Raw genomic sequence first — 98,215 nt, 5'->3', positions numbered from 1 at the left:
TCCGTCCTGCCATGTTCCTCATCGTCCCTTCTCTGCCCTCACCAGGGCAATCAGGACTCTAGAACAACCCGGACCGGTTCACGGGGGACACGCCATGCGCAGCGTCGTCACGCACCTGCGCGACAAGCTGATGGAGAGCGAGAACCTCCAAACCCAGGCGCACAACAACTCTCGAGAGCAGTTCGAGGCCAGCCCGGATATCGACATCGAGTTCAACGGTGCGGTGATCGAGGCGATGGACGCCCACTCCGACCTATCCGCACAGATCCTGAACAATGCGGTGATTCGGGACAAGCTGGTGTCGGAGTTGGTGCCGGCGATCTACCGGAGACTTCGGGAAGAGGCAGCATCGTGAACGGCCTGGGTCCGGATCTTCAGGGCGAGACCGAAGCCGCGGCAGCTGGTGCAGTTCCGGGATACATCTATGTCCTCTCCTCGCCCAACTGCGGGAGCCTCAAGATCGGCCGCACCGATCGGCTTCCGCCACACCGGCTCAAGGAGATCAACGCCAACCCCGTCTATCGCGAGCACGGCCCGTGGAGCATCGTTCAGGCAGCGCAGGTCACCGATACGGTCGCTGCGGAGACCCACATACACCGCAAGATTCGGTCGCTTGCGAACGCCACGATCAGCGGCCAGAAAGAACTCTTCGATGTATCGATCACCGAGGCCTGCAAGCTCATCCGCCAGACACCGAACCACGTCGAACTCACCGCATATCCAAAGCTCGAGCGGTGCTTCTTCGACCCGAGGCTAGCCGAGTATCTGGACAAACTGTACGGACTTCCCGGGATGTCGAACTTCATCGACGACCAGGGAGCATGGACCCTATCTCTGTTCACGGGCACCGCAGGAGGCCGGTTCTTCACCGTCAATATCGGTCCTCACGAGGTGGCCTACTCGAGCACGCCTCGACGTGGCGAAGTCGTTCACGAGAACTTCCTGATGGTCGACCGATTGATCTTGGATTTCCCGGAGGTACGCAAGTGGGTGCGGAAACATGGTGGGTCCGTCTCGAACGTCCACTACGAGTCGCAGCGTGACCGCGCCACCGGTATCACCTTCCACGGGACCTTCGCGGATGCACTCGAACTGCTGGCGCTCCCCGGAGTTCGCCGCAGCTTGATCGCCTACTGGACTGAAGGACTGCTGGAGATGCGCGAGAACGGCAAGGAGAGCAGATACAGGAGCTCCCACCAGTGGAACGCCGTCGCTGAATTGCAGCGGCGCGCTGAAGGGCTGCCGACGTTGTTCGGCTGACATCGGAATCTCTCTGCCGGTAAACCCTGGTGACTTAACGGGCAAAACCGGCCAAGTCATGTGGGATGGATCACTCTCAGTCCAGCATCTGTGACTGATGTGGCGTCCCAGTCCAGAAATCCAGAAAAGGTGGCTCCCAGTCCAGGAACTCACCGCGCGCGGCAGCAGCAACGGTAATGTGATCACCATCACAATCACGAGAATACTTGAGCGGAATGGACTCAACTCTACTCGCGTTGACACCACCGAACGGCCATACTTGAGCCGTACCGACTTAAGAATGTAGAGAAAGGTGCACACGAAGTGGACAGCTTCACCCCCACCACCAAGACACAGCAGGCGCTCAGCGCTGCGGTGGCTGCGGCGGCCGCTGCCGGCAATCCTGACGTGCGGCCTGCCCATATCCTGGTTGCTCTGCTCGATCAGTCCGACGGAATCGCTTCGCCCCTGCTCAAGGCGGTGGGAGTGGACCCATCGGCGGTTCGTACGCAGGCCCAGGCCATGGTTGACCGCGCGCCGACGGTGTCGAGCGCGAGCGCGCAGCCCCAGCTTTCCCGCGAGTCGATCGCGGCCGTCAGTGCCGCGCAGCAACTCGCAACAGAATTGAACGATGAGTACGTCTCCACCGAGCACCTCGTCGTCGGTCTGGCGACCGGTGATTCCGATGTCGCCAAGCTGCTTCACAACGTCGGTGCGACGCCGCAGGCGTTGCGCGAGGCGTTTGTTGCCGTCCGCGGGAATGCCCGCGTGACCTCCGAGGATCCCGAGTCGACCTATCAGGCGCTCGAGAAGTACTCGACCGACCTCACCAAGGCCGCCCGTGAGGGCAAGCTCGATCCGGTGATCGGCCGTGACTCCGAGATCCGTCGCGTCGTGCAGGTGCTCTCCCGTCGTACCAAGAACAACCCGGTCCTCATCGGTGAGCCCGGCGTCGGCAAGACCGCCATCGTCGAAGGGCTCGCCCAGCGGATCGTCGAGGGCGACGTCCCGGAGTCGTTGCGCAACAAGACCGTCATCTCGCTGGACCTCGGCTCGATGGTCGCCGGTGCCAAGTACCGCGGCGAATTCGAGGAACGTCTCAAGGCCGTCCTCGACGAGATCAAGGGATCGGCTGGACAGGTCATCACCTTCATCGACGAGCTGCACACCATCGTGGGTGCTGGTGCCACCGGCGATTCCGCGATGGACGCCGGCAACATGATCAAGCCGATGCTGGCCCGTGGCGAGCTGCGACTGGTCGGTGCCACCACGCTGGAGGAGTACCGCCAGTACATCGAGAAGGATGCCGCTCTCGAGCGTCGCTTCCAGCAGGTGTACGTCGGTGAGCCCAGCGTCGAAGATGCCATCGGTATCCTGCGTGGCCTCAAGGAACGGTACGAGGTGCACCACGGTGTGCGCATCACCGATTCCGCATTGGTCGCTGCCGCAACGCTTTCCGACCGCTACATCACCTCGCGGTTCCTGCCGGACAAGGCCATCGACCTGGTCGACGAGGCCGCGTCGCGGTTGCGGATGGAGATCGATTCGCGCCCCGTCGAGATTGACGAGGTCGAACGCATCGTCCGCCGTCTCGAGGTGGAAGAGGTTGCGCTGCAAAAGGAGCACGACGAGGCGTCGAAGGCGCGGCTGGACAAGCTGCGTCAGGAGCTGGCCGACCAGAAGGAGAAGCTCAACGAGCTCTCCGCTCGCTGGCAGTCGGAGAAGACCGCCATCGACGCGGTCCGCGACACCAAGGAAGAGCTGGAACGCCTTCGCGGAGAAGCCGATCGCGCCGAGCGTGACGGTGATCTGGGACGGGCCGCCGAGCTGCGCTACGGCAAGATCCCCGGTCTGGAGAAGGAACTCGAGGCCGCGATCGAGAAGAGCGGCACCGATCCCGACGGTGACGTGATGTTGCAGGAGGAGGTCGGACCCGACGACGTCGCACAGGTCGTGTCGGCGTGGACGGGTATCCCCGCCGGCAAGATGCTGGAGGGCGAGACTGCGAAACTGCTTCGGATGGAAGAGGAACTGGGTCACCGGGTCATCGGCCAGACCGACGCCGTGGTCGCGGTGTCGGACGCGGTACGGCGAGCCCGTGCCGGTGTCGCCGATCCCAACCGGCCACTCGGATCGTTCCTGTTCCTCGGGCCGACCGGTGTCGGCAAGACCGAGCTCGCCAAGGCATTGGCGGAGTTCCTGTTCGACGACGAACGCGCGATGGTGCGTATCGACATGAGTGAGTACGGCGAAAAGCACGCCGTCGCAAGGCTTGTCGGTGCCCCTCCGGGGTACGTCGGCTACGAGCAGGGCGGTCAGCTGACCGAGGCGGTGCGTCGTCGCCCGTACACGGTGGTGCTCTTCGACGAGGTCGAAAAGGCCCACCCGGACGTCTTCGACATACTGCTGCAGGTTCTCGACGAGGGACGCCTGACCGACGGCCAGGGCCGTACCGTGGACTTCCGCAACACCATCCTCATCCTCACCTCGAACCTCGGTTCCGGTGGCAACGAGGAGCAGGTGATGGCGGCGGTGCGCGCGGCCTTCAAGCCGGAGTTCATCAACCGACTCGACGACGTGGTGATCTTCCAGGCTCTCAGCCCGGAGGAACTGGTGTCCATCGTCGACATCCAGCTGGCACAACTGCAGAAGCGGCTGGCCCAGCGTCGCCTCGAACTCGAGGTCACGCCCAAGGCCAAGGAATGGCTGGCGGAGCGGGGATTCGATCCGCTCTACGGCGCACGTCCGCTGCGGCGGCTCGTGCAGCAGGCCATCGGCGACCAGCTCGCCAAGGCACTGCTGGCCGGCGACATCCGCGACGGCGACGTCGTGCCGGTGAACGTCTCCGCCGACGGCGAAGGCCTGGTGCTCGGCTGATCTGAGCAATATGACTGAGCCGCAAGGTTTCCCGACAGGAGGCCTTGCGGCTCAGTTGTCTGTTCGTGCCGGATTGGCGTCGAGGTCAGCCGGGATGGATGATCCCGCCGATGTTGGGAAAGTGAGTGCTTCATGTCGAATCCCTTCGGGAAGGATTGATTGGCCGCGACGTGCTGTGACGTTGGTGATCCGGCCGATCGTGGGGGATTGCGAAGCGCCGCGTCCGGGTCGCGGGGTGCGTTGAATGCAGGTCCACTGAACGGGGGACGGACGCGACCGGCCGGCGCGTCTCCGCACGTCACGTGAGACCATCCCCGAATGGAGTTGCCGGGGGGCACCGCAGACACGGCCGTATCCGATGACGCCGAGCAGGCCGGGCAAGCCGCTGCCGAGTCGAACCGGATGCCGCCTCGCCCCTGGGCGGTCGCCCTCGGTGCATTGACCGGCTTGGCGTTGGCCGCGGTACTCGTCGCCACGGCGTTGACAGTGCTGAACGATCCGGCATGGCACCGTACCTCGGACAGCGTCTCGGGGCCGCTCGGGACGGATGCGGTGATTCTCGCCGTGATCACCGTCGTCATGGTGATTGGGTTCCACGGCTTGTCCGTCGCTGCCCGGGTACCGCGCTGGGCGCCGTTGGTGTTCGTGCTGGCGACATGCGCGATCGCCTTTGTCGCGTTGATCGCATTCAACCCGGACAGTTCGCGTAACGAGACCGCCGACGAAATCGCCCGCACCGCACAGGTGTTCCCCCACGTGCTGAACATGCCGTCCGGGTCACGTTATGTCTTCTGGACGTGCGTGGTGGTGACCTCGGGCATGGTGGCGGTGGCCGTTGCCGCTTACGTGCGCCGCGCCGGACGACCAGAGCGATCATGGTTTCTCGGCGCGACGGTCACGGTTGCGCTCGTGGCGACGGCAGTCGGTGCGGTGATCGTGTGGCCGGAGACGCCCGGCCCTGAGCGAACCGGGGAAGGATCAGGGGGTATCGCCTTTCAACAGCCGCAGTACCTCATCGGGAAGTTCACCGCGATCCGGCCGTCGGATGAATCCCGTAACGCCCGACTGTATTCACCCGTCGTGCTACCCGTCGGGTTCGCGGTGATCGACGGAGAATCCGTTGTGGCGCGGTCCGGACACACCGGCGACCGAGTCTGGTCGGTCGACTTCGGCGCGGAGGTGAGCGCCATGTGGTCCTCCGAGGTGACCCAAGGAGGCGACACGACAGCGATCCTGGCGCAGGTCGCATACACGCCCTGGTCGCCTATCACCTATGGCATCGACGGGACCAACGGCAACATCCTGTGGAGCAGTGATGATTTCGGTCCCATACGCGACGCGGCCGGCTCTGCCGACGTGATGGTGGCGATGGTGGAAGACCGCGGGGAATCGGTCACGGGCGACGCGACAGACGTCGACAGAGACGGCGATGATGACGTGTCGGACGACTCCGCGGCACAGACCAAACCGACCACACTCAAGCGCATCGACATGACAAGCGGGAACTGGACATCGCTGAAGGCCTATGGTCCGTCACGCACCTGCCAGTACGACGGCCACGTCCATTCTGACGGATACGAGGCCGCGATCGCCGAGACGTGCGTCGATCCGCGCGGAATGCGGATAGCGCGGTTCAGTTTGGGGTCGAACGAATACGTCGAGCCGATCACGCCGGACCTCTTGGGATTCTACGACGGCGACGCCCGTATCTCCATCGCGGACATGCGGTCACGTTCGATGTTGATCACGGTGACCGGTGCCGATCCAGGCACGGACAAATCCGTGGTGTACGGCACCGAGGTCGGGAGCGCACGGGTCGCTTTGCCCGCCGGATACCGCGGCACCGACATTCTGGTGGGAATCGGTGCCTACTCGTACACCGTCGCCGCGCAGGCGCCCAACGGGACCAGCGCTGTGATCGTCGGCGACCTGTCCGAATCGCCGGCGAGGTCCACGATCACCCCGACCGACACGATGGCGGGGGACGAATCAGGTCACTGGGCCGCTACCGGCGATGCGCTCTTCACGACCGGTGTGTACCGCGAGCCGCCTGAATTCAGTGCCGACACCGGGTACGCGCGTCAGATCGCTCCCCTCACCATTCTTCGGAACGCACCGATCGGACCGGCGTCGCAACGCATGTCCATCCAGATCGCGCCGAGTCCGTGCCCGCAGCTGAAGTCGGACGCGAATGGGTTGCTCACCGTCGGCGGCGGTGTTCTCTTCTTCTGTGCCGCCGGTCTGGGTATGCAACCCGTGCTCTACCTGATGAGCTGATGTGATGGGCGGAGGGGCGCGCTGAGCTGTGGTTGGTGGAGGTGCGATCACGGCGTGCGAGGTCGCGACACCTCCTCGGCCAGCGCCTCGTCGGGCTCGGTCGGTGGGGTCGTCGGGCTCGGTCGGCGGCGGGCGTAAGTGTCGGTGCCGGTGGGTAACGTCGTGTCCAATCCGAGGGAGGTAGCGATGACTGATGTGATCGTCGGCGATGACGGCAGAGCGCGGTGTGTATGGGCGGCGGTCGAACCCGAGACGACCTATCACGACACCGAGTGGGGATTCCCGCTCTCGGGTGACACCGCCCTGTTCGAACGGGTCTGTCTCGAGGGTTTCCAGTCGGGGCTGAGTTGGCGCACCATCCTGAACAAGCGGGAGAACTTCCGAAAAGCGTTCAGTGGCTTCGACATTCCCACGGTGGCGCGGTTCACTGACGCCGATGTCGCACGCCTGCTGGATGATGCCGGCATCATCCGGCACCGCGGCAAGATCGAGGCGGCCATCAACAATGCCCGCCACGCCGAAGGGCTCATCGACGAGCGCGGTTCGCTCGAGGCGTTCTTCTGGGAGTACGCGCCCGGTGACGATCACGAACCGGGGTCGATGACGAGGTCGCCGGAGTCCACCGCGCTGTCGAAGGATCTGAAGAAACGCGGCTGGCGGTTCGTCGGGCCGACGACGATGTTCGCGCTCATGCAGGCCGCCGGCTTCGTCAACGATCACGCCTATGAGTGCGTGATCAGGCCGACGGTCGCGGCCGCGATTAAAGCTCACCCGCGGCCATAGCGGGGCGAATCGATCATCTCGTTTCGGCCGGACCTATGGTCCCGGTTTGGCCACGAGGTGTTGACCACGTCACAGACCCGGCCTAGATTCGATCTGGAAACGATCGTTATCAGAAGAGGGGGTCGCAGATGGCGACGCATACGATGGCTCCGGTTGTTCGTGCGGCACGTGGACACATTCACACGCCCAAACGCCCGTATCTGCCGCTGCCGCACGGCCGTCGGCATCCGACCAGCATGGTGGAGCTCATCACGGTTGTCGGTCTGACCAGCGGCGTGGCCAACATCATCATGCAACTGTCGTTGCCTCCCGTCGGCCACGGAGTCAACGAGAGTCGAGTCGCGTCGGGAAGTCCGCGGCGGTATCCGATGAAGCGCTCGCGCACCACCGGCACCTACCTGTCCGTCGCGCTGCTGGGCACCCAGGAGGAAAAGGACGACCTGCGTAAGCACATCGTCGAGATGCACACGCCGGTGGTGTCGACCCCGGAGAGCCCGGTGCGGTACAGCGGCAACAGCCCCGAACTGCAACTGTGGGTGGCCGCCTGCCTGTTCCGCTTCTACCTCGATCAATACCAGCTGCTGTACGGCGAACTGCCCGAGGCCGATCTCGACGTGCTGACGCGCGCCGCCGAGCCGCTGGCCACCGGTGTCAATGTGCGGCCATCGCAATGGCCGCAGAGCTGGGCGGAGTTCACCGAGTACTGGGACACCGTGGTGCCGAACCTCTCTATCGCGCCGGCGGTCCGTCACGACTTCGAGACGCTGTCGAACCTCGAGTTCGTCGTGGAGGCGTGGGGACCTGTGGGCAAGGCGTTCCCGGCGATACTGGGCAATCACTTCGAGTTCATGACCAAGGGAAATCTTCCGCCCGAGTTCCGCGAACTGATGGGCTGGGAGTGGTCGGAAGGCGCTCAGAAGAAGTTCAACCGCACTCTGCGTCGGATGCGGACGTTCGACCAGCTCGGGGGACGCTACCTGGCGCTGGGACTCGTCTGGTCGTACATGATCGACTACCGGATCCGGCGCCGCCTCGACGTCCCCGTCCTGGGCAAGCTGCGCGTGTCCGACCGGCCCGTCAAGGACGGCGGTGGCCTGCGGACCATCGCACGCCGGACCGGCCGGAAGTCGGCCCACAAGGCGGATTTGCCGAAGGCGGCCAGGGAGTCGTCGGGCTGCCCGTTCTGATCACGCTGATCACGCCGCGAGATGCGTGACCTGCGGCGCAAGGCGCTTGAGGCCCTGACGGATTCGTGACTTCACGGTGGGGAGGGCGACGTCGAGGTGGTCGGCGACCTCGCGGTAGGTGAGGCCCTGGAAGTACGCCAACTCGATGGCCTCCCGCTGCAGGGGAGTGAGCAGTCCGAGGGCCGAACGAATCGTGCGAGCCAGTTCCCTGCGCTCGGACAACTCGATGACGACGTCACGGTCCGCTCGATCGGCGTGCTCGGTGGTGCCGTAGGTGAGGGTGCGGCGCTTGGATGCGGCCTCCGAGCGCACCCGGTCCACCGCCCGACGATGGGCCAGGGTCATCAACCAGCTGATCGCCGAACCCTGCTCGGCGTGGAACGACGCGGACGACCGCCACACCGCGAGGTACACCTCCTGGGTGACCTCCTCGCTGTGGCCCGGGTCGCGCAGCACGCGCAGCACCATGCCGTACACCCGGGAGCTGGTGAGGTCGTAGAGGTCGGCGAACGCCGCGTGATCGCCGGTGGCGGTCCGGGTGAGGAGGATGTCGATGTCATCGAGTTGGGTTCGCATGAGTCGGTCTCCCTCGTGAGCGGCTGGTCGGTGTTGCCGCTGCAGCGGCGTGATGCCGACTGGGAGGCTGACCCGGTGTCTTAAGACGCTAGGCGCCGGCGCCGGGCGGATTACTGTTCAGCACGAAACCGCGACGCGATAGCAACGGTGATCACGGATTGGTAACGAAGGTGGGTCGGCGCAACCGGTGATCGTGCAGTCCGCGGGTCAGTAGGCTGGTCGTCGTGACGCCAGGCGATCCGACCCCACCCTTCGATGCCGCGACCGATGCGAAGTATGTGCAGCTCACGACGTTTCGCAAGAACGGCAACGCCGTGGCGTCACCACTGTGGGCAGCCGCCGACGGAGACCGCCTCTACATGTGGACGGTGACCGACTCGTGGAAGGTCAAACGCATCCGCAACAACCCGAATGTGATCGTGCAGGGATGCGATGCGCGTGGCCGGAAACTGATCGGTCAACCGGTGACCGGCACCGCCGAGGTCCTCGATACCGCGGGCACCGAGAAGGCCCGCGCACTCATCTCCGGCAAGTACGGAATCCTCGGGTGGATCACGATCAAGGCGAGCCTGCTGCGACGCGGTAAGGACGGCACGATCGGTGTGCGGATCACACCGGCCGCAGGCTGACGAAGAAGCCGGCGTCGCGGGTCGGGTGGTCACACCTCAGCCGTTACCCGGTGCCCGGCAGTGGCGATCTGTTCGTGGCACCGCGCCCAGAGCGCCTCGTGCTCGACCGGCGTCATACGTCCGGCGGCCACCTCACGGTCGGCGGTACGCAACTCGCCGGCCGTCTTCTCGATGATGCGCCGCATCACCAGATCCTCCACGCCCTGCCCCGGGCCCGACCACGATTCGATGATGCACATCCGATGCCGGCAGGTCGCGGTGCGTCGCTGAATCGGGACCACGACGGCCAGCGCCACGACCGCGCCGACGGCCGCACCGACCGCGGCATGCACACCGGACTTGGCGGCCGCGCAGATGCCGGCGATCAGCGCCAGCGCCACCACCGCGGGCACCCACCGCCACAACCGCAACCATCGCCGTTGCTCCGGGCTGGTCCCCGGCGGGTAGATCACCAGACGATGCCGAACCCACTGACGGGCGTATCCGACCTGCACATATCCCCAGACCGCGTCGCCCGCGACGACGGGTCGGCGGCACTCGATGTCACTCATGCATCCGGAGTAGTCCGGTCCCGGCCGCCCACGCGTATTCCTGACCAGATCTCAACGCCGGCAACCGAATTCTTGACGACTTCTTGACGGGCGCGGATGCCCGCGGAGGCGCCTGCGAAAGGGGCGTCAACAAGTCGTCGGATCGCGTATGGATCGCGTTAAGAGGTCTTCCGGCGGGCGGCGCACGGCCGCATCATCACTGGGGTGCGTGATCCCGCCGGGTCGCGTGAGGAATGTTTGTGAGGAGTTTGCGTCATGGCCGATGGCCTGTATGTGCTCGCCGCGGTGGTGGGCTTCGCCCTGTGCGTCCTGGTGGTCCAGGGTGTCGACACCAGGATCCGTCGATGACCGCGGACGGCGTCGAAACGGTCGTCCTGCTGGTGCTGTCGGCGATGGTCGTGGTGTACCTGCTGTGCGCTCTGATCTTCCCGGAAAGGTTCTGATCGGCCGTGAACTCAACTGCAGCTGCGGTGGCCCAGGTGGCCACCGTCATCGTCGTGCTGGCCGCCGCCTATATCCCGCTCGGCGACTACATGGCCCGCGTCTACCGATCCGATCGGGACCTCGCCGTCGAGCGTGGCCTGTACCGGATCGCCCGCGTCGACCCGCGTCAGTCGCAGACGTGGAAGGGCTACGCCCTTGCTGTGCTGGCCTTTTCGCTGGTCTCGACCCTCCTTCTGTACCTGCTGCAGCGTCTGCAGGGAGTGCTGCCATGGTCGGACGGCAAACCCGGCGTCGACCCGTCGGTCGCGTTCAACACCGCGATCTCCTTTGTCACCAACACCAATTGGCAGTCGTACTCGCCGGAGGTGGTGATGAGCAATCTGACGCAGATGCTCGGCCTGGCGGTGCAGAACTTCGTGTCCGCAGCGGTCGGCATGGCCGTCGCGGTGGCGTTGATCCGCGGGTTGGTGAACCGGCGGGGGACCGGTCAGATCGGCAACTTCTGGGTCGATCTGGTGCGCGGAAATCTGCGAATCCTGTTGCCGCTGTCCGTGATTGTCGCGCTCATCCTGTTGACACAGGGTGTGGTGCAGTCGCTGCACAGCGGATTCGGGTTCTCGGTGTTCGGTGGCGAATCGTCGCGCAGCCTGATCGGGCCGTTCGCTTCCCAGGAGGCGATCAAGGAACTCGGCACCAACGGCGGCGGAACCCTGTCGGCGAACTCCGCGCATCCCTTCGAGAATCCGACACCGTTGTCCAATGTCGTTGAAATCATTGCACTTCTGCTCATCCCGGTGTGCCTGACCCGGACCTACGGAACGCTGGTCGATGATCGTCGTCAGGGCCTGACCCTGGTGGCCGTCATGGGCTCGATCTGGGCGGGAATGCTCGCCGTCGTGTGGTGGTTCGAAACCCACCCGAATGGTGTCGCCGCGACTGCGGCCGGCGCGATGATGGAAGGCAAGGAACAACGTTTCGGGATACCGGCGTCGGCATTGTTCGCGGTGTCGACGACGGGAACCTCCACCGGCGCCGTGGATGCCGCCCACGACAGTTTCTCCGCAGGTGGCGGAGGTGCCCTCATCTGGAACATGCTGCTCGGCGAGGTCGCGCCCGGCGGTGTCGGTTCGGGTCTCTACGGCTTGCTGATCCTCTCGGTCATCACCGTGTTCGTCGGCGGATTGCTGGTCGGTCGCTCGCCGGAATTCCTCGGAAAGAAGGTCGGGCAGAACGAGATCACGATGTCGGCGTTGTACATCCTCGTCATGCCGGCACTGGTGCTGACGGGTGCGGGAATCAGCGTCGTCATGGGAGCGACACTCGACCCCCAGGGTAACGGTGGAGACCCCGGATCGCCGGGTTCCATCCACGGGTTCAGCGAGGTTCTCTACGCCTACGCCTCGGCCGCGAACAACAACGGCAGTGCCTTCGGTGGATTGACCGTGACCAGCGACTGGTTCCAGGTCTCGCTCGGACTCGCGATGCTGCTGGGTCGCTTCCTGCCCATCGTCTTCGTTCTCGCTCTCGCCGGATTGTTCGCCGGACAGAAGGGACGGGTCGCCCAGTCGACGGAAAAGGGCGCCCAGTCGACGGAAAAGGGCGCCCGGTCGACGGATGGTGGCGGCGGTGTGGCTGTCGCGGAACGGATCTCGGTCGAGACCAAGGCGTCGACCCTACCCACCCACGGCGTGCTGTTCGGTGCGCTGTTGCTCGGCACGACGTTGCTCGTCGCCGGACTCACCTTCTTCCCGGCCATGGCGCTGGGACCCATTGCGGAGGCACTGCTGTGAGCGTTGATCTGACCGACAAGACTTCCGATTCCGAGATATCACCTCCCGTCGGGGAAGGTCCGGACGAGCCGGGGTTGGTGACGCAGGGTGCGTTTGACGTCCGGTCGCTGATCACCTCATTGCCGCAGGCGGCGCGGAAACTCAATCCCCGTGCGCAGGCGCGTAATCCGGTGATGTTCGTGGTCTATCTGGGGTCGATCGTGACCACGCTGCTCGCGATCTGGCAGCCGTCGTGGTTCGCCTGGCTGATCACCGCGTGGCTGTGGTTCACCGTCCTGTTCGCCAATCTCGCCGAGGCCGTAGCCGAAGGCCGCGGTCGCGCGCAGGCCGACAGTCTGCGAAAGGTGAAGCGCGACACGATGGCACGCCGCATCTCGACGAGCGGCGCGATCGACACCGTCGCCGGCAGCGCCCTGCGCGTCGGTGACCGGATCGTCGTCGAGGCCGGTGAGGTCATCGCCGGCGACGGGGACGTCGTCGACGGAATCGCGACGGTCGACGAGTCGGCCATCACCGGTGAATCCGCACCGGTGGTACGGGAATCCGGCGGCGACCGGTGCGCGGTGACCGGCGGCACCGTCGTGCTGTCGGACCGCATCATCGTCGAGATCACCGCCGAACCGGGGCAGACCTTCGTCGACCGGATGATCTCGCTGGTCGAAGGGGCCGCACGTAAGAAGACACCCAACGAGATCGCCCTGGACATCCTGCTGGCGAGCCTCACCATCATCTTCCTGCTCGCCGTCGTCGCCGTCGGGCCCATGAATCAGTACGCGGGACAATCACCCGACCCGACCAAGCTGATTGCGCTGCTGGTCTGCCTGATCCCGACAACCATCGGGGCACTTCTCAGCTCGATCGGCATCGCCGGAATGGATCGGCTCGTGCAGCGCAATGTCCTCGCCATGTCCGGCCGGGCGGTGGAGGCTGCCGGTGACATCGACACCCTGCTGCTGGACAAGACCGGCACCATCACCTACGGCAATCGGCGCGCCACCGAACTGCATGCGGCCCCCGGTATCTCGACCCCCGAGCTCGCCGAGGTCGCCAACCGGTGCAGCATCGCCGACGACACTCCGGAGGGACGCAGCATCGTCGACCTGTGTGTCGACACCCACGGGGTGGAGACCTTCGATGCGGGTACCGTCGCCGCCGGGCGACGTCGCGACCATCCGAGCGTCGAGGTCGTGCCGTTCACCGCGGAAACACGCATGAGCGGCATCGACTTCCATCTGCCCGTCGATGACGGTGGTGGCGTCGTCGAGTACCGCAAGGGTGCCGCCGACGCGGTGACGCGGTGGGTCGCCGAGCACGGTGGCGCGATGCCGCCGGAGGTGTCGGCGACGGTGACGTCGGTGTCCAGCGCCGGGGCCACTCCGCTGGTGGTCGCACAACGTGCCGCCGATGGCGCACCGCGCGTGCTGGGCGTCATCCAGCTCTCCGACGTGGTCAAACCCGGTATGGCGCAACGGTTTGCGCAGTTGCGGGAGATGGGTATCCGCACGGTGATGGTGACCGGCGACAATCCGCTGACGGCGCAGGCCATAGCCGCCGAGGCGGGCGTCGACGACTTCGTCGCGGAGGCGACCCCGGAGAACAAGCTGGCCCTGATCCGTTCGGAACAGGCCGGCGGACGGCTGGTCGCGATGACCGGCGACGGCACCAACGACGCACCCGCATTGGCGCAGGCGGACGTGGGGGTCGCGATGAACACCGGTACGTCGGCGGCCAAGGAGGCCGGCAACATGGTCGACCTCGATTCGGACCCGACCAAACTCATCGAGGTGGTGGCCGTCGGCAAGCAACTGCTCATCACCCGCGGGGCGTTGACGACGTTCTCGCTGGCCAATGACCTCGCCAAGTATTTCGCGATCCTGCCCGCACTGTTCGTCGGAATCTATCCGCAACTCGACTCGCTCAACATCATGCGGTTGCATTCGGCGCAGTCGGCGATCGTCTCGGCGGTGGTGTTCAACGCGCTGATCATCGTGGCGCTCATCCCGCTGTCGTTGCGGGGAGTCCGGTATCGGCCCAGTTCGGCGTCGCGTCTGCTCGGACGCAATCTGCTCGTCTACGGCGTCGGCGGCGTGATCACCCCGTTCGTGGGGATCTGGCTGATCGACCTCGTCGTGCGTTTCATCCCGGGAATGGGGTAAGGGGACATGAAGACAACCATCACCGGGTTCGTCCGGCAATGTGGCGCCGCGGTGCTGATCCTGGCCGCGCTCACCGCAATCCTGGGCGTGGGGTATCCGGCGGTCGTGTGGGCGGCCTCGCGGATCGACTCGTCATCGGCCGAGGGGTCCCAGGTCACCGACGCGCGCGGATGTCCGGCGGGTTCGACGCTGATCGGTGTCGACCCGCAGGTGCCTGCGGGACAACCGGATTCGTATCTTCATGCCCGCGTACTGGGTTCGGCCGACGACCCGATGGCCACCGGTGACCCGTCGGCGTCGGCGGCATCCAACCAGGGACCCAACAGCGAGACGTTGGCGCGCAACATCGAGGCCCGACGTACCGTGATCGCGCAGCGTGAAGGTATTGCGCCCGAGCAGGTTCCGGTTGATGCCGTCACCGGATCCGGGTCCGGGCTCGACCCGCACATCAGCCCCGAGTATGCCGCGCTGCAGATCCCGCGAATCGCCCGCAACAGCAACCGCTCCGAGGCTCAGGTGCGCGAAATCGTCGACCGCTACACCGAAGGACGGCAGTGGGGATATCTCGGGCAGCCACGGGTCAACGTCCTCGAGGTGAACCTCGCGTTGGGGCACACCGTGTGCGGATAGACTCCGAGCATGGTCATCGCAGGTGAGGGCCGAGGGCGCCTCGAGGTCTTTCTCGGGTGCGCCCCCGGTGTCGGCAAGACCTACGAAATGCTCGCCGGTGCACGCGGGTTGGTCGACGAGGGTGTCGACGTGGTGGTCGCCGTGGTGGAGACGCACGGCCGGGCGGCCACCGCGGCCATGATCGACGGTCTGGAGGTCATACCGCGCCACGAGGTCACCCATCGGGGCACCACGCTGTCGGAGATGGATCTCGCCGCGGTACTGGCGCGTCACCCGCAGGTGACGCTGGTCGACGAACTGGCGCACACCAATGCGCCCGGTTCGGTCAACGCCAAACGCTGGCAGGACATCGAGGATCTGCGCGACGCCGGGATCGACGTGCTGACCACCGTCAACATCCAGCACCTGGAAAGCCTCAACGACGTCGTCGAACAGATCACCGGCGTGGTGCAACGCGAAACCGTTCCCGACGACGTGGTGCGCGCCGCCGATCAGATCGAGCTCGTCGACATCGCACCGGAAGCGCTGCGGCAAAGACTCACCGCGGGCAAGGTTTATGCCGCCGGGCGGATCGACGGCGCACTCACCAACTACTTCCGGCAGGGCAACCTGACCGCGTTGCGTGAATTGGCGCTGCTGTGGCTGGCCGACCAGGTCGATGACAATCTGGCCGATTACCGTGCGGCACATGCCATCACCGATACCTGGGAGGCACGCGAACGGGTCGTCGTGGCCATCACCGGCGGGCCGGAATCGGCCACCCTGCTGCGGCGGGCCAGCCGGATCGCGTCGCGGTCGAGTGCGGAGTTGGTGGCGGTCCACGTGATTCGCGGCGACGGGCTGTCCGGCGCCGCCGATCTGAACGAATTACGTGATCTGGCAGCAGGTTTCAAGGCGCGCATCCACACCGTCGTCGGCGACGACATTCCGTCGACGCTGCTCGACTTCGCGCGCGGGGTCAACGCCACCCAGTTGGTGCTGGGGACATCGCGGCGACCGCGCTGGAAGCGGATCTTCGACGAGGGCGTCGGCGCCACCGTAGTCAGTTCCAGTGGACGCATCGATGTGCACATGGTGACCCACGACGAGACCCGACGCCGGTCGCGACTCGACATCCGCGACACCCGGTTTCATCGTCCGCTGAGTTGGTTGGCGGCACTGGTCATTCCGGTCGTGATGACCGGTGTGCTGGCATTTCTGGATCGGTGGCTGGGATTCGCGTCGGAATCGGCGCTGTTCTTCGTGGCGGTGCTTGCGGTGTCGATGCTCGGTGGCGTCGGGCCGGCGGCGTTGTCGGCGGTGGTGTCGGGACTGCTGCTCAACTACTTCTTCACCGATCCGCGATTCACCTTCACCATCGCCGAACCCGACAACATGATCACCATTCTGGTGTTGCTGGTGGTGGCCATTGCGGTTGCGGTGCTGGTGGATTCGGCCACCGTACGGAGGGTGCAGGCGCAGCGGGCGGGTCGTAACGCGGAACTGCTGGCCCTGTTCAGTGATGCGGTGCTCGGTGGCGCCGGTGTCGGCGGGCTGCTGGAGAAGGTGCGCGAGACCTACGATCAGCGGGCGGTCGCGGTGGTGCGCACCGAGTCCGCCACGACGCATCGGGTGGCCGCGGCCGTCGGTGAGCGGCCGCCGACGAGTCCCGAGCAGGCCGACACGGTCTGTCCGGTACCGGGTGGGGAGTTCGAGTTGTTGCTGGCCGGACCGGCTGTCGGTGGGCGGGACCGTCGGGTGTTGACCTCGGTGGCGACGCAGGCCGCCGCCGCGGTGCGTCGAAGTGAGCTCGAGGCGCAGGCCGCCCAGGCACGTGCGCTCGCGCAAACCGACGAATTGCGGCGCGCGTTGCTCTCGGCGGTCAGTCACGACCTGCGCACCCCGCTGGCCGGCGCCAAGGCGGCGGTGTCGAGCCTGCGCAGCACCGATGTCACCTTCGGTCCAGAGGACACCGCCGAACTACTGGCCACCATCGAGGAATCGGTGGATCAGCTCGCGGCTCTGGTCAGCAACCTGCTGGACTCCACGCGGCTGGCAGCGGGAGCGGTGCGGCCGCAACGGCGGCGCACCTATCTGGTGGAGGTGCTGCATCGTGCGGTGGCGACCGTGACACGGCGGGAGCCGGGCAATCCCGAGGTGCGGATGACGTTCGGCACCGTCTGGGCCGATACCGACGGCGGATTGCTGGAACGGGCGGTGGCCAACCTCATCGACAACGCGGTCCGGCACGGCGGGGGTGAGGTGGAGGTCGAGGTGACGCCGGCGGTATCGGATGGTGGTGAATCACAGACGGTGATCCGGGTGATCGATCACGGAGCGGGAATCCCGCCGGATCGCCGGGATCAGGTGTTCGCACCGTTCACCCAGGGCAGCGACCGCAACGGCGCCGACGGTGGTGTGGGCCTGGGATTGTCGGTGGCCGCCGGATTCGTCTCGGCGATCGGTGGCACCCTTGAGGTGGCCGACACGCCGGGAGGTGGGACGACGATGGTGATCACGTTGCCGACCTCCGAGGCGGTACACGATGGTGTCTCGGTGCAAGGTGACGGGGCGGGGGAGGTCGTCGATGGGTGACGGGGTGCGGGTGCTCGTCGTCGACGATGAGCCACAGTTGTTGCGTGCGTTGCGGATCAATCTGGCGGCGCGGGGTTTTCAGGTCACCACCGCCTCGACCGGTGCGTCGGCTCTGGCGGCCGCGGCGAAAACCAACCCGCAGGTCGTCGTGTTGGATCTCGGACTTCCCGACATCGACGGCATCACAGTCCTGCAAGGGCTTCGTGGGTGGACCAACGTTCCGGTGATCGTGCTCTCGGCGCGGGGCGAATCCGTCGACAAGGTGGCCGCACTCGATGCCGGTGCCGATGACTACGTCACCAAACCCTTTGGGATGGAAGAGTTTCTCGCGCGGCTGCGTGCGGCGGTTCGGCGCGGTGCCGCGGTGTCGGACACCCCGGGTTCGGCGGTGGTCGACACCGGCGGATTCGTCGTGGACCTGACCGCCAAACAGGTGACGCGTTCCGGCGAGCCGGTGCATCTCACCCCGACCGAGTGGGGAATTCTGGAGCTGCTGGTGCGCAACGAGGGAAAGTTGGTGTCCCAGCGTGACATCCTCGGCGCGGTGTGGGGGCCGTCCTACCTGAATCAGTCGAACTATCTGCGGGTGTACCTGGCAAGTCTGCGCCGCAAACTTGAGGACGATCCCGGTCATCCCGTGCATCTGCTGACCGAGGCCGGGATGGGGTATCGATTCGTGCGGGGATGAATCGTCGGGTGTGGTTGCCAGGCGGCGCGACATCCGAGTAGATTGTCAACAATCGCACAATAGAAGGCGAGTTGTGGGCTCGTCGAATTGACGCGTGAAATAGCTGGTCAGGACGGGAATTGCGATGGAATGTCCAGCGCGAAGCTGACATTGCGGCCGGTGAAGAGTAAGAAGGTAGAGCAGAGATGGCGGATGCGCGCTCACGAGGCCGGGGTGACTCGACCTCGGGACGCACACGGGTGTTGGCGCCGATCGTGCAGGAATCGACACCGGCGATCATCGCCCGCAAGTTGCATGAGGCCATCGCCGACGGTAGTTTTCCGCCTGGTTCGCAACTGACGGAATCAGGCCTCGCGGCCGATCTCGGGGTCAGCCGCGGTCCGTTGCGCGAGGCGATGCAACGCCTCACCGCAGAAGGTCTGCTGGTGAGTCACCGCAACCGCGGACTGTTCGTCGTCTCGATGGATGATGACGACATTCGGGACATGTACATTGCGCGAACCGCGGTGGAGCGGGCGGCAATCGAGCAGGTCATTGCACACGACGACCCGGAATCGATTGCGGCCCTGTCCGACGCGGTCGCACTGATGCGAGCGCACGCCGACGAGCCCAACGGGCCCGACATGGCCGAGGCCGACATGGTGTTTCACCAGACGTTGGTGGAACACGCACGAAGTCAGCGGCTTTCGCGTCTGCACGAGACGATTCTCGTGGAGACGCGGATGTGCCTGCGGGCGATGCGGGGAACGTACTCCTCGGGAAAGGACCGAATCGACGAACACCAGGCATTGGTGGACGCCATCGCGGCAGGAGATGCGCCGGCGGCCGACGTGCTGATGATCGAACACATGAGGGACGGGCTGCACCGTTTGATAGGTGACGCCGCGGCAGGAGAAGAAGTCTCCTAGACCGGTTGGTCATAGCCCTCGAGGACCGAGGTACGTCCGAGATCATCGCCCACCGATGCTGAGTCAGCCCGAGAACAACTGGCCCCGACTCCACCAGAGAGGCACAGATGACCACGGCAAACTCCTCGGCCAGCTTCGAGGACCTCGCACCCGATCCGGAGTCGCGAGAAGGAAAAGCACTGCTCCGTAAGGCAATCGGGGCGTCAGCGATCGGCAATGCCACCGAGTGGTACGACTACGGCGTCTACGCCGCGACCACCACGTATCTCACTCAGGCCTTCTTTCCCGGCCATCTCGGCACCATCGGCACGATGCTCGGTTTCGCGATCTCGTTTGTGCTCCGCCCCCTCGGCGGCATGATCTGGGGACCGATCGGTGATCGCATCGGACGAAAGTCGGTGCTGGCCATCACGATCATCCTGATCTCACTGGCGACCGCCCTGATCGGTGTGCTGCCCACGCATGCCGTGGCCGGCGTCTGGGCACCGATCCTGTTGATCGCCCTGCGTGTGATCCAGGGATTCTCCACCGGCGGTGAATACGGCGGCGCCGCCACATTCATGGCCGAGTACGCGCCCGACCGCAAGCGCGGCCGGTTCGGTTCCTTCCTCGAATTCGGCACCCTCGCCGGATTCTCCGCGGGCACCGCGTTTGTGCTGCTGCTGGAGGTGCTGCTCAGCGACGAGCAGATGCAGACGTGGGGCTGGCGCATCCCATTCCTCATCGCGCTGCCGATGGGTCTGATCGGCCTGTATCTGCGGTCTCAGATGGAGGACACCCCGGTCTTCCAGGAACTCGAGCAGGACAACGAGATCACCGGTACGGCGTGGACCCGCTTCAAGGATCTGCTGAGCAACTACTGGCGTCCGATTCTGATCATGTTCGGCATGGTGATCGCCCTCAACGTGGTGAACTACACGCTGCTCGCGTATCAGCCGACATATCTGAAAAGCACCATCGGGTTGTCGGAGTCATCGGGTTCGACCGTCGTGTTGATCGGCCAGCTGGTGATGATGGTGATGATCCCGTTCTTCGGTGCCTGGTCGGATTCGACCGGACGCAAACCGATGTGGTGGGGCTCGCTGATCGGACTGTTCGTCCTGTCGCTGCCCTTGTACTGGCTCATGGGTCAGGGATTCGCCTGGGCCATAGTCGGATTCGTCATCCTCGGATTGCTCTACATTCCGCAGCTGTCGACGATCTCGGCGACCTTCCCGGCCATGTTCCCCACGCAGGTCCGGTATGCAGGATTCGCGATCTCCTACAACGTCGCGACCGCCGCCTTCGGTGGTACCGCACCACTCGTCAACGACGCGGTGGTCGACTCGACCGGCTGGAATCTCTTCCCCGCGGTGTACATGATGGGCGCCTGTGCCATCGGCATGGTGGCGCTGGTCTTCCTCAAGGAGACGGCCGGCTGCTCGATCCGCGGCACCGAGATACCGGAACGCACAGCGGATCTGGAGGTGTCGGAAGGGGCCGGTGCGCTGGCCGGACGGCGGTAGATGCGTCCTCGGCCGGCGGGGTGACCACCCGCCGGCGGGGTGCGGGGGTTGCGCCGCGCCGCGCCGCGGGAGCGCTGGGCAGTGGGATCAGTCGAGTAGGTCCTGCGCCATCCGTGCGTATGCCGTTGCGGCCGTCTGCAGGTCGGCGATACGGACCATCTCGTCGGGCTGGTGGGCTTGGGTGTTGATGTCGCCCGGGCCGAACACTATTGCGGGGATACCCATGTCGCGGTTGATGAATCCGCCGTCGCAGGCGGCGGTCCAGCCGCCTACGGTGGTGGGGGCGCCGATGGCAGACATCGTGTCGACGGCGGTGGTCACCAGGCGGTGATCGGCGGGGGTTTCGAAACCCGGCATCTCCATCGTCACCTTGACCTCGACACCGATACCGCCGGTATCGATGCCGGCGTCGTGAATACGCGTACGCAGCCAGGCGGCGATGTCGTGGGCGTCCTCGTCGGGCATCAGTCGCCGATCGATACCGAGCGACGCCATCGGGGCGACCACCGAAATACCTTGTCCGCCTGCGATAGTGCCGACATTCCATGTACCCGAACCCAGTAGGCCCTGCGCGGACCCGACCATCGCGACATGATCGGCGCGGATGAGATCGACGATGGCGGCGGCCGCGTAGATGGCGCTGGCGCCGTCATCGGGGCGGCCGGAATGTGCTGCGCGACCCGTGATGTCGACCTCGATGTAGGAGGCGCCGCGGCAACCGCGTACCACGGTGAGGCCGGTGGGTTCGGCGACCACACAGCCGAGGTACTCCCCGGATGGGCGCCGAACGAAGTCGCGGACACCGGCGCCGTGTTCCTCCTCGTCGACGGTACAGACCAGCGTCACCGGCCCGGACAAGATGGCGCCGGAGCGAGACAGTGCCGACATGGCCGCCACCACCGCGGCCAGACCGCCCTTCATGTCCGTGCTGCCGCGTCCGAGGATCGTGCCATCGACGACGCGGGCACGGTACGGATCGCCGGACCACCCGGGTCCGGCGGGGACGACGTCGGAGTGCCCGAGGAACATCAACCCGGGGCCGTCGCCGCCCGGCAACGTGGCGACGAGATTGGGGCGCCCGGGTGCCACCTCCTGCGTCGACACGGTGAAACCGGCTTTCTGGCAAGCCTTTTCCAACACACCGACGGCCTCTGCCTCGGTGCCACCGGGATTCTCGCTGGGTGCCCCGACGAGCACCACGGTCAGTGCGATGAGCTCGTCGACGTCGATCATCGTCGACGTGGCTGCCGCACCGGATTCGCTGGGGGTCACGCTCGGGTCCCTTCGTCACACAACCCGGGAGTCAGGGTCGTGCTGACATCCTCTCAAGAGTGCCCGTCAGACGCCGAATACCCTCCTCGATACGCTCAGGGGTCGACGAGGCGAAGCAGAGTCGCAGCGCGTTGCGGAACCGTCCGCTCGGGGACAGCGCGGGGCCGGGGATGAACGCGACGCCGTCGGTGAGGGCCACCTCGAAGAGCTCCCGGGTATCGATCTCGGCGAACTCCGCGCCGAGGGTCACCCACAGAAAGAACCCGCCGTCCGGGTTGGTGGTGGTGACGCGATCACCGAGGTGACGGCCGATCGAGGAGAGCATCGCGTCCTTGCGTTCCCGGTACAGCGTGCGCAGCGAGGCCAGATGATCCTGTAGGCCGCCGCGGGCGATGTACTCGGCGACGATGTGCTGATTGGGGACGTTGGTGCAGGTGTCCATCGCCTGCTTGCCGTTGATGAGCAGTTGGCGCAGAGACGGATCGGCGTCCACCCAGCCGACCCGCCAGCCGGGCGCGAGGATCTTGGAGAACGTGCGCACCGAGAACACGAGCGGGTCGCCGGGGGAGAGGGTCTGGAAGGTCGGGATGTCCTCGCCGGAGAAGCGCAGCAAACCGTACGGGTCATCGTCGATGATGACCGCACCCCACCGATGGGCCAGGCGCAGCAGTTCCCGGCGGCGTTCCTCACTCAGGGTGACGCCGGACGGATTCTGGAAGGTGGGGATGGTGTAGATGGCCTTCGGTGTCCGGCGCGTGCGCTCGACGAGATCGACGAGAGTGTCGACCTGCATGCCGTGGTCGTCGACGGGTACCTCGAGGAGTTGGGCACCGTAGGAGAGGGCGGTGGCGCTGCCGTTGGTGTAGGTGGGGGACTCGACGATGACCAGGTCACCGGGATCGACAAAGAGTTTCGACGCGAGGTCGAGCCCTTGCATACCGCCGGTGGTGATGACGAGGCGATCATGGGTCGACGGATCCGGGGTGGTGGCGAGGTAGTCGACGAGCAGTTGCAGCAGTCGTGGTTCACCCTCGGTGGCGCCGTAGGTGAAGGACGAATTGTCCAGGATCTCGCCGGCGATCTGCCGGAACTCCTCGGCCGGGACGGCCTCGTCGGCGGGGGAACCCATGGCGAATCGGACGATGTCGTGGGTTTGTGCCGCCAGCAGCGAGGTCGACGAGTCGATCATCGACCCGACGAGGTCCTTGGCGCGTTCGGCCAGCGGGATGGTGGGTGCGGTGGGTGCGGTGAACGTCATTGGGGCATCTCACTTCTGGATGAGTTCGCGGGGGAAGCTGGTGAACGTCTCGACCCCGGTCGGGCTCACCCGAACCGACTCCGACAGCTCGAAACCGTAGTTCTCCATCCACATTCCGCAGATGATGTGAAAGGTCATGTTGGTCTCCAGGATCGTCTCGTCTTCGGTGCGGATGCTGATGGTGCGCTCACCCCAATCCGGCGGATATCCGATTCCGATGGAATAGCCGAGACGAGAGGGCTTTTCGAGACCGTACTTGGCCAGCGTCCAGTTCCAGGTGGAGGCGAGTTCCCGGGTGGCCACCCCGGGGCGGATGGCGTCGAGGACATTGTTGAGGCCCTCGGCGGTGGCCTGCGCGACGTAGTCGAGATCCTTCGACGGCGTGCCGAGCGCGACCGTGCGGGCCAGCGGGCAGTGATACCGGTTGTGCGCGCCGGTGAGTTCGATGACGACGGCCTCGTTGTTCGCGAACGTGCCCTGATGCCAGGTCAGATGCGGGGTGTCGGCGGCGGCGCCGGTCGGCATCATCGGGACGATCGCCGGATAGTCACCGCCGAAGTCCTCGGTCCCGGTGATCTGTGCCTGCGAAATGGCCGCCGCCGCATCGCATTGCCGCACCCCGACCTCGACGGTGTCGATGGCGGCGCGCATCGCCTCCGAACACACCATCCCGGCCTGGCGCATCAGCTGGATCTCCGCCTCGGACTTCACCGATCGCACCCAGTTGACCAGTTCGAAGCCGTCGACGAGTTTCCACTCCGGGATCGCGTTGTACAGCGCGCGGTACGCCTTGGGCGTGAAGTAGTGCGAATCCATCTCCAGGCCAACCGATCCGGCTCGAGACGCCGGGGCAATCAGATGCCGCTGTCGCAGCGCCCACGCCACCCAGTCGAAGGGATGCACATGCGGGCGATGCACGTAGCTCTCCGGATAGCCGACGATCTGCTCCTCTGGCAGCCACGTCGTGCGGTGTGCGCCATGGGCATCCATCTCGCGGGCGAAGAACACCAGCTCACCCTCGATGGGGACGAACAGCATCTGCGGGGTGTAGAAAGACCACGCGTTGTAGCCGATGAGGTAGAAGAGGTTGGCCGGTTCGGTGACGATGAGTGCCGAGAGCCCCTGCTGATCCATACGTTCCCGCACGCGGGTCAGCCGGTCGGCGTACTCGCTGTCGGTGAACAGCTGGGTTCCGAGATACACCTAGCGCTTCCTCTGCCGTATCGGGGTGGATGTGTACTTGACGTCGAGGAACTCCTCGATGCCGAGCCGACCGCCCTCGCGGCCGAGCCCGGACTGCTTGACACCTCCGAACGGGGCGGCCGGGTTGGAGACGAGGCCGGTGTTGAGTCCGACCATACCCACTTCGAGCGCATCGGCAATCTCGGCGAGGCGGTCGGCGTCGGCGGAGCAGACATAACCGACGAGACCCCACGGGGTGGCGTTGGCCATGCCGATCACGGCGTCGTCGGCGTCGGTGCCGTCGCCGTCGAACGGGATCAGCGCCGCGACCGGACCGAAGATCTCGGTGTGCATCAACTCCGCATCGCCGCTCACGCCGGTCAGCACCGTCGGCGGATAGAAGTGGCCGGGACCGTCGACGGACTCACCGCCACAACGGATCCGGGCACCGCGATTGACCGCGTCGGTGACGAGTCGCTCCACCTTGGCAACGGCCTTCGCTTCGACCAGCGGGCCCACCTGCGTGCCGTCGGCGGCGCCGTCGCCGACGGTCAGGGCGCGCATCCGCTGTGTGAGTCCGTCGGCGAACTCGTCGAAGACGCTGCGGTGGACGAAGATTCGATTGGCGGCGGTGCATGCCTGCCCCATGTTGCGCATCTTGGCGACCATCACGGCGTCGAGCGCGCGGTCGATGTCGGCGTCGTCGCAGACGATGAACGGTGCGTTGCCACCCAACTCCATCGAGGTTCGCATGACGTGCTCGGCGGCTTGCGCGATGAGGAGTTTGCCGACGTCGGTGGAACCGGTGAAGCTGACCTTGCGGGCCAGGCCCGAACGCATCCAGGCGCCGACGACGTCGGCGGGATCGGTGGTGGTCACGACGTTGAGGACGCCATCGGGGAGTCCGGCGTCGCGCAGCACCTCGGCGAGCAGGAGGCCGGTGAGGGGTGTGAGTTCGGCGGGTTTGAACACCATCGTGCAGCCGGCGGCGATGGCCGGACCGATCTTGCGGGTTCCCATCGCGAGGGGGAAGTTCCAGGGCGTGATGAGCACGCACGGGCCGACGGGACGTCGGGTTACGACGATCCGGTTGCCGCCGTCACCGGTGGTCGTCGCATCGCCGGGGATGCGGACCGCTTCTTCGGCGAACCACCGGAAGAACTCCGCGGCGTAGGTCACCTCGCCCCGGGCTTCGGCGAGGGGCTTACCCATCTCGGCGGTCATCACGGCCGCGAACTCGTCGGCGCGGTCGGTGATGAGTTGATAGGCGCGGGTGAGGATTTCACTGCGATAACGGGGACTCGTCATTGCCCACCGGGTCTGGTGTGCCGCCGCAGCTCGCAGGGCGACCATCGCGTCATCGGCGTCGGCATCGGCGACGGTGGTGAGGATTTCGCCGGTGGCGGGATTCTCGACGTCGAATCGGCGACCCGACGCGGCGGGTGTCGACCGGCCATCGATCAGCAGGTCGGTGGGGACGCGGTCGATCGCCGGGTGTGTGCGGGATTCGGTGGTGGTCATGCGTGTCTCCGGGGTGGGTGGGCGCTGTCAACGGGGAATCGGGCGCTGTCAACGGGGAATCGGGCGCTGTGAACGGGGAATCGGGCGCTGTCAACGGGTTTCGGTGGTGGTGCGAGGATCTCGGCGAGGTGAGTGCCGGTGGCGGAGATGAGAGGATCGGTGGCGGCGAGGTGATCGACGGCCATGGCACAGCTGAACCCGTCGGTGATCACCGGGCCTCGTGGATCGGTGCGCAAGGCCGGTGCGAGGGCCTGCTCGGCCACCTGGCGGCTGACCTCGTAGTGACCGCGTTCGAAACCGAAATTGCCGGCCACGCCGCAGCATCCGTCGGCGGTGTGAACGGTCACACCCAGTCCGCGCAGCGCGGCTGCGCCGGTCGACGCCCCGAACGTGGCGTACTCATGGCAGTGGGTCTGCAGCGTCACCGTCTCGGGTAGGTCCTCGGGGGTGAATCCCGCCTCGATCAACCGCGGGAGGAACGCGGCGACGCTGTGGACCCGCGCCGCCACCCGATGCGCGGCCGGGGAGTCGACGAGTTCGGGGAGATCCTTGCGTAGTGCCGATGCGCAACTCGGTTCGGGTACGACGATGGGGCGGTTGGTACCGTCGTCGAGGGTATCGGCGGTGCGGGCAAGGACCTTTCGGGCGTGGGTGAGCTGCCCGGTGGAGATCCATGTCAGGCCGCAGCAGGCGTCACTGCGGGTGCCGACCGCGTCGCCGGTGGCGCCGAGGAGACGGGCGGTGGCCGTGGCCACCTGCGGCCGGAATGCGCGCGTGAAGGTGTCGACGAGGAGGATGGTGTCGGTGTGCGGGTCCGGGGCGGTCAATCCGTCCAGAGACCGCCGCACCCGGCGTCGGGTGGCGAAGGCGGGCATGGCGCGGCGGGCGTCGACACCGGCGAGCCGTGAGGCGACCCGCTGGAAGGGCCGTATGTGTAGGGAGCGGTTGACGATCGGTGCCGCCGCGGTGGCCGCGGGAAGCCACGCCGGCATCCAGCCCAGCGAATAGTGCGATGCGGGACGCAGTCGTCTCCGGTAGTGATGGTGCAGGAACTGCGACTTGTAGGACGCCATGTCGACGCCGGTCGGGCAATCCGACGAGCAGGCCTTACACGACAGGCACAGATCGAGGGCGTCGGCCACATCGTCGGACCGCCAACCGGATTGGATGTCGGGGGCGGCGCGAACCATCTCCTGGAGCACGCGGGCCCGGCCGCGGGTGGAGTCCTTCTCGTCGCGGGTGGCCCGATAGGACGGACACATCACGCCGCCGCTGGAGCTTCGGCACCGTCCGACGCCGATGCATCCCTGGACGGCATGGATGAAGGGATCGAGTGTGGTTGGCGGCGTGGATGAGTCGTCGGTGTCCGACCACGGCCGATTGCTCACATCGGCCAACGCCAGATCTGCGGTGATCGGCGCGGGGTCGACGATGGCCGTGGGGTTCAGGATGCCGTCCGGATCCCAGATCCGCTTGAACTCACCGAATGCGGTGAGCAAGGCCTGCGAGTACATGATTGGCAGCAACTCGGACCGGGCACGTCCGTCACCATGCTCGCCGGACAGGGACCCACCATGGGCGACGACGAGTCGCGCTGCGGCCGTGCAGAATCGGCGCATCGTGTCCCGACCGTTGGCGGTACGGAGGTCGAAGGTGATGCGCACATGCATGCAGCCGGCGCCGAAGTGCCCGTACATCACCCCGGTGAGGTGATACTCGTCGAGCAGTGATTGGAAGTCGACGAGGTAGTCGGCGAGCCGGTCGGGGGCGACGGCCGCGTCCTCCCAGCCGGGCCAGGATTCGTAGGCCACTGCGGCGGTGGTGTCGTCCCCGGGTGGGCTGTCGACCGTGCTGTCGGTGACCAGTCGCGCCGACAATCCCGCACCGTCCTCGCGGATGCGCCACAGGGACTTTCGGATCTGCGGATCGTCGACGAGGACGGCATCGACCATCCGGCCCTGTGCTGTGAGGTGCTCGAGTAGTCGTTTGCTGGTCGACGCCACGTCGGGTTCGGAGATGGCCCGGGCACTGTGGTCGTCGAGGTCGATGAACAGCCACGACTTGCCATCGGGCAGGCCCGTGATGGTGTCGGGACCGCGTCGGGCCGCCATGGTGGTGACGATGGCGTGATCGATCCCCTCGATCGCGGACGGTTCGAACGGCAGGATCGCCGGCACGTCGCGGGCGGCGTCGGCGACGGAACGGTAACCGACGCACAGCAATTGCTGCGACGTCGCGGCCGGTACGAGTCGTACGGTGGCGGCCACCACGATCGCGCAGCCGCCCTCGCTGCCGACGAGTACGCGGGCGACGTCGAAGCCGTTCTCCGGCAACAGGTGCGCGAGGTGATAGCCCGATACCTGGCGTGAGATGGTCTCAAGTTCGGTGCGCAGGGGTCCGAGATTGCGTGCGATGAGCTCGCGCATCGACTCGGCGAGGTCGGCGGCGCGCGCCGTGGCGGTCGCGTCGCCGGGCCGGGTGGCGGCCAGTCCCGTTCGGGTGGCGGTGATCCGCAGGCCGTCGGCGGTGACGAGATCCAGTGACAGTACATGATCGCTGGTACGTCCGTACCGGACTGAATGGTTACCGCAGGCATCGTTGCCGATCGCGCCGCCGATGGTGGCCCGGGACGCCGACGACGGATCGGGCGCGAAGGTGAGGGCACCGTCGGTGGCGTGTCCGACCGCGGTGGCGAGTTCGGAGAGGATGACGCCGGCGTCGGCGGTAGCGGTGCGGGCGTCGGCGTCGATCGTGCTGACCGTGGTCAGGTGACGTGAGAGGTCGACGACGATGCCGGCGCCGATCGCGTTGCCGGCCATGGAGGTTCCGCCGCCGCGGGCGACGATGGGGACTCGGTGACGATGACACAGTCGCGCGGCAGTCGCCACCTCGTCGGCGCTGCGGGGAAACACCACCGCCAGGGGTGGGACGCGATAATTGGAGGCGTCGTAGGAGTATTCGGCGCGTCGGCGTGATGAGTCGTCGACGGACAGACCGTGCGCGGCGAGGTCGGCGAGGACGGGCGAGCTCATCCGCCCAGCGCTCGTGCGCTCAGCGCCGATTCCAGTGCGGCGGTGAAACGGGCGACGCCGGTGGCGATCTCGTCCTCGGTGACCACCAGCGCCGGGATCAGACGGACGACGTTGCCGGCCGGCCCGCAGGTGAGGGTGAGCAGTCCATGGTCGGTGGTGGCCTGCTGGACGGCCAGTGCGGCTGCCGGATCGGGCACGGTGCGCCCGCCGTCGCGGATGACGAACTCGATCCCGACCATCAGTCCGAGTCCGCGGACGTCACCGACAGTGTCGAAAGGTGCGGTGGCGTGGCGGATTCCGTCGACCAACTGTTGCCCGCGTATCCGGGCGTTCTCGACGAGGTCTTCGTCGTCGATGACGTCGAGGGTGGCGATGGCGGCTGCCGCGGCGACCGCATTGCCGCCGTAGGTACCACCCTGCGAACCCGGCCATGCCTTGCTCATCACCTCGGTGGGGGCGGCGATCGCCGAGATCGGCAAACCGGAGGCGAGTCCCTTGGCGGTGATGAGGATGTCGGGGGTGAGGCCGTCGGCGTGCTGGTGTCCCCAGAACCGGCCCGTCCGACCGAAGCCCGACTGCACCTCGTCGACGATCAGCAGGATGCCGTGTGCGTCGGCACGTTCACGCAGGCCGTGGAGGAATCGAAGCGGGGTGGGCAGGTAGCCGCCGTCACCGAGGACGGGTTCGATAAGGAATGCGGCGGTGTCATTGGGGGCGACGCGCGAGGTCAGCAGGTAGTCGAGTTCGGCGAGCGCGAAATCGACGGCGGTCTCGACGTCCCACCCGTATCGGTAGGCGTAAGGGAAGGGCGCCATGTGAACACCGCCCATCAGCGGGGAGAAGCCGGCCGAGAAGCGGGTTCCGGCGCTGGTCAGACTGGCCGCGGCGACAGTGCGCCCGTGGAATCCGCCTTGGAAGACGATGATGTTGGGCCGTCCGGTGGCCATCCGCGCCAGGCGAACGGAGGCCTCGACGGCCTCCGAGCCGGAATTGGCGTAGAAGACCGAGTCGAGTCCGGGTGGGAGTACTCCGCCGAGCCGTTCGGTGAGTTCCAGCAGTGGCGTATGCATCACCGTCGTGTACTGGGCGTGAATCACCTTGGCGCACTGGGCTTGTGCCGCGGCCACGACGCGTGGGTGGCAGTGTCCGGTGCTGGTCACGCCGATTCCGGTGGTGAAGTCGAGGTAATCCCTGCCGTCGGTGCCGTGAATCCACGAACCCTGCGCGTGATCGACCACGACGGGCGTGGCCTGTTTGAGGATCGGCGACAACGATGCGGTCTGAGTGCGGGGTGCCACGGCGGTCATGGGTCCACCGTGAGGCCTCATCGTCGGATTGTCAACAATTAGACACCTTCTCTGCGTCGGGTGTGGAGGATTCCGGTGTGATCGGATGGTCTCGTGGGTGATACCAAGGTCGACGTTGTCGATATCGACGTCAGGGGTGAGGTGGACGTCGCGGCTGTTCACGACCGGATGTGCGAGTGGCTGCTGCGCCGCGGCGTCATCCGTGATGAGCGGGACAGCGCGCTCGGCGGCGGGGTGCTCTGGCTACCCGGACCGGCCGCCACCGCGACCGTCGACCTCGCCCCGGGTCATGAGATGTGTTCCGAGGGTGTCGAATTCGTCACCACGCGGCAGGTGTTCAGTCCGATCGAGCTGGTGGGGCGGGCCGCCCGGTGTCCACGCTGCAGTGGCGAGGAGGACTGCGACACCTGGCAGACCAGGTCATTGGATGTGTTCAACAAGTGGTGGGATTCCGATGGTGTCGACCTTCTCCCGTGCGCTCGGTGCGGTGCCGACCTGCGTACGAGTGACTGGGAGTGGGTGGAAGGGGAACGCTGGGCACTCGGCGAGTTCGCCATCAGCTTCTGGAACTGGTGGCAGCCGCTGTCCGAGGAGTTCGTCGCCGACCTGACGCGAGAACTCGGTCACGAGACATGCGTGATCTCGGTGCGGATCTGATCACTCTTCGCTCGGGAACCAACGCATCCGGCTTCGGGGCGCCGTCAACGGAGTATCGGGCGCCGTCAACGGGATTCAGGGCGCTGTGAACGGGATTGAGAGCGCTGTCAACGGAATTCAGAGCGCTGTCAACGCGGCCGAGAGTGCCTCGAGGGCTTCGAGTGCGGCCTGCCACCGTTTCTCGCCGAGTCGCTCGGCGAGCGCGTCTGCGGCGGCACTGTGCTGCGGGTTGATTCGTCCGACCGCGGCGATCCCGGCGTCGGTGGGTGCCACGATTTTGGCGCGGACGTGGGCGGGATTGTCCCGGTACGCGATCAGTCCGTCGGCGGCGAGGATGTCGGCGGTGCGCTGCACGCTCTGACGGGTGATGCCCATGGCGCGGGCGACGTCGGACACGGTGAGCGGACTTTCCCGGGTGGCAACGAGCACCTGCCACCGAGTCGCGGTCAGTCCGGCCGGGCGGGCCAGTTCCTCGGCGAGAGCGAGGAACTGGCGTTGAGTGCGGAACGCCGTCAGCGCCGACCGGCTCAAGAGTTCCTGATGAGAAGGCCTCTCTACTCATTGCTGACCCGCCGGTCTACTCATTGCTGACCCGCCGGCCGACAGAAGCCGGACGGATCGCGGTGGTCGTAGATCTGTAACTGCGCGAAGATCTCTCGGGCGAACTCCACCGGCGCGACGGCGGCCGCGGTGATGACGCTGCGTCCGGTGACGGCGGGAGCGTCGACGTAGTGGTCGGCTCCTCGATATCCCGTCGGCGCGAACTGCTCGGCGGCGTTCGAGGTGTGCGCGGTCGCCGAGGAGTCCGCCGCGTGCCAATCCGATCCGAACGGGGGATCTCCGGTGCCGGTAGCGTGGGGCGCATGGCTGCACCCGATCCGGTGGTGGTCCTGCTCGGTTCGCCCGACGCGCCACCCCCTCCCAACCTGGCCGAACTGGAGAAACTCGCCGATATCCGGCATGCCACCGCCGACGACCTGGGCGCCGTCCTGCCGGGCGCCGACGCCCTGGTGCTCTGGGACTACTTCTCCCGGGCGCTGCGCGAGAACTGGGCCGCCGCCGACTCGCTGCGGTGGATACACGTCTGCGCGGCCGGGGTGGACTCGTTGCTGTTCGACGATCTGGTCGCCGCCGATGTCGTCGTGACCAACGCGCACGGCGCCTTCGACCGCCCCATCGCCGAGTTCGTCCTGGCCTCGATCCTGGCCCGCGACAAGCGGTTACACGAATCCAAGCAACTGCAGCGGGAGCATCGGTGGCAGCATCGCGAAACCCTGATGGCCGCCGGTCGCTCCGCGCTGGTCATCGGCACCGGCGGTATCGGCCGCGAGATCGCGCGGTTGCTGCGGGCGTTCGGCATCGAGGTGACCGGGGCCGGACGCCGCGCCCGAACCGGCGACCCCGACTTCGGTGAGGTCCGCGAGTCCGCACAGCTGACCGACTACGTGGGCGACTTCGACACCGTCGTGGTGATCGCTCCGTTCACCGCCGAGACCGAGAACATGATCGATGCCGAGGTGCTGGCCGCGATGCGCACCGACGCGCACCTCGTCAACGTCGGCCGCGGCGCACTTGTCGACGAGGCCGCCCTGATCGAGGCGCTGCGCACCGGGCAGATCGGCGCGGCATCGTTGGATGTGTTCGTCACCGAACCGCTGCCCGCCGACAGCCCGCTCTGGGACATGGACAACGTGTCCATCTCGGCGCACATGAGCGGCGACGTCGCAGGCTGGCGGGACGTGATCGCCGCACAAATCCTCGACAACCTGCGACGATATGCCGACGATCCCGATGCGCAACTGTCGGCGACACTGAACAACGTCGTCGACAAGGTGCGCGGATACGTCGTGCCGGGCGGTCCGCCGACCGCCTGAAGTACTCTGTAGCGCGATGACCACCATCGTCTACTTCGTGATCGCCGCCATCGCACTGGCCGGAGCGGTGTTTCTGCTGTGGCTGGATCGCCGGCGTTCCTCGGTGACGCGGCATCAGCGCGCCATCTGGGGCGACGAGCACGACTTCAAGTTCCGTGAATCCGACTCCAAACTGCGGACGGTGTTCCGGCGCGCGACCATGAACGTCCCCGATCACATCGCGGTCCAGAACGTGGCCTACGGGCACTACGGCGGCGCCGAGGCGGTGGTGTTCGACCTCGCCGAGACCGCGACGGTGATCGCCGTCCGGCGGTCCACACCGTCGAGCGTGGTCGTCGACCTGCGCCACGAGGATGTCCTCGCGCCCGCCGAGGACGACGTCGAACTGCTCGGCGCGATGGGATCGCGGGTGATGTTCTCCAACAATCTCGACGCCGCGCGCCGCGTCTGCGACCGTCGCATGGTGGCGCTGGCCACCAAGGCACCCACCTACGTCGAGGTGCTGTGGAATGAGGGCAACTGGGCGCTGGGTTCGATCCCGCTGACCGATGACCCCGCCGAACTGGACACCGCCCTGGAGGTCGTGCGCCGATTCGCCGATCTGCTGCGGGTGCTGCCGCCGCTGCGGGAGCCGCAGGATGCGCCGGACCCGCGGGATCCGCACGGGCCGACGCGTGCCGAACTGGCCGATGAGAAGACCGACCACATGCGGGACAAGAATCGCCGCGCCCGACTCGAGGCCGCGGCCCGCGACGACGGCACCGACGGGGCGGCGCCGCCCACCCTGCTGAGCAAGCGTCCCGGCGGGGCGCGTCGCGGCGGTCCGGCCGAACGCCAGCCGGCCCCGCGTCGGGCCCGGCGCGACGTCGATCCCGGCTTCGATCCCACCGGCTCCGGTCCCACCGGCTCCGGTCCCGTTGAGGACGACGTCGACTTCGACGACGAGCCGCCCGCACCCGAGACCCGCATCGCGCCGCGGGCCACACGCACCGGCCCCAGCGAGATGCCGGTGCGGCGCAACCGCCACCGGCGCCAGTGATCTCCGGCCGCGACCCGATCAGTTCAGCAAGAGAGTGAGTTCGCCCGTGTCTGCGCCCACCCCCCAGCCCACCGTCGACGCCGCCGACCGTGACGTTCTCGCCGCCCTGGTCACCGAACTGTCGGTGGTCCACGGGCGGGTGACGCTGTCATCGGGTAAGGAAGCCGACTACTACGTCGACCTCCGCCGGGCGACCCTGCATCATCAGGCGTCCCTGCTGATCGGCACCCTGATGCGGCAGCTGACCGCCGACTGGGACTTCGACGCGGTCGGCGGGCTGACGCTAGGTGCCGATCCGGTGGCCACCGCGATCATGCACGCCCCGGGTCGCGCCATCGACGCGTTCGTCGTCCGCAAGGCCGCCAAGGCGCACGGTATGCAGCGCCGCATCGAGGGACCCGACATCGTCGGCAAGCGGGTACTCGTCGTCGAGGACACCTCCACGACCGGCGCGTCACCGTCGACGGCCGTCGAGGCCGCCCGCGAAGCCGGCGCGATCGTGGTCGGCGTGGCGACCGTCGTCGACCGCGCGACCGGCGCCGACGCCGTCATCGAGGCGTTGGGTGTGCCCTACCGTTCACTGCTCAGCCTGGCCGACCTCGGCCTCGCCTGAGGTCGGTGACACCGGAAACGGCGTCGGGTCCGGCGGCGCCCGGCCCCACCGAATGGCAGTCGGCGTCGACCCCACCCGTCGGGGTGGGTCCCTGGTCGGCCGAACACGACGGCCCGGTCCCCGACGATCCCCGCTACGACCCGGAACTGCTCGCCGACGGCGACACCCGCAATGTGGTTGACGCCTACCGCTATTGGACGCGCGAGGCGATCGTCGCCGACATCGACGCCCGCCGCCACCCGTTCCACGTCGCGATCGAGAACTTCGCCCACGACGCCAACATCGGCACGGTGGTGCGCACCGCCAACGCGTTTGCCGCCGCCGCGGTGCACATCGTCGGACGGCGACGCTGGAATCGCCGGGGCGCCATGGTGACCGACCGCTATCAGCGTCTCGAACATCACGACACCGTCACCGACCTCATCACCTGGGCTCGGGAGCGTGGCCTGGCGATCGTCGCCGTCGACAACACACCCGGCGCGGTGCCGCTCGAGACCGCGGATCTGCCCCGGGACTGCATCCTGCTGTTCGGGCAGGAGGGCCCCGGGGTGAGCGCCGATGCACTATCCCGGGCCGACCTGACGGTGTCGATCGCCCAGTTCGGGTCCACCCGCAGCATCAATGCCGGTGTGGCGGCGGGCATTGCGATGCACGCGTGGATTCGGCAGCACGCCGATCTCGGGCAGGCGTGGTGATGGCGGACCTCAGATGCGGATCTCGCGCTTGAGGATCTAGCCGGTCGGACCGAGAGTCCGTCGACGGTTCGGATGCGTGGGCGGCTCTAGCACGGCGACGCGACGAAACCGGGGTTCGAGGCGGCTCTCGACCGGTTTCGCGCGGTCTCCTGGCAATCGGCCGCGCACGTGATGGCAGAGGAGATCGGCGCGGCCATCGAGAAGACCGACGAGATCCGGCGGCGCGTCGAGGCGGGGGACATCGATCTCGAGGATGAGTGATCCGGCCGGACTTGCCGGAGAGCGAACATCAGGTGAACGGACCTCTACGCCGATCGCGATTCTGCCCACCTGGCACCGGCCCCTCTTGCCCGGGCGTATGGGCATGCGCGAGAGTGTTTCCCATGCATGTCCCGTCGCTGTCGATGCGTCTCCGTACTGTCCTGGTCTCGTTGGTCGCCGTCCTCGCCCTCGTCGGCGCGGGTACCGCGCAGGCTGCACCTGCTCCGGTGGCTCCGCCGGCGGGTTTCTCCACCGCACAGCTCGTCGGCCCGTTCGCCTCGGACGTCCCGCCCGGCGGAACCTACATCCCGATCCTCGACGGCTTCGCATCGGTCAAGGCCGACCATCCCGAGATCATCCGGCAGAACCTGTCGAAGGTCATCGCCATCAACAACGACGCCACCCCGGTGCAGCAGGCCGACGCGTTGGCGATCAACTACGACGACCGCATCGTGTCGCTGTCGGAGGCGTTGGGCGCCAAGGTCGGTGCCACCTTCCGGCAACTGCTCACCGAGGGTCGGATCCCCGAGGTGGCACAGCTGGTGGAGGGTGACACCGCGCGGGCCGGGATTCCGTTGCAGACCACCCTGATCGAGAAGCAGTACTACAACAACCCACGGCCCTTCGTCGTTGCGCCGACTCAGATCAAGCGCTACAACCGGCCGGGTTCGGATCTGTACCCCGCACTCGCGGGCAACGGGTCGTATCCGTCGGGCCACACCAGCCAGGGCTACTTGATGGGTGCGCTGCTGGCCTACTGGCTGCCCGAGCTCGGACCGCAGATTCTCGCGCGTTCCGGCGAGATCGGCTATGGCCGAATGGTTCTCGGTGTGCACTACCCGCTCGACGTGATGGGCGGGCGGATCATGGGACTGGCCGTCGCCGCCGAGCGACTGGCCGACCCGGCGTTCGCGAGGCTCGTCGACAGTGCCGGTGTCCAGTTGCGTACCCAGCTGTCCGCCGCGCTCGGCACCTCGGTGGCGCAGGCCGTCGCCGCGGACACGCCGTATCTGAGCGACACCGCTGCCGTCGCAGAAGCCGATGAGCAGATGACCTGGGGCTTCGCGCGGATCAACCCGAATCAGGCCAATGCGATCCCGGCGCAGGCCGCCGCGCTCCTGCGTGGCCGCTACCCGAACCTGACCGACGCGCAGCGGCTGGACATCCTGCGTCGCACCGCGATTCCGGCCGGCTACCCGCTCGATCAGAGTGGCGCCGATGGCGGCTGGTTGCGGATCAACCTCGCCGCGGCGCTGGCGGGGTAGCGGGCGGCTCGTCGTCGGCAACTCTGGGCGAAAGTGGGGGAAGAGATTTCTTCCCCCACTTGTCCGTTCGCTCCCGAGGAGTTTCTGCCGCAGAACGCAAAGAGTGGGGGAGGAACGTTCCTCCCCCACTTTTCGCAGTTTGGCCGGCTCGGCGTCGGCGGCTCACAGCCAGTGCGGCGCAGTCACTTCCGCGGAGGTCTGCACACCGGAGTTCTGCGCACCGACGGTGGTGCGCCCGGCCATCCAGCCGACGACGGCCGACAACTCGCCGCGCACCTCGATGCGCTCACCGGCGAAATCCGGGTCGACGTCGGTGATGCCGGCCGGCGTGATCAGCCGGAGTTGCGCACCGCTGCCCTTGCGAGCCCATGCGCCGACGATGTCGCCGAACAGGTCGAGCAGCACGGCCTCGGGGAAGTCGGCGAAGGAGCCACCCGCGCCGAGATCGATGGTGTGGATCCAAACCTCCCGGGTGCGCATCCACGCGGTCTCCGCGGCCGGAACCGTGCGACCCTGGATAGTCTTGACCTGTGCCTCCCACTTCTCGGTGGGCAGCCGACGCCACGCCTCGTCGAGGCGTGCCGCGGTGTGATCGACGAGGTTGCGCAAGGGCTGCGCACCCAACGTCGATCCCTCCTCGATCTCGGTGTTGCGTTGTGTGGCCGAGGAATACATCGGTGTCTCGACTCCGGTCGCGGCCCAGATCATCAGGTTGCACAGGGCGGCGGCGTTGTAGCCGACGTGCGCGACGAGATGTTTGCGTGACCAGCCGGGCAGCAGTGACGGCCCGGCGAGCTCGTCGTCGGAGACGCGTGCCAGGTGCTGCACGAAGTACGCGGTTCCGTTGCGGGCGATGGCCAGTTGCTCGTCGAGGGGGAGCTGGTGGAAGCCCGCGATGTCGGTACTCACCGCGCTGACGTTACTTGACAATGGTCTTGTTCCGGACGGTTCCGAGGCCCTCGACGGTGACCTCGACGGTCTGGCCGTCGCCGATGTAGCGGGCCGGCTTGCGGGCGTGGCCGACGCCGCCGGTGGTGCCGGTGATGATGACGTCGCCCGGGTTGAGGGTCACGATGTGCGAGATGTACTCGACGAGTTCGGCGGGCTTGAACACCAGGTCATCGGTGGTCGACTCCTGCATGACCTCGCCCTCGAGGCGGGTCTCGATGCGGCTGCCGAGCTCGTAGTCGGTGTCGAGCCACGGCCCGAAACCGCTGGTCTTCTCGAAGTTCTTGCCCTGATCCCACTGCAGGGTGCGGTACTGGTAGTCACGCATCGTGTAGTCGTTGATGACCGAAAAGCCGGCGATGTGGTCGGCCGCCGAAGCGGCGCTGACCTGGTAGGCCTGCTTGCCGATGACGACGGCGAGCTCGGCCTCCCAATCGAGCTGTGAGGCAGCGTATTCGGGGACGACCACGTCGTCGTACGGTCCCGTGAGGGCATCGGCGACCTTGAGGAACAGGGTGGGGTACTCCGGCAGGTCGCGGCCCATCTCCTTGATGTGCGAGGCGTAGTTCAGACCGACGCAGAACATCTTGCCGGGGCGGGGGATCACCGGGGCGTAGTCGGCGTCATCGAGGGCGACGGTGGTGCCGTGGGCGTCCTCGGCGATGTCGCGCCAGTTGTCTTGGGCAAGAAGGGCTCCCAGGTCGGCATAGCCGTCGATCACGGTCGCGGTGGTCTCGTCGACGCGGGCGGCGGTAGTGGTGCCGGCAAGGCGGAGGGTGGTGAGTTTCATCGGGTGGGCTCCTTTTCGTGGTGGCCGAGTTCCGGCAGATTGTCGCGTGGTGTGGTCTAGATCTCGACAAATCGACCAGCGGGGGGGTACTTCTGGATCTGCGAGCGATCGAAGTGCAGGCGCTCCATGATCGGGGCGTCGGAGAAGGTGAACAGGTCGATGCCGGGATCGGTGGCCAGTGACCAGGGCACCCAGGAGGGGATGACCACGAGGTCGCCGGTGGACAGTTCGCGGCGGTCGTCGCCGATGGTGACCTCGCCCTCGCCATCGAACACCTGGAAGACGGTGGAGCCGACGTCGCGGCGGGTGGCGGTCTGGGCGCCGGCGCGCAGGCGGTGGAACTCGGCGCGGATGGTCGGCATGACATCGCCGCCGGTGGTCGGGTTGGTGTAGCGGACGGCGGCATGGCCGGGTTCGGTGGTCGAGGCGTAGCCCTCGGTCTCCAGCTCGAGCTGCTCGCGCAGCGCGGCGTCGGTGTACTCCCAGCGGTAGCACGCGATCGGCGAGCTGACCTTGGCGTCGAGCCCGACCAGCGGAGCAGGCCGGGGTGGCACCACAGGCGTTCGGACCGCGAGACCTCGGGCATCGACTCGTCGGTGACGCCGTCGGAACCGAATTCGAAGAAGCCGGTGTCGGCGTAGTAGCTGAACGGGATGTCCAGGCCGTCGATCCAGGCCATCGGCTGGTCGGTCTCGTTGTGGTGGCCGTGGAAGTTCCAGCCAGGGGTCAGCAGGAAGTCGCCGCGGCGCATCGCGACCGGGTCACCGTTGACGACGGTCCACACGCCCTCGCCCTCGACGACGAAGCGGAAGGCGTTCTGGCTGTGCCGATGCTCCGGTGCGGTCTCGCGCGGTCCGAGGTACTGGATCGCGGCCCACAGGGTCGGGCTGACGTACGGGCGTCCACCCAGACCGGGGTTGGCCAGCGCGATCGCGCGGCGCTCGCCGCCGCGGCCGACGGGCACCAGCTTGCCGGCCTGCTCGGCCAGGGGCAGGAGCTCGGCCCATCGCCAGACGTAGGGGATCGCCTGGGGCGCGGGCGACATCGGCATCAGGTCGCCGATCTGGGTCCACAGCGGGATCAGGTTGGCGGCGTTGAAGTCGGAATACAGGGCGTCGAGGGCCGCGTCCTCGTCGGGGGCGGTGTCGGTCCCGCTGGGGGTGGTGGTGGTCATCGCGTTCTCCGTCTGGCTATGGGATGGATCACTGCTCTCGACGGTAGGGGGAGGGCGAGGTGAAGATCCCGAAGTTTCTGTACAGCAGAAACGGAGTGGGCGCCGGCGGTCAGGGTTCGAGGTCGGCGACGTCGACCTCGATCTCGTGCACACACCTCCGCATCTGTCCGATCAGCGGCCCGCGGGCGTGCTGCTCGTAGCGGGTGGACGGGACGGCGACGGTGATCGCGCCGAGGGTCAGACCGCGGTGATTGTGGATGGCCATGCCGAAGGCCGACACCCCGTTCTCCGACAGTTGCAGGTTGATGCCAACGCCGGAGTCGCGGATCGTGCGCAGCGACGCGCTGAACGCGGCGAACTCGTCGGCCGGCAGTCGGGGATCGGCGTCGTCGCGCCGCTGTTGACCATCGGGCAGCAGGTAGAGATGGGTGAGCACCGCCTCGTCGAGTTCGGCGAGCAGAGCCCGCCCGCCCGCGGTGCGGTGTGCGTCGAGCACCTGGCCCTGCCGATCGCCGACCCTCAGGATGGTGGCGGATTCGGCCGAGTAGAGGAATCTCGCCTGGGTGCCGACCCGGATCACCAGGTTGGAGGTCTCGCCGGTCTGGGCGGTCAGCGCCTCGAGGTAGGGCCGCGCGCGATCGGTGAGGTCGCGGGTCTAGCCGCGTCGTGCCGGTCCGGCTCCGAGTGCCGGTCCGGGGTGATAGACGCGATGCTCGTCCTGCACGGCGAAACCGCGGTACACCAGCATCGCGAGGAGTCGGTGGGCGGTGGAGTTGGCCACCCCGAGCTCGGCGGCCGCATCCGACAATCGCACCGCGCCCACGTCACGGAGCAGCACGACCAGGCGCAGGGCACTGTCGACGGAGGTGATGACGTACGACGGCCGCTCGATCACGCGTTTCTGCATAGCAGAACAATATTGCGACGGGGTTGTGGTGTCCATCACCGTGATCGTCATGACCGCTTCACCGCACAGCACCCACGTCCCGCGTGATGCGGCGGCACGCCACGGCCTGTCTCCACGTCGCGCCGCCATCACCGTCACCGCGTGCTGGCTCTTCGTCGTCTTCGACGGATATGACCTCATCGTCTACGGCAATGTCATCGGCAGCCTGCAGAGGGAATGGGGGATCAGTGCTTCGACCGCCGGAACCCTCGGCAGCCTCGCCTTCCTCGGCATGATGATCGGCGCTGTCCTCGCCGGCCGGCTCTCCGACCACATCGGCCGACGCAACGCCATCGTCGGATGCGCCGTCGTGCTGTCGGCGTTCACCGCCGCCTGCGCGTTCGCACCCGGACCGGTCACCTTCGGCATCCTGCGACTGATCGCCGGGCTCGGCCTCGGCGGTCTGGTGCCGACGGCCAACGCCCTTGCCGCCGAACTCGTTCCGGATCGCTGGCGCTCGCCGGTGGCCACCCTGATGATGTCGGGTGTCCCGCTGGGCGGATCGGCGGCCGCGCTCATCGGCATGTCGGTCATCCCGGCCTGGGGGTGGCAGCCGATGTTCCTGTTCGCCCTCATCCCGCTGGCGCTGCTGGTCCCGTTGGCCTGGCTCGTCTTTCCCGCGGCGCACGTGCATCACGTCGGGCATCCGGTCGGATTCCGGGTGCTGCTGGGCGAGCGCTATCGCACCCTGAGCATTCTGTTCGCCATCGCCACCATGTTCACGCTCCTGGCCTGGTACGGACTGGGGACCTGGCTGCCCAAACTGATGCAGTCGACAGGCTCCGATCTCGGCAGTGCCCTGACCTTCGCGCTCGCCCTGAACCTGGGCGCGGTGCTCGGATCGATCGTGACCGCCTGGGCCGGAGCGCGATTCGGTGCGGTGCGCACCGCCGTGGTGGCGGCGCTCGTCGCCGGCGGTGCTCTGCTGTTCCTGGTGACCGGACCGACCACCGCCATGATCTATGTGATCTTCGTCCTCGCCGGCGTGGGTACCCACGGGACCCAGTGCCTCATCATCGCCGCGGTGGCCTCGGCATATCCAACACCGTTGCGCGGCACCGCACTCGGCTGGGCGCTCGGCGTCGGACGTATCGGTGCCGTCGCGGCACCGCAGATCGGCGGCTGGCTGATCGCCGCGGGGCTCGGCGCGAACTCCAACTTCATCCTCTTCGGTGTCAGTGCGTTGATCGCCTCGGTGGTGCTTGTCGCGGTCTCCGCGGTGCGTGGCCCGCAGCCGGCCGCCGTCGCCCCGTCCACGGTCGCCGCCTGAGCGTCGGTGAACCCTGGTCCGTCACCGGTTCTCCCTCATCCTCATCTTCAGATCGGAGTCAGAAATGTCATTGTCAACCTCCCGGGTCCTGATCGCCGGCGGCGGAATCGGCGGTGCCGCCGCCGCACTCGCCATGGCGCGCAAGGGTGCCTCGGTCACCCTCTTCGAACGCGCCGCCGAGTTCGGTGAGGTCGGTGCCGGACTGCAGATCGGCCCGCACGGAGCACGCATGCTCGACTCGTGGGGTCTGCTCGACACCGCCTTGCAACGCGGCGTGCTGCCCGGCAACATCGTCTTCCGCGACGCCGTCACCAGCGAGGAACTGACCCGCATCGATCTCGGTACTGAGTTCCGGAACCGTTACTGCGGACCGTATTTCGTCATCCACCGCAGCGATCTGCACTCGCTCATCATCGACGCGGCGCGTGCGGCCGGCGCCGAACTGCTCACCGGACAGACCGTCGCCGACGTCGTCACCGAAGGTGACCGGGCGGTGCTCTCGACCGCCGACGGGCAGGCCCACGAGGCCGACGTGGTGCTGGCGATGGACGGCCTGAAATCCCGTCTGCGCCGCAAGCTCTCCGACGACGAACCCGTCGCATCCGGATATGTCGCCTACCGTGGCACCTTCCCGCGGGACGAGGTGTCCGCCGGTGCCGACATCACCGACGTGGTCGGCTACATCGGACCACGCTGCCACTTCATCCAGTACCCGCTGCGCGGCGGCTCCATGCTCAATCAGGTCGCGGTGTTCCAATCTCCCAAATATCTTGCGGGCGAGCAGGATTGGGGCGGGCCCGAAGAGCTCGCGCACGCCTACGATCACTGCCACGAGACCCTCCGCTCCGCCACCGATCACCTCTGGCGGGACCGGTGGTGGCCGATGTATGACCGTGAGCCCATCGAGAACTGGGTCGACGGCCGGATGATCCTGCTCGGTGACGCCGCGCACCCGCCGCTGCAGTACCTCGCATCCGGCGCGGTGATGGCGATCGAGGACGCCAAGTGCATCGCCGACTACGCCGAAGAGGAACTGGCCCTTGGTGGTTCGGATGCGTGGGACCGCACCCTGGCCGCGGTCAACGCCGAACGGGCGCCGCGCTGCAACCGCATCCTGACCACCGGCCGGATGCGGGGTGAGCTCTGGCATCTCGACGGGGTGGGCCGCATCGCCCGCAACGAACTGTTCCGGACCCGGGACACCTCGAGCTACAAGTACACCGACTGGCTGTGGGCCTACTCCAGCGACCGCACCCCCGCGGGCGCGTTGACCGTGTGAGTTGCCGGACTGAACCGCCCCGGGTTTGTCGGAGGCTCTCGAACCTGTGAAGGATGGAGAGCATGGCAGCACCACGGAAGTACAGCGTTGAAGGACAGGCAACGCGGATGGTGGTGGAAGCCCGCAACGACCCGGCTACGCGCGGCCGGGAGCGCTCAAAAGGATCGGTGATCAGCTCGGCGTGCCACCGGAGGCGTTGCGTACCTGGGTCAAGCAGGCCGAGACCCCACGACCCCACATCGACCGGCGCAGTCTGAAAGCAATAGGGACTGCCAGGGAAGGGGGTGGGTCATGGGGATCGGGTGGCGTGGGGTGACCATCCGCGCATCGTGGGATTGCGTCGTGCCGATGCCGGATTCGTGCGGCGCAGCGACACCGTCGGACTACGGCCCAGCGATCCGGTCGGTCCCGCTCACGGCGTGCCGTCGCCGGGCATCCCGCACACCAGCGGGCTCGGCATGGGATTTCAGGGCCCACGGTAGCTCGCCGGTGTCGAGGGTCGATCAGACCGAACCGGTGCCGCGATCCTCGACCGACGTGGGTGTGGCCGTGACGTCCTCGTCGACGATCCCCTTCTTGGCGGCGCGGTGTCGGCGGTACCACTCGATGAGCATCGGGGCCACCGAGATCACCACGATGAGGATGAAGATCGGTTCGATGAGCTTCTGCACGATCTCGAAGCCACCCAGCCAGTAGCCGAGCAGCACGATGCCGGCACCCCAGACGATGGCGCCGACGACGTTGTAGATGGCGAACACCGTCCACTTCATCCGCGCGGCACCCGCCACGATCGGGGCCAGGGTGCGCACGATGGGCACGAACCGGGCCAGGAAGATCGTGATCGGGCCGTGCTTCTCGAAGAAGTCGTGGGCCTCGGTGAGGTAGCGCTCCTTGAGGAATCGGGCGTCGGGTCGGAACATCTCGGTGCCGACGAACCGGCCGATCCAGTAGCCGATCTGGCCGCCGATGATCGCGGCGACGGGCACGAAGATCAGCAGTTGCCACAGCGAGGCGAACTTGTCGATGCCCTCCTTACCGCCGGCCGCGACGACCATGCCCGCCACGAACAGCAGCGAGTCACCGGGCAGGACCGGAAACAGCACCCCGGACTCGATGAGGATCACCAGGAGCAGGCCCCAGAACGCCCAGGCGCCGAACCAGCTGAGCACGTTGATGGGGTCGAGGATGCCCGGCAGTGCGACCGCGGTGGTCGTGGCCTGGGCGAGAGCGGAATCGATCACGGGTCACCAGGCTACTTGGTCGGCCTGTGAGACGGCCAAAACCCGCTGCGGGTCGCCTGGGCGACGTGGCGTCGCCTCAGGAGGCTGCGGGCGGGACCTGTGACGGTTCGGGCGCACGGTCGTCGACGGGTTCCTCGACGATCCCGCGGCGGGCGCGGAGGACGCGCTTGCCGACCTCGGAAATGATCGGCAGCACCGAGACGAAGACGATGAGCAGGAAGATGTAGTCGACGTTGTCGCGGATGAAGGCGATCTGGCCGAGGAAATACCCCAGCAGGGTCACTCCGGCGCCCCACGCGATGGCACCGACGATGTTGTAGGTGAGGAAGATCGAGTAGCGCATCTTGGCGGCCCCGGCGACGAGCGGGGCGTAGGTGCGCACGATCGGCACGAATCGGGCCAGCACGATGGTGATCGGCCCGTGCTTCTCGAAGAACTCGTGCGCCTCGATGATGTACTTCTCTTTCAGCACCCGCGCGTTCGGCTTGAACAGGGAGTATCCGAGCCGGTTGCCAATGAGATAGCCGACCTGATCGCCGAGGAAGGCGGCGATCGGAATGGTGACCAACAGCACCCACAGCGGTGCGAAGGGTTCGATGTCGGCGGACTTGGCGGCCACGATCAGGCCCGCGGTGAACAGCAGCGAGTCACCCGGAAGCAGCGGAAACAGCAGGCCCGACTCGATGAACACGACGAGGAGGAGCCCGGCGAGAATCCATGTGCCGAACGAGTTCAGCAGGTTGACGGGATCCAGGAAACCCGGGAGCAGTGCCAGATTTGTCGTGTTTGCGGCCAACGCGAAGTTCGTCACGGAAATTCAGGGTACCGGGTGGATATGAGTGTCTGGTGAATCCGTCGTGTGCCGACATCCCGGGCCGCTGCGCGCCGGTGGCTCGACCTTGACATACTGAATCCGAGTGGACCCGCTCACACGGTGAGAAGACGCCTACCCGGTTGGAGGACGTGACATGCCCATAGCAACCCCAGAGCAGTACGCCGAGATGTTCGCCAAGGCGAAGGAGGGTGGCTACGCGTTCCCGGCGATCAACTGCACGTCGTCGTCGACGATCAACTCGGCCATCAAGGGTTTCGCCGACGCCGGCAGCGACGGCATCATCCAGTTCTCGACCGGTGGCGCGGAGTTCGGTTCCGGGCTCGGCGTCAAGGACATGGTGACCGGTGCGGTGGCACTCGCCGAGTTCGCGCACGTCGTCGCCGCGAAGTACGGCGTGACGATTGCGTTGCACACCGACCACTGTCCGAAGGACAAGCTCGACACCTACGTGCGGCCGCTGCTGGCGATCAGCCAGGAACGCGTCGACGCCGGCAAGAACCCGCTGTTCCAGTCGCACATGTGGGACGGCTCGGCCGTGCCGATCGACGAGAACCTCGAGATCGCGCAGGAGCTTCTGGCCAAGGCGGCCGCGGCCAAGATCATCCTGGAATGCGAGATCGGTGTGGTCGGCGGTGAAGAGGACGGCGTCGAGGCGGAGATCAACGACAAGCTGTTCACCACCCCCGAGGACTTCGAGAAGACCGTCGACGCGTTGGGAACCGGTGAGAAGGGTCACTACCTGCTCGCCGCCACCTTCGGCAACGTCCACGGCGTCTACAAGCCGGGCAACGTGAAGCTGCGTCCCGATGTACTCAAGACCGGTCAGGAGGTCGTCGTCAAGAAGTTGGGCCTCGCCGAGGGATCCAAGCCGTTCGACTTCGTCTTCCACGGCGGATCGGGATCGCTCAAGAGCGAGATCGAGGAGGCGCTGAGCTACGGCGTCGTCAAGATGAACGTCGACACCGACACCCAGTACGCCTACACGCGACCCATCGCCGGGCACATGTTTGAGAACTACGACGGTGTGCTCAAGGTCGACGGCGAGGTCGGCAACAAGAAGACCTACGACCCGCGTGTGTGGAGCAAGAAGGCCGAGGCGAACATGAGTGAGCGCGTCGTCGAGGCCTGCACCGACCTGAAGTCGGTGGGCAAGTCGATTAGCGCATGACCTGACGGGTCCGAGGGGACCCGGCACAGACCGACGGCGGCGTCCCGGATGATTCCGGGGCGCCGTCGGCGTGTCGGGGGCGACGGGTGCTCGGCCTCAGAGGGTGAGAAGCCCGACCAGGACTCCGATGGCCAGCAGCACCATCACGGTGGCCGCCGTGATGATCAACAGATCCGGTCGGTGCTTGCGCGTGTGGCCGGGCGACGCAGAGGTGGCCCTGGACGGCGACGGGCGACCGGCCGAGTCGTGGGGGCCGCGGACCGGGCGGCGGGGATCAGCGGCGCGGGAATCGGTGCCGCGGGGATCGTTGGCTCGGGGATCGGCGGCGGCGCGGGGATCGATGGGATGGGGGCCTGCGGCGGGCGGACCGGCCGGACGTGGTTCGGCGATCTGCGGCGCGGGCGCAGCGGCCTGCGGGGAGCCCGGCGCACGCGGACCGCGGAACGCGGTCGGTGCGGGTTCACTGGGCTGCGGCAGTCGTGGAGTGGGATCGTCGGACCCGGCGATGACCGCCGCCGGGACGGGGAGGCCCTGCGGCGGGGCCGCTGGGGCCTCGGGTGCAACGGGCTGGGCCCCGGGCGGGACGGCTGGAGCCGCGAGTGGGGCTGGCGGAGCCGCGGATGGAATGGGTGGAGCCCCGGGTGGGACAGGGCCGTCGGCACGTGGGCCCGGAACCGGACGCGCAAGAGCGTCGGCATGATGCGCACCGGGCATCGGGCCGCGGACATCGGGTGCGGCCGGACGCGTCCCCATCGGCAGCGGTGGACGGTCCGGCGGCGGAATGGGCCGCTGGTGGCGCCCGCGACCGTCGATCCGGCGCGTCTCGGCGGCCTCGTGACCGGGGTCTGCCGCGGACGGATCGCCCGCGGCGCGATCACCGGTCACTGCGGATCGCAGACCTTCCAGTCATCGCCCTGCTTCTGCAGATTGATGGCAACCCGCTGTGGCTGGTCCGGGGTGCTCGTGTTCAGCGCGGTGACCTCGACGACCGCACTGTTGCCGCCGTCGTCGATGCGCACCGCATTGACCGACTCGACCTTGGTCAGCTCGTTCTTGGCCTTCTGGGTCTGGTAGAGCTTCGTCCAGTCCGCGTCGTTCATGTTGGTGTAATAGGCCAACTTCGCGCCACAGGTGACGTCACGAAGCGTCGCGAGATCGCCCTCGTACAGAGCGGTGGTGAAGGTGGTGGCGGTATCGGCCGCCTCGTCTTCCGGTGCCACCGGCCGCAATTGGAAGTAGGCGAAGATACCTCCGGCGATCACCACGAGCGCGATGATGATCCCGAGAACGGCGAGCAGTGCACCGCGGCCCTTCCGGGGCGTGGCCTTCTTGGGTTCCTGCGTACCCGGAATGACCTGCGGCTGATGGGCTGTCGTCGACCAGCCTGCAGTCGCCGATCCGGCGGAGGCCTTGGCGGCGGACGCACCTGCGGCCACGGCACCCCCGGCCACGGCTGCACCGGCGACCGCTGCACCGGCGCCCCTGGTGGCCGACTGCTCATCCTGCTGCGGGGCCCCGGATTGCTGCGATGCCTTGTTGAGGATGACGGTGTCGGCATCGTCGCCCGCGACATCGTCTGCGGTGTCGGTGGTTTCGGTCTCGGCGACGTCTGCCGCATCAACCTCGTCGGCGACCCGCTCGTCGACCTCCGCCTCATCCTCGGCGGCCTCGGCGACGGCGGCCTCTGCTGCGTCGGTGTCGGGGATGTCGGTATCGGTGACCGCATCTTCGGCTGTGGCGGAATCGGTTTCGGTGACGGTGTCGTCCGCCGTGTCGGAATCCGCCTCCGCGACAGTATCTTCCGCTATCGCCGAGTCTGCCTCGGTGTCGGCCTCATCCGAGGTGTCTGCGGTCTCGGGTTCTGCGGTCTCGAGTTCTGCGGTCTCGGGTTCTGCGGTCTCGATATCTGCGGTCTCGGTGACGCCGGCCTCGGTCTCCGATCCCGTCTCCGCTACCGCATCTGATCCGGCGTCGGAGTCAACGGTCTCGGTATCTGCGGTCTCGGGGTCGCCGGCCTCGGTCTCGGCAACGGTGGGCGCATCCGCATCGGTTGCGGCGTCTGCCGGCACCGGCTCACCCTGATCCGGCTCACCCTGATCCGGCTCGGCCTGCTCCGCCCCACCGGGCTCGGTGGTGGCGGTTTCGGTGTTGCTCGGGGTGGTGTCGTCGCTCTCGACCTCGGCGGCGGGTTCCTCGGATTCCTGTGCCGGTGCCTCGGCGACGTCGTCGCCCTGCGGGGCGTCCTCGGCGGGCGCGTCCAGGGCCGATTCATCGGTGGTGGCGGTCTCGGTCGCATCGTCGTCGTCATCCGTGGTGGCAACGACTGCGGCTGCGGTGCCCGCGGCGACACCTGCCGCGACGGCCGTGCCGTGACCGGAACCGTCGTCATCCGGGGTGGCGTCATCCGAGGCTGCGTCGGCATCGGTATCGGCATCGGCAGATTCTGCGTCGTCCGCGTTCTCGGCGGACGGGCTTTCGGTCGACGGGCTCTCGTCGGTCACTGTGGCGTCGTCGGGGGAGGCGACGGGCTCGGTGTCCTCGGCGACGACGGCGTCGTCGGTCTCGCTCGGCGCGGTCTCGGTGGCAGCCGATTCCGCGGCGGGCGCCGGGGCATCGGTCTCAACTTCTGCCTGAACCGCGGATTCGGCGTCACTCGCGGTTTGGGCGGTGCCCTCCGATTCAGCGGTGCCGTCCGATTCAGCGGTGTCAGCGGTCTCGGTGCTGCTCTCCCGCTCGACGGTGTCGCTCGAATCGGCTGCGGCCGCGTCGGTCGCATCCACCGACTCCGGACCACTGCCGTAGACCTCGACATCCTCGAGGTCGTCGAGGTCCGTGGTGTCGGGGAGGCTGGCGCGTGAGATCACCTTGGTCGCCGAATCGATACCGCGCCCGCCGCGCGGCCGGGGATGCGGGCTCTCGGTGGAGGAGTCCCGCCCCGGCTTCGTACCCGGTGCGCTCTGCTGATCCGACGGCTTCCGTCCGGCTCCGGCGGTCGGAAGGGGTGCGGTCGTAGCGTGCATCGGCGCCGTTGAGGGACTGTCACCGGCCGGACGCCCGGCCTGCGGTCCTCGCGCCGGACCACCCTGGGGGCGCGCGGGGCCGCCCTGCGGACGGGGCGGTACGGCCTGCTGGGGTCCCTGCTGAGGTCGAGGTGCGGGACCTGCCGGGCGCGGTGGCGTCGGTGCTGCGCTGCTCGATCCGGCAGCATCGCCGCCACGCTCACGCAGTTTCCGCAGCTTTGAAAAAGCCCTGGTGACAGCCGACTTCTGATCGTCAGACTGCGCCATCGGACATCACCACACCTTCTTCGAACACGAGGCTCGACATACCCACAAAGACTCACGTCGCCCCGAGTGGAGCGACGAAGCACATCCCGACTCGACGAAGTGCGCCATTCACACTAGCGAATCGATCTGCCATCTCTCCGCTGGGGAGACCGCGATCGACGCGGCGAGGAACGCCCATCGGAGACCTTCGGGGCATTGTGCCATCGAGACGACCGGACGTCCCGCCGAGAAGTCCGGTGATTGAATGGTGGGGTGACTTCCTTCGGAGACCTCCTCGGACCGCAACCCACGCTCCTGACCGGTGATGACGATGCCGAATCCGACCTGCTGAACGGAGCCGAACCCGCCGAGGTGGCGGCAACGCATCCGACCGCGTCGATCGCGTGGGCCTACCTCGCCGAACGTGCACTGGCCACACAGGGCGCCCAGAAACCCGAGACCGTCAAGGTGATCGAGGCCTACGCCTACGCCCGAACCGGATATCACCGTGGGCTCGACCAACTGCGACGCCACGGCTGGAAGGGCTTCGGCCCGGTGCCGTGGAGTCACGAACCGAATCAGGGATTCCTGCGGTGTGTGGGTGCGCTCGCCCGGGCCGCGCAGGCGATCGGTGAAGAGGACGAATACCTGCGGTGCCTCGATCTGCTCAACGACAGCGACCCGAGGGCCGTCGATCACCTCGGGCTGAGCTGACCCGTCGGTGACGTCGCTGACGTCGCGGGTGCGGGGCGGATACGAGGCGCTGCCGCGGCTCCTGCGGGTGCGGATCCGCCGGCTCTACCTGTCGGCGGTACCGATCCTGCAGTGTTCGATCGCGGCCGGGGTGGCGTGGTGGTTCGCCCTCGACGTCCTGGGTCATTCACAACCCTTCTTCGCGCCGATCGCCGCGATCATCTCGCTCGGTCTGTCGCTGGGCCGCCGGTGGCGCCGATCGGTCGAACTGGTCGCCGGGGTCACCATCGGCATCCTGGTCGGCGATCTGCTGATCGTCGAAATAGGAAGTGGCGGTTGGCAAATCGTCGTCGTGGTGGCCCTGGCCATGGCGGTCGCGGTGTTCCTCGACGACGGGCCGCTGATCCCGATGCAGGCGGCGTCGTCGGCGGTCCTGGTCGCCACGCTGCTGCCGCCCGGGGGGATCGGCGGATTTCACCGCGCGATCGACGCGCTCACCGGTGGGTTGATCGGCATCCTCGTCGGGGCGTTGCTGCCGGCCAACCCGGCGGCCCGAGCGCGTCGTGACGCGGCCGGGGTGCTCGCCACGGTCCGTGATGCCGCCCGTCAGCTCGCCGACGGACTCCGCGCCGGTGACCAGGAACTGGTGCTCGCCGCGTTGGAGAAGGGCCGCGGTACGCAGGGCGCGATCAACACGATGCGGCAGGACATGAGCGGTGGCCGGGAGATCAGCACGCTCTCGCCGCTGTACTGGGGCTCGCGGATGCGACTCCAGAGAATCTCGGCGACCGCGGACCCGATCGACAACGGGGTCCGCAACTTCCGCATCATCGCCCGACGTGCGCTGGGCATCACGCAGCGGGGCGAACCACTGCGTCCCGAACTCATCGAGATCGTCGGCGACCTCGCGGATGCGTTCGAGATCCTGCGGGAGATGATGCTCGCCGATCCCGGCGAATCGCCCGATGCCGCCGACGCCGCACGGGTGCTGCGCACCATCGCCCGTAAGGCGCGGATGGAACTGGCCGAGGAGCGTGGCATGGCCGAGACGGCGTTGCTGGCCGAGATTCGGTCGCTGCTCGTCGATCTGCTGATGGTGGCGGGACTGCGACGGTCGTCGGCGGTGGCGACGCTGCGCTGAAGATCCGCGCGGTCGGCGGTCGGTTGCCGGGCGGGCATCGGAGTTGGCGCGGTTGTTGCTGCTCGACGCGGAGTCCGCGTACTTACGCGGTCGTTGCGCTAACCGCGTGACGATGGGCGTACCGCGCGGGTCAGGAGCGATCGCGCCACCCACTTAGCCGACCCTAACTCTTGTCATATATGCGAACTCGTGCATATATTGGCTGGGTCATGGGACATTCACATTCGCACTCGCACGGTCACGTCGACGCCGCCTCGGCCACGCATCGACGGATCTGGCCGATGGCCGTGGCCGTCGGTCTGATCAGCACCTACTTCGTCGTGGAGCTCACCGTCGGCATCGCCGTCGACTCCCTGGCCCTCATCGCCGACGCCGGGCACATGCTGACCGACGTCGTCGCGCTGCTCATGGGGCTGACCGCACTACTGCTCGCGCGGCACGGCAAGACCACCGACACCCGGACCTTCGGCTGGCACCGGGCCGAGGTGTTCACCGCGGTCGCCAACGCGGTACTGCTCATCGGGGTCGCGGCGTTCGTGCTCTACGAGGCCATCGAGCGGATCGGCTCCGACCCGCAGGTCCCGGGTCTGACGTTGATCGTCGTCGCACTGATCGGGCTCGCGGTGAACCTCGCGGTCATGCTGCTGCTGCGGGACGATTCCCGCGACTCCATCGCCGTGCGCGGTGCCTACCTCGAGGTCCTCGCCGACGCCGTAGGCAGCGTGGGCGTGCTCGTCGCCGGCATCGTCGCGCTGACCACCGGGTGGGGCTACGCCGACATCATCGTCGCCGTCGGCATCGCCCTCTGGGTGGTGCCGCGCGCACTGCGGCTGGCCATCGACGCGTTGCGCATCCTCAACCAGCAGGCTCCCTCGCACATCGACGTCGATGCGCTACGGTCCGAACTCGCGGCCATTCCCGGCGTCGACGACGTCCACGATCTGCACGTGTGGTCGCTGACCACCGGGATGGACGTCGCCACGGTGCATCTCGGGAGCTCGCGGGAGGGCGCCGAGGTGCTCTCGGCCGCCCGGCAGGTGCTCACCCGTCATGGACTCGAACACGCGACGGTGCAGGTGGATCCCGAGGATCAGCAGCACAAATGCCACGACGAACTGCGGTGGTAGGGCCGCGGTTTCGTTTGCCGAGGTAACGAATGTCGCGTATGTCGCGAATCCTCCGGTAGGAGTTCACCACCCGATCCGGAAAAGAGGCATCACCCATGAGCATCATCCGACGACTCTGCACCACCACGGCCATCGCGGGTATGGCGCTGGGCACGGCTGCCACCCTGGGCGCCGGCGACGGTCAGGCCGCGACCGTGCGCGACTGCTCGATCTACAACTACTGGGCGGGCGCGTCCATCAACTGCCCGGCCAATGTCCGGGCCGTCCTCGAACTCGACTGCGTGGGTCTGGGCCGCAACCCCGGCGAGACCGCCGGCGTCCGGGTCTTCTATCACCGCACCAGTCCGGCGACCGATGGCAGCGGATTCACCGCCACCGACTGCGGCAAGGGCAGCTACATCGGCTCCGGCGTCAACACCCGATCGTGGGTGCGCCCGGTCTGATCGGGTGCGGCGGCCGGCGCCGGAACATGAGGTCAGCGGCGCCAGAACAGGAAGGTTTCCCAGCCCCAGCCGGCGAGCTGGGAGGGCACACCCGACAGCTCGAACAGCCAGAAGATGACGTCGAAGAAGGCCTTGTTGAGTGCCGGGATGAACAGCAGCGCGAAGACGATCAGGAAGCCGTAGGGTGCGATCTTGGCGGCCGACTGCCGCGTCTGCGGCGACAGATACGGCTCGATGGCCCCGTACCCGTCGAATCCCGGCATCGGGATGAGGTTGAGGACCGCGGCGGTGATCTGCAGGAACGCCAGCATCGCCAGTCCGTCCCACAGGTTGATGGTGGACGGGTCGGTGATGATGACCCCGAACGGACTGTCGGTGAACGGCCCGAACGCCCGGATCACCGCAAGCAGGATGATCGCCAGCACTATGTTCATCGCCGGTCCGGCCAGCGATACGAGGGTGCGCTGTGCGCGCGTGAAGCCGCGCTCGTTCAGATACACCGCGCCGCCGGGGAATCCGATGCCGCCCATCAGGATGATCAGCAGCGGCAATCCCAGTGACAGGCCGGGGTGGGTGTAGCGCAGCGGATTGAGGGTCAGGTAACCGCGCAGTTCGGCGTCCCGGTCACCGAATCGGTAGGCGGTGACCGCGTGCCCGAATTCGTGCAGACACAGCGAGATCACCCAGCCGGACAGCACCAGCAGCAGCATGCCCGCGGTGGCCCTACCCGAAGCGCGATCGAATCCTGCTGTGGCACACAACCATCCGCCGACGATGGCCACGGCGATCAGGCCGAGGAAGATCGCCCCGGGCTGGACCGCCCGGCCGATCTCGGTGATCGTCGGCGTGCGTCGCCGCTCGAAGCCCTGGCCGGTCATGACGATTCTCCGGACGGCAGCACCAGTTTCAGATCCACGTGGTGACGGTAGTACGTCGAGCGCTTGACCACCCGCTCGGTGAGCTCACCCTCGCGTTCCACAACGATGTTCGTCCCGCCGGTCTGTACCGCCCGACCCGGATACCACCGCTGCCGGCGCAGCACCCGGCGCATTCCCGACGGCTCGAGGCGGGCCCGCAGTCCCGGCTCGCCCGGCGTCGGCTCGATCCGGATCCCGGGCACCTCGCCGCGGAAAAGCCGATGATCGTCGGCGTAACTCTCGCCGTGCAGGGGAGCGCCGTCGGCGCCGAGGTGTCGGGCGACGCCGACGAGCACCGTCGCGGCGTCGTCGCGGATCAGCGGTAGATCCCGTGCCCGTCCGGTGCGGGCCAGGTCCCGCGCCGCGTCGCCGTGGGGGAGGCCGTAGATGCGGGTCGCCGGTGTCGGTCGGTCGGCGACGTAGGCGACCTCGACGTCGAGACGCTCGATCAGCATCAGGGCGGCGATGACCTGCGCGAGATAGCGGTCGGAGGCGGCGGCCGCGTCGGCGGCGGGAGCATCACCGGGGCCGCCCGCGTCGGGTTCGACGATCAGGCGCGACACCCCGGGTTCGGCGATCCGCGTCGACACGGCGTCGCGCAGGGCCCGGCGAGAGCTGCCCACCGACGGTGCCTGGACGGACGTGATGAGGGCGAACGACATGGGAATAGCGTATCGAGCAGGCCGAACCAGTAGGGTTGTCCCGGTTCGACGAACGCAACTGAAGGGTGAACAGACCATGGCCGCGATCGTGCTGATCGGCGCCCAATGGGGTGACGAGGGCAAAGGTAAGGCCACCGATCTCCTCGGCGGCAAGCTGCAATGGGTGGTCCGCTACCAGGGCGGCAACAACGCCGGTCACACGGTGGTGCTGCCCAACGGCGAGACCTTCGCCCTGCATCTGATTCCGTCGGGCATCCTGACCCCGGGCGTGAACAACGTCATCGGCAACGGCGTTGTCGTCGACCCGGGTGTGCTGCTCACCGAACTCGGCGGCCTCGAGGACCGCGACGTCGACACCACCGGCCTGATGATCTCCGCCGACGCCCACCTGCTGATGCCGTATCACGTGGCCATCGACAAGGTGACCGAACGCTTCCTGGGCAACAAGAAGATCGGCACCACCGGTCGCGGGATCGGGCCCTGCTATCAGGACAAGATCGCCCGCGTCGGCGTCCGCGTCGCCGACGTCCTCGACGAGTCGATCCTCGCCCAGAAGGTCGAGGCGGCACTCGAGCTGAAGAATCAGATCCTGGTGAAGATCTACAACCGCCGCGCGCTCGATCCCCAGCAGGTCGTCGACGAGGTGCTCACCCAGGCCGAAGGCTTCAAGCACCGCATCGCCGACACCCGGCTCCTGCTCAACCAGGCCCTCGAACGCGGTGAGACCGTCCTGCTCGAGGGTTCGCAGGGCACGCTGCTCGACGTCGACCACGGCACCTATCCGTATGTGACGTCGTCGAATCCGACCGCCGGCGGCGCGGCGGTGGGTGCGGGTATCGGACCCAATCGCATCACCACCGTGCTCGGCATCCTCAAGGCCTACACCACGCGCGTCGGCTCGGGCCCGTTCCCGACCGAACTGTTCGACGAGTGGGGTGCGTATCTGGCCAAGACCGGCGGCGAGGTCGGCGTGACCACCGGCCGGGCCCGGCGCTGCGGCTGGTTCGACGCCGTCATCGCCCGCTACGCGACGCGCGTCAACGGCATCACCGACTACTTCCTGACCAAGCTCGATGTGCTCTCCAGCCTGGAGACCGTGCCCATCTGCGTGGCCTACGAGGTCGACGGTGAACGGGTCGAGGACATGCCGATGACGCAGACCGGTTTTCATCACGCCAAGCCCATCTACGAGGAGATGCCGGGCTGGTGGGAGGACATCAGCGAGGCCAGGACCTTCGACGATCTCCCCAAGAACGCGCAGGACTACATCCTGCGTCTCGAGGAACTGTCCGGTGCGCACATCTCGTGCATCGGCGTCGGCCCGGGACGCGAACAGACGATCGTGCGCCGCGACATCGTCTGAAAGCGCGCGAGAATTGCGGATATCGTTGCCGGCTGTCCTGTTGGTCCCGGAATTCGCAGAAGACTGGGCGTGTAATCGCGGATAACCGCTGCCGATGTGTCTCAATACGGCGGTATCGGCGGCATGTCCGCGTGATGTTGGTTAGCCTCGTGGAAGCAGGTGGTGGCGCCCCGGCCACCCCGCAAACGAGGAGAGTGTCCGATGGGCCTGTACGCCGTCACCGATCCCGCGACCGGTGAGGTCGTCAAGGAATACCCGACCGCCACCGACGATCAGGTCACCGCCGCGATCGCGTCGGCCGCCGACGCATTCGCGAACTGGTCCAAGACCTCGACGGTGGCGCAGCGGGCCGAGTTGATCCGCAAGGTGGCGGCACTGCACACCGAACGCAAGGATGAGCTCGCCGCCATCATCCAGAGGGAGATGGGCAAGCCGCTCGATCAGTCGGTGGGTGAGGTCGAGTTCAGCGCCGCGATCTACGAGTACTACGCCGACAACGCCGAGAAGTTCCTCGCCGACGAACCGATCACCCTGCTCGAGGGCGAGGGCTCGGCATTCGTCCGGCGCAGTGCCGTCGGGGTGCTCCTCGGCATCATGCCGTGGAACTACCCGTACTACCAGGTCGCCCGGTTCGCCGGTCCGAACCTGGTGCTGGGCAACACGATTGTGCTCAAGCACGCGCCGCAGTGCCCGGAGTCGGCGGCCGCGCTACAGCAGATCTTCCTCGACGCCGGCTACCCGCCCGGCGCCTACGTCAACATCTATGCGACCAACGATCAGATCGCTGCGGCCATCGCCGATCCGCGTATCCAGGGAGTCTCGCTGACCGGTTCGGAGCGGGCCGGTGCCGCCGTCGCCGAGGTGGCCGGGCGCAACCTGAAGAAGGTGGTCCTCGAACTCGGTGGATCCGACCCGTTCATCCTGCTGTCCACCGATGATCTCGACGCGACCATATCCGCCGCGGTCGACGGGCGGTTCGAGAACACCGGTCAGGCCTGCAATGCCGCCAAACGCTTCATCGTCGACGAGAGCATCTACGACGACTTCATCACCAAGTTCACCGACAAGGTCAAGGCGACCGCGCAGGGACTCGCCCCGCTGTCGTCGCTGGCCGCCGCCGAACGTCTCGAAGAGCAGGTGAACACGGCCGTGAAGTCAGGCGCCACACTGGATTCGGCGGGTGAACGCTCCGGCGCGCACTTCCCGCCCGGCGTGCTCACCGGCATCGATCCGGAGTCGCCGGTCGCCAAGGAGGAACTCTTCGGCCCGGTGGCCACCGTCTACAAGGTGGCCGGCGAGGACGCGGCCGTCGCGCTCGCCAACGACATCCCGTTCGGGCTCGGTTCCTATGTCTTCACCACCGACGCGGATCAGGCGCTGCGGGTGGCCGACAAGATCGAGGCCGGCATGGTCTTCGTCAACGCCGTCGGTGCCGAGGGTGCCGAATTACCCTTCGGTGGCGTGAAGCGATCGGGCTTCGGACGAGAACTCGGACGTTTCGGTATCGACGAATTCGTCAACAAGAAGATGATCCGCATCAGCTGACACGCTCGACCACCATCCCGGTGCGTCAGCGCACTGGGGTGGTGGTGGTCAGCGCCGAACCCCCGGCGGGAACCCCGACGCTCGGTGATTCGCTTGCTGGCGAGGGGCTTTCGCTCGCGCCGGGATGGGCCGGGGTGGTCGTTCCGGCCGGGGCGGAGGTCGACGGATCATCCGCGTCCGACGACGGGACCGACGAGTCGGCCGTCCCCGACGACGGATCGTCCGAGGACGCCGCGCCCGACGGTGAAGCCGCCGACGGCGATGCCCCTGACGAAGATGCCTGTGCCGCAAGCACTGTGGGCAACGCGACGGTGGTGCTCGCCCCCTTCCGTGCGGCTGCGGTGGCCGCGGCGACGCCCGTGGTGTTGGTGTCACCGCCGGCGCTGACGACCTGCGCCTTGGTGGTCACCGGCGGATTCGCCCGCAGAGCGGCCAGCAGGTCGTCCCGGCCGTCGGTGAGACTGCGGTCCCAGGTCGTCCAGGTGTGGCCGCCGTAGTTGGGCAGCGAGATCACCGACGCCCCGGACTGGGCGAGCTGCAACTGCATCAGCACCGTCGACACCGCCGACAGCATCTCCAGCGCCATCGCGCTGATCTGATCCTGCTGGGATAGCTTCGCCATCTCCGATGTGGTGAGGAATCCGTTGCCGGAGGAGATGATCAGCACCTGGCCGTTCTCCTTCAGCTTGTCGACGTTGCGGGACGGATCGTTGGCGGCCCACTGTGCGCTGCCCGGCGCACCCCACATGTTGACGATGCCGTTGGTGTAGTTGGAGACGATCGTCTGCGACGCCAGCACGCCGAGCGCGCCGATCGGGTTGTCGAGTTGGTAGTACCCCGACATCGCCTGCACCACCTTGAACTGCTCGGGATGCTTCTCGGCGAGGGTCACCGCCGGACCCGCCGACATCGACAGCCCGACGATCGCGTTGCCGGACTTGCTGACGCCGAAGTTCTGCGACAGATAGTCGGGCAGTTCCTGGGTCAGGAAGGTCTCCTGCTTGATCGTCGTGTTCGCCCCGGCCGGGCCGTTCCAGTCGGTGTAGAAAGACGACGCCCCGCCGGCCGGCATCACCAGCGTGGTGTCGGTCGACGAGTCATACACCTTGGCGGCCTGCACATCACTGGTCCATGCCGAATGGGTGTCCACCGCACGCATGCCGTCGAGCAGGTAGATGCCCTTGTCGCTGCCGTTGGAGGCGCGGACCTGCACGACGATGTACTTGTTCATCGACGCCGACCACACCCTGCAGTTCTGCACGTAATTGCCCGAGGAGTCCCAGGTGCAGCCCGGGCGCAGCACCTCCGGGTGCCCGACGAGCGCAGAGGCGGTGTTCCCGCCGGTGATCAGGCCGCTGAGGACGTAGAGGAGCAGCGTCACCACGGCGGCGATGCCCGGGATGACCAAGCGGCGACCCGGCAGGCGCCGACGACGCGGTGATCGGCCGGAGGGCTGCTGCTGTTGCGGGTGAATCGTCCACCCGGATGCGATCGGCGATCCGGCCGCATCCGGGGCGACGTGGGCGTCATGGGAACCGGACATCGACACTGCTATCCGCGGCGCAGAACCAGATCGCGCCGATATTGTTTGCATCGCGAATGACCGGCGCGGGTGTTACACGCACCGGACGCCCGGATCGATTCCACCTCGGGCGAGTCGTGAGAAGGTGATCGGGTGGCGAGGACGGGTAGACGTGACTACGGATCGATCCTGCTCGGCTCGTCGAAGGAGAGCGGGGTCAGACAGCGCGTCCGCATCCAGACGCTGCTCACGTCGTCGATCGTGTTCGCGAACCTGGTGGGTGCGATCATGGCGATCACGCTCACCTCGGTGGGGATTCCCGAACCGTCGGTGTTCCGGAGCAACCTGTGGTGGGTCAACTTCATCGCGCTCCCGGTGTACGTGGTGTTCGCCTTCGTCATCGGGATCGTCCTCGGTACCGTCGTCGTGGTCCGCGATCTGCGCTGGGCCATCCAGGATCGGGAACCCACCAAGAAGGACGCGCGCCGCGCCCGACGCGCCCCGATACGTCTGCTCGGCCTCCAGGCAGCCCTGTGGGCCGGTGCGGTGGTCTTCTTCACCCTCGCCTATGGGATAACCGACCCCGACCTCATCCCCAAGATGTTCTTCGTCGTCGGGCTCAGCGGGGTGGTGGTCGTCGCGATCTCGTCGCTGCTGATCGAGTTCTCCCTGCGTCCGGTGGCCGCGGAGCTCATCAGCGCCGGCTACGGCCGACGCAAACGCAGCGGCGTCCGCAGCCGATCGGTGACCTCCTGGATGGTCGGATCGGCCATCCCCATCGTCGGCATCCTGCTGGTGGTGATGTTCGGCGCGTTCCGCGCCGAGACGACCAAACTCGACCTGTTCGTCGGGGTGATGGTGCTCGCGCTCACCGCGCTGGCCACCGGTCTGATCCTGACCCTGCTGTCCAGTCTGTCCGTCATCGGGCCGATCCGCAGTGTCCGCTCGGCGATGGAACGGGTCCAGGCGGGCCGGCTCGATGACGCCGACCTCGTCGTCTACGACGGCACCGAACTCGGCGATCTGCAGGCCGGATTCAACTCGATGGTCGGCGGGCTGCGTGAACGAGAGCACATGCGGGACATATTCGGTCGGCATGTCGGACGCGAGGTGGCCGCGGCGGCGTTGTCATCGGACCCGGAACTCGGCGGTGTCGAACGGGTGGTGGCCGCTGTCTTCGTCGACGTGATCGGTTCGACAACCCTTGCGGCGCAACGTTCCCCGGTGGAGGTGGTGGAGATCCTGAACCGCTTCTTCGCGGTCATCGTGGCGGCGGTGGAGGAACAGAAGGGCTTGGTCAACAAGTTCGAGGGCGACGCGGTGCTGGCGATCTTCGGTGCGCCGCTGGCCCTTCCGGATGCGGCCGGGGCGGCGTTGGCCGCGGGCCGGCACATCTCGATGCGGCTGCGCTTGGAGGTGCCGGAACTATCCGCCGGCATCGGGATCAGCCACGGACCGGTGGTCGCCGGAAACGTCGGTGCCATCGAACGATTCGAGTACACGGTGATCGGTGATCCGGTCAACGAGAGCGCCCGGCTCTCGGAGCTGGCCAAGCGTGACCCATTGCGCCCCTTGGCATCCGGTCGTGCAATGGATGCGGTGAAGGGCGACGAGGGTCGGCATTGGCGCCGTGCGGAAACCGTCACGCTGCGGGGCCGGACCCAGGAGACGGTGGTCTACGAACTCGACGACGTCGACGACACCGACGATTCCGGGGGTGTCGAGCACATCGACGAGATCGGGGACCGCGTCGGCTCCGACGAGGCGTGACCCGGCCGCTCAGCTGTCGCTGCGGTCGGTGTATCCCTCGGCGAAGTCCAACCGCCGCAACGCCATCCGGAGCACCTCGTCGTCGATGCGGCCGGCGTCGCGTTCCTCGATGAACACCTTGCGTTGCACCGCGAGGATCTTGCCGCGGATGCGGTTGCCGGCCGCGGTGGGGCTCTCGCCGATGGCATCGGGTCCCCGGCCGAGCTCCTCCCACGCCGTATTCCGTTGCGTGGTCACCCATTTGCGCTGCATCCCGATCTGATGCCGACGGACGTCGTCGGGTGCCATCTGCGCCTCGATCTGATCGAGCAGCGCCTCGGATTCGCGCGAGGCCCGGTCCTGTGCGCCGGCATAGGCCAGGCGTTCGGTGGCGGCGTCGTCGCCGGCGACACCGAGACGTCGGATGATCCACGGCAGCGTGGTGCCCTGGATCAGCAGCGTGCCCACCACCACGACGAAGGTGAGGAAGATGATCTCCGCCCGCGCCGGGAACGGGGCGTCGGAGTTGGTGGTCAGCGGGATCGCGAACGCCGCCGCGAGCGACACCACCCCACGCATTCCGGCCCAGCCGACGATGAATACCCAACTCGGCTTCGGGAACGGCTCGCGTTCCCGGATGGTGCGTGACAGCAGCCGCGGCAGATAGGTCGCCGGATACACCCAGATGAAGCGCACCACGATCACCGCGAGGAGTACCACGACGGCGTCGATGGCGATCTGGGCCCACGACTCACCGTGTAGTCCGTCGACCAGGTCGGGCAGTTGCAGGCCGATGAGCAGGAAGACGAATGCCTCGAGGACGGCGTCGATGGATTTGCGCACCGCCTCGTCCTGCAGGCGGGTCTGATAGCCCTCGCGGACCGATCGTTGTCCGAGCAGCAGGCCCGCGGTGACCACCGCGATCACCCCGGACGCTCCGAACTCCTCGGCGACGAAGTAGGTGCCGAATGGCACCATGATGCCGATCGCGGTCTCCATGGTCGGGTCGGTGAGCCAGCCGCGCACCCACGAGGTGAGGTAGCCGATCGCCAGGCCGACGAGGAGTCCGCCGATGGCGGCCAGCAGGAACGTCGAGATGCCGTTCCACACGGTCGTGGTCATCCCGACGGCCGCGGCGACGGCGACGCGCAACGCGGTGAGCGCCGTCGCGTCGTTGAGCAGGCTCTCGCCCCCCAGCAACGTCATGATGCGCCGCGGCAGGCCCACCTTGCGCCCGATCGCCTGCGCCGACACCGCGTCCGGCGGCGCCACGATCGCACCGAGCACCAGGGCGGCGGCCAGTGGCACGTGCGGGATGCTCCACCAGGCGACCAGCCCGACCAGCACCGTCGAGAACAGCGGCAGGCCGACGGCCAGCAGACCGATGGATCGGCGATTGGCCCGTATCTCCTGATACGAACTGTCCTGCGCGGCCGAGTACAGCAGCGGCGGCAGGATGACGAACAGCACGAAATCGGGTTCCAGGGTCACCTCGGGCAGACCCGGGATCCATCCGAGGGCCAGACCGACCGCGACGAGTACCAGCGGAGCGGACAGACCGAAATGACGACACAGCGCGGCGATCGCGAGCGACACCGCCGCGACGAGCAGGAGTGAGGCGCTCACTCGGACGAACGTAGCACCGGTGTGGCCGCGTCACAGTGGCGATAATGGATGAATGCGATTGTTTGGACGTGGAAACCGCAGCGACGACGCGGCGGGCGCCGGGGCGACGGGCGACCGTTGCCCGGAACTCGCCCGCTACGGTGCCGATCCGGCCGGCGACCCGCCGCCGGAGAACGGCCGTAGCGACCAATGCCAGGACTGTGTCGAACTCGGTGAGCAGCACTGGTCGCATCTGCGTGAGTGCCTGGAATGCGGGCATATCGCCTGCTGTGACTCGTCGCCACGTAAGCACGCGACCGCGCATTTCGCGGCGTCGGGCCACCCCGTCATGCGTTCGGCGGAACCCGGAGAAGTGTGGCGTTGGTGCTACGTCCACCAGGTGATGGGCTGACCGGCCGTGATGGTCCGGCGTCCCTGCAGGTCACAGCCCCATATCGACTCCCGGTTCACCGAGTGTGGTGTCGATGACCGCGCTCGGTGACGCCACGTAGAATCCGGGAATGACCTCGAACACCGAGAGTGGTGCATCGCCTCAGGAGCCGCAGCGCACCGAGGCCGCCGCGCCGAGTGCCCCGCCGGCCCAGGCGCCCGTCGTGCAGGTGCCGCAACCGTCGACGGATTCACCGGACGCCGCAGCGGTGCCCTCGGGACCGGGTATCGACACGCCGCTGTCGGTGACCGAATCCGCCCCCGCGGCGGAGTCGGGACCCGAGGCGGAATCCGCACCCGCGGCGCAGCCGGTGGTCGCGGAGTCGACACCGGAGCCGGTGACGATGGCCAAGGAGCCGGCGGCAATGGGCACGGAGCCGGCGGCAATGGGCAAGGAGCCGGCGGTACCGGCCGCAGCCGACGCCGCCGAGGTCGCGGCATCGCAGGCGCCGACGCAGGTGCAGGCAGTGTCCGGGCCGAAGGAATCACCCGTCGGGCCGCCCGACATCCTGGGTACCCCGCTGTCGCCGACGGCGACGCGCGTCATGGTGCTCGGCGCGGGTGAACTCGGCAAGGAACTCGTCATCGCGTTCCAGCGGCTCGGCGTCGAGGTGATCGCCGTCGACCGTTACGAGGGGGCGCCCGGGCATCAGGTGGCCCATCACGCCGAGGTCGTCGACATGACCGACGGCGCCGCCATTCACGCGCTGGTACAGAAGTACCGCCCGCATTACGTCGTTCCCGAGATCGAGGCAATCGCCACCGACGCGCTGAAATCGATCGAGGATCGCAAGCTGGCCGAGGTCATCCCGACGGCGTCGGCGGTGGTGGCGACGATGAACCGGGAAGGCATCCGCCGGCTGGCCGATGAGGATCTCGGGCTGCCGACCTCCCCGTACCTGTTCGCCGGCTCGCATGACGAAATGGCGGTCGCGGTCAAGCAGATCGGGTTCCCGTGCGTGGTCAAGCCGGTCATGTCGTCGTCGGGCAAGGGCCAGACCATCCTCAAGAGTGCCGCCGACATCGACTCGGCCTGGGAACGTGCCACCACCGGTGGCCGCGTCGCCGGGGAGCGGGTCATCGTCGAGGGATGGGTCGAATTCGATTTCGAGATCACCCTGCTGACGGTCCGGGCCATCGATCCGGCCACCGGTAAACTGATGTCGCACTTCTGTGCCCCGATCGGTCACAAGCAGGTCAACGGTGACTACGTCGAGAGCTGGCAGCCCCACGACATGACGCCCGACGCGCTGGGCGCGGCCACCTCCATCGCGGCCCGCATCGCCACCGCACTCGGTGACGGAAAGCTCGGTGGCCGCGGCATTTTCGGTGTCGAGATGTTCGTCAAGGGCGACGACGTGTACTTCTCCGAGGTCAGTCCGCGCCCGCACGACACCGGCCTGGTGACGATGGCGACGCAGCGGCTGAGCGAGTTCGAGATGCACGCGCGCGCCATCCTCGGTCTGCCCGTCGACGTCACGCTGGCCTCCCCGGGCGCATCCGCGGTCATCTACGGCCAACTCGACGAGAAGGCCATCGGCTTCGAGAACGTCGCGCGGGCGCTGGCCGTGCCCGAAACCGACATCCGGCTGTTCGGCAAGCCGGAGAGTTTCCATCGGCGCCGCGTCGGCGTGATCACCGCAACCGCCGACGACGTGGCCACCGCCCGCGAACGTGCCGTGCAGGCCGCCTCGATCGTCACGCCCGTTCCCGGCCGACCGGCCCGTCACGGCGTACCCGCGCCGATGCCGCCGACCGCGCCCGCCGGTGCCGCATCCCGCGGACCCGCGGGTCCGCCACCGGGCGCGCCACCACGACCGGGTCCACAGCAGATGGCACCACAGGCCGGGCGACCGCCGGTCGGTCCCGGTGGTCCGGGAGGCCCGGTCGGTCCTGGTGGTCCGGCGCCGCGTGGTCCGCAGGGGCCGGGGCCGGGCGGTGCTCCGCAGGGTGCTGGACCGCACGCCGGTGGACCCCGCGTCGGCCCGCCGCCGGGTGGTCCCCGTCCGCCGATGGCTCCTCGTCCGTCCGCGGGTCCGGGTGGTCCGCCCGCTGCGCGTCCACCGGCGCCCGCACCGTCACCTGCCCCTCAGGGTGCCGAATCGTCTCCCGCACAGGTCGACTGACGCCTCATCATACCGCTTTACGGCGACGTCATCGTCGGTGTCTGCATCCTGATCGGTCTGCTCGGCATCGTTGTGCCGGTGCTGCCCGGCACCCTGGTGGTGGTCGTGTCGATTCTGGTGTGGGCCATCGTCGCCGGCGGTTGGGCATGGTTGATCTTCGGGATCGCAGCGGTCCTGATCGCCACCAGTGAGGTCATCAAGTACGTGCTGGCCGGCCGGGTCATGCGGCGCCACGAGATACCCAACCGCACCGTCCTCGTCGGCGCCGTGGTGGGTATCGTCGGGTTCTTCGTCATCCCGGTGATCGGCCTGTTCATCGGATTCATCGCCGGCGCAATGGTTTCCGAGTTGATCCGCACCCGCAGCACCGCGGCCGCATGGCGCGGCACCGTCGGTGCCACCAAGGCATCGGCGGTCACCATCGGGATCGAACTGCTCGGCGCGTTGCTGGCATCCGGTGTGTGGCTGGCGGGCGCGATCGCGGTCTGAGCACTCCGTCCGTCAGGCGCTGGGAATCTTGCGCAAGCCGGGAACCGCGCGGGCGCTGTGTGTTCCGATCGGCACGATCATCGGTCCGCCGAACACCGGATCGGTGACGACCTGCGCGCGCAGGCCGAAGGCGTCCTCGAGGAGGTCGGTGGTGATCACCTCGTCGGGCACACCGTGGTGCACCAGTCCGCCGTCCTTCATCACGAACAGTGAATCGCTGTATCGCACAGCAAGGTTGAGGTCGTGTAAGACCATCACGATGGTCTTGCCGTGGTCGGTCTTGAGGGAGTGGACGAGATCGAGCACCTCGAGGGAGTGTGCCAGATCGAGGTAGGTGGTCGGTTCGTCGAGCAGTAGCAGGTCGGTGCCCTGCGCGAGGGCGAGGGCTATCCAGACCCGTTGGCGCTGCCCACCGGACAGGGCGTCGAGGGTGCGGTCGGCGAGGTCGGCGGTGGCGGTCAGCTCCAGCGCCTCGGCGACGGCCCGCTCGTCCTCGGCGGAGGCCTGCTGATACCACTTCTGATAGGGATGACGACCCCGCGCGACCAGATCCTCGACCGTGAGTCCTTCAGGCGCAACGGGATTCTGCGGCAGGATGCCCAGGGTGCGGGCGACGGTCTTCGGTTTGATCGTGGTGATGTCGGCGTCGTCGAGGAACACCGTGCCGGATCGGGCCGGCAAGAGTCGTGCGAGGCACCGCAGCAGCGTCGACTTGCCGCACCCGTTGGGGCCGATGATGGTGCTGATCGCGGCGTCGGGGACGTCGATGTCGAGTCCGTCGATGATGACCCGTTCGTCATAGCCGACGACGAGGTCGCGTGCGGAGAGGCGGGTCATGCGGCAGCCTTGGTCATACGGTGGCCTTTCGGGAGATCGTGATCATCAGGTAGATGAGGAACGGGCCGCCGATCGCGGCGGTGACGATGCCGACCGGCAGTCCCGAGGGCAGCAGGGCGCGGCACGCGATGTCGCCGGCGACGACGAGGATCGCGCCGATCGCGCCGGAGGCGACGGGCGTGGGGATGGCGCTGCCGCTGATGCGCATCGCGATCTGCGGGGCGAGCAGTGCGACGAAGGCAATGGGGCCGGCCGCCGACACGGCGAGGGCGGCGACGATCACCGCGATGAGCAGGATCGCCGAGGAGACGGCCAGTGTCCGGACGCCGAGGGAGCGCGCGAGGTCGTTGCCGAGGCTCATCGCGTCGATCTGGCGGGCGAGGACCCCGACGCCGGCGACGGCCAGCACGACGGCGATCGCCACCGGCCACACGCTCGACCACGAGGTGTTGGCCACCGAGCCGACGAGCCACGTCTGGGCGCGTGCGACGTCGCGGATCTCCGCGCGGGTCAGGAGATAGGAGGTGCCGGCCTGCAGGACCCAGGTGATGCCGACACCGATCAGCACCAGCCGCAGCGGGTTGATGGCGTGGTTGGCCTTGCGGCCGGGCCAGGCGAGCAGATACATCAGCGCCGCGGTTCCCAGACCGCCGACGAGCGCGGCCATCGGCACGCCGAGTTCGGCGAACCAGGCGCCCCAGCTGGTCCCGAAGGCGATCGCGGCGACGGCTGCGGCGCCGGCGCCGGCGGTGATGCCCAGCATGTCCGGGGTGGCGAGCGGATTCTGCGCGATCAGCTGGGTCAGTGAGCCCGACATCCCGAGAGCGAACCCGACGAGGACCGACACCGCGGCGCGGGGCACCGCGTCGTCGAGGATGACGACGTTCTCGATGCGGGTGCCACCGCCGAGCAGGATGCGCATCACGTCGATCGGGGTGACCGGGTATTCACTGATGGTGACGCTGAGCAGAAACAGCACGAAGGCGATCACCAGCGAGCAGGTCACCGTGATCAGCACCCGTGGCCGGATCACCCACGACGTCGGGCCGAACCGGACGATACGACGCGCGGCGCGCGTGGACGGCGCGTCAGCGGTGGCGGGGTGGGTCATCGACTCGGTGCTCATACGCTCGTCAACTTCGTCCGTCGGACCATGGCGATCAGGAACGGGGCACCGACGAAGGCCAGCACCACCCCGACCTGCACCTCACCCGGGCGTGCGATGACGCGCCCGATGATGTCGCAGACCAGCAGCAGTGCGGCGCCGATCAGTGCCGAGTACGGGATGATCCAGCGGTAGTCGGGCCCGGTGATCGCGCGCGCGATGTGCGGGACGACCAGACCGAGGAAGACGATCGGGCCGCAGGCGGCGGTGGCCGCGCCGATCAGCAGGGTGATGCCGAGGATGCCGACGGCCCGGATCACCAGCACGCGCGATCCGAGCGCCTTGGTCATGTCGTCGCCCAGCGACAGCAGATTGAGGAAGAAGCCGCTGGCCATCGCCAGGATGAGGCCGATCACGATGAACGGCAGGCTCGCCCAGAACACGTCGATGGAGCGCCCGGACGTCGAACCGACACTCCAGAACCGCCAGGCGTCCAGCGACTGGGTGTCGGTGAGGACGATCGCCGACGTGATGGCCACCAGCATCGCCGACAGGCCGGTGCCGGCCAGGACGAGGGTCACCGGACCGGTGCCGGTGAGTGCGGCGACACCGAAGACGGCCGCCGACGCGATGATCGCGCCGAGCAGCCCGAACCCCATGTACGCCAGCGGTGAGGAGATGCCGAACACGTAGACCCCGGTGACCACCGCGCAGGCGGCGCCGGCGTTGACGCCGAGCATGCCCGGGTCGGCGATCGGGTTACGGGTGTGGCCCTGGGTGATCGCACCGGCCGCGCCGATGGCCAGGCCGACGACCAAACCCAGCAGGGTCCGCGGTACACGCAGGTCCCAGACGATGCCCGAGACGTCGGTGGAGGTGTCGATGTGCGGGGCGGTGAGGTGGATCAGGCCATGCCAGATCTGGGCCGATCCGCTGGTCAGGCTGTCCCAGGTGGTGGCGAACGGGATGTCACGCGCACCGATCAGGACCGAGCCGATGAGTGCGACGATCAGGACGGCCACGATGGTCAGCAGCCCGGTCAGTCGTCGCACGAAGGGTTACCTTACCTGACAGTCGATTTCGGGGAATCGGGTGACGGACCGGCCACCGACCGGACACAATTCTGAGACGTACGTAACGGTTACCTGTGAGACTGCGATAAACGTGGACGTAACCAATTCGGCGCCCAGCGCCGCCTGAGTTCACGACCTTCGGGTCATATCGACGAAGAAGGAGTCGACATGAAGAAGACGCTGAAGCGCCTGGTGGCCGGTGTGGCCGTCGCGGCGGGTATTGCGAGTGGCTCGATGGTCGCCGCAGGTGAGGCGCAGGCCGCGCCCGCGCCGGGTAACCTCGCACTGTTCGGCGGGGTGGACTGCTACTTCAAGGGTTGGGGGCCCACCTGGGACAACCTTCCCGGTTGGCGTATGCACCGGTGGATGACCGTGCGCAACATCGGTGGCACGACCATGCACAACGTGAGCATCACCGAACTCGGTGGCGGTGCGATCTATGTGCCGGCTCGTACCAAGGATCAGGCCATCGCTGCCGGCGCGAACAAGGACACCGCACGCAACACCATCCGCGGTGAACTCCTGCCGGGTCAGGCTTTCAAGCCGGCTCAGCTCGAGACGACCTGGCGTGCCTGCTTCCCGTCGTCGATCTCCGGCTACACGATCGGTCAGGAGGTCGAGGACGTGACCAACAACTTCGGCTTCTGGGCCAACGTCCGGCAGCAGCAGGGAACCCCGGGGACGGTCAACACGCCGCCGTCGGCGACGAACTGACCGCTCTCACACCAAAACCCGCGGAAGAACCTTCTTCCGCGGGTTTTGTGTTCCCCGGCCAAGATCTCCTGGGGCGCGAAACAAAAGTGGCGGAAGAAGATTCTTCCGCCACTTTCAGTATTCGGTTGTGCGCGTGCGTCAGGCCTTCTGCACCCCTGACGGAGTCAGGCTTTTTGCACCTTGCCGGGCTCGGACGCGGCCAGCATGTCCTCACGCTCGACGACCTTGATGCGCTCGCGGCCCTGTTCGGCGCCGAGGGACCGCTCGTGCTCGTCGAGGCGGTACCAGCCGTCCCAGGTGGTGAACGGGATGCTCTTGGACTCGAGCAGTTCGATGACGGCGTCCTCGGACGGACTCGACGGCGTGTTCAGCACGCCGTTGCTCATGTCCTCGATGATGCACTCGACGGTCTCATTGGCGTCGCCCTTGGTGTGGCCGATCAGGCCGACTGGACCGCGCTTGACCCAACCGGTGGTGTACAGGCCGACGAGGTGGGTGCCCTCGTCGAAGATGCGTCCGGCCTCGTTGGGGATGACGCCGGCCTGGGTGTCGAACGGGATCTCCGGCAGGTTGTCGGACAGGTAGCCGACGGCGCGGTAGATCGCGGTGACGTCCCAGTCGGTGTGCTTGCCGGTGGGCTTGACGTTGCCGGTGCCGTCGAGCTGGGTGCGCTCGGTGCGTAGACCGACGACCTTGCCGTCCTCGCCGAGGATCTCGATGGGGCTTTCGAAGAAGTGCAGGAACAGCTTGTGGATGGCGCCCTGCTTGGGCTCGCGCATCGCGTAGTTCTCGATGATCGTGGCGACCTGGTCGGTGATCTTAGATCCGCGACGGGCCACGGCCGAACCCTCGTCGTAGTCGATGTCCTCGGGATCGACGATGACCTCGATGTTCGGCGAGTGGTCGAGTTCCTTGAGTTCGAGCGGGGTGAACTTGGCCTGCGCCGGTCCGCGTCGTCCGAAGACGTGCACCTCGACGGCCTTGTTGGCCTTGAGTCCCTGGTAGACGTTGTCCGGGATCTCGGTCGGGAGCAGTTCGTCGCCGGTCTTGGCGAGCACGCGCGCGACGTCGAGTGCGACGTTGCCGACTCCGATGACGGCGACCTTCTCCTGGTCCAGCGGCCATTCGCGGGGGAAGTCGGGGTGGCCGTCATACCAGGCGACGAACTGCGCGGCGCCGTAGGAACGATCGAGGTCGACGCCGGGGATCTGCAGTCCGCGGTCGTCGGTGGCGCCGGTGGAGAAGATCACCGCGTCGTACAGCGACTTCAGTTCGTCGAGGGTGATGTCGGTGCCGTAGTCGATGTTGCCGAGCAGGCGGACCTGCGGCTTGTCGAGTACCTTGTGCAGGGCGGTGATGATGCCCTTGATGCGGGGATGATCGGGTGCGACGCCGTAGCGAATCAGGCCGAACGGCGCGGGCATCCGCTCATAGAGGTCGATGCTGACACCGCGATCCTTGGCGGTGTCGGACTTCATCAGCGCATCGGCGGCGTAGATCCCGGCGGGACCGGCCCCGATGATGGCAACGCGCAGCGGGCGGCTCTGATCGGTCATAAGGTGTCGTCTACCTCGTTCTCGTCTGTCTTCGACGCGCGCGGGAGGTCAGCGATGCGTCGACGCTTATCCCCTCTACGGTAGGCGTTGGTGGGCCGTACCCAAAATCTCGGGTTAGGGTGACCTCACTCGCGGCGGCGACGTGTGATCGAGCGCATCCGGCGACAAGGCCCTCGAAACCGGCGAGAACTGCGGCGATACACTCGCCCCCATGGCCAAACGCGCACCTCGCAAGTCCGCACCCGAGACCGTCGGTGACGATCTCGGTGCCGACGACCCGGGTGCCGACGCGGCGCCCTCGTGGCGCAAGGTCTGGCCTTTCCTGTTGGCGTTGATCGTTGTGGTCGTGGCGGTGGTCGGGATCTTGCTGTCGTACCTGATCCGGCCGGCCGAAGAACGGGCCAGTGAACCGGCGCAGGTCCAGTACGCGATCAACGATTTCTACACCGCGCGCAACAACCTCGATTACGCGGAATTCCGCGATCACACCTGCGCCGCCGACCTGAACGCGAGTGACTTTCCGTCTGAGGCGGAGTTCACCGCCGAGAACCAGAAGTCGTTGGAGGCCAACGGGCGGATCGTCATTCCGGAGATCAGCGATGTCAGCGTCTCCGGTGACCGCGCGACGGCGACAGTACATTGGCAATTCGACAAGAAATCCGACGAGAAGCAGACGACGAACGTCGTGGTGCTTCGGGAGAACGGGAACTGGAAGGTGTGCAAGGCATGACTTATGCCGGAGATCTGACCCCGCAGCAGGCCTGGGAGAAGCTCGAGAACAACCCCAAGGCGAAGTTGGTGGACTGTCGCACGCGCGCCGAGTGGTCGTTCGTGGGTGTGCCCGACCTGGAGGTCCTGGAGAAGCAGACCATTTTCGTCGAGTGGACCACCTTCCCCGCCGGGACCCCCAACGAGGCGTTCGTCGCCGAACTGCGTGACGCGGGCATCGCCGATGACGACGAGGTCATCTTCATTTGCCGTTCGGGTCACCGGTCGATCGGTGCGGCCGAGGCGGCCACCGCCGACGGGGTCTCCCTCGCCTACAACGTGCTCGACGGATTCGAGGGTGCGCTCGACGAATTCGATCATCGTGGTTCCACCGGTTGGCGGGCCCAGGATCTTCCGTGGAGACAGTCGTGAGCGAAACGAGCGAGCCGGCCGACCGTGCAGAGTGGAGGCAGTCGTGAGTCGCGAACTGCCACCTGGTGTTTCGCCGGAGACCATCTCGGTCCGCGGCGGACTGGATCGATCCGGTTTCTTCGAGACGTCGGAGGCCCTGTACCTGACGAGCGGGTACGTCTACGACTCCGCCGAGGCCGCCGAGCGTGCCTTCACCGGTGAGGACGAACGATTCGTCTACTCCCGCTACGGAAATCCGACCGTCGAGATGTTTCAGGAGCGGCTGCGGCTACTCGAGGGCGCCGAGGCGTGTTTCGCCACCGCGAGTGGAATGGCCGCCGTCTTCGTCTCTCTCGGTGCGCTGCTGAAGGCCGGGGACCGGCTGGTAGCGGCACGCAGCCTGTTCGGTTCGTGCTTCGTGGTGGCCAACGAGATCCTGCCGCGCTGGGGTGTGACAACGGAATTCGTCGACGGTGAGGATCTCTCCCAGTGGGAGAAGGCGTTGTCCACGCCGGCCGACGCAGTGTTCTTCGAAACCCCGTCGAATCCGATGCAGACCCTCGTCGACGTGGCGCGGGTGTCCGAGCTGGCGCATGCCGCGGGTGCAAAGGTGGTGTTGGACAACGTGTTCGCCACCCCGTTGCTGCAGCGTGGTCTCGAACTCGGGGCCGACGTCATCGTCTACTCGGGCACCAAGCATATCGACGGGCAGGGCCGCGTGATGGGTGGTGCGGTGCTCGGCACCAAGGAGTACATCGACGGCCCGGTGCAGACGCTGATGCGTCACACCGGTCCTGCGTTGAGCCCGTTCAACGCGTGGACGCTGGTGAAGGGTCTGGAGACCCTACGCCTGCGCGTCGACGCGTCGGTCGCCTCGGCACTGCGAATCGCGCAGTTCCTGGAGGACGATCCGCGGGTGGGGTGGGTCAAATACCCGTTCCTGCAATCACATCCGCAGTACGAGCTCGCCAAGGAGCAGATGTCCGGTGGCGGCACCGTCGTCACCTTCGAGTTGGCCGAAATGGGCGGTGTCAAGGGCAAGAAACGCGCCTTCGACGTGCTCAACGCACTCCGCGTCATCGACATCTCGAACAACCTGGGCGACTCCAAGTCACTGATCACCCACCCCGCGACCACCACCCATCGGGCGATGGGACCCGAGGGTCGGGCGGCGATCGGGTTGGGTGACTCGGTGGTTCGGCTGTCGGTGGGCCTCGAGGGCATTGACGACCTCCTCGGCGACCTGGATCAGGCACTGGGCTGACCGATGTGGCCGCGGTTTGCGGTCGCGCAGCAATCTGGCAGGTCGTGTGCACGGCACCGCAAGGGTGGACCGGCATCGTGGAAGACGTCAGAGAGAAACGCACACAGCGGATCTCACGTCTATGAACACAGGAGTTCATCATGCCCGCACCTCGCCGCAACAACAATCCCGTCCGCGTCCAGCGTCGTCGCCGCGTGCGTCGCTACGACCCGCGCAGCCGTCAGTGGCTGTGGATGTGGATCTGATCGGCTGGCCTCGGTCGATATGCAACGGCCCCACCCGGGAGTTCCGGGTGGGGCCGAGGTGCGTGAAAGTGGTTCTGGTTCAGGTGAACTCGTCTGTGCTCTTCCGGGTGTATCCGGCGGGCGTCGAGCCAGGGCTTCGCCGCAGTCAGCGGATCGGCGGTCGATGGCGCAGCGTCGTGCCGATGCGTTGATCGCGTTGACCCAGGGGCAGGACCGATTGGCGGTCGGTCTCCGGTGTGTGAGGAGCAACGCGATTCCGACGTGGTTCCTGGCGGTGCTCGCACTGACGATGGCATGGGCGAGGATCCAGCATATCCTGCGATCCCAGTCGACGCACCTGTGGTCGCCGGCACAGAGTTGGCCTCCGCCCAGCCGGGTTCCGCCCAGTCGGGGTCCGCCCAGCCCGATCCGCAGCAAGCTGTTTGTGTACTGGTCCCGAACACCGCGCCCCACCGCCGCTACCTGTGCCGCCGCCCGCGCATCGATCTTCGTGGTCGCCGACCAATCCACCCGGGACGCTGAGGATGACGAACCCGGCTATCTCGACGGGTACGGCGTCATCGATGCCGACTCGGTGCGCGCCCTCGACAATCGGGAGTTCACCTGCCGCGTCGGGGTGTCCCGAGAACTCGCGATGCAAGGCGGGAAAGGGCGCCCACTCGACGGGAAAGGGCACCCACTCGACGGGAAAGGGCACCCACTCGACGGGAAAGTGCGCCCACTCGACGGGAAAGGGCGCCCACTCGACGCGGCGAGTCAGTCCTCGATACCCAACGCCCGCAATACCGTTAGGAGTTTCGCGGTGGTCTCGGCGAGTTCGGCATCGGGGTCGGAGTCGGCGACGATGCCGCCACCCGCCCAGCTGCGGAAGGAACGGAGGTCGGGCTCGAGTTCCAGGCACCGGATGGTCACCATCCATTCGCCGTTGCCGGCCGCGTCGGCCCACCCGACCGCACCGGCGTACAACCCGCGCGGTTCCTCGTGTGCGCGAATGAATTCCGTGGCCACCTCGCTCGGTGTGCCGCCGACCGCCGGTGTCGGACTCAGCGCGATCGCAAGATCCAGGGCGCCGACGGCGTCGTCGTCGAGTATCGCCCGGATCGGGGTCGCCAGATGCCACATCTCGCCGGTCGACAACAACTGCGGCTCATCGGGGATCGCGAGTTCGCGGCACAACGGTGCCAAGCGATCCCGGAGGTGCTCGACGACGAACGCGTGCTCGCGGTGATCTTTCTCCGACGCCGCGAGCTTCTCGCGGGACTCCCGGTCGGCCTCCGGATCGGCCGAGCGCGGCGCCGAACCGGCGTATGGCCGGCACGTCACCTCGCGACCGTCCTTGCGCAGCAACAGTTCCGGGCTCGCGCCGAGCAGCCACGAGGTGCCGGTGTCGACGGCAAAGGCGTTGTGTTCGCTGTTGCCGCCGGCGAGTGCGGCCAGCAGCCCGTCGACCGTGACCGGCGAATCCAGTTGAGCCCGAATCATTCTGGCGAGGACGACCTTCGCCAATGCGCCGGAGGCGATCGCCGACAACGCGGCACGCACCCGATCACGATGGGTGGCCGAATCGGGAATCTGCTCCGACGAAATCAGCGTCCGGCGCGGTGGTCGGCTCCCGGCGAGCGGAGTCGGTTCATGGGACAGCGTCACCGGCTCGAACAGCGCCGACGGGGCCGAGGGATCGAAGGCCACCGCCCCGACGACCGCATCGACGGCGCCGCTGCGCAGCCGGGTCGCGGCGTCGTCGGCGTCGGCGAATCGCGTCCGCACGCCGCGCGCTCGCACCGTCCCGTGCGGCCGCGACAGGACGAACGGTGACGCGGCGTGGGTATCGGAGACGGGCACCCAACCAACTTAGGCGACGACGGGCCGCGGCCTTTCGCTCACGCTGAGTGAAAATTGACACCCTTGCGCGCCGTAGGCCACCCTTGGTGCAGGTCATGAGTGCCAGCGACAAGCCCCGGCTAGCTGGCCGGCAACCCTCCTCCGCGGTGGGGTGCTCCGGGTGACGACCTGGCCGTGTACCGACCGGGCACGGCAAGCGTGGATTCCAAGGAGCCTTTGCGATGACTGCTGTCGCCACCACCACTGATTGCCGCAACGACTGCGCGGTGCAGTCCGATGCCGCCGACCTGTCGACCATCGGACCGCTGACCTCGGTCGTCGGTGCCGCCGAACTCGTCCCGCTGACCAGCGGTGATCAGATCCGCTACGCCAACTTCGACTACGCGGCCAGCGCGCCCGCCCTCACCGCCGTCGCCGACGCCGTCGCGGCGTCGGTGAGTCAGTACGCCAGCGTCCACCGCGGCGCCGGCCACCTGTCGCAGGTCACCACCCGCCGCTACGAGCAGTGCCGGGACACCGTCCGACGTTTCGTGCGTGGCCGCACCGACGACACCGTCGTCTTCACCCGCAACACCACCGACGCGATCAACCTGGCCGCCCACTGCACCCCCGGTGACGTCGTCGTTCTCGACATCGAGCACCACGCGAACCTGCTGCCGTGGGTGTCCCGTGACAACGGGACCGCGCGCATCGTCTCGGCGTGCGACACCCTCGAGGACACCCTGGCCGCGCTCGACGCCGAACTCGCCGCGGCGCCGGCCGCCCTGCTCGCCGTCACCGCGGCATCCAACGTCACCGGCGAGGTGCTGCCCATCTCGCGGCTGGCCTCGATCGCCCACCGCCACGGTGCCCGCATCCTCGTCGACGCCGCGCAACTGGTGGCACACCGACCGGTGTCGATCGTCAGTCACGGCATCGATTACCTCGTCTTTTCCGGCCACAAGCTCTACGCACCCTTTGGATCCGGAGTCCTCATCGGTCGCAGCGACTGGCTCGACGCCGCCGACCCGTACCTTGCCGGCGGCGGGGCGTCGGCGCAGGTGAGCCTCGTCGACGGACCCGACGAGAACTGCGCCTCGACCGCCTGGCACTCGGGTGCCGCGCGGCATGAGGCCGGCTCACCGAATGTGTTGGGCGCCATCGCCATTGCCGCCGCCTGCGATGCCATCGTCGATCTCGGATTCGAACTGATCGGCCTGCATGAGGCGGAACTGCGCGCCCGTCTGGACGCCGGACTGGCCGGCGTCGCCGACGTGACGCCGCTGCGGATCTTCTCCGACGACCTCGATCGCGTCGGCATCGCCGGCTTCTCCGTCGACGGACACACGCCGCGCGCCGTCGCCGAGTACCTCAGCGATCATCACGGAATCGGCGTGCGCGACGGCAAGTTCTGCGCGCATCCGCTGCTGGCCCGACTCGGACACACCGACGGCGCGGTCCGCGCGAGCTTCGGTCTCGGTACCGATTCCGCCGACGTCGATCGGCTCGTCACCGCACTCTCCGAACTCACCCGCACTACTCCCGGAAAGGCACAGCCATGACCGCCGAACTCTCCGACGTCCGCATCAGCATCGGCCGCCCCGGTCTGCGCGTGGCACTGGCCGGGGATGTGTCGGCCATCGACGTGCCGATCGTGGTGCGTCGACCGACCCTTCGCGACGCGCAGCGGGCGCGGTCGGTGCTGCGATCCGGCACCCGGGACACCGCGAATTTCTGTGTGGCACTGGAGGTCGAGGTGGCCATCGCCCCGAATGCCGCGTCGGCACGGGCGGCGGTCGCGGGTATCCCCGACGAGCTCGACGGCGGTACCGTCCGCTACATCGGCACACCCGGCGGGCTGGTCACCCTCATCCGCGACATCTACGCCGCCGAGGTCGCCGACGCGGTGATCCTGGTGTCGTTGGACGGGTCGGCGACCGAGAACCGGGTCCGTCAGCTCGTGCTGCCGGCGTTCACCGGTGCCGCCCGACGCGTCGCCTGATCCGCAGATCTCGCACCGGTCCGGAGTGCACAGACTCGACCTCAGGCCTCGCCGCGCTCCCACTGCTCGATGAGCCCGGCGTAGGACTCCTCGGTGAGCAGTCCGTACAGCTTGAACCGGGCCATGCCCCCGTCGGGGTAGATGTCCAGCCGTGCCTCGGTCATCGGCCGGTCCAGGTCGATGACGAACCGATGCCGGGTGTCGGGCTGCAGCTCGGTGCGGGGCAGGACCTCGAACCACTCGCCGTCGTCGCCGTCACGGCCGCGGACCGTGGCGGCGCCTGGTGCATTGCCCAGGAAGTAGCTCGTGTCGAGCTCGATCAGACTGACCCGCCCCTGGCCGGCCAGGCGCACCTGCACCCAGTCGTTGCCGTCGTCGCGGCGTCGGGAGGTCTCCCAGCCCTCACCCATGTGGCGGGCCCGGCCGGGCATCAGCAGGTTGTTCGGTGAGCTGTAGAACATGTTGGAGCAGGCCGTGATCAGGCCGCCGTTCTCCAGCGCGGCCAGGTCGAAGTGGCCGTACCGGAAGAAGTGCGGGTTGGGCACGCCTCGGCCGTGCACCCGGAAGCGGGCGATGCCGCCGTCGGGGTGCATCGTCAGACGCACATGGGTGAAACGGTCCTTGGCATCCACCCGGAACGGATTGCGGGTGTCCCCGTCGACCGGACTCTTGTCGACGATGGTGATCCACTCGGTGTCGTTGACCAGTTCGTCGACGGAGACCACACCCTCCTTGGCGGCGGCCTCCACCGAGATGAACGGTGGGTAATTGCCCTTGAACCAGGCGGTGTCGACGACGACGCCGTAGATCACGCCCGGAGCGCCGAGGCGGATGATCGCCTGGTCGACCCCATCGCGACGACGACGCCGTGTTTCCCAGCCGTCATAGATCTGGCCCTTGTGACCGAACGTCGCGGGCCGGTACTCCGCGGGCGGCGTCGAGATGAGGTTCTGCGCCTCCGCGAACAGGTCGTCATTCGACCACACGACGGCACCGCCGAGATCCCGTAATGCCAGGTCAGGCATCGAAGTGAAGTGAGGGCGGGTTCCGGACGCGGTGGGTGGGGGCGAAGGGGTCACGGCCACCGATCCTAATGGCGTTTGCGATCGCGGCACATTCGAGCGCATACTTGCGCAGTCCAACTAGGTGCACATTGCAACTGATTGATTCGCGCACCGAAGAATTGCTCCGACTCATCCGGGGGGATCCGCCATGCTCGATCCGGTCGAGGTCGACCGCCTCTTCGACGCGCTGTCCCGCTACCTGCGGGTACGTGACCGAGCCGTGCACACGACCCTGCGCACACCGGACGGCGACGTCGAGATCGCGGCGTTCAAGGGACTCTTCCATCTGCAGCGCCGACCGATGCGTTCCCGCGAACTCGCGGGCGCGCTCAACTCCGATCCGTCCACGGTCAGCCGACAGGTCGCCCAACTCGTCGACAAGGGGCTGGTGCGTCGGGAGGCCGACCCGCACGACGGACGGGCGACTTTGCTGGTGATCACCGAAGCCGGAGACGCCCAGGTCGAGGCCATGCGCTCGGCTCGGCGCGCGGCGATGAACGACGCCATGTCGGACTGGACCGCCGACGAACTCTCCACCTTGGTGAGCTTGCTCAACCGATTCGTCGACGCCACCGAGACCTTCATGGTTCCCGACTGCGCGAGACCCCCATCCGGGAAGCACGCCAACGACGAATCCCAGCCCGATCGAAAGGACCCCGATGACCAACCATGACGCGGCGGCCGCCTCGTCGGCCTCACCCGTAGAACACGCGGGTGCCGGTCTGACGCATCGCCAGATCCTCACAGTGATGGCCGGACTGATGATCGGCATGTTCCTCGCCGCCCTCGACCAGACCATCGTCTCGACGGCGATCCGCACCATCGCCGACGACCTGCAGGGCTACGACCTGCAGGCCTGGGTCACCACCGCCTACCTGGTGACCTCCACGATCGTCACCCCGCTCTACGGCAAGCTCTCCGACATCTACGGCCGCAAACCGTTCTTCCTGCTGGCCATCTCGATCTTCGTCATCGGGTCACTGCTGTGTTCGATGGCCACGTCGATGTACATGCTGGCCGGCTTCCGAGCGCTCCAGGGGCTCGGTGCCGGTGGTCTGTTCACCCTCGCACTGACCACCATCGGCGACATCGTCCCGCCCCGGGAACGAGCCAAGTACCAGGGCTACTTCCTGGCGGTGTTCGGCACCTCGAGCGTGCTCGGCCCGGTCCTCGGCGGCTTCTTCGCCGGCCAGTCGTCGATCCTGTGGATCTCCGGGTGGCGCTGGGTGTTCCTGGTGAACGTGCCGATCGGCATCATCGCGCTGTTCGTCGTCTACGCCGTCCTCAACTATGACCAGAACAAGGGCACCGGAACCCGCACCGACTACTGGGGCGCGACGGCACTCGCGGTGACAGTGGCGCCGATCCTGGTGGTGGCCGAGCAGGGCCGCGTGTGGGGATGGTGGTCGACGAAGTCGATCGTGTGTTACGCCATTGCCGTCGTCGGGCTGGCTGCGTTCATCTGGATTGAGAACAAGATGGGCGACGACGCCCTGATCCCGCTGCGGGTGTTCAAGAATCGGGTCTTCGCGCAGGGCATCGTCGTATCGATGGTCGTCGGCGCGGTGATGTTCGGCGGCATCTCGATGCTGCCGCAGTATTACCAGGTGCTGCGCGGTTCGAGCCCGATGGTGGCCGGACTGCAGATGCTGCCGATGGTGCTCGGACTGATGTCCGGATCGGTGGCGTCGGGTCAATTGATCTCGCGCACCGGCAAATACAAGGTCTTCACGATCCTCGGGTCGGTACTGATCACGGTCGCGACATTCCTGCTGCACTACGTCAGCATCACCACGCCGGTGTGGGTGGTTATGCTCTATGCCGCACTGCTCGGCTTCGGCCTGGGCAATCTGATGCAGCCGATCACCCTCGCGATGCAGAACATCCTGCCGCCCAAGGATATGGGACTGTCGACCGGAACCGCCACGTTCTTCCGGCAGATCGGTGCGACCCTCGGTGTGGCCGTGTTCTTCTCACTGCTGTTCTCACTGATGGGACCCAACATCAAGGACGAGATGACCGCCGCGTCGACGCAGCCGGGATTCTCTGCCGGGGTGATGGAGGCGGCCCAGAGCAGCGATCCGCAGGTGCGTGAATTCGGTCAGTCGCTGATCGCGAGCCAGGCCAATCCCGGCGCGGCCGGTTCCGGATCCTCCGACAGTGTCATGAATGACACGTCGATCATCGCGAAGCTGCCCGACTCGCTGTCGGAACCCATCATGACCGGCTTCGCCAACTCGATGGACCGGGTGTTCCTGACCGTGTCGATCGTGTCGCTGCTCGCCATCATCGGCACCGTCACCTGGAAGGAACTGCCGCTGCGGTCGGGGCGCCCGATCGGTGCGCCCAAGGACGCACCGAGTGGGGAGCCGCAGAAGTCCTGACCGAGCCCCACTGACGGCGCTCTCCTGAACGTTGACAGCGCTCTCCTGAACGTTGACAGCGCTCGTCACCACACTGACAGCGCTCGCCACCACACTGACAGCGCCCAGACAACAGCCGAGCGCGCCCGCGGATCAGATCGCGGGCGCGCTCGGCGTCATGTAGAGCGCTGTCAACGAGAATCAGAGCGCTGTCAACGTCAGAAAGAGCGCTGTCAGCGACATGGCGTCAGCCGCGTGAGGGCTCGTTGGCCTCGCCGGGATGCTCGGCCAGGCGTGCGATCGCCGCTTCGGCGACCTTCTCGGCCTCGGCCTTGCCGACCCATCCGCCCGGCGTGACCTCCTTGCCCGGCTCGAGATCCTTGTAGTGCTCGAAGAAGTGCGAGATGGCGCTGGTCTCGTACTCGGAGACGTCACCGATGTCCTGGATGTGGTTCCAGCGGATGTCGTTGGCCGGGACGCACAGGAGCTTGTCGTCGCCGCCGGCCTCGTCGGTCATGGTGTACATGCCGACGACGCGGGCCTTGACGATGACGCCCGGGTACACCGACTCCGGGAGCAGCACGAGCGCGTCGAGCGGATCGCCGTCGTCGCCCAGCGTGTTGTCGATGTAGCCGTAGTCGGCGGGATAGCCGAACGCCGTGTACAGGTAGCGATCGAGATAGATCTTGCCGGTCTCGTGATCGACCTCGTACTTGTTGCGGCTACCCTTCGGGATCTCGATGGTCACATCGAATTCCACGCGTCCTCCTTGATCGTGGCACTGTCGTTGGGGTGATGGCGGCCGCCCCAACTGCGGAGTCGGCTACGCGAATCGCCTCAACGATACTGTTAGGACGCCACCAAGAGAATGTCGAGACCCGGAGGTCATGCGGTGCACAGTACTCCAGCGGCGGACGTGAGCGGACCGCGACGACGCCGCTGGATCGTTCGATCGCTGCTCTCGGTCATGCTGGTGGCGGTGATTGCGGTCGGCGCCGGATTCACCTACCTGCAGCTGACCAAGCCCGATCCGCTGCCCGCCGGCATCCCGGCGCGACCTGCGGCGATCGCGGCCGACCCGCAGATCGACCCGGTCGCCGCCACCGCGCCCGAACCCACCTCGGCGGGGGTCACCGCCGCGATCGCCGACTCCGTCAAGGCGCCTCAACTGGGCACGTTGACCGGGCAGATCAGTGATTCGCTGACCGGCGCCGTGCTGTGGTCGGAAGGTGCCAGTACGCCCCGGACGCCGGCCTCGAACGCGAAGGTCCTCACCGCGGCCGCCGCTCTGCTGGCCCTGCCGCACGATCAACGGGTCACCACGACCGTGCTCGCCGGACCCGACGGACAGGTGATCCTGCGCGGCGCCGGCGATCCGACGCTGACCGCGCAGGCCCCCGGTACCGACACCTTCTACACCAACCCGGCGCGGATCTCCGACCTCGCCAACCAGATCGTCAAATCGGGCGTCGACGTCACCTCGGTGGCGGTGGACCTGTCCGCGTATTCCGGCCCGACCATGGACCGCACCTGGTCTCGGGACGACATCGCCGGCGGTGACATCGCGCCGATGGAATCACTGATGGTCGACGGCGCGCGGATCAAGCCGCTCGACGAGTATTCGCCGCGCGAGGAGCAACCCGGCATCGCCGCCGGGAAGGCGCTGGCGAGTGCGCTCGGCGTCTCCACCGACGTGACCGAGGCGAGCGCACCCGCCGGTGCCCAGACCATCGCGACGGTGCAGTCGGCGCCGCTGGTCACCCGCGTCAACGACATGCTCCGGTTCTCCGACAACGTACTCGCCGAGGCATTGTCCATCGAACTCTCCACCTCCCAGGGCGGGCCGGCGACACTGGCCGGTGGTGCGCAGGCCGTGCTGAAGACCTTGTCGCAGAACGGTTTCGATGTTTCCGGGGCGACGTTGACCGATTCGTCGGGCTTGTCCTACGGCAACAAGGTGCCCGCGTCGCTGCTCGACGAGGTGATGTCGGCGGCCAGCGGCGACACCGAGGCCGGCGCGTCGGCGTCGGACGGCGACGCGTCGAGCACCACCCGGGACCGGGACATCAAGATGCGACCGATGCTCGACGGGCTGCCGGTGGCCGCCGGGACCGGAACCCTGGCCGACCGCTTCGACCCGCGCACCAATCCGGGCGCCGGATGGGTGCGCGCCAAGACCGGAACACTGACCGGGGTCAGTTCGTTGACCGGGATAGTTCAAACCGTCGATGGGCGGGTGCTGTCGTTCGCGTTGATGTCGGGGGGAACATCCCCGGTCGATGCGCGGCCCGCACTCGATGCCATCCCCGGCGACTTGAGGGAGTGCGGATGTCGGTGAGCCAGAGCAGTGAGAACGAGGTCGCGGCCCGCAGTGGGTTGCTCGATCCGGTCGGCGCCAAGATCGACTGGGGTCTGGCCGCGGGGGTGGGCAAGAAACTGTCCCGACCCGGACCGAAGATGACGACCTACACACGCGACGCGGCGCGGGCCGAACTCGCCGACGCCGCCATGCGCGCCGAGGGTCCGGTCCGTGAGGTCACCGGACTCGCCGACGGTCTGGCCGTGCCGGCCGCGCGGGTCCTCGAACGTGACGAGTGGATCGACGCCGCGGCCCTGTCGATGCGGTCGATGCTCTCCGGCGACGGTGAGACCCTCGACGAGTCGCCGGGCATTTCCGGCCGCATCGGCGGACTGCAGGCATCGGGGTTGCTCGCGTTTCTGTCCACCGCGATCCTCGGCCAGTACGATCCGTTCTCGCCGGGACCGGCCGGCGCCGACGATCCGGGCGTGCTGATGCTGGTGCTGCCCAACATCGTCGGGGTGGAACGGTCACTGAAGGTGTCCCCCAGCGACTTCCGGTTGTGGGTGTGTCTGCACGAGGTCACCCACCGGGTCCAGTTCTCCGCGAACCCCTGGCTGCGCCAATATATGTCGGACAACATCGAGGTGCTGACCTCCGATGCCGGGGAATCGGTGGCCGACGTCGCCGCGCGGATCACCGGTGCACTCAAGGGCGGAAAGCCCAGGGAGAAGGGGATCATCGGAGCGATGCAGCTGCTGCAGACGCCCGAACAGTACGACGCGTTCAACCGGATGCTGATGCTCGGCACCCTGCTCGAAGGTCACGCCGACCATGTGATGGATGCGGTCGGGCCCGCACAGGTGCCCACCGTCGCCTCCATCCGGGCGGCCTTCGACAAACGCCGCACCGGACCGCGAAATCCGGTGCAGCGCATCATCCGTGCACTCATCGGAATGGATGCCAAACTGGCCCAATATATTCGGGGCAAGGCCTTCGTCGACGAGGTGGTGACGACGGTCGGCATGGAGCGGTTCAACACCATCTGGACCTCGCCGGAGACCATGCCGCTTCCAGACGAGATCGACGAGCCGTCGAAGTGGATCACGCGGGTGCTCTGAGACGTGCGGTCGCGGACTTCGCGGCCGCACACCTCGACGGTGCCCGCGAGGTGTGCGTCGGATTGTCCGGCGGCCCCGACTCTCTCGCCCTGACCGCCGCCGCCCTCGACAGCGGCCTGGCCGTGCGGGCGCTCATCGTCGACCATCGGTTGCAACGCGGATCGGCCCACGTCGCCGACTCCGCCGCGCGCGCCGCGACGGCGCTTGGTGCCCGCGCCGACGTCATCGAGGTCAGCGTCGGGCACGACGGCGGGATGGAGGCCGCGGCCCGTACGGCCCGCTACGACGCGCTCGAGCATGCCCGGGAGGGGCTGCCCGTCCTGTTGGGACACACCATGGATGACCAGGCCGAGACCGTGCTGCTGGGTCTGGCCCGCGGATCGGGTGCCCGGTCGATCGCCGGGATGCGCCCGTGGTCGGCGCCGTGGGCCCGCCCCCTTCTCGGAATCCGCCGCGCCCAGACCCTGGCGGCCTGCGCCGAAAGGGGATTGGCGCCGCACTCCGACCCGCACAACCGGGACCCGAGGTTCACCCGCGTGCGTCTACGGTCCGAGGTCATTCCGCTGCTCGAGGACGTGCTGCACGGGGGTGCGGTGGAGGCGCTGTCACGCACCGCCGGTTCCCTGCGCGAGGACAACGATGCGCTCGACGGTTTTGCGGACACGCTGTACCGCGAGGCCGTCCGCACCGGTGATCCGGCGCCGGAACTACTGATCGCATCACTGGCCGCGACCGTGCCGGCGATTCGTCGGCGGGTGATCCGGTTGTGGCTGCACGACGCCGGTGCCACCGAGCCGACGTCCCGGGTGATCGTCGGTATCGATGCGCTGATCACCGATTGGCGTGGTCAGGGTGGCGTCGCCATCGGTGGGGATGCGGATGTACGACGCAGCGCGGCCAGGTGCGGTGACGCCATCGTCGTGCAGGAGAGTCCACGTCGCTGAGGTGCGACGGAACGGCGAGTTGATCGTCTCGATGTACCGGAAGTCGGCGACCACCAGGCTGCCACCGCCGCCGAGGATGCAGACGGTCGACCCGGCGAGCAGTCCTCCTGCGATTCCGCCCACCAACGGCGCCGATGACGGTCCCGACGAGAGTCGAGATCGTCATGCCGGGCACTGACCGTCTGGTTGAACCGTGCCAGTGCCGCATCGTCACGTTCCTAGTTGGCAGTCGGACCGGCCGGGAGCCGATTGCATGCGGCGGCCCGAAATGGTGCCACCTGCTTCGGATCGACGGCGACGGAATGCGCAAGATCATTTGTGGGCATGAGGGTTGCAGCGGTATCGGTGACATGCGCGCCGATCGGGAATCGGCGATCGTCGAGACGATAAACCAGCGGCATCCGGAACACCTCGACGTCGACGTCGGCGTCGCGTCGGCGTCGATCGACAGGGAGGTGCCGCGGTGCCGGAACGTCCCGTCGGTCAGGGTGAGTGACACCGAGGTGTCGTCGAACGACACGGTGTGGCCGACGATTCTCGGTGGGGCGGCACAGGCCGGAGCGATCACCGAAAAAGATAGCAGTGCAAGGCAATACGGCACGGCAATGGTGAGGTGACGCAGTCGGATCCCGAACGGTCGGGCTTGTCGGTAAGACGCGGCGGAAGGTCGAGGTGGTGCGGTGGTCGACATGGTGGGTCATTTCGATGGTGTCGGGTCCGGTGCCCCGGAGTCGAATCCGCCCGGCGGTGGTCGACCGGGCTCTGTTTTGTGGTCCCGTTATTCATTTTTTTCGGCAATCAAATGGTGCGGTGGCTCGGGGCGGAATGTTGGGAATGACCCGGAATTTCCTGTGGATATTTGATCTACGACCGTGAGAATTAACGAATAAACGCTGCCGTGACTGATGTGGCGTGTTGTGATCGCACCGTGACGCCGGTGCCGACCGACGGTGTACGACGTCGGGCACTCATGGCGGTAGGTCGGCCGATCACCGGCCGATGGTCGATGTCGACGGCGGGCGAATTCTGCCCGTGCGTGCTGCGCCGCCTCGTGGACGTGTCAAGCTTGAGTCCGTGGCGAACGAGACCCAACATCACTACGGCGACGACATCGAAGCGGTGCTGATCACCGAGGAGCAGATCAAGGTGCGCACCGCCGAGCTGGCCGAGTCGGTGGCCGCGCGGTATCGCGAGCTCGACCAGGATCTCGTGCTCGTCGGAGTCCTCAAGGGCGCGATCATGTTCATGACCGACTTCGCCCGCGCGCTACCCATCCCATCGCAGATGGAGTTCATGGCGGTGTCGAGCTACGGGTCGTCGACGTCGTCGTCGGGTGTGGTGCGCATCCTCAAGGACCTCGACCGCGACATCGAGGGCCGTGACGTCCTGATCGTCGAGGACATCATCGACTCGGGGCTGACGTTGTCATGGCTGATGAAGAACCTCGCGACGCGCAACCCGCGGTCGCTGGAGGTGTGCACGCTGCTGCGGAAGCCGGAGGCGGTGCGCTCACCGGTGTCGGTGGCCGACGTCGGCTTCGACATCCCCAATGAGTTCGTCGTCGGCTACGGCCTCGATTACGCCGAGCGGTACCGTGACCTGCCGTTCATCGGCCGGCTGCGCTCGAGCGTGTACGAGCACTGACGCACGGTCGCACCCGTCCTCGTCGGTCGCACCGTTTCCCGCTGCCGGCACGGGACTCACAGGCTGTGCTCGACGCGACCGTTCTCGAACCGGACGAGTCGGTGCGGGCCGCCCATGCCGGGGCGTCCACCAACGCGATATGAAGCACTCGACACCCGATTCGCCCGCGATCGTGCTCGGGCGCTCGCTCTCGATTTCCCGGAATTCGATGTCGAGTTCGCGGCATCGTGACATCGCGTCGGCGATGGCGTAGAGCCTGCCGTCGAGTGAGTCCAGCGACGAGGAGGTGGTTGCTGCGGCCGTCAGGTCGTCCCAGAGTGGTGCAGGTGGGCGCGCACACGCGCGATTGCCGGAGGCGGCGCCAACAAACACAGGGAACGGTTTCACCTGCGTGATCGTTGACCGGTAGCCTTATCACAACGAGCGCGGTTGCTGGTCTGTTCGCCGCGCTCTCGAATCGATGGGAAGGACGATTGGGAACGGCGCCGTCTCCACCGGCCCGCCGGCCCTCCACCAATTCGCATGAACCGCAAGACAGTCTTTCGTAACCTCGCCATCGTGGCGGTCATCGTGCTCGCCTTCTGGGGCTGGAGCGTGTGGCGTGACAATGATCGCGAGTACACGGCCGTGGACACCTCGGTCGCGTTGACGCAGCTCAATGTCAAGAACACCAAATCGATTCAGATCGATGATCGTGAGCAGCAGCTCCGCATCGAGACCGATACGCCGGTCAAGGTCGGTGACGATGAGCTGACCAAGATCAGCACGAAGTATCCGGCGGCGGCGAGTGAAGAGATCTTCAACGACGTCAAGGCCACCGGCGCTCCGTATCAGACGAATGTCAACGAACAGTCGGTGTTCTGGCAGATCATGCTGTTCATCCTGCCGATGATCTTGCTGTTCGGTTTGTTCTTCTTCGTGATGAGCCGCATGCAGGGTGGTGGTCGTGGTGGCGTGATGGGCTTCGGCAAATCGCGCGCCAAGCAGCTCACCAAGGACATGCCGAAGACGACGTTCTCCGATGTGGCGGGTGCCGACGAGGCCGTCGAGGAGCTGTACGAGATCAAGGATTTCCTGCAGAATCCGGCGCGCTACCAGGCGTTGGGCGCGAAGATCCCGAAGGGCGTGTTGCTGTACGGCCCGCCCGGTACCGGTAAGACGTTGCTGGCGCGGGCGGTGGCCGGTGAGGCCGGGGTGCCGTTCTTCACGATCTCCGGTTCGGATTTCGTCGAGATGTTCGTCGGTGTCGGTGCCTCGCGTGTGCGTGACCTGTTCGAGCAGGCCAAGAACAACAGCCCGTGCATCATCTTCGTCGACGAGATCGACGCCGTGGGTCGCCAGCGTGGTGCGGGACTCGGCGGTGGTCATGACGAGCGCGAACAGACCCTCAACCAGTTGCTCGTCGAGATGGACGGTTTCGGTGACCGTCAGGGCATCATCCTGATCGCGGCCACCAACCGACCCGACATCCTGGATCCGGCGTTGTTGCGTCCGGGCCGTTTCGACCGGCAGATCCCGGTCGGCAATCCGGATATGGCGGGTCGTCGCGCGATTCTGCGTGTGCATGCCAAGGGCAAGCCGATCGACGCCGACGCCGATCTCGACGGTCTGGCCAAGCGCACCCCGGGTATGTCGGGTGCGGATCTGGCGAATGTCGTGAACGAGGCCGCGTTGCTGGCCGCGCGTGAGAACAAGCAGACGATCACCGCGGAGATGCTCGAGGAGGCCGTCGACCGGGTGATCGGTGGGCCGCGACGTAAGAGCCGCATCATCAGTGAGCACGAGAAGAAGGTCGTCGCCTACCACGAGGGTGGTCACACCCTGGCCGCGTGGGCGATGCCCGATCTCGATCCGATCTACAAGGTCACGATCCTGGCGCGTGGTCGGACCGGTGGTCACGCCCTGGCGGTGCCGGAGCAGGACAAGGATCTGATGACCCGCTCGGAGATGATCGCCCGGCTGGTGATGGCGATGGGTGGTCGTGCCGCCGAGGAACTCGTCTTCCACGAGCCCACGACGGGTGCGTCGTCGGATATCGATCAGGCGACGAAGATCGCTCGTGCGATGGTCACCGAGTACGGCATGAGTGCCCGCCTGGGTGCGGTGCGGTATGGCCAGGAGCAGGGCGATCCGTTCCTGGGTCGTTCGATGGGCAATCACACCGACTACTCCGCCGAGGTCGCGAATGAGATCGACGAGGAGGTGCGTCGTCTCATCGAGGCCGCGCACACCGAGGCGTGGGCGATCCTGTCGGAGTATCGCGACACCCTTGACGTGTTGGCCAGCGAACTCCTCGAGAAGGAGACGTTGACGCGTAAGGATCTGGAGAAGATCTTCGGCCAGGTCGAGAAGCGCCCGCGGATCACGACGTTCAACGATTTCGGTGATCGCACCCCGAGTGACAAGCCGCCGGTGAAGACTCCCGGTGAGCTCGCCATCGAGCGCGGTGAGCCGTGGCCGCCGCCGGAGCCTGCGAAGGTTCCGGAGCCGGTCGGTGCGGCCGGTGGCCAGCCGGGCGGTTTCGGTCAGCCTGCCGGTGCGGCACCGGCGTATCCGCCGCAGGCCGCTCCGGGTGGGTATCCGCCCGCGCAGCAGCATCCATATCCGCCGCAGCAGAATCCGTATCCGCCGCAGGGGGGTTACCCGCCGCAGCAGCCGCAGCCGGGTGGCTATCCGCCGCCGGCCGCGCCGCCGGGTGGTGGCGCCACGTGGCCCGACTATGGCGCACCGCGCGACTGGTCGGCTCCCGGCTGGCCGCCCCGTGAGGAGGGGCCGGGTGTCAACGGCGGCTCCGCCCCGAACGGCGCGAACGGTCAGCATGGGCCCGGCCCGAATGGGACCGGTCAGCATGGCAATGGTGTGAACGGCAACGGCGCCTGAAGGGTCAGCTCGATGACGATCAGCAATGGTCACCACCCGGACGTCGCTGCCCTGATCGGTGACGATTCCGTGGAATCTCCGGCGTCGGTCATGTCCGGACGTCACTTCGATCAGGCGCGCGCGGAGGCGGCGGTGCGCGAGCTGCTCATCGCGGTCGGGGAGGATCCCGACCGAGAAGGGTTGCAGCGCACGCCAACTCGTGTGGCGAACGCCTATCGGGAGATGTTCGCGGGGTTGTACACCGATCCGTCGGCGGTGCTCGCGACGACCTTCGACGAGGACCACGACGAGTTGGTGCTCGTCAAGGACATCCCGATGTACTCCACCTGTGAGCATCATCTGGTGTCGTTCCACGGGGTCGCCCACGTCGGCTACATCCCCGGTGAGAGCGGTGAGGTGACCGGCCTGTCGAAGTTGGCGCGGCTGGTGGACCTCTACGCCAAGCGGCCGCAGGTACAGGAGCGACTGACCAGTCAGATCGCCGACGCGTTGGTGGCCCGGCTGAAACCGCGGGGCGCGATCGTGGTGATCGAGGCCGAGCATCTGTGCATGGCGATGCGTGGCATCCGCAAACCCGGTGCCCGCACCACCACGTCGGCGGTGCGTGGACTGTTCAAGACCAGCGCGGTCTCACGCGGCGAAGCGCTCGACCTCATCACACGTTGACCGGCGATCCCGATGCCCGCACGCAGATCATGGGCATCATCAACGTCACCGCCGATTCCTTCTCCGACGGTGGCCGGTACCTCGATGTCGACGCCGCACTCGCGCATGCGCGGCGCCTGCTCGACGACGGGGCCGACAGCATCGACGTGGGCGGCGAATCGACCCGTCCCGGCGCGATCCGCGTCGACCCCGACATCGAGATCGCCCGGGTCACACCGGTGATCTCGGCACTCGCCGAGGGCGGCGTCACCGTGTCCGTCGACACCATGCGTGCGTCGGTTGCGGCGGCCGCGATCGAGGCCGGCGCCGCGATCGTCAACGACGTCTCCGGTGGTCGCGCCGACCCGGACATGGCGCGGGTGCTGGCCGATTCGGGCCTGCCGTGGATCCTGATGCATTGGCGCCCCGCCGGGGAGGATTCCGACGCCGGACGCCGCTTCACCCATCGCGTCGACGACACCGGCGGCTATCACGACGTGGTGGCCGAGGTGAGTCGTGAACTGCTCGGGCAGGTCGACGCCGCGGTGAGCGCCGGCGTCGATCCCGATCGGATCATCCTCGATCCCGGTCTCGGTTTCGCCAAGACCGCCACCCACAATTGGGCTCTGCTGCATGCCTTACCGACATTCGTCGGACTCGGTTTCCCGGTGCTCGTCGGGGCGTCGCGCAAGCGCTTTCTCGGTACCCTGCTCGCCGACGGCGAGGTCGATCGGCCGCCGGCCGGGCGTGACATCGCGACCGCCGCGGTCAGTACCCTGGCCGCCGCGGGCGGTGCGTGGGGTGTCCGGGTGCACGACGTGGCGAGCAGTCGCGATGCCGTGGCGGTGGCGACGGCCTGGGCACACGGTGGGTCCGGGCGTATTGAGGGAGGACTCTGATGGCCGACCGGATCGAGCTCCGCGGATTGCGGGTGCGCGGCAATCACGGCGTCTTCGACCATGAACGCGTCGACGGCCAGGACTTCATCATCGACATCACCCTATGGCTCGAGTTGCGGATCGCCGCAGCCTCCGATGATCTCGCCGACACCGTCGACTACGGCGCGTTGGCGCAACGCGCCCACGACGTCGTCACCGGGACCCCGCGGAACCTGATCGAGACCGTCGGCGCCGAGATCGCCGACGACATCATGGGCGATGAGCGCATCCACGCCGCGGAAGTGGTGGTGCACAAGCCGTCCGCACCGATCCCACTGACCTTCGACGACGTCGCCGTGGTGACCCGACGTTCCCGGAAGTCGCAGCGATGAGCCACACCCGCGCGGTCCTGTCGGCCGGGTCGAACGTCGGTGATCCGATGGCGAATCTGCGGTCGGTGGTCGACGGGTTCGGCGCCGATGTGGTGGCGGTGTCCGACGTGTACGCCACCGCCCCGTGGGGTGGTGTCGAGCAGGCCGATTTCCTCAACATCACTCTCATCGTCGAGGGGGAGCGGAGTGCCGCCGACTGGCTGCGCCATGGTGCCGAGCTTGAGCAGCATGCACATCGGACTCGTGACGTTCGTTGGGGCCCAAGGACACTCGACGTCGACGTGATCACCGTCAGTGATGCGGCGGGGGTGGTGCGCAGCGACGACGAGGCGCTGATCCTGCCGCATCCGCGTGCCGCGCAGCGCGCCTTCGTGCTCGTGCCGTGGCTCGAGATCGATCCCGACGCGACGTTGTGGACCGATGGCGGTGAGCAGCGTGTCGACGATCTCGTCGACCGGCTGCCGGGCGCCGACCGCGAGGGTGTGCGTCGTGTCGGGGCGGTGCCGCGATGACCACACCCACCCCGCCGCCCGGCGATGACGAAAAAGAGCGGATGGGGCCGACGAAGCCGTTCGACCTCGTCGTTGTCGCCCTCATCGTCGGTGTCACCGCGTGGATCCTGGTCCGCTACAACTACTCCAGCGTGCCGCCGCTGCCGGTGCTGACCGGCATCGTGCTCTACATCCTCGCCGTCATCGAGGTGGTGGTGGGGTTCATCGTGCGCGCGCGGGTGGAGGGTCGCGACGTGGGACGTGCTCGCGGACAACTGCATCCGCTCACCGCGGCCCGGGTCCTCGCGCTGGCGAAGGCGTCGGCGATCCTCGGTGCCATCGCCACCGGTCTGTGGGCCGGGGTGCTGGTGTTCCTGCTGACCCAGCACGACATCGCCGCGGCCGAGCACGATCGGCCCGCCGCGGTGGTCGGCCTCATCGGTGGGGTGCTGCTGACGGTTGCCGCGTTGTGGCTGGAGTACTGCTGCCGGGCCCCCGACGATCCGGAGGATTCCTCGATCAACGGGTCGAGTCCCGGTCCGGCCTGAGCGACTATGTCGACCGGAGGGGCGTCTACCGGTACGCATGACCCGCGATTTCCCGGCCGACCCGGCGCGTTATCTGCGGCACCTCGGGGTACCCGGGGCCGCGCCCTACCAAACCCGCGATTCGTGACTCTCCGCCGGGCTTGGGAGATAACACAGAGATCAACGGGTAAGTTGCACTGATATGACGACCACCTCCGGCCGTTCCTCGGACACTCGGCGCACGGGCCGCTCCGTCGGCCAGTGGCTGCTGGGTCTGCTCATCGTCCTTGCCCTCGCGGCCAGCATCCTGATGATCTTCACCGACAACCTCTCGATCACCGGCTCGCTCGCGGTGATCGCGGCGCTGTGGGCCGCGGTGATCGGTGCGATCCTTGTCACCCGGTTCCGCAAGCAGGCCGAGACCGCGGAGGCCAAGAGTCGCGATCTCCGCCTGGTCTACGAACTGCAGTTGGAGCGGGAGATCGCCGCGCGCCGGCAGTACGAGCTCGACGTCGAGTCGACGATCCGCCGCGAGGTGGCGGCCGAATCGGGTGCAGAGCTGGCCGCACTCAAGGAGCAGGTCGTGTCGCTGCGATCGAGTCTGGAGCGACTGCTCGGCGAGTCCCTGCCCGATGATCAGGTGGCGTTGCCCAACGAGAAGCTGCGTGAGCTGGCCTCGGGCCTCGGTGGTCACGGACTCGATCCGCATCCTTACGGCGGTCAGTACGACTCTCCCGAGGCCTACGCCCACGACGACGGGGTTCTTGCCGCCCGCGACTTCGCGCAGACCGCACCGTCGGCCGCCGACGGTCGCCACATCGGGCCCACCGCCGATCCGAACGAGATGACCGAGGTCATCCCGGTCGTCACCGACGATCCGCTGTCGCGTCCCTACGGGGCCGAGGCGCCCTACGAGTCGGTGTACGAGACCGAGTATGCGTCCGTGCTCGCCGAAACCGACGAGGTGACCGACGTCGAGACCGCCGACGCGGCGGACGCGGAGATCGCCGACGTCGTCGACGACGGTGGTGTGGCCGGTGGCCCGGGGGTCGGGGAGGCCCCGTCGGCCGACGAAGAGTCACCCGCCGCCGTACCGGTCTCGGCCTACGTCGACGAAACGCCCACCGATGAGTGGGCGACGCAGGCCGCTCAGGCCGAGCCGACCGCACCGGCCCAGCCGACCGGTGGTCCGGTTCCCTTCCTCGGTGGTGGACGGCATGAGACGGTCGGTGCCGCAGCCGGGTTCACCGGTGGGCGTCGTCGCCGCCGGGAGGATGAGGTGGAGCAGCCGGTGGCCGCCGAAGCCGCTGCCGACGACTTCGACAATGCGCACTCCAACGGGCTTCCGGTGTCGGAGTTGCTGCGCCAGTTGCGGGAGACCGAGGGCGGGTCGGGTCGCCGTCGCCGTCGCGACTGATCGATGCGTCGCCGTCGCGACTGATCGATGCCGGCGCCGTCGCGGCTGAACGGTGTCTGTGATTCGGTGAGCCCGATCACACGTATTGGATCCGTGTCGACCTGACGGCCTAACCTTGCTCTGCAACGTCTGGTACCCGGCCGGGTGCGTTCCGCGACGACATCGATGCGGAATCTCTCGGCAGCCCACGGGACTGGAACGACCTGGAGGACAGTGGTGACCTCATCGGATGATGACGCCTACGCGGCGCGTTCCGGTGTCCCCGCAGATCGTGCGTCGGGATTCCCCGGCATCGCCAATCTCCCCACGCCGGCCCGTCTGACGGTCGGCATCGTCGGCTCCGGGCGTGTCGGTACCGCGCTCGGTGCGGCGCTCGAACGTGCCGGTCACGTCGTCGGTGCCGTCCTTGCCCGTTCCCCGCAGTCGCGCCGTCGGGCGGCGGCACGTCTCCCGGAATCGGCGATTCTCGACCTCGACGGTGTCCTCGCTCGTTCCGAACTGCTCCTCGTCGCCGTCCCCGACGCTCAGCTGGAATCGGTGATCGCAGATATTGCTGCGTCCGGCAGCTTGCGTCCGGGTACATTGGTCGCCCACACCGCCGGTGCGCAGGGTGTCGGCATCCTGGAACCGCTCACGCGGCGGGGTGCGATGCCGTTGGCCATCCATCCCGCGATGACCTTCGTCGGTACCGACGACGACACCGCCCGCCTGGCCCGCGCATGCTTCGGTATCACCGCCGCCGACGAGGTCGGCGAGGCCATCGCGTCGGCGCTCGTCCTGGAGATGGGTGGTGAGCCGGTGCGGATCGCCGAAGCCGACCGCACGTTGTATCACGCAGCCCTCGCGCACGGCGCCAACCACCTGATCGCATTGATCTCGGATGCGGTGACGGCGCTCAATCACGCCATCGCCGGGCCGGACGGCGTCGCGCATCCGACCGCCACAGTGGACGGTGATCCGGTCCGCCTGGCCGAACGAATCCTCGGTCCACTGGTGACCGCATCCCTACAGAACGTGCTCGACCTCGGTCCCGGTGCCCTGACCGGTCCGGTGGCGCGCGGTGACGCAGCGGCGGTCGCTGCCCATCTGGCCGCGTTGCGCGCATTGCCCGGGGGAGCGGAGACCGACTCGATCGCCGAGTCCTACCGCATGCTGGCGCGTCGGGCCGCTCACCAATCCGATGCGCCGCCTGCGGTTTTCGACGTTTTGGAGTCCCGATGACCAGTCATGTGATCGCCGACGAGGCGAACCTTTACACACCCGGAATGCTGACGGTGCACCGTGATCCGGTCGACCTGCAGCGAGTCAGCAAGGCGCTGCGTGGTTCCGGTAAGCGGGTGGCGCTGGTACCGACGATGGGTGCCTTGCACGCCGGTCATCTGGAGTTGGTGCGGGCCGCGAAGAGTCGCGGCAACACGATCGTCATCGTCTCGATCTTCGTCAATCCCTTGCAGTTCGGCGAGGGTGAGGATCTCGACGCCTACCCGCGCACCTTCGACGCCGACCTGGCCCTGCTGAAGCCGCTCGGGGTGGAGTTGGTGTTCGCCCCCACCGTGGCCGGGATGTACCCGCAGGGCCGTCGCACCATGATCCATCCCGGTCCGGCCGGTGACATCCTCGACGGTGCTTCGCGCCCAGGACATTTCGCCGGCATGCTGACCGTGGTGAACAAGCTGCTGCACATCGCCGCACCACACGCCGCGTACTTCGGTGAGAAGGACTACCAGCAGTTGGTGCTGATCTCACAGATGGTCGACGACCTCAACATGGACGTCGAGATCGTGGGTGTGCCCACCGTCCGCGAACCCGACGGGCTCGCCCTGAGTTCCCGTAACCGGTACCTCTCCGAGGAGCAGCGGGCACTGGCCACCGCACTGTCGGCGGCGTTGACCGCCGGATCGCACGCCGCGCCGGGCGGCGGTGACGCCATTCTCGCTGCGGCACACACGGTTCTGGCTGCGGTACCGGAGATCGAACTCGACTATCTCGCCCTGCGGGGCCGGTCTCTGGAGGACCCGCCGACGAAGGGATACGGACGACTGCTGGTCGCGGCTCGGCTCGGCCCGGCCCGCCTCATCGACAATGTCGGCGTCGCGATCGGCCTGAGCCTGGAGGAACGCGAGGCCAGATCCGAATGAGACCACCGTTCTGCCATCCGACCGATCCGCACTGAAGTACCGAACAGCACTGAAGTACCGAACAGAGGACCCCCACATGCTCCGCACCATGATGACCTCGAAGATCCACCGCGCCACCGTCACGCAGGCCGACCTGCACTACGTCGGTTCGGTCACCATCGACGCCGACCTGCTCGATGCCGCCGATCTCCTCGAAGGAGAACAGGTCACCATCGTCGACATCACCAACGGCGCACGCCTGGAGACCTACGCGATCGCTGGTGAACGTGGCTCCGGTGTGATCGGCATCAACGGTGCCGCAGCGCATCTCGTGCACCCCGGCGACCTGGTGATCATCATCGCGTACGGCATCCTCAACGAGGCCGAGATCGCCGAGTACGCACCGCACGTCGTCTTCGTCGACGAGGCGAATCGCGTGCTGGAGTCGGGCACCGATCCGGCTCGCGCACCAGAGGGCTCGGGGCTGCGCGATCCGCGCCACGCCGACGTGCTCGTCGACGCCAACGCCTGACGACTCTCGTTACGTATGCTCCTCACCATTGACGTCGGCAACACCAACACGCACATCGGTGTGTTCGCCGGCACCGGCGCGCACGCCACGCTGGTGAACGATTGGCGCCTGCACACCGAACCCGATCGCACCGCAGACGAATTGGCATTGCTGATCAAGGGCCTGTTGGGTGCCGACATCGAGCAGGTCACCGGCGTATCGGCGCTGTCGATCGTGCCATCGCTGCTACGGGAACTGCGCGTGATGGTCGCCCGCTACTTCGACAATCCGCACAACGTGATCCTGGAACCCGGTGTGCGGACCGGTGTTCCACTGCTCGTGGACAATCCCAAGGAAGTCGGCACCGATCGGGTCGCCAACTGCCTTGCCGCCCAACACATCTATGGTGGCCCGGCGATCGTCGTGGCCTGCGGAACCGCCACCGTCGTCGACGCCGTCTCGGTCAAGGGTGAGTTCCTCGGCGGCGCCATCGCTCCCGGGGTCAATCTGGGTGTCGAGGCATTGAGCGAACACACGGTGACGGTCCGCAAGGTCGAACTCATGCCACCGCGGAGTGTGCTCGGCAAGAACACCGTCGAGGCACTGCAGTCGGGCATCCTGTTCGGCTTCGCCGGCCAGATCGACGGATTGGTGGAGCGCGTCCGATCCACTGTCCCGGGATTCGACGGCGACGACGTCACCGTGGTGGCCACTGGCTTCCTCGCTCCGCTGATGTTCGACGAATGCCGCACTCTCACAGTGCAACACCCGCACCTAGCCCTCGAAGGTCTGCGTTTGGTGCACGAGCGGGCCAAGCAGCAATCCCGTGGTAGGGGACGCTGAGCCGGTCGTCCTAACCGTCCCCTCTCGCTCGATCCGGCGGTAGCATCCCCGCTGGTCGAGCGCACGCAACCTTCGCTGGCCGAGTGCCGACGAGCTTGCGAGTCGGTGTATCCATCAGACCGACCTTGTCGAGGTCGAGGCCACCTCCGCTAACCGGGAGCGAAACCGAACCAGCGCCAACCAAACCCGTCCCTGTGGACACTGATACTCCTCATCCCCAACCGATTCCGCGCTAAGAAAGTTGTCGGTGGTCGTCGTTACACTTGAGTCAGTTCAGTTGGAGCGATCGATCAGAGGGGGTGAACATGATGGCCGACAACACAATTCGCACGACTACCGCGCCGGAGTTGTCGATGACCGCCGCCGACGCGGCCATGATCGATCACCTCCCTGCCGAGCAGGCCACCGCTCTGGCCCGATCGTTGCAACGCCACGAACGGCAGGTGATCGCCCGGAAGGTGTTGTCGGCGGCGCGGGTCGGGCATGCCGTGTACGACGAGATGCTGCTCTCGGGCCATCAGACCAACGTGCACACCACCGGTGGCGTCGACAAGGCTGCGACCGGCACGGTGTCCACCGCGCTGGGAGTATCGGTACCGCAGGCAACGGCGTGGATGACGTTGAGCTTCCTGCTGTCGACACTCCCGACGGTGACCGCGGCGTTCTTGGCCGGTGACCAGTCGTTGGACCGTATCCGCATCATCGCCGACGAGATCGTCGTCCTGTCCGATGACGAAGTGCGCGCGTTCGCCGAAACCCGTGCACTGCAACTCGCCGGACGTAATCAGGCGGATACGACATTGC

At 67.1% G+C, this 98,215-nt stretch carries 85 protein-coding genes, 3 pseudogenes and 1 riboswitch; of the genes and pseudogenes, 60 read left to right on the top strand and 28 right to left on the bottom strand.

Annotation, left to right across the window (positions count from 1 at the left end; all coding sequences use genetic code 11):
- The first annotated feature begins 94 nt into the window (after positions 1-94).
- The 6 genes from ACWETB_RS17665 to ACWETB_RS17640 all read left to right on the top strand — a co-directional run bounded on the left by ACWETB_RS17665 (position 95) and on the right by ACWETB_RS17640 (position 8,363).
- Entirely contained in the window at positions 95-355 is a 261-nt protein-coding gene (locus ACWETB_RS17665) for a hypothetical protein (RefSeq protein ID WP_452212555.1), read from the top strand.
- Positions 352-1,260 (top strand): GIY-YIG nuclease family protein, encoded by a 909-nt coding sequence (locus tag ACWETB_RS17660; protein ID WP_452212553.1) that lies wholly within the window; start codon positions 352-354, stop codon positions 1,258-1,260. The genes ACWETB_RS17665 and ACWETB_RS17660 overlap by 4 nt, the downstream gene beginning before the upstream one ends.
- Before the next feature lie 303 nt (positions 1,261-1,563).
- Positions 1,564-4,116, top strand: coding sequence for an ATP-dependent chaperone ClpB (clpB, locus tag ACWETB_RS17655; protein WP_348809796.1), 2,553 nt, complete (start codon positions 1,564-1,566; stop codon positions 4,114-4,116).
- Positions 4,117-4,434: 318 nt separating this feature from the next.
- Positions 4,435-6,393, top strand: a complete 1,959-nt coding sequence (locus tag ACWETB_RS17650; protein WP_452212550.1) for a hypothetical protein — start codon at positions 4,435-4,437, stop codon at positions 6,391-6,393.
- Between the two features lie 186 nt (positions 6,394-6,579).
- Positions 6,580-7,176: a DNA-3-methyladenine glycosylase I gene (locus tag ACWETB_RS17645; protein WP_452212548.1), complete on the top strand. Its 597-nt coding sequence runs from the start codon at positions 6,580-6,582 to the stop codon at positions 7,174-7,176.
- 128 nt (positions 7,177-7,304) lie between these two features.
- Positions 7,305-8,363 carry an oxygenase MpaB family protein gene (locus ACWETB_RS17640; protein ID WP_452212546.1) on the top strand — a complete coding sequence of 353 codons (1,059 nt, stop codon included), beginning with the start codon at positions 7,305-7,307 and terminating at the stop codon, positions 8,361-8,363.
- A 9-nt stretch (positions 8,364-8,372) separates the two neighbouring features.
- Here the strand turns inward: ACWETB_RS17640 and sigK are convergent, their stop codons facing one another.
- A complete protein-coding gene (gene sigK, locus ACWETB_RS17635; protein WP_449741716.1) occupies positions 8,373-8,939 on the bottom strand; it encodes an ECF RNA polymerase sigma factor SigK in 567 nt (188 codons plus the stop codon).
- 224 nt (positions 8,940-9,163) lie between these two features.
- On the opposite strand from sigK, the gene ACWETB_RS17630 reads away from it, so the two are divergent.
- The gene (locus ACWETB_RS17630) at positions 9,164-9,568 is read left to right on the top strand and encodes a PPOX class F420-dependent oxidoreductase (protein WP_449741715.1); all 405 of its coding nucleotides are present in this window, start codon (positions 9,164-9,166) and stop codon (positions 9,566-9,568) included.
- A gap of 29 nt (positions 9,569-9,597) precedes the next feature.
- Here the strand turns inward: ACWETB_RS17630 and ACWETB_RS17625 are convergent, their stop codons facing one another.
- On the bottom strand, positions 9,598-10,119 hold the full coding sequence (locus ACWETB_RS17625; protein ID WP_449741714.1) for a DUF6611 family protein: 522 nt from the start codon (positions 10,117-10,119) through the stop codon (positions 9,598-9,600).
- Between the two features lie 344 nt (positions 10,120-10,463).
- On the opposite strand from ACWETB_RS17625, the gene ACWETB_RS17620 reads away from it, so the two are divergent.
- From ACWETB_RS17620 to ACWETB_RS17585, 8 genes are all read left to right on the top strand, one after another.
- Entirely contained in the window at positions 10,464-10,562 is a 99-nt protein-coding gene (locus ACWETB_RS17620) for a potassium-transporting ATPase subunit F (RefSeq protein WP_449741713.1), read from the top strand.
- A gap of 6 nt (positions 10,563-10,568) precedes the next feature.
- Entirely contained in the window at positions 10,569-12,353 is a 1,785-nt protein-coding gene (kdpA, locus tag ACWETB_RS17615; RefSeq protein ID WP_452212543.1) for a potassium-transporting ATPase subunit KdpA, read from the top strand.
- Complete coding sequence (gene kdpB, locus ACWETB_RS17610) at positions 12,350-14,509, top strand: potassium-transporting ATPase subunit KdpB (protein WP_452212541.1); 2,160 nt, start codon at positions 12,350-12,352, stop codon at positions 14,507-14,509. Before kdpA ends, kdpB begins: the two co-directional genes overlap by 4 nt.
- 6 nt (positions 14,510-14,515) lie before the next feature.
- Positions 14,516-15,139 (top strand): potassium-transporting ATPase subunit C, encoded by a 624-nt coding sequence (locus ACWETB_RS17605; RefSeq protein ID WP_452212539.1) that lies wholly within the window; start codon positions 14,516-14,518, stop codon positions 15,137-15,139.
- Positions 15,140-15,148: 9 nt separating this feature from the next.
- Positions 15,149-17,713: a DUF4118 domain-containing protein gene (locus tag ACWETB_RS17600; protein WP_452212537.1), complete on the top strand. Its 2,565-nt coding sequence runs from the start codon at positions 15,149-15,151 to the stop codon at positions 17,711-17,713.
- Entirely contained in the window at positions 17,706-18,401 is a 696-nt protein-coding gene (locus ACWETB_RS17595; protein WP_452212535.1) for a response regulator, read from the top strand. The genes ACWETB_RS17600 and ACWETB_RS17595 overlap by 8 nt, the downstream gene beginning before the upstream one ends.
- Before the next feature lie 185 nt (positions 18,402-18,586).
- Positions 18,587-19,309, top strand: coding sequence for a GntR family transcriptional regulator (locus ACWETB_RS17590; protein WP_452212533.1), 723 nt, complete (start codon positions 18,587-18,589; stop codon positions 19,307-19,309).
- Between the two features lie 107 nt (positions 19,310-19,416).
- Complete coding sequence (locus ACWETB_RS17585) at positions 19,417-20,814, top strand: MFS transporter (protein ID WP_452212531.1); 1,398 nt, start codon at positions 19,417-19,419, stop codon at positions 20,812-20,814.
- A gap of 87 nt (positions 20,815-20,901) precedes the next feature.
- Here the strand turns inward: ACWETB_RS17585 and ACWETB_RS17580 are convergent, their stop codons facing one another.
- From ACWETB_RS17580 to ACWETB_RS17555, 6 genes are all read right to left on the bottom strand, one after another.
- A complete protein-coding gene (locus tag ACWETB_RS17580) occupies positions 20,902-22,047 on the bottom strand; it encodes a M20 family metallopeptidase (RefSeq protein ID WP_452212563.1) in 1,146 nt (381 codons plus the stop codon).
- A 70-nt stretch (positions 22,048-22,117) separates the two neighbouring features.
- On the bottom strand, positions 22,118-23,344 hold the full coding sequence (locus ACWETB_RS17575) for an aminotransferase-like domain-containing protein (protein ID WP_452212529.1): 1,227 nt from the start codon (positions 23,342-23,344) through the stop codon (positions 22,118-22,120).
- A gap of 9 nt (positions 23,345-23,353) precedes the next feature.
- Positions 23,354-24,547, bottom strand: coding sequence for a M24 family metallopeptidase (locus tag ACWETB_RS17570; protein ID WP_449741704.1), 1,194 nt, complete (start codon positions 24,545-24,547; stop codon positions 23,354-23,356).
- The gene (locus ACWETB_RS17565) at positions 24,548-26,047 is read right to left on the bottom strand and encodes an NAD-dependent succinate-semialdehyde dehydrogenase (RefSeq protein ID WP_452212527.1); all 1,500 of its coding nucleotides are present in this window, start codon (positions 26,045-26,047) and stop codon (positions 24,548-24,550) included.
- Complete coding sequence (locus ACWETB_RS17560) at positions 26,044-29,079, bottom strand: FAD-binding and (Fe-S)-binding domain-containing protein (RefSeq protein WP_452212525.1); 3,036 nt, start codon at positions 29,077-29,079, stop codon at positions 26,044-26,046. The genes ACWETB_RS17565 and ACWETB_RS17560 overlap by 4 nt, the downstream gene beginning before the upstream one ends.
- The gene (locus ACWETB_RS17555; protein ID WP_452212523.1) at positions 29,076-30,386 is read right to left on the bottom strand and encodes an aspartate aminotransferase family protein; all 1,311 of its coding nucleotides are present in this window, start codon (positions 30,384-30,386) and stop codon (positions 29,076-29,078) included. The genes ACWETB_RS17560 and ACWETB_RS17555 overlap by 4 nt, the downstream gene beginning before the upstream one ends.
- Before the next feature lie 93 nt (positions 30,387-30,479).
- On the opposite strand from ACWETB_RS17555, the gene ACWETB_RS17550 reads away from it, so the two are divergent.
- A complete protein-coding gene (locus tag ACWETB_RS17550; protein WP_452212521.1) occupies positions 30,480-31,043 on the top strand; it encodes a hypothetical protein in 564 nt (187 codons plus the stop codon).
- Positions 31,044-31,160: 117 nt separating this feature from the next.
- Here the strand turns inward: ACWETB_RS17550 and ACWETB_RS17545 are convergent, their stop codons facing one another.
- Positions 31,161-31,574: a MarR family winged helix-turn-helix transcriptional regulator gene (locus tag ACWETB_RS17545; RefSeq protein ID WP_452212519.1), complete on the bottom strand. Its 414-nt coding sequence runs from the start codon at positions 31,572-31,574 to the stop codon at positions 31,161-31,163.
- A gap of 332 nt (positions 31,575-31,906) precedes the next feature.
- Here ACWETB_RS17545 and ACWETB_RS17540 point away from each other — a divergent pair, with 332 nt between their 5' ends.
- From ACWETB_RS17540 to ACWETB_RS17520, 5 genes are all read left to right on the top strand, one after another.
- Positions 31,907-32,917 (top strand): D-2-hydroxyacid dehydrogenase, encoded by a 1,011-nt coding sequence (locus ACWETB_RS17540; RefSeq protein WP_449741698.1) that lies wholly within the window; start codon positions 31,907-31,909, stop codon positions 32,915-32,917.
- Between the two features lie 16 nt (positions 32,918-32,933).
- Complete coding sequence (locus ACWETB_RS17535) at positions 32,934-33,956, top strand: hypothetical protein (protein ID WP_449741697.1); 1,023 nt, start codon at positions 32,934-32,936, stop codon at positions 33,954-33,956.
- A gap of 46 nt (positions 33,957-34,002) precedes the next feature.
- Positions 34,003-34,569 (top strand): orotate phosphoribosyltransferase, encoded by a 567-nt coding sequence (pyrE, locus tag ACWETB_RS17530; protein WP_452212517.1) that lies wholly within the window; start codon positions 34,003-34,005, stop codon positions 34,567-34,569.
- 5 nt (positions 34,570-34,574) lie between these two features.
- Positions 34,575-35,264, top strand: a complete 690-nt coding sequence (locus tag ACWETB_RS17525; protein WP_449741695.1) for a TrmH family RNA methyltransferase — start codon at positions 34,575-34,577, stop codon at positions 35,262-35,264.
- A 383-nt stretch (positions 35,265-35,647) separates the two neighbouring features.
- Positions 35,648-36,790, top strand: coding sequence for an acid phosphatase (locus ACWETB_RS17520; RefSeq protein WP_452212515.1), 1,143 nt, complete (start codon positions 35,648-35,650; stop codon positions 36,788-36,790).
- 162 nt (positions 36,791-36,952) lie between these two features.
- Here the strand turns inward: ACWETB_RS17520 and ACWETB_RS17515 are convergent, their stop codons facing one another.
- The 4 genes and pseudogenes from ACWETB_RS17515 to ACWETB_RS17500 form a co-directional block, all read right to left on the bottom strand.
- A complete protein-coding gene (locus ACWETB_RS17515; RefSeq protein ID WP_452212513.1) occupies positions 36,953-37,699 on the bottom strand; it encodes a maleylpyruvate isomerase family mycothiol-dependent enzyme in 747 nt (248 codons plus the stop codon).
- 10 nt (positions 37,700-37,709) lie between these two features.
- Entirely contained in the window at positions 37,710-38,528 is an 819-nt protein-coding gene (locus ACWETB_RS17510) for a fumarylacetoacetate hydrolase family protein (RefSeq protein WP_449741692.1), read from the bottom strand.
- A 56-nt stretch (positions 38,529-38,584) separates the two neighbouring features.
- Positions 38,585-39,702 (bottom strand): annotated as a pseudogene (locus ACWETB_RS17505) (cupin domain-containing protein).
- Between the two features lie 109 nt (positions 39,703-39,811).
- A pseudogene (locus tag ACWETB_RS17500) lies at positions 39,812-40,609 on the bottom strand (IclR family transcriptional regulator).
- 49 nt (positions 40,610-40,658) lie between these two features.
- On the opposite strand from ACWETB_RS17500, the gene ACWETB_RS17495 reads away from it, so the two are divergent.
- The 3 genes from ACWETB_RS17495 to ACWETB_RS17485 all read left to right on the top strand — a co-directional run bounded on the left by ACWETB_RS17495 (position 40,659) and on the right by ACWETB_RS17485 (position 43,679).
- A complete protein-coding gene (locus ACWETB_RS17495) occupies positions 40,659-41,918 on the top strand; it encodes an MFS transporter (RefSeq protein WP_452212510.1) in 1,260 nt (419 codons plus the stop codon).
- Between the two features lie 64 nt (positions 41,919-41,982).
- Positions 41,983-43,197, top strand: coding sequence for an FAD-dependent monooxygenase (locus tag ACWETB_RS17490; RefSeq protein WP_452212508.1), 1,215 nt, complete (start codon positions 41,983-41,985; stop codon positions 43,195-43,197).
- A 284-nt stretch (positions 43,198-43,481) separates the two neighbouring features.
- Positions 43,482-43,679: a hypothetical protein gene (locus ACWETB_RS17485; RefSeq protein WP_449741689.1), complete on the top strand. Its 198-nt coding sequence runs from the start codon at positions 43,482-43,484 to the stop codon at positions 43,677-43,679.
- A 21-nt stretch (positions 43,680-43,700) separates the two neighbouring features.
- Here ACWETB_RS17485 and ACWETB_RS17480 read toward each other — a convergent pair whose 3' ends face one another.
- A complete protein-coding gene (locus ACWETB_RS17480) occupies positions 43,701-44,438 on the bottom strand; it encodes a DedA family protein (protein ID WP_449741688.1) in 738 nt (245 codons plus the stop codon).
- Between the two features lie 76 nt (positions 44,439-44,514).
- The gene (locus ACWETB_RS17475; protein ID WP_449741687.1) at positions 44,515-45,249 is read right to left on the bottom strand and encodes a VTT domain-containing protein; all 735 of its coding nucleotides are present in this window, start codon (positions 45,247-45,249) and stop codon (positions 44,515-44,517) included.
- Between the two features lie 157 nt (positions 45,250-45,406).
- Between ACWETB_RS17475 and fbaA the strand changes: the two genes are divergently transcribed.
- Positions 45,407-46,441: a class II fructose-bisphosphate aldolase gene (gene fbaA, locus ACWETB_RS17470; protein WP_348807086.1), complete on the top strand. Its 1,035-nt coding sequence runs from the start codon at positions 45,407-45,409 to the stop codon at positions 46,439-46,441.
- Between the two features lie 96 nt (positions 46,442-46,537).
- On the opposite strand, the gene ACWETB_RS17465 is transcribed toward fbaA, so the two are convergent.
- Positions 46,538-47,326 (bottom strand): hypothetical protein, encoded by a 789-nt coding sequence (locus tag ACWETB_RS17465; protein ID WP_449741686.1) that lies wholly within the window; start codon positions 47,324-47,326, stop codon positions 46,538-46,540.
- Entirely contained in the window at positions 47,323-49,461 is a 2,139-nt protein-coding gene (locus ACWETB_RS17460; protein ID WP_452212505.1) for an Rv0361 family membrane protein, read from the bottom strand. Before ACWETB_RS17460 ends, ACWETB_RS17465 begins: the two co-directional genes overlap by 4 nt.
- Positions 49,462-49,980: 519 nt before the next feature.
- On the opposite strand from ACWETB_RS17460, the gene ACWETB_RS17455 reads away from it, so the two are divergent.
- The 4 genes from ACWETB_RS17455 to ACWETB_RS17440 all read left to right on the top strand — a co-directional run bounded on the left by ACWETB_RS17455 (position 49,981) and on the right by ACWETB_RS17440 (position 53,111).
- Positions 49,981-50,421: a DUF3151 domain-containing protein gene (locus ACWETB_RS17455; protein WP_449741684.1), complete on the top strand. Its 441-nt coding sequence runs from the start codon at positions 49,981-49,983 to the stop codon at positions 50,419-50,421.
- A gap of 16 nt (positions 50,422-50,437) precedes the next feature.
- On the top strand, positions 50,438-51,541 hold the full coding sequence (locus ACWETB_RS17450; protein WP_452212561.1) for an FUSC family protein: 1,104 nt from the start codon (positions 50,438-50,440) through the stop codon (positions 51,539-51,541).
- Between the two features lie 209 nt (positions 51,542-51,750).
- Entirely contained in the window at positions 51,751-52,668 is a 918-nt protein-coding gene (locus tag ACWETB_RS17445; protein WP_452212503.1) for a cation diffusion facilitator family transporter, read from the top strand.
- 95 nt (positions 52,669-52,763) lie between these two features.
- The gene (locus tag ACWETB_RS17440; RefSeq protein WP_452212501.1) at positions 52,764-53,111 is read left to right on the top strand and encodes a hypothetical protein; all 348 of its coding nucleotides are present in this window, start codon (positions 52,764-52,766) and stop codon (positions 53,109-53,111) included.
- 32 nt (positions 53,112-53,143) lie between these two features.
- Here ACWETB_RS17440 and ACWETB_RS17435 read toward each other — a convergent pair whose 3' ends face one another.
- Both ACWETB_RS17435 and ACWETB_RS17430 read right to left on the bottom strand, forming a co-directional pair.
- Complete coding sequence (locus tag ACWETB_RS17435) at positions 53,144-53,989, bottom strand: site-2 protease family protein (protein ID WP_449741681.1); 846 nt, start codon at positions 53,987-53,989, stop codon at positions 53,144-53,146.
- Entirely contained in the window at positions 53,986-54,690 is a 705-nt protein-coding gene (locus ACWETB_RS17430; protein ID WP_449741680.1) for a hypothetical protein, read from the bottom strand. Before ACWETB_RS17430 ends, ACWETB_RS17435 begins: the two co-directional genes overlap by 4 nt.
- A gap of 76 nt (positions 54,691-54,766) precedes the next feature.
- Here ACWETB_RS17430 and ACWETB_RS17425 point away from each other — a divergent pair, with 76 nt between their 5' ends.
- Positions 54,767-56,053: an adenylosuccinate synthase gene (locus ACWETB_RS17425; RefSeq protein WP_452212499.1), complete on the top strand. Its 1,287-nt coding sequence runs from the start codon at positions 54,767-54,769 to the stop codon at positions 56,051-56,053.
- A 201-nt stretch (positions 56,054-56,254) separates the two neighbouring features.
- The gene (locus ACWETB_RS17420; protein WP_449741678.1) at positions 56,255-57,598 is read left to right on the top strand and encodes an NAD-dependent succinate-semialdehyde dehydrogenase; all 1,344 of its coding nucleotides are present in this window, start codon (positions 56,255-56,257) and stop codon (positions 57,596-57,598) included.
- A 25-nt stretch (positions 57,599-57,623) separates the two neighbouring features.
- On the opposite strand, the gene ACWETB_RS17415 is transcribed toward ACWETB_RS17420, so the two are convergent.
- Entirely contained in the window at positions 57,624-59,141 is a 1,518-nt protein-coding gene (locus tag ACWETB_RS17415; RefSeq protein ID WP_452212497.1) for an alpha/beta hydrolase, read from the bottom strand.
- 132 nt (positions 59,142-59,273) lie between these two features.
- On the opposite strand from ACWETB_RS17415, the gene ACWETB_RS17410 reads away from it, so the two are divergent.
- Positions 59,274-60,890 (top strand): adenylate/guanylate cyclase domain-containing protein, encoded by a 1,617-nt coding sequence (locus tag ACWETB_RS17410; protein WP_449741676.1) that lies wholly within the window; start codon positions 59,274-59,276, stop codon positions 60,888-60,890.
- Positions 60,891-60,899: 9 nt separating this feature from the next.
- Here ACWETB_RS17410 and ACWETB_RS17405 read toward each other — a convergent pair whose 3' ends face one another.
- Positions 60,900-62,495 (bottom strand): Na+/H+ antiporter, encoded by a 1,596-nt coding sequence (locus ACWETB_RS17405; RefSeq protein ID WP_348809778.1) that lies wholly within the window; start codon positions 62,493-62,495, stop codon positions 60,900-60,902.
- A 52-nt stretch (positions 62,496-62,547) separates the two neighbouring features.
- Here ACWETB_RS17405 and ACWETB_RS17400 point away from each other — a divergent pair, with 52 nt between their 5' ends.
- From ACWETB_RS17400 to ACWETB_RS17390, 3 genes are all read left to right on the top strand, one after another.
- The gene (locus tag ACWETB_RS17400; protein WP_348809777.1) at positions 62,548-62,886 is read left to right on the top strand and encodes a UBP-type zinc finger domain-containing protein; all 339 of its coding nucleotides are present in this window, start codon (positions 62,548-62,550) and stop codon (positions 62,884-62,886) included.
- 424 nt (positions 62,887-63,310) lie between these two features.
- Positions 63,311-65,050 (top strand): formate-dependent phosphoribosylglycinamide formyltransferase, encoded by a 1,740-nt coding sequence (gene purT, locus ACWETB_RS17395; protein WP_452212559.1) that lies wholly within the window; start codon positions 63,311-63,313, stop codon positions 65,048-65,050.
- 9 nt (positions 65,051-65,059) lie between these two features.
- Positions 65,060-65,539, top strand: coding sequence for a DUF456 domain-containing protein (locus ACWETB_RS17390; protein WP_452212558.1), 480 nt, complete (start codon positions 65,060-65,062; stop codon positions 65,537-65,539).
- Positions 65,540-65,551: 12 nt separating this feature from the next.
- Here ACWETB_RS17390 and ACWETB_RS17385 read toward each other — a convergent pair whose 3' ends face one another.
- From ACWETB_RS17385 to ACWETB_RS17375, 3 genes are read right to left on the bottom strand one after another with little or no spacing between them, the layout of a single operon-like run.
- Positions 65,552-66,376 carry an ABC transporter ATP-binding protein gene (locus tag ACWETB_RS17385; protein WP_452212494.1) on the bottom strand — a complete coding sequence of 275 codons (825 nt, stop codon included), beginning with the start codon at positions 66,374-66,376 and terminating at the stop codon, positions 65,552-65,554.
- 13 nt (positions 66,377-66,389) lie between these two features.
- Entirely contained in the window at positions 66,390-67,502 is a 1,113-nt protein-coding gene (locus ACWETB_RS17380; protein WP_452212492.1) for a FecCD family ABC transporter permease, read from the bottom strand.
- Positions 67,499-68,533 carry a FecCD family ABC transporter permease gene (locus ACWETB_RS17375; RefSeq protein WP_452212490.1) on the bottom strand — a complete coding sequence of 345 codons (1,035 nt, stop codon included), beginning with the start codon at positions 68,531-68,533 and terminating at the stop codon, positions 67,499-67,501. The genes ACWETB_RS17380 and ACWETB_RS17375 overlap by 4 nt, the downstream gene beginning before the upstream one ends.
- A 189-nt stretch (positions 68,534-68,722) precedes the next feature.
- Here ACWETB_RS17375 and ACWETB_RS17370 point away from each other — a divergent pair, with 189 nt between their 5' ends.
- A complete protein-coding gene (locus ACWETB_RS17370) occupies positions 68,723-69,268 on the top strand; it encodes a hypothetical protein (protein ID WP_348807105.1) in 546 nt (181 codons plus the stop codon).
- 164 nt (positions 69,269-69,432) lie between these two features.
- Here ACWETB_RS17370 and ACWETB_RS17365 read toward each other — a convergent pair whose 3' ends face one another.
- Positions 69,433-70,824 carry an FAD-dependent oxidoreductase gene (locus ACWETB_RS17365; protein ID WP_452212487.1) on the bottom strand — a complete coding sequence of 464 codons (1,392 nt, stop codon included), beginning with the start codon at positions 70,822-70,824 and terminating at the stop codon, positions 69,433-69,435.
- A gap of 211 nt (positions 70,825-71,035) precedes the next feature.
- On the opposite strand from ACWETB_RS17365, the gene ACWETB_RS17360 reads away from it, so the two are divergent.
- The 3 genes from ACWETB_RS17360 to ACWETB_RS17350 are packed head-to-tail and all read left to right on the top strand — an operon-like array spanning position 71,036 to position 73,207.
- Entirely contained in the window at positions 71,036-71,554 is a 519-nt protein-coding gene (locus ACWETB_RS17360; RefSeq protein WP_452212485.1) for an Rv0361 family membrane protein, read from the top strand.
- Positions 71,551-71,964, top strand: a complete 414-nt coding sequence (locus ACWETB_RS17355) for a rhodanese-like domain-containing protein (RefSeq protein WP_348809770.1) — start codon at positions 71,551-71,553, stop codon at positions 71,962-71,964. The genes ACWETB_RS17360 and ACWETB_RS17355 overlap by 4 nt, the downstream gene beginning before the upstream one ends.
- Before the next feature lie 43 nt (positions 71,965-72,007).
- On the top strand, positions 72,008-73,207 hold the full coding sequence (locus tag ACWETB_RS17350; protein WP_348809769.1) for an O-succinylhomoserine sulfhydrylase: 1,200 nt from the start codon (positions 72,008-72,010) through the stop codon (positions 73,205-73,207).
- 1,001 nt (positions 73,208-74,208) lie between these two features.
- Here the strand turns inward: ACWETB_RS17350 and ACWETB_RS17345 are convergent.
- Positions 74,209-75,294 (bottom strand): isochorismate synthase, encoded by a 1,086-nt coding sequence (locus tag ACWETB_RS17345; RefSeq protein WP_449741669.1) that lies wholly within the window; start codon positions 75,292-75,294, stop codon positions 74,209-74,211.
- A 91-nt stretch (positions 75,295-75,385) separates the two neighbouring features.
- Positions 75,386-75,499, top strand: a riboswitch (SAM riboswitch).
- A 16-nt stretch (positions 75,500-75,515) separates the two neighbouring features.
- On the opposite strand from ACWETB_RS17345, the gene ACWETB_RS17340 reads away from it, so the two are divergent.
- Positions 75,516-76,835 carry an aminotransferase class V-fold PLP-dependent enzyme gene (locus ACWETB_RS17340; RefSeq protein WP_452212482.1) on the top strand — a complete coding sequence of 440 codons (1,320 nt, stop codon included), beginning with the start codon at positions 75,516-75,518 and terminating at the stop codon, positions 76,833-76,835.
- Positions 76,832-77,275: a hypothetical protein gene (locus ACWETB_RS17335; RefSeq protein WP_449741667.1), complete on the top strand. Its 444-nt coding sequence runs from the start codon at positions 76,832-76,834 to the stop codon at positions 77,273-77,275. Before ACWETB_RS17340 ends, ACWETB_RS17335 begins: the two co-directional genes overlap by 4 nt.
- Before the next feature lie 41 nt (positions 77,276-77,316).
- On the opposite strand, the gene alc is transcribed toward ACWETB_RS17335, so the two are convergent.
- Positions 77,317-78,300: an allantoicase gene (alc, locus tag ACWETB_RS17330; RefSeq protein WP_348809765.1), complete on the bottom strand. Its 984-nt coding sequence runs from the start codon at positions 78,298-78,300 to the stop codon at positions 77,317-77,319.
- 187 nt (positions 78,301-78,487) lie between these two features.
- Between alc and ACWETB_RS17325 the strand changes: the two genes are divergently transcribed.
- Together ACWETB_RS17325 and ACWETB_RS17320 are read left to right on the top strand one after the other, a co-directional pair.
- A complete protein-coding gene (locus ACWETB_RS17325; RefSeq protein ID WP_348807116.1) occupies positions 78,488-79,012 on the top strand; it encodes a MarR family winged helix-turn-helix transcriptional regulator in 525 nt (174 codons plus the stop codon).
- Positions 78,999-80,723 carry an MDR family MFS transporter gene (locus ACWETB_RS17320; protein WP_348807117.1) on the top strand — a complete coding sequence of 575 codons (1,725 nt, stop codon included), beginning with the start codon at positions 78,999-79,001 and terminating at the stop codon, positions 80,721-80,723. Before ACWETB_RS17325 ends, ACWETB_RS17320 begins: the two co-directional genes overlap by 14 nt.
- A 226-nt stretch (positions 80,724-80,949) precedes the next feature.
- On the opposite strand, the gene ACWETB_RS17315 is transcribed toward ACWETB_RS17320, so the two are convergent.
- Positions 80,950-81,462 carry an inorganic diphosphatase gene (locus ACWETB_RS17315; RefSeq protein WP_348807601.1) on the bottom strand — a complete coding sequence of 171 codons (513 nt, stop codon included), beginning with the start codon at positions 81,460-81,462 and terminating at the stop codon, positions 80,950-80,952.
- Between the two features lie 207 nt (positions 81,463-81,669).
- Between ACWETB_RS17315 and dacB the strand changes: the two genes are divergently transcribed.
- The 17 genes and pseudogenes from dacB to ACWETB_RS17230 all read left to right on the top strand — a co-directional run.
- Positions 81,670-83,040, top strand: coding sequence for a D-alanyl-D-alanine carboxypeptidase/D-alanyl-D-alanine endopeptidase (gene dacB, locus ACWETB_RS17310; RefSeq protein WP_348807617.1), 1,371 nt, complete (start codon positions 81,670-81,672; stop codon positions 83,038-83,040).
- Entirely contained in the window at positions 83,031-84,122 is a 1,092-nt protein-coding gene (locus ACWETB_RS17305) for a zinc-dependent metalloprotease (protein WP_452212478.1), read from the top strand. Before dacB ends, ACWETB_RS17305 begins: the two co-directional genes overlap by 10 nt.
- Complete coding sequence (tilS, locus tag ACWETB_RS17300) at positions 84,101-85,066, top strand: tRNA lysidine(34) synthetase TilS (protein WP_348809763.1); 966 nt, start codon at positions 84,101-84,103, stop codon at positions 85,064-85,066. The genes ACWETB_RS17305 and tilS overlap by 22 nt, the downstream gene beginning before the upstream one ends.
- A 134-nt stretch (positions 85,067-85,200) precedes the next feature.
- Entirely contained in the window at positions 85,201-85,683 is a 483-nt protein-coding gene (locus ACWETB_RS17295; RefSeq protein WP_348807604.1) for a hypothetical protein, read from the top strand.
- Positions 85,684-86,140: 457 nt separating this feature from the next.
- Entirely contained in the window at positions 86,141-86,710 is a 570-nt protein-coding gene (gene hpt / locus ACWETB_RS17290) for a hypoxanthine phosphoribosyltransferase (RefSeq protein WP_348807605.1), read from the top strand.
- Positions 86,711-87,232: 522 nt separating this feature from the next.
- A complete protein-coding gene (gene ftsH / locus ACWETB_RS17285; protein WP_449741664.1) occupies positions 87,233-89,590 on the top strand; it encodes an ATP-dependent zinc metalloprotease FtsH in 2,358 nt (785 codons plus the stop codon).
- 90 nt (positions 89,591-89,680) lie between these two features.
- Positions 89,681-90,256 carry a GTP cyclohydrolase I FolE gene (folE, locus tag ACWETB_RS17280; RefSeq protein ID WP_348807618.1) on the top strand — a complete coding sequence of 192 codons (576 nt, stop codon included), beginning with the start codon at positions 89,681-89,683 and terminating at the stop codon, positions 90,254-90,256.
- A gap of 29 nt (positions 90,257-90,285) precedes the next feature.
- Positions 90,286-91,134 carry a dihydropteroate synthase gene (gene folP, locus ACWETB_RS17275; RefSeq protein ID WP_449741888.1) on the top strand — a complete coding sequence of 283 codons (849 nt, stop codon included), beginning with the start codon at positions 90,286-90,288 and terminating at the stop codon, positions 91,132-91,134.
- On the top strand, positions 91,134-91,505 hold the full coding sequence (folB, locus tag ACWETB_RS17270; protein WP_449741663.1) for a dihydroneopterin aldolase: 372 nt from the start codon (positions 91,134-91,136) through the stop codon (positions 91,503-91,505). The genes folP and folB overlap by 1 nt, the downstream gene beginning before the upstream one ends.
- Positions 91,502-92,017 (top strand): 2-amino-4-hydroxy-6-hydroxymethyldihydropteridine diphosphokinase, encoded by a 516-nt coding sequence (gene folK / locus ACWETB_RS17265; RefSeq protein ID WP_348807609.1) that lies wholly within the window; start codon positions 91,502-91,504, stop codon positions 92,015-92,017. Before folB ends, folK begins: the two co-directional genes overlap by 4 nt.
- Positions 92,014-92,544, top strand: a complete 531-nt coding sequence (locus tag ACWETB_RS17260; RefSeq protein ID WP_449741661.1) for a DUF3180 domain-containing protein — start codon at positions 92,014-92,016, stop codon at positions 92,542-92,544. The genes folK and ACWETB_RS17260 overlap by 4 nt, the downstream gene beginning before the upstream one ends.
- A gap of 181 nt (positions 92,545-92,725) precedes the next feature.
- Entirely contained in the window at positions 92,726-93,940 is a 1,215-nt protein-coding gene (locus ACWETB_RS17255; protein ID WP_348807611.1) for a DUF6779 domain-containing protein, read from the top strand.
- 216 nt (positions 93,941-94,156) lie between these two features.
- Positions 94,157-95,161 carry a Rossmann-like and DUF2520 domain-containing protein gene (locus tag ACWETB_RS17250; RefSeq protein ID WP_452212473.1) on the top strand — a complete coding sequence of 335 codons (1,005 nt, stop codon included), beginning with the start codon at positions 94,157-94,159 and terminating at the stop codon, positions 95,159-95,161.
- Positions 95,158-96,078: a pantoate--beta-alanine ligase gene (gene panC, locus ACWETB_RS17245; protein WP_449741658.1), complete on the top strand. Its 921-nt coding sequence runs from the start codon at positions 95,158-95,160 to the stop codon at positions 96,076-96,078. Before ACWETB_RS17250 ends, panC begins: the two co-directional genes overlap by 4 nt.
- A 76-nt stretch (positions 96,079-96,154) precedes the next feature.
- On the top strand, positions 96,155-96,589 hold the full coding sequence (gene panD, locus ACWETB_RS17240; protein WP_348807614.1) for an aspartate 1-decarboxylase: 435 nt from the start codon (positions 96,155-96,157) through the stop codon (positions 96,587-96,589).
- A gap of 15 nt (positions 96,590-96,604) precedes the next feature.
- Positions 96,605-97,411, top strand: a complete 807-nt coding sequence (locus ACWETB_RS17235) for a type III pantothenate kinase (protein WP_449741656.1) — start codon at positions 96,605-96,607, stop codon at positions 97,409-97,411.
- Between the two features lie 353 nt (positions 97,412-97,764).
- Positions 97,765-98,215, top strand: a pseudogene (locus tag ACWETB_RS17230) (HNH endonuclease); the annotation flags it as partial.

This window comes from Gordonia sp. NPDC003950 (assembly GCF_053605205.1).
This window is presented reverse-complemented; position numbering and strand designations above follow the sequence as displayed.

Coding starts and splice junctions, on each gene's coding strand:
- ACWETB_RS17580 (WP_452212563.1), bottom strand. CDS start 22,047: ATGATCGACGTCGACGAGCTCATCGCACTGACCGTGGTGCTCGTCGGG.
- sigK (WP_449741716.1), bottom strand. CDS start 8,939: ATGCGAACCCAACTCGATGACATCGACATCCTCCTCACCCGGACCGCC.
- ACWETB_RS17325 (WP_348807116.1), top strand. CDS start 78,488: ATGCTCGATCCGGTCGAGGTCGACCGCCTCTTCGACGCGCTGTCCCGC.
- ACWETB_RS17535 (WP_449741697.1), top strand. CDS start 32,934: ATGACCACCATCGTCTACTTCGTGATCGCCGCCATCGCACTGGCCGGA.
- ACWETB_RS17380 (WP_452212492.1), bottom strand. CDS start 67,502: ATGAGCACCGAGTCGATGACCCACCCCGCCACCGCTGACGCGCCGTCC.
- folE (WP_348807618.1), top strand. CDS start 89,681: ATGTCCGGACGTCACTTCGATCAGGCGCGCGCGGAGGCGGCGGTGCGC.
- ACWETB_RS17665 (WP_452212555.1), top strand. CDS start 95: ATGCGCAGCGTCGTCACGCACCTGCGCGACAAGCTGATGGAGAGCGAG.
- ACWETB_RS17365 (WP_452212487.1), bottom strand. CDS start 70,824: ATGACCGATCAGAGCCGCCCGCTGCGCGTTGCCATCATCGGGGCCGGT.
- ACWETB_RS17575 (WP_452212529.1), bottom strand. CDS start 23,344: ATGACGTTCACCGCACCCACCGCACCCACCATCCCGCTGGCCGAACGC.
- ACWETB_RS17440 (WP_452212501.1), top strand. CDS start 52,764: ATGAGCATCATCCGACGACTCTGCACCACCACGGCCATCGCGGGTATG.
- panD (WP_348807614.1), top strand. CDS start 96,155: ATGCTCCGCACCATGATGACCTCGAAGATCCACCGCGCCACCGTCACG.
- ACWETB_RS17430 (WP_449741680.1), bottom strand. CDS start 54,690: ATGTCGTTCGCCCTCATCACGTCCGTCCAGGCACCGTCGGTGGGCAGC.
- ACWETB_RS17235 (WP_449741656.1), top strand. CDS start 96,605: ATGCTCCTCACCATTGACGTCGGCAACACCAACACGCACATCGGTGTG.
- ACWETB_RS17445 (WP_452212503.1), top strand. CDS start 51,751: ATGGGACATTCACATTCGCACTCGCACGGTCACGTCGACGCCGCCTCG.
- ACWETB_RS17625 (WP_449741714.1), bottom strand. CDS start 10,119: ATGAGTGACATCGAGTGCCGCCGACCCGTCGTCGCGGGCGACGCGGTC.
- ACWETB_RS17260 (WP_449741661.1), top strand. CDS start 92,014: ATGACCACACCCACCCCGCCGCCCGGCGATGACGAAAAAGAGCGGATG.
- ACWETB_RS17400 (WP_348809777.1), top strand. CDS start 62,548: ATGCGATTGTTTGGACGTGGAAACCGCAGCGACGACGCGGCGGGCGCC.
- folB (WP_449741663.1), top strand. CDS start 91,134: ATGGCCGACCGGATCGAGCTCCGCGGATTGCGGGTGCGCGGCAATCAC.
- ACWETB_RS17420 (WP_449741678.1), top strand. CDS start 56,255: ATGGGCCTGTACGCCGTCACCGATCCCGCGACCGGTGAGGTCGTCAAG.
- ACWETB_RS17590 (WP_452212533.1), top strand. CDS start 18,587: ATGGCGGATGCGCGCTCACGAGGCCGGGGTGACTCGACCTCGGGACGC.
- ACWETB_RS17520 (WP_452212515.1), top strand. CDS start 35,648: ATGCATGTCCCGTCGCTGTCGATGCGTCTCCGTACTGTCCTGGTCTCG.
- ACWETB_RS17335 (WP_449741667.1), top strand. CDS start 76,832: ATGACCGCCGAACTCTCCGACGTCCGCATCAGCATCGGCCGCCCCGGT.
- ACWETB_RS17355 (WP_348809770.1), top strand. CDS start 71,551: ATGACTTATGCCGGAGATCTGACCCCGCAGCAGGCCTGGGAGAAGCTC.
- ACWETB_RS17305 (WP_452212478.1), top strand. CDS start 83,031: ATGTCGGTGAGCCAGAGCAGTGAGAACGAGGTCGCGGCCCGCAGTGGG.
- ACWETB_RS17645 (WP_452212548.1), top strand. CDS start 6,580: ATGACTGATGTGATCGTCGGCGATGACGGCAGAGCGCGGTGTGTATGG.
- ACWETB_RS17540 (WP_449741698.1), top strand. CDS start 31,907: ATGGCTGCACCCGATCCGGTGGTGGTCCTGCTCGGTTCGCCCGACGCG.
- folK (WP_348807609.1), top strand. CDS start 91,502: ATGAGCCACACCCGCGCGGTCCTGTCGGCCGGGTCGAACGTCGGTGAT.
- ACWETB_RS17360 (WP_452212485.1), top strand. CDS start 71,036: ATGGCCAAACGCGCACCTCGCAAGTCCGCACCCGAGACCGTCGGTGAC.
- ACWETB_RS17600 (WP_452212537.1), top strand. CDS start 15,149: ATGGTCATCGCAGGTGAGGGCCGAGGGCGCCTCGAGGTCTTTCTCGGG.
- ACWETB_RS17565 (WP_452212527.1), bottom strand. CDS start 26,047: ATGACCACCACCGAATCCCGCACACACCCGGCGATCGACCGCGTCCCC.
- ACWETB_RS17495 (WP_452212510.1), top strand. CDS start 40,659: ATGACCGCTTCACCGCACAGCACCCACGTCCCGCGTGATGCGGCGGCA.
- alc (WP_348809765.1), bottom strand. CDS start 78,300: ATGCCTGACCTGGCATTACGGGATCTCGGCGGTGCCGTCGTGTGGTCG.
- ACWETB_RS17435 (WP_449741681.1), bottom strand. CDS start 53,989: ATGACCGGCCAGGGCTTCGAGCGGCGACGCACGCCGACGATCACCGAG.
- ACWETB_RS17585 (WP_452212531.1), top strand. CDS start 19,417: ATGACCACGGCAAACTCCTCGGCCAGCTTCGAGGACCTCGCACCCGAT.
- purT (WP_452212559.1), top strand. CDS start 63,311: ATGGGCAAGGAGCCGGCGGTACCGGCCGCAGCCGACGCCGCCGAGGTC.
- ACWETB_RS17595 (WP_452212535.1), top strand. CDS start 17,706: ATGGGTGACGGGGTGCGGGTGCTCGTCGTCGACGATGAGCCACAGTTG.
- folP (WP_449741888.1), top strand. CDS start 90,286: ATGGGCATCATCAACGTCACCGCCGATTCCTTCTCCGACGGTGGCCGG.
- ACWETB_RS17425 (WP_452212499.1), top strand. CDS start 54,767: ATGGCCGCGATCGTGCTGATCGGCGCCCAATGGGGTGACGAGGGCAAA.
- dacB (WP_348807617.1), top strand. CDS start 81,670: ATGCTGGTGGCGGTGATTGCGGTCGGCGCCGGATTCACCTACCTGCAG.
- ACWETB_RS17650 (WP_452212550.1), top strand. CDS start 4,435: ATGGAGTTGCCGGGGGGCACCGCAGACACGGCCGTATCCGATGACGCC.
- fbaA (WP_348807086.1), top strand. CDS start 45,407: ATGCCCATAGCAACCCCAGAGCAGTACGCCGAGATGTTCGCCAAGGCG.
- ACWETB_RS17510 (WP_449741692.1), bottom strand. CDS start 38,528: ATGAAACTCACCACCCTCCGCCTTGCCGGCACCACTACCGCCGCCCGC.
- ACWETB_RS17560 (WP_452212525.1), bottom strand. CDS start 29,079: ATGAGCTCGCCCGTCCTCGCCGACCTCGCCGCGCACGGTCTGTCCGTC.
- ACWETB_RS17620 (WP_449741713.1), top strand. CDS start 10,464: ATGACCGCGGACGGCGTCGAAACGGTCGTCCTGCTGGTGCTGTCGGCG.
- ftsH (WP_449741664.1), top strand. CDS start 87,233: ATGAACCGCAAGACAGTCTTTCGTAACCTCGCCATCGTGGCGGTCATC.
- ACWETB_RS17320 (WP_348807117.1), top strand. CDS start 78,999: ATGACCAACCATGACGCGGCGGCCGCCTCGTCGGCCTCACCCGTAGAA.
- ACWETB_RS17555 (WP_452212523.1), bottom strand. CDS start 30,386: ATGACCGCCGTGGCACCCCGCACTCAGACCGCATCGTTGTCGCCGATC.
- panC (WP_449741658.1), top strand. CDS start 95,158: ATGACCAGTCATGTGATCGCCGACGAGGCGAACCTTTACACACCCGGA.
- ACWETB_RS17490 (WP_452212508.1), top strand. CDS start 41,983: ATGTCATTGTCAACCTCCCGGGTCCTGATCGCCGGCGGCGGAATCGGC.
- ACWETB_RS17370 (WP_348807105.1), top strand. CDS start 68,723: ATGAAGAAGACGCTGAAGCGCCTGGTGGCCGGTGTGGCCGTCGCGGCG.
- ACWETB_RS17415 (WP_452212497.1), bottom strand. CDS start 59,141: ATGTCCGGTTCCCATGACGCCCACGTCGCCCCGGATGCGGCCGGATCG.
- ACWETB_RS17385 (WP_452212494.1), bottom strand. CDS start 66,376: ATGACCCGCCTCTCCGCACGCGACCTCGTCGTCGGCTATGACGAACGG.
- ACWETB_RS17605 (WP_452212539.1), top strand. CDS start 14,516: ATGAAGACAACCATCACCGGGTTCGTCCGGCAATGTGGCGCCGCGGTG.
- ACWETB_RS17460 (WP_452212505.1), bottom strand. CDS start 49,461: ATGCACGCTACGACCGCACCCCTTCCGACCGCCGGAGCCGGACGGAAG.
- ACWETB_RS17295 (WP_348807604.1), top strand. CDS start 85,201: ATGACGGTCCCGACGAGAGTCGAGATCGTCATGCCGGGCACTGACCGT.
- ACWETB_RS17340 (WP_452212482.1), top strand. CDS start 75,516: ATGACTGCTGTCGCCACCACCACTGATTGCCGCAACGACTGCGCGGTG.
- ACWETB_RS17255 (WP_348807611.1), top strand. CDS start 92,726: ATGACGACCACCTCCGGCCGTTCCTCGGACACTCGGCGCACGGGCCGC.
- ACWETB_RS17640 (WP_452212546.1), top strand. CDS start 7,305: ATGGCGACGCATACGATGGCTCCGGTTGTTCGTGCGGCACGTGGACAC.